The organism is Mucilaginibacter sp. (assembly GCF_039925265.1).
Taxonomy (GTDB): Bacteria; Bacteroidota; Bacteroidia; order Sphingobacteriales; family Sphingobacteriaceae; genus Mucilaginibacter.
Genome location: NZ_JBDSZG010000018.1, coordinates 115,344 through 230,686, shown reverse-complemented (window position 1 = coordinate 230,686; position 115,343 = coordinate 115,344). Strand labels below are relative to the sequence as shown.

The window sequence follows — 115,343 nt, the reverse complement described above, 5'->3', positions numbered from 1 at the left end:
GAACTGGATGCTAAAGTTAAAGAAGCCTCGGCTATTAAGGTGGGCAGCGCGGATGTTGTGGCCTATAAAATAAAGAACAGTGGCAAAGAGGTTGAAGAGAAAAAGGCCAAAAATGCCCAAAAAATAAAAATAAACTTTACCGTAGCCAGCAACACAGTTGCCGAGAAAGGCCTGCATGATGTTTACGTTCGTGTTATAGACCCGACCGGAAACCTGATCACTCCCGCCGATAGCGGTACGTTTAGCGCAGATGCACAGGACCTGCAATACACCTATAAAACAGCTATCGACTTTAAAGATGACGGCAGCGGTTACACTATTGACTGGTTGTACTCTCCTTTCCAAAAAGGCACCTACACCGTTATTTTGTATGCCGATGGTTATACCATGGGTAAAAGCTCGTTCACTTTGAAATAGAAACCAATTTGGTTTAGCATAAAAAACGCCTGTTGCATTAATGCAGCAGGCGTTTTTGTTTTTACTCTTTGTTGTTGGTGAGACGTGGATCTTACCTTGCTCCCGGAGGGCAATGCTCTCTTAAATAGTTAGTATACATAGTGCGCAGGTGCGTGGTTGTCCCGGCACCTGCGGAGATACTGTGCGTACGGTTAGGATACAGCATCAGTTGAAACTGCCGGTTGTTTTTCACCAGCTCGTTTATCAGCTGCTCGGCATTGGTGTAGTGTACATTATCATCGCCGGTACCGTGTACGTAAAGCAAGTTTCCTTTTAAGTTTTTAGCGTAGGTTATTGGCGAGCCTTTTGTAAAAGCTGCGCGGCTTGCTTCATCTACAGGTACACCGGTATAGCGCTCCTGGTAAATATTATCATAAGTAAGCTGGTTGCCTACTGCGGCTACCGCTATGCCTGTTTTAAATATATCCCCGTATTGGAACATTAGGTTTAGGGTTGATGAACCACCACCGCTCCAGCCCCATACCGCTACGCGGGAGGTATCCAGGTAGCTGCGTTCTTTTAGCAGCTGTTTAGTGCCCATGGCGAGGTCGCGGATGTTAAGGGTGCCAATGCCTTTGTAAATGGATTTACGCCACTCACGCCCCTTCGGAACAGGTGTGCCGCGATTATCTATCGACATATAGATGTAGCCATCTTTAGCCATATCGCCGGTGTACATAAAGTTATAGCTGGTGCCGTTTTCATCCTTTACGTTTTGGCCCCATGGCTCGCCGTACACATAAAGTACGACAGGGTATTTTTTGGCAGGATCGAAGTTATCCGGCTTTTGCATCCATCCGTCCATTGTTACACCATCCTCTGAGGTTACTTTGAAGAACTCCACATTTGATTTCGACTTTGCGTCTGCCGATGCGGTTAAGGCTTTAGCCACTTTTTCGTCACCGCTAAAGGTTTTATGCCCAGGTAGCGAAACCACTTCGTTTACACCCTCGGTATAATAGTTAGAAAAAGCGTGAGTAGCGGCCTTGCCATTTGGTGATACATCATACTCATGCGTGCCCGGTTCGGTAGCCGGCGTTAAGCGTTCAGCTTTTCCGCTGCCATCCAGTTTAGTACGATACAGATATTTCTGGGTAGCGTTATCCGGCGAAGCCGAAAAATAAACATAGCCTGATTTTTCGTCTATCGCGTTTATCTGCATCACATCATAATTCCCTTTGGTGATCAGTTTCTCTTTTTTGCCATCGCGGCTGATGCGATACAAATGGCGCCATCCGTCTTTCTCGCTGGCCCACATAAACTCCTTGCCATTGTTAAACCAGTCCCAACCACCATAATAGTAATGCGACTCCCACTCGGGCAAAATATCTATCCAGGCAGCGTCGGTTTCCTGGTAAATGGTGTCGCCTTTACCGGTTGCTGCGTTTAGCATCATTACTTCGGTATGGTTTTGCGCGCGGTTCATGTGTTCAATGATCAATTCGCTGCTATTGGCGGCCCACTCCATACGCGGCACGTACGATTGCAAAACCGGGTCGGTAGGGATATCCATCCATTTGGTGCTGCCACCATCCGCGCTGATCACACCGATCTTAAAGGGAGAAGGCGCTTCGCCGGCTATGGGGTATTCTACAGGTTTTACAAATGGGTAAATGGAGTCGGTAGTGTTCAGCATCAAATAGTTTTTGGTGTTGCTGGCGTCTATTTGCCAGTAAGCAATTTTTTTGCTATCCGGACTCCAGCGGAAACCATCGCGGCAGAAAAACTCTTCCTCATAAACCCAATCAAAGGTACCGTTGATAAGCTTGGTGGTGCCGTCGGTGGTTAATTGCTTTACACTGCCATCAGCTAATGTCTCTACATAAATATTGTGCCCGCTTACGTAACCAACTTTAGTGCCATCAGGCGAGAATTTACCGAACATTAAGGAAGATGCCGGGAATTTTTCGCCCAGTTTGGTTAGTTTTTTGGCGGTAAGATCGTACACCCAATAATCGCCTCGGGTGGGGTAGCGCCATACTTTTTTTGCATTGGTGTATACCAATATCTTTTGGCCATCGGCCGATAGGTAGAAGTTGCGTACAGCAATTGGTTTTTGCCCGGCCACGGTAAGCATATCTTTGCTCAGCAGCACGGTTTTCTTATTGGCATCGCGGGTGTCAAGCACCACCACTTCGCCGCCCTGGGCTTTGTAATACTGGAAGCCATCGTTTGCCCAATGGGTGGAGGGGATTTGCGCTACTGCCGTTTGGCCGGCCATCAGCAGCGATAAAAACAGCAGTGAGGGCAAGCCCCAACAGTAATTTTTCATATCTGAATTAGATTAAACGTTTGCAGGCAATATTTGTTAACAAAACAACGCCCCGGTAAATTTTGCGTTAAATTAGCATTTTAAAGCCTTTAAATTAATACCTCTACGGATGAAAAAAATCTCTCTGCTTGTTTTAAGTTTTTTTGCCCTTGTTACTGCCCGGGCCCAAAATGCCGACCGCAGTAAATTCCTGAAGGATAGCCTGGACAGCTACATTAACCGGGCGCTTACCAATTGGAGAATCCCTGGTGCTGCGGTTTGCATTGTAAAAGATGGCAAAATAGTTTTGATGAAAGGCTACGGCATTAAAGAACTCGGGCTGATGAACAAGGTGGATGAGAACACCCTGTTTATGATAGGCAGCAACACCAAGGCGTTTACTGCCACCGCGCTGGCTATGCTGCAGGCCGATAAGAAGCTTTCGCTGGATGAAAAGGTGACCAAATATATCCCCGAATTTAAGCTGGATAACAAGGTCGCGGGCGAATTAACCATTGTAAAAGATCTGCTTTGCCATCGGTTGGGCTTCCGTACCTTTCAGGGCGATTTTACTTTTTATAATACCAATCTCGCCCGTTACGAGGTGATAGACAGGCTGGGTAAAATGAAAGCGACCTACCCCTTCCGTACTACCTGGGGCTATACCAACGCGGCATTCTTAACCGCGGGGGAAATTATCCCGAGGGTGATAGGCAAGCCCTGGGAGGTTTATTTAAAGGAAAGCATCTTTGCGCCACTGGGTATGGGCAATACCCTCGCGCTTAGCGCCGATATGCCCAAGGCGCTTAACCGCACGGTGCCGCATACCCTGGTTGATAACCGGCTAACCGCCATCCCATATTGCAATATAGATGGGCTGGCCCCGGCAGGTTCCATCAGTTCATCGGCAAATGACCTGAGCAAATGGGTAATGGCCTTGCTGAATGATGGCAAAGTGGGCAACCGCCAGGCTATCGCATCAACCGCTATACAGGCTACCCGGCAGCCCCAGGATATTGTTGGCAGCGTAAAACACCTCAATGGCGAAACCAACTATGAATTATACGGGTTGGGCTGGCAAATACAGGATTACTCGGGCCATCGCATTTTTATGCATTCGGGTGGGGTGAACGGTTACCTTACCTCGGTTACGCTGGTACCGCAGGATAAATTGGGCATTATTGTGCTCACCAATACCGATCAGAATGAACTGTACGATGCCTTACGCTGGGAAATAATGGACGCCTACTTTAAACAGAAGTTTCGCAATTACAGCGAGGTTTACCTGTCGCAATATAAAGCCGGCGCCGCCAGGCAATTGGTAACCGACCGCAAGCTGCGCGATACCATTGCCATGGCACCAAGACCCAAATTATCGCTTGACGATTATACCGGCAAATACACCAATGACTTTTACGGCAACATGGCTATCACGGCCGGTGAGAACGGCATATTGGAAATGCGTTTTGAGCACCATCCTAAAATGTACGCCAAACTACAGGCCCTGGGCGGCAACCGCTTTTACGTAACCTTTAGCGACCCAACCCTGGGTAAGGCGGTATTCCCGTTTTATGTAACCAACAATAAGGTGACCGGCGTTAGGGTTAAGGTAGCCGATTTTATAGAGTATAACCCATATGATTTTAAGAAGGTAGATTAGCGATTAATTGGATGTGTCCGCCAGATTTCGACGGTACGAACGGCCTCATACTTATTTAACACAGGTGCATAAAATAAAAAAAGGACGGCAAAACCGTCCTTTTCTGTTATCTAAACAAAATTCGCTTAGGTTAGCTTGCGCTTCACTTCTACGTTTTCGTATGCTTCTACTATGTCGCCTACTTCAATATTGTTGTAGTTGTTGATGTTCAACCCGCACTCGTAACCGGTTGCAACTTCTTTCACATCGTCTTTAAAACGTTTCAGTGAGGCCAGTTCGCCGGTGTGCACTACCACGCCATCGCGGATGATGCGGATCTTGCTGTTACGGGTAATTTTACCATCCAGTACCATACAACCTGCAATGGTACCCACCTTGCTGATCTTGAACACATCGCGGATCTCTACGTTAGCAACAATCTTCTCTTCGAAGGTTGGAGCAAGCATACCTTCCATCGCTGCTTTGATCTCGTTGATCGCATCGTAGATGATAGAGTATAACCTGATATCGATCTGCTCTGCCTCAGCCAGTTTACGCGCACCTCCCGAAGGACGTACCTGGAAACCGATGATGATCGCATCTGATGCCGAAGCCAGCAATACATCGCTTTCTGAGATCTGACCAACCGCTTTAGATATGATGTTAACCTGTATCTGCTCGGTAGAAAGTTTCAGTAACGAATCTGACAACGCCTCGATAGAACCATCCACGTCACCCTTAACGATAATGTTAAGTTCCTTAAAGTTACCAACTGCCAAACGGCGGCCAATTTCATCAAGCGTGATGTGTTTCTGCGTACGTAAGCCCTGCTCGCGTTGTAATTGTAAACGTTTGTTGGCAATTTCACGTGCTTCCACTTCGCTTTCCAGCGCGTTGAACTTGTCGCCCGCTGTTGGCGCGCCCTGCATACCCAACACCTGTACCGGTGTAGACGGGCCTGCCGAATCTACGCGTTGGCCACGCTCGTTGGTTAATGCTTTAACACGGCCGCTGTAGCAACCTGCTAATATTGGGTCGCCTACTTTTAGGCGGCCTGCCTGTACCAATACCGTAGTAACAATACCACGGCCTTTATCCAGGGCAGATTCTATTACCGTACCAACGGCACGTTTGTTAGGGTTAGCGGTAAGCTCAAGCAATTCTGCTTCAAGCAATACTTTCTCTAACAGTAACTCAATATTTAAGCCTGTTTTGGCAGAGATCTCCTGGGTTTGGTATTTACCACCCCACTCTTCTACCAATATGTTCATTGCAGATAGTTGCTCACGCACTTTATCCGCGTTAGCGCCAGGCCTGTCAATTTTGTTGAAAGCGAAGATGATTGGTGCACCTGCAGCCTGCGCGTGGTTTATGGCCTCGCGGGTTTGCGGCATCACGCTATCATCAGCAGCAATTACAATAATAACAATATCTGTTACCTGTGCACCCCTGGCACGCATGGCGGTAAACGCCTCGTGGCCCGGTGTATCCAGGAAGGTGATCTTTTTATCATCCGGCAAGGTTACTTCGTAAGCGCCGATGTGCTGGGTTATACCCCCTGCCTCACCGCCAATAACGTTGGTTTTGCGGATAAAATCGAGCAATGATGTTTTACCGTGGTCAACGTGTCCCATAATGGTCACAATTGGTGCACGCGGTATCAACTGATCCGGATTATCGGGCGTATCTAAATTCGCCTCTTCGTCCTGTGGTTTTACAAACTCTACCTGGAAACCAAACTCATCAGCAACAATGCTTAAAGTTTCGGCATCCAAACGCTGGTTGATGGATACAAACATACCCAAACTCATACAAGTGGAGATAATTTGCGTAACCGATACGTCCATCATCAAAGCCAACTCGTTTGCCGTAACAAACTCGGTAACCTTTATTACTTTGGATTGCGCATCCTGCTCCATTGCCAGTTCTTCGGCGGTTGCAGCAACATCATCACGCTTTTGACGGCGGAATTTAGCACGCTGTGCAAACTTACCCGATTTACCCGCTCCGCTTAAACGTGCAAGCGTTGCTTTGATCTGGTCTTGTATATCTTTTTCTGTTGGTTCTTCTTTAGGGCCTGTGCTTGGTGGTGAATTTCTGCCTCCGCCTCTAAAATCGGGCCTGTTACCTGCGCCGCCTCCCGGAGGGCCGCTCGGCCTGTTCCTGAAATCGGGACGGTTTGGATTGATAGGGCCGCTTGGCGGTGCCTGCTGCCCAGTGCTATTGCCACCCTGGCCGGTGCCACCTTGCGCGTCTTTACGTTTACGTTTGCGTTTGTGGTCTGCCGCGTTGCCTGCAGCATTTGATGATGATGCAACCGGGCCGCCACGCTTAGGCGTATTGCTAACCGGCAGTTGTATCTTACCAATAATTTTTGGTCCGCTAAGGCGTTCCGCGCTCGCACGGATAACGTCGTCGCCTTCCTCTGCTGCTACTGGTGCAATCGGTGCTTCTGCTACAACAGGCGCTGGCGCTACTGGTGCAGGAGTTTCTGCAACCGGGGCAACAACAACCTCTTTAACGGGCTCTGGTGCTTTTGGCGTTTCTACCTTTGGCGCTTCTGCAACCGGGGCAACAACCTCTTTAACTGGTTCCGGCGCTTTTGGCGCTTCGGCCACAGGGGCTGCTACTTCTTTAACGGGCTCGGGCGCTTTTGGCGCTTCTACCTTTGGTGCTTCTGCAACCGGGGCAACTTCTTTAACAGGCTCCGGTGCTTTTGGCGCTTCCGCCGGTTTTGCACCCAGGTTGTTCAAGTCTATTTTACCCACAACGGTAACACCAGGCAAGCCGGAGTTACTGCGGTCTTCCACCTTCGGCTGTGCCGGTTCAGCTGGTTTCGGCTTCTCGGCCGGTGCTGAAGAAAAATGACCAGTGTTTTTGATAAGAATCTCTTCGTTCTCGAAATCTCTCGAACGACGGGTTTCCACAGGTTTTTCAGGAGCCTGTCCCGGCTCTTCTTTCCTGATCTTACCAATACTTATTTGCTTGGCCTCTTCCTTAATAATTTTATCAACAGCAAACTCCTTTAACAAGGTAGTGTACATATCGTTATCCAGCTTGGCCATTGGATGCTTATCAACCTTGTGGCCTTTAGTAGCTAAGAAATCGACAAGGGTACCCATACCGATGTTCAGTTCTTTTACTGCTTTTATTAATTTTATAGATTTGTCTTCTGACATTTATTATTATTTCTCTGCTCTAATTATCGCAAAAATACGATTTTAATTTTGCTTATTCTGTTTATTCAAACTCGGCCTGCAGAATTGATAAAACTTCTTTAACTGTTTCTTCTTCCAAATCGGTACGTTTTACCAATTCGCCAACAGAAAGCGCCAATACTGATTTCGCCGTATCTAAGCCAATACGCTTAAATTCGTCCAGTATCCAGCTATCAATTTCATCTGAGAATTCTTCGATATCCACATCCTCATCATGCTCGTCCGCCTCGCGGTAAACATCAATTTCGTAACCGGTTAATTTACCGGCCAGTTTAATGTTATGGCCACCACGACCGATAGCTAACGATACCTGATCGGGCTTTAAGTAAACTGCCGCTGTTTTTTTCTCATCATCTAACTTAATAGAAGTGATCTTGGCAGGCGATAATGCACGCTGTATGTATAATTGGATGTTATTGGTATAGTTAATAACATCGATGTTCTCATTTTTCAGCTCGCGAACGATACCGTGGATACGTGATCCTTTCATACCTACGCAGGCACCAACCGGATCGATACGGTCATCGTAACTTTCTACCGCAACTTTAGCCCTTTCGCCCGGCTCGCGAACGATCTTTTTGATGGTGATCAAGCCGTCAAAAATTTCCGGTACTTCCATCTCAAACAAACGCTGTAAAAACTCAGGCGCTGTGCGCGAGATGATGATCTTAGGGTTGCTGTTCAGCATATCTACCTTACTGATGATGGCTCTTACGCTATCACCTTTCTTAAAGTAATCTGCCGGGATCTGCTCCGTTTTTGGTAATAAAAGCTCGTTGCCTTCATCATCCAATACCAAAGTTTCTTTTTTCCAAACCTGGTAAACCTCGCCGGTAACAATTTCGCCAACGCGGTCTTTATATTTTTTGAAGATCTCGTCTTTCTCCAGCTCCAGAATTTTTGAAACAAGTGTTTGGCGAGCTGCTAAAATAGCGCGGCGGCCAAAGCTTTCCAAAGTGATCTGCTCAATCTGCTCATCACCAATTTCCAGTTCGGCATCAAATGCTTTAGCCTCGATCAGTTCAACCTCCAGGTCGTCATCTTCGCTAAAACCATCTTCCACAACCACACGTGTGCGCCAGATCTCTAAGTCACCATTATCGGTATTCACGATAACGTCGCAGTTCTCATCGGTACCGTATTTTTTCCTGATCATGCTTCTGAAAACGTCTTCCAGTACGCTCATCATGGTTGGGCGATCGATGTTCTTGAAATCTTTAAATTCCTGAAAAGAATCAATTAAATTAATATTGCTCATTTTCTTACTTGAATGATATTAAAACTTTTGTCTCTGTTATGTTATCTGTAGGGATAGTGCTTTCAACAGTTTCAGCCTTTTTCCCTTTTTCTTTTATTGTTTCTTCTATGGTAATGGTACCCTCGCCAACGCTAAGCAATTTACCTTCGCGCTTTGTGCCGCCTTCCATTTTTATTTCCAGTGTGCGGCCCAGGTTTTTGGCATACTGCCTTGGCAAGGTGAGCGGGGTATCAATCCCCGGCGACGAAACCTCCAAATTATAGGCCTCTTCTATCACATTCTCTTCCTCCAGGTGGAAACCTACATGCCTGCTTATCGCGGCGCAGTCGGCTATACCAATGCCGTTATCCCCATCTACCAACACTATTAATTTACCGTTCGAATGCATTTTAACATCCACCAAAAACAAGTTTGGCATATCGGCAATTTTCTCTTCAACCAGCTCTGTTACTCTTTTTTCAATATTCATTATCGGGTCGGTTTATCTGAATGATAATTTGATCGATAAAATAAAAGAGGGGACTAAAGCCCCCTCTTTTTTAATTCGGATACAAATGTACAAAATATTTTTTATTTCAAACGCTTATTGCTTAAAAATCAAATCGGTAAATTGTGTTTGCCCCGGTCGCCTGCTGCCACGTAGGTAGTCCGAAGCTTTTTTACCGCTCTCAAAACGGTACCAGCGCACAAAGTAGGTTTGATTAGCGGCAAATGGTGTATCGGGCGTAAAAACAACAGCGCTATCCACAACCCGGTATTTGCCAGGCTGCTCGGTTTGATAGTTTTTCATGTCGGTATCTGCAGGCATGCGGTAAACGGGTACCAGCCCCTGCCAGCCTTTGCCAATAGTATCGCGGCTAACCTCGCCAATCACACCCGGGTCGAGCCCGTTAAACCGCAGCGAAGTTTTATTATTGGTTAAGGCTATGGTGATGGTGTTGGGTTGTTTTGCGGATTGCGTACAAGAGAGCAAAAAAAAGAGTCCTATGCACCCTAAAAAAGCGATTAATCGGAAAGTTTTGTGCATAGTTTATAAAATTAATTAATACAGGGTTACACCTACGTCGTAAAGGAAATTGGGTTGTGTTTTCTACAAAGCGGTAGCCCCCGATGGGGCATCTTACTTAATTCAAGAGTTACTTCCCCTTCAGCGTCTCCTCAAAAAATTTATAAATCCGTTTATATTCATCCGTCCAGCTGCTGGGTTGTACAAAGCCGTGGTCTTCTACGGGGTAGGATGCCAGCTCCCAGTTCTCTTTGTGTAGTTCTATTAGTTTTTGACTAAGGCGGATAATGTCCTGATAGTTTACGTTTTGGTCTACCATGCCATGCAGCATCAGTAGTTTGCCTTTAAGCCCGTTGGCAAAGTAAATGGGCGAACTTTGGCGGTAAGCGATATCATCCTCAAAAGGCTCGTTTAAAATATTGGAGGTGTAGCCATGGTTATAATGCGCCCAATCGGTAACCGACCGGATGGCACCACCCGATGCAAACACATCCGGTTGGGTGAACAGCGCCATAAGAGTAATAAAACCGCCATACGAGCCGCCGTATAAGCCCACATGCTTAGGGTTGATGCCATATTTATCAACTAAATATTTCACACCGTCTACCTGGTCGGTCAAATCCTTGCCGCCCATGTGGCGGTAAATGCCGGTACGCATATCGCGCCCGTAGCCCGAGCTGGCGGTGTAATCGATATCTATCACGGTGTAGCCATTATCTGCCAGCATATTGTTGAACATATACTCGCGGAAATAGCTGCTCCACCAGTAATGCACGTTTTGCAGGTAGCCCGCGCCGTGTACAAATACTACCGCTGGCTTTGCCGGGTCGGGTGTTTTGGGTTGATAAACGCGGGCATAAATATCGCTGCCATAGCGGTTTTTAAAGCTGATCACTTCCGGTTCCTTCCAGGCGTAGGAATTAAATTCTGAGGTGGTAGAGCTGGTAACCTGTACGGCTTTTGCGCCCGGTTTATTCGGCTGCACATAAAGTTCCCAGGGTTTGTTAGAATAAGAGTAACGGATGGCCAGCCATTTTTCATCCGGCGAAAGGTCTATTTCGTTACCGCCCTTCATGCTGGTGAGCTTTACGGGAGTACCACCGGTTACCGGGATCTTATAAAAATGAGTGATCCCCGGATGCTCGATGTTGGCTGTAAAATAGAAGGTTTTTTTATCGTTGGAGAGTTTTAAGGTTTGTACTTCCCATTTGCCGCTGGTGAGCTGTTTCTTCTCACCGCTTATCATATCCAACAGGTAAAGATGCGAGTAGCCGCTGGCCTCGCTTTGGTAATAAAAATGAGTATTGTCGGTAAAGCCAAGGCTGCCATTGGCGAAGAAACCGCCCGTACCCGGGCCGCCTATCCATGCTTCATCGCGCTGGCGATCTAACAGGGTTAATTTACCCGAAGCTGCATCCAGTTTCATTATCCAGCGGTCCTTATTATCCTGCGATTCTACTACCACCACCGCGTATTTGCTGTTCTCGCTCCAAACCGGTACGCCGATATCCACTTTGCGGTCGGCATTGGCTTTTTTGCGGTCTTCGAGTAGTTTGGGGTAATCTTTTAAATAGTCGGGCAAGTCTTTTATGCCGGGAATCTCTTTGGTAGAGATGGCGTAAACCGAGTCGCGTTTTAGATCAAACACATAACTAACCGAGGACGATTGCGGCGCACCCACCTTGGTACGGTTCGGAATATCCTCCGTAAAACCCGATCCGGTTACATAGTTGGGTACTATGGCGTTCTTCGCGCCCTCGGCGGGCTGTATCAGGCGGTAGGTAATATACCGGCCATCGGGACTTAGTTGTACGCTATTTACGCGCTTATCGCCGTAAACTATCTCCTTTAATTTTGAGGGTTGCATTTCCTTCCGTTCAATGCTATCCAGCTTGCGGTCTTTATCCTCCACTTTAATAATGTCGAACAATTCCAGCTGCTGTTTTTTAAGATATTTTTCCTGCTGGTTATCGGTATTCTTTTTGGCGGGATTACTTGCTGTTTTTACAAAATTGGTCAACTGTATCAACTGCCCTTTGGCGAGGCTGAGTTTATACAGGTTGTTCTCTTTGGAAAACAGGATGGCGCTTTCATCCGCAGTAAAAGTGGGAATGGCTTCGCGCTCGTTGGTGCTGGTGAGTTGGGTAATCGAACCCGATCTAAGATCCGACAAAAAGATATCCCCATTACGCTCAAAGGCTTTCAGCGTGCGTTTCTTGTTCCAGCTACCGTTTTCGGGTGCCATTTCGCGTTGTTCATCGGTGGCAACTTCCTGTGGTTTCAGGTTGGTTGGGGTGATGGAAAAAAGCCCGTCGCGCTTCTCGCTTTTGGGGTTCCAATTAAAATAGATTTTCTTACTGTCGTCGCTCCAACGGATGTTGGAGGGCGATACGCCCATCCATTTTGGGTCGCGCATGATCTTTTCGATGCTGAGGGTCTCCAGCTTTTGTGCCGATGCGCCTGCAAATACAAATAACAGTAGGGAGGTAAAGAGTTTCTTCATGAAATATAGCTTAGCCGCCGCAATTTAGCAGTTTAAGTAATATTACTATTTTTAACGATTGGATTGTTACAAATGGAAATAAAAGGCACAGGATTTACTTTACGAAACTGGCGCGAAAGCGACGCCGGCGAGTTGCAGCGCCTTGCTGATAACCCTAAAATTGGCATTAACTTGTACGACCGCTTTCCATCTCCATACAGTTTAGCAGATGCCGAATTTTTCATCGGCATAAACATTAACCAAAGCCCGCCGACAACTTTTGTAATAGATGTAGATGGCACGTTCGCCGGCACTATTGGCATCACTCTCCGCGACGATGTGTTCAGCCGGTCGCCCTTGTTTGGCTACTGGCTTGGCGAGGAATACTGGGGGCGTGGAATTATGAGTGAAGCCGCGCGACTGGTTACGCAATATGCCTTTGCTACGTTTGATATTATTTGCTTACAGGCAGGTGTTTTCGGCAGCAACCCGGCATCCATGCGCGTGCTGGAAAAAGCAGGCTACGTTAAACAGGGGATATTAAAAAACGTGGTTTTTAAACGGGGCGAGGTACTGGATGAACATATTTATATTGCGTACAGGGAATAACATTGGATTGAGCCCCGCCCTCTCCCTGCGGCCCCGATTACCAGGAAACAATTTTCTTTATTTCTTTACTATATTTAACCATGAAAAAAATCATCCCTGCCCTGTTGATATTAGCTTCAGCTGCCATCATTTCCTGCAATAATAAGGCCGCCGAAGCGGAAAAGGCAACTGCAGATTCGCTAAGCAAAGCGGCAACACAATTATCTCTTAATAAAAAGATGGTAGCAGAGTTCTACCAGGAGTTTTTTGGCGATAAAAATATTGGCGCGTTGGATAAGTATTTAGCGGAAAATTATATTCAGCATAACCCGGCGCTGCCCGATGGCAGGGAGGCTTTAAGGCAGGGCGCAACCCTGTGGTTTAAGGGCGCACCAAAAACTAAAATAGATATACAGCACCTGGCGGCAGATGGCAATTTTGTTTATATCCACCTTAAAAGCAAAATGGGCGATAAAGTGAGTTCTGTTATCGATATCTTCAGGATAGAAAACGGCAAGATAGCCGAGCACTGGGATGTAATACAGGATGTGCCCGAAAAATCGGCCAATGCGCACCCGATGTTTTAAATTAAGATTACAAATACTCCGCTAAGCTTGCCTGCAATATTTCCACCAGTTCCGGGTCGTTAAAGGGGTAAATGTCTTCAATATTCAGCACAGTAAGCGCTTTGCCATTGAGCCGGAAGTTTTGTTTGATGAGATCGCGGTGCCGGTATTCCATCACAAAGATATGGTCGGCCCAATCTATCATTTTCTGATTCAGCTTTACCCTTGCCTTATCGCTTGTGCCAGCCGAGCGGGCCTGGTGCACCGCGTGGTTTTTAAAAAGCAGTTCGGCCGTGGGGCTGCGCCATTGGTTTTTACTACAAATGAATAAGAGGTTGGGCAAGATATTACTGTTTTGGATGTCTTACTTTTTGGTCTTCGTTTATCCTGTTCCACGCCTGCATGGTGAGTACAACAAGCGTATCCTTTTTGCAATCCCAAATGGATACATACTTTTTTGACATTACATAGGCCTGGTTCAATTCGTTTTCCTTTTCGTAGAGCATCAGTGTACAAATATCGGTAGCACTCATTAATTCATCTTTTCCTACCAGGTGAGAATGCATAAGTGTCTGGCCTTTTTTATCCTTTGTATCTGCCGATATAAGGCTGTTGTGGATTCTCTTTATTGATGAGATCTCGTTTTTATCGTTTACAGATAGCAGATAATCATTCCCCAATACCACCACACCGACGGCCAAAGGCGAAGTAAGAATATAAATGCGCTTAACTCCCTTGTTAATAAAGGGTATTACATTAAAGTTGGCGTTATTGTATCGTTTAAATACGGTGTCAGTATTGAGGGCTTTAAACGCGGCCTTTCGCAATGTAAACAGGTCCTGCTCTATTGGGTTTAACGGCCTTGCTACGGTGTCTAACCGGTAGTTTTGCTGATTAAAATCTTTCCCGAACGAAATCACGCCCATCGTAACGGGCTTATCGCCTTTGGTGAAAAACACGTTTACAAGGTTATTGGCGGTTTCGTAAGAAAAATAACCACCCATCTGGTTCTGTTTCTCTTTATACTTTTCCAGGAAGATATCGGTGCCGTGCCAGGATGCCCATTCAGAGCGGTACAAGGCTTTGCCTTCAGCCATAACGCTATCGGTCAGCCGGTCTACTTCATTACGTTCTGGTTCTTTCTCCTGGGCCATCAGACTTGCTGCTGCAAACAACATCATAACCGCGACGAGGTATTTATACATGTGGTTTAGGTTTAATGCGGGAGACATTCTATTTCCCCTTTGAGCCGTTCATATAATCAAGCGTTAAATTACACAAAGCTTTTACGCCGAGGGTAAAGCCGCTCTCATCCAAATAAAAATCGGGCGTGTGGTGCGATGGCGCAGTTATCGAGTTACCGCCTTTGGGCATTCCGCCTAAAAAGAAAAAGATGCCCGGCACTTTCTGCTGAAAAAAGCTAAAATCTTCGGCACCGGTTACAGGCGGGCGCAACATTACGTTCTCTTTACCGGCAGCTGCTTCCAATGATGGCAGCATTTTAGCGGTAAGGGCCACATCGTTAAAGGTAACCGGGTAATGGTTGCTAAAGGGTAGCATTACTTCTGCTGTAGCGCCATATGCTTCGGCAGTTTTGGTGGCTATGCGGCGTACATTGTCGGTCACCAGTTTTTCGTCGTACTCGGTAAAGTAGCGCACCGTGCCCTGCATTTTTACGCTTTCGGGGATGATATTAAAACGCGAACCGCCCTGTATTACACCGATGGTAACCACAGCGGGGTTTTCGGTAACGTTTACGTTGCGGCTCACAATGCTTTGCAGGCTGCTGATGATCTGTGCCGATACCACTACAGGGTCTATACTGCTCCATGGATAAGCGCCGTGTGCCGAGCGGCCTTTAACGGTAATTTGCAAGTCGCTTACACCGGCCATGGTGCCACCCGGGCGATAAACAATTTTGCCCACTTCGGTTTGTGAGTTGATGTGCAGCCCGAAAATAACATCAACCTTTGGGTTTTCCAGTACGCCCTCTTTCACCATTTGCTCCGCTCCGCCATTTTCACCAGCCGGCGCACCTTCTTCTGCCGGCTGAAAGATGAATTTTACGGTGCCGCGCAGGTCCTTCTGCATCCCGGCCAAAACTTCGGCAACACCCATCAGGATGGCCATGTGCGAATCGTGCCCGCAGGCATGCATTACGCCAACTTCCTGCCCGTTATATTGTGTTTTTACCTTCGACGCGAAGGGAAGCGGAACCCTTTCGGTAACCGGCAGCGCGTCCATATCGGCGCGCAGGGCTACCACCGGACCAGGCTTGCCGCCTTTTAATATGCCGACAACGCCTGTGGTAGCAATACCGGTTTGTACCTCTATCCCCAATGATTTTAAATGTTTGGCAATAATGCCCGATGTGCGGACCTCGCGGTTACCCAGTTCGGGGTGCTCGTGAAAATCGCGTCGCCAGGCTATAATTTTATCCTGCAGGGCATCTGCTTTGGCACTAATGGCTTTGTTGGAAGCGCTGTTTTGTGCTGAAGCGGTTAGCGAAACCGCGGTTAGGGCGAGCAGGAGAAGTTTTTTCATCGGGACGGGGTTGGTAATTTTTCTAAATATAAATATTTATAGGAAAAATAAAGGGGGATGTGTTTATTTGCTTAAATATGCCAACACCCGGCGTATTTGCCCGGGCTTCTATTACATAGGGCTGTTATTGACACGTTATTACGCCGGATGGAGAAACGGGCAGGTGCCTGCAAGTCGATAGGTGGTTAACCAATAGGTAAATATGTGCGCGTTTATATGTTAACCCTGTGAATTTTTAAATATTTGATTATCAATTATTTAAAAATTTTTTGTTAAAATTGTGTTAAGTTGTGTTAACCCTAATTGCTGCCACTGGGAGGCGCTGTATTAAGCGAAAAGAAATTAGTAGTAAGTTGATAATCTTCCGGGGATCCACCCAAAACAAAAAAGCGCCCTGTTCATCACAAGGCGCTCTTAGCTATATTTTTTTATTGATTAGTTAGTAAAGCTCAGCAGATCGATGGTAAATACCAGTACCGAATTGGCAGGGATGCCCGCGCCAGGCGAACTGTTACCATAAGCCAATGCCGATGGCACGATCAGCAACATTCGGCCGCCCGGTTTTAAAAAGGGAATACCTTTTTGCCAGCCTTGTATAAAGCCATTTAATGGGTAAGTAGTGTTGGTGCCTTTATCAAACTGAGAACCATCTAACAATTTGCCTACATAATTTACAGTAACAGTAGATGTTAGTACCGGGTTAGAACCGCTACCCGGGGTAATGATCTGGTAATAAACGCCCGATGCATCTTTTGTGGCGGTAATAGTTGGGTTAGCAGTAAGGAAGGCCTGTATAGCTGTTTCGTCTTTTGCGGCTTGCGCGGCAGCATCAAACTTTGCTTCTTTTTTACAGGCGGAGCAACCGATTATAAATAAACTAAGGACTAATAAATATCTTTTCATATACAAGGGTAACGGGAAAAGTTAAGATAATGATACAGTTGTTTTTATTTTTAGCTCGTTCATCTGCGCATCTGCAATGGTTGATGGCGAATCTATCATCACGTCGCGGCCCGAATTATTCTTAGGGAAGGCGATCACATCGCGGATAGAATCAAGCCCGGCAAAGATAGAGGTAAGCCTGTCGAACCCGAACGCGATACCGCCATGCGGAGGTGCGCCGTACTCAAAGGCATCCATTAAAAAGCCAAACTGTTTCTGCGCTTCTTCCGGTGAAAAGCCGAGATGCTTAAACATCAGCGATTGCAGGGCTCTGTCGTGGATCCGAATGCTGCCACCGCCGATTTCGGTACCGTTGATCACTAAATCGTATGCATTGGCACGTACGTTTTTAGGGTCCGTATCCAGCATTGCAATGTCCTCCGGTTTTGGTGACGTGAAGGGGTGGTGCATGGCATGGTAACGCTCAGTTTCTTCGTCCCACTCCAGCAGCGGGAAATCGAGCACCCAAAGCGGCGCGAATTTGTTCTTATCGCGTAAGCCTAAACGGCCGCCAATCTCAAGGCGTAATTCGTTCAGTTGCTTGCGAACTTTATCTGTAGAGCCGGACAGGATCAATATCAAATCGCCTTTTTCTGTTTGGAAAGCAGCGCTCCATTTGGCCAGTTCTTCTTCGTTGTAAAATTTATCTACCGATGATTTGATTGTTCCGTCTTCGTTGTGGCGGGCATAAATTAAGCCGGTAGCGCCAATTTGAGGGCGTTTCATCCACTCGGTTAGTTCATCAATTTGCTTGCGGGTGTAACCGGCGCAACCTTTTGCGTTGATCCCAACAACCAGTTCGGCATTATCAAAAATGCTGAAGCTTTTGCCTTTTACCACATCGTTCAGTTCCACAAACTCCATCCCAAAACGAGTATCCGGTTTATCAGAACCGTATAAACGCATGGCGTCGGCGTATTGCATGCGAGGGAAATCGCCAAGTTCTAAACCTTTTACGTTACGGAACAGGTGGCGGGTAAGGCCCTCAAAAATATTAAGGATATCTTCCTGGGTGATGAACGACATCTCGCAGTCGATCTGTGTAAACTCCGGCTGGCGGTCGGCACGCAGGTCCTCATCCCTAAAGCATTTTACAATTTGGAAGTAACGGTCGAACCCGCTTACCATCAACAATTGTTTAAAGGTTTGCGGCGATTGCGGCAGGGCGTAAAACTCGCCCGGGTTCATACGGCTTGGTACCACAAAATCGCGTGCGCCTTCGGGTGTAGATTTAATCAGCACCGGGGTTTCCACCTCGATGAAGTCCAATCCATCCAAATACTTGCGGATCTCCTGCGCCATTTTATGGCGTAAAACGAGGTTGTTACGAATAGGGTTGCGGCGCAGATCCAGGTAGCGGTATTTAGCGCGCAGCTCTTCGCCGCCATCGGTTTCGTCCTCAATTAAAAACGGAGGTATTTTAGAGGCGTTCAAAATTTCCAGTTCGGTAACGGTAATTTCAATTTCGCCGGTAGCAATTTTTGTGTTTTTGTTAGAACGCTCTACCACCTTGCCGGTAACTTTAATTACAAACTCGCGGCCCAGCTGGCGACCGGCTTCGCGCAGGTCGGCATCGGTATCGGTGTTTAAAACAAGTTGGGTAAGGCCGTAGCGGTCGCGTACGTCAATAAAAGTGGTACCGCCCAAATCGCGCGATTTTTGCACCCATCCGCAAAGGGTAACAGTTTCCCCTAAATTGCTGATATTTAATTGCCCGCAGGTATGTGTTCTAAGCATAATTCCTTTTTAAAAAGTTTGCAAAAGTAATATTTTTTGAGATATGAGATGTGAGATATGAGATATGAGAGCAAAGAAAGTTTAGAATAGCGAGCGCAAATATCGGTACGACGCGGATTTTTCTCAAATCTAATGTCTCACATCTCACATCTTATTCCCTATATTTGCCCCATAATTCTCAAGGGGTGCCTTGCTTTGGTGTACTAAAAATAATCTGCAGGTTATTTTACCAAACTGAAAGACAGGCTGAGATCAAACCCATTGTTTTGTAAAGTCAAAAGTCAAAAGTCAAAAGTTAAAAGTTGCATGTCAGCTTTATACTTTCAGCTTTAAACTCTCAACTCCAAAAAACATGCACCTGATCCGGGTAATGCCGGCGTAGGGAGAGGTAACAAGTTAAGTGTACTGGCGCATTACCCTGGCGACAGATGGTTTAACTCATTTTTGTTCAACAAATTTTGAAAAATTTATTTACGGCGCTCTTCGCCCTGCTGTTGCCTGCATTGGCATCGGCCCAGTTTTCCATCAGCGGAAAGATCACCAACCAAGCCGGCGAGGCATTGCCTGGTGCAACCATTAGCATTGCCAACCCGGCTGTAAACACACAAGCCGATGTAAACGGCAACTACCGCCTGGGGAGTATCCCGGCAGGCAGTTACACCTTAAAAGCCACCTTTGTAGGCTATCAAACGTTTACCAAAACAATTACCTTAAGCGGCAACCAGTCGGTTAACTTTACCCTTACCGGCGGTGTTTTCAGTGCAGAAGAAGTGGTAATTACCGCCACCCGTGCGGGCCGGAATTCGCCAACGGCTTTTACCAATTTAAGTAAAAAAGACCTGGAAAAAACCAACTTTGGCCAGGACCTGCCTTATATGCTTAACCAAACGCCATCGGTAGTCATAACTTCAGATGCCGGCGCGGGCATCGGTTATACAGGCATCCGCATCCGCGGCAGCGATGCAAGCCGGGTAAACGTTACCATTAACGGCATCCCCTATAACGATTCGGAAAGCCAGGGCTCCTATTTTGTCGACCTGCCGGATATCACCTCATCCATTAACAACATCCAGGTGCAGCGTGGCGTAGGTACATCAACCAATGGCGCAGGCGCGTTCGGCGGTAGCATCAATATCCAAACTACTACCCGCCGCGATACGGGCTATGCCGATATCAACAACTCGGTAGGCTCTTACGGCTCGGTAAAAAACACCATAAACCTGGGGACGGGTTTACTGGGCGGCAAATTCAGCTTAGACGGACGCTTGTCCCGCATCAAATCTGATGGGTATATCGACAGGGCCTCTTCACAGCTGAAGTCGTTTTTTGTGAGCGGCGCATATTATGGGGCTACCAGCACCCTTCGGGCCAATATCTTCTCGGGTTACGAGCGTACCTACCAGGCATGGAATGGTATCCCCGATTATATCATCAGCGATGAAAGCCTGCCCAATCATCGCACTTATAACGAGCTGGGCCTGATGCCTGACGGTACTTATTATAAAGACCAGGTGGATGATTACGTGCAAAACCACTACCAGCTGTTGTACGATCAGAAATTATCTGATAAAGTTTCTTTTAGTGGTGCGCTGCACTATACCAAAGGCCAGGGTTATTATGAGGAATTTAAAACCAATGCCAAGGTGGCTGATTACGGCTTAACGCCGGTAGTTATTGGCGGTACAACCATCTCCAAAACAGACCTTGCCCGTCGCCGCTGGCTGGATAATGATTTTTATGGCGTTACCTATGCCTTAAAATACCTGCCGCAGGATAACCTCAACTTCACCCTCGGCGGTGCTTATAACCGCTATACCGGCGCGCATTTTGGCAATATCCTTTACACCAAACAAAGCGCAGGCATCCCGCCCAATTACGAATACTATCGCGATGATGCTAAAAAGAATGATTTTAACATCTTTGGCCGCGGCGAGTGGAAAACAGGTAATACCACCGTATTTGCAGATTTGCAATACCGCCGCATTTACTACTCTTTCTTAGGGTTCGACAGGAATTTGAATAATGTGCAGCAAAATGCTACGCTCAACTTCTTCAACCCCAAGGTGGGCGTTACTTATGAATTTGATGCGCAGAACAATATCTATGCTTCCTTTGCCGTGGGTAACCACGAGCCAAACCGGGATGATTACACCAACAGTACCCCCGCCAGCAGGCCCAAAGCAGAAAACCTGAAAGATTTTGAAGCGGGTTACCGCACCAGCACCGGCGTGTTTAAAGGGGGCATCAACCTGTTTTACATGCTGTACAAAAACCAGCTGATACTAACCGGCGCGTTAAATGATGTTGGCGCACAGATCCGTAATAACGTAAAGGATAGCTATCGTGCAGGTATCGAGCTGGACGGCCGCGTAAAAATTACCAAAGCGCTTAGCTGGGCTGCAACTGCAACCATCAGCACCAACAAGATCAAAAATTACGGCCAGTTTTTAAACAATTACGATGACGACACACAAGCATTTATCCTGCTGAAGAAAACAGACATTGCTTATTCGCCCTCATTTATCGCTTCCAGCGAGATCAGCCTTGTACCATTTAAGGGCGGCGAAATTGCATTTGTGAGCAAGTACATAAGCCGGCAGTTCCTGGATAATACATCCAATACCAACCCCGCAGGTTTCGTATCATCGGGCAGTAATGCTTTCGTAACAGACAGACTGCTGAAGAGTTATTTTGTAAGCGATGTAAGGCTGCGGTATAATTTCAGCATAAAGTCGGTTAAAAACATTGGGTTGGGGCTGCTGGTGAACAATATCTTCAGCAAAAAGTACGAGGCCAACGGCGCGACTTATCCAGATATTGAAGGCGGGCAGGTGGTCAACTATAACTACTATTTTCCGCAGGCCACGCGCAACTTCCTGGCATCTGTTAGCTTAAGTTTTTAAGCGGATGCAGAGCTGGATAGCCCTTTTTGTAGAACAACTAAAGGCTACAACCTGGCTGGAATGGCTCGCCGTAATATTAGGCGTTGCCGAAGTTCTGCTGGCGCGTGCCAATAAAGTGTGGCTATACCCAACCGGTATAGCCGCCACTTTAATCTCGCTTTACCTGTTGTTACAGGTAGCCTTATATGCCGAATTTTTGCTGAACGGTTATTACATAGTAATGAGTGTTTACGGCTGGTATCACTGGATAAAAAAGCGCGGACAGCCTGCTGTACAGGTAGCTTATGCCAACAAACGCGAATGGATAATTACCCTGCTCATAGTCTTTGCCGGCTGGGGCTTGCTGTATGTTTTATTGATAAACTTCACACAATCTACCGTGCCCGTTTGGGATGCCTGGGTATCTTCTACCGCCTGGGCGGGGATGTGGCTGCTGGCCCGGCGTAAAATAGAGAACTGGGTGCTGCTAAACATCAGTAACCTGTTTGCCATCCCATTACTTTATCATAAAAACCTGGTGATGTTCGCCGTGCTTACGCTCATCCTGTTCGTGGTGGCCATTTTTGGTTATTACGATTGGCGCAAGATCATTATTAAAGAACGCTTAACCCATTTTGCAAGCTGATATGGCAGAACATCCATCAACTCAACTGCTGCCGGGCTGGGTAGAAACTATTCGCAGCTATGCCGCGGAGGCAGAAAAACTGGGTAAGCTGCACCCGGAACAGCTGGAACTGATTTATCAGCAGCAATGGTTTAACCTGCTTACGCCTGCCGTTTATGGCGGATTACAAACGCCCTTGCCGCAACTGGTAGCAACCGAAGAAGCCCTGAGCTGGGCCGATGGCAGCCTGGGCTGGGTAGTAACGTTATGTTGCGGTGCAGGCTGGTTCGGCGGTTTTTTACAACCCGAGGTTGCCAAACGGGTTTATGCCGATACCGAAGCTTGTATTGCCGGAAGTGGCGCCGCCACGGGTACCGCTGCTATTACCGGCGATGGCTATATTATCGACGGCAGTTGGAAGTATGCCAGCGGCGTGCATCACGCAACTTATATCACGGTAAACTGCCTTATTACCAACGGCCGGGAGCCTGTGTTGGATGATGATGGCGCGCAGCTGATACTACCCTTTATACTCAACCGGGCCGATGTAAACCTCCTGCCCGGCTGGAAATATATGGGCATGGCAGCCACAGGCAGCGATGCCTATGAGGTGAATAACCTGTATGTGGATAAAAGCCGGTGTTTTAAAATTAATGCCGCCGCCGCGGTGATTGACTCGTTGCTATATACCTACCCGTTTTTGCAGCTGGCAGAGGCTACGCTCGCGGCCAACCTATCGGGCATGGCTGTTCATTTTATAGACCTTTGCGCGCCGGCATTCGCGTACAAGGCTACCAACATCCGCCGGGTAAACGAGGCGAATGTGGCGCTTATGGAGAGCGATCTTGTTACTGCCACCGCGCTGCTCAACCAAACGCGGCAAGCTTTTTTTGCTGCTGTGAATGCTTCCTGGCAGCAACCTACAGATCCGGATTTGTTAAAACAGGTTAGCCACACCAGCCGAATGCTGGCCAAAACGGCCCGCGAATGTGTGGACAAGCTTTATCCCTACTGCGGCTTGCTTGCTGCATCGCCAGACACAGAAATTAACCGCGTTTGGCGCGATCTGCATACTGCCAGCCAACATGCGCTGCTTACTTTTGGAAATTAACGCCACGTTAATTTGCGGTATTATAACATAAATATCACATTGGATATAAATTGCATTGCTGATATTTACCCCCTTAAAACATGTCGTCCATGAAAATTAAATTTCTGTTAACGCTTGCACTTGCTGCCACTATATTCAATTTATCGGCCCAAAGCAAAAAAGTGACAGCCATCTCCTCAGCCGTACCCCGACCAAAGCTGGTAGTAGGTATAGTGGTTGACCAAATGCGCTGGGATTATTTATACCGCTATTACGACCGTTACCAGGCGGGCGGTTTTAAAAGAATGCTTAACGAAGGTTTTACCTGCGAAAATACGCTTATCCCTTATATCCCAACGGTTACTGCTATAGGCCATTCAACGGTGTATACAGGTTCTGTTCCGTCTATCCACGGCATGGCCGGAAACGATTTTATTATACAGGCAACCGGTAAAGCGATGTATTGCACAGCCGATTCTACCGTAAATACCGTAGGCAGTACCTCTGCCGCGGGAAAAATGTCGCCACGTAATTTGCTGGCGACAACCATTACCGACGAACTGAAGCTGGCAACAAATTTCCGCTCGAAAGTGATTGGTATTGCTTTAAAAGACCGTGGCGGCATCCTCCCGGCAGGGCATGTGGCTAATGCGGCCTATTGGTTTGACGATGCCAGCGGCAGCTGGATAAGCAGCACCTTTTATATGAACGATCTGCCGGCCTGGGTAAAAACCTTCAACAGCCAAAAAAACGCCGAAAAATATTTAAACCAGGATTGGAACACGCTGTATCCTATTAACACCTACGTACAAAGCGCACCGGATAACAGCCCAAAATACGAGGGTAAATTTGGCGGCACCGATGCCCCTACCTTCCCTATCAAAACTTCGGTGTTATATAAAGGCAACGCGGGGATGATCCGCAGCACTCCCTACGGAAACTCTTTAACCCTTGATATGGCCAAAGCCGCCGTTGATAACGAGCAGCTGGGCAAAAACCCAGTAACCGATTTTTTAGCGGTGAGCCTTTCTTCAACAGACTATGTGGGGCACCAGTTTGGGCCGAACTCGGTAGAGGTAGAAGATACCTACCTGCGTTTGGATAATGACCTGAGCGCGTTTTTTACTTACCTTGACGCTAAAGTTGGTAAAGGTAACTACAGCGTATTTTTAACTGCCGACCATGGCGCGGCCCACAACCCGCAGTTTTTAATAGACCATAACATCCCCGCCGGTTATTGGGACGAAACAGCCGCGCGTACGCAGCTGAATAAATTATTAGAAGATAAATACAAGCAAAAAAACCTGGTTTTGGGGCTGAACAATTACCAGGTAAACTTTAACAACGCCTTGATCAACAAAGAATCCATCAGCGAAGAAGCCCTGAAGGCTGATTGCATTACTGCCTTGCAAAAACAGGCAGGTGTAGCTTACGCGGTTGATATGCAAAGGGCGCAAACGGCCAATATCCCGGAAGACCTGCGCACGCGGATCATCAACGGTTATAACGTAGAACGCAGTGGTGCCATCCAAATCATCCTGAAACCGGGCTGGTACGGCGGGCACGGCGGTACTGGTACTACCCACGGTACCTGGAACCCTTACGATGCACATATCCCGCTTGTATTTATGGGCTGGGGTATTAAACACGGCAGCCTGGTACGCGAAACGCACATGACTGATATTGCCGCTACACTTGCTGCCTTATTACATATACAAGCCCCAAGCGGTAATATAGGTGCGCCAATTGGCGAGGTGTTGAAATGGTTTAAAGATTAAACAATAAGAATGATGGGATTCCGGAAGAGCGACGTTTGCACGCGTTGATCTTTCGGAATTTCCTATTTATTGACTACATAAAATGAGAAAATACATCTCCAAGTTTCATTACCTTACGCAGGACCTGCCGCAACGTAGTCATGTAGAACAGGCGCAAATTGCTTGCGAGGCGGGGGCAAACTGGGTGCAGTATCGCTGCATGACCAAAACCGACGAGGAGATGATAGCCGAGATCCACCAGATCGCGTCTATTTGTGATGACTGGGGCGCAACGCTGATTCTTGCTAACCACTATCATCTGCTGGATAAGGTGGATGCACAGGGCGTACACATCGAGGATCTGGATGCCGACTTTGCCGCTATCCGCGAGGTTATAACTGATGAGAAAACCTTAGGTGCATCGGCCACAAACGCTGAGGCATTGCTACGGGTACAAAATTCGGGCGTGGTAGATTACTGCGGTTACGGCCCTTTTGCGCACACGGATACCAAGCCAAATAACAAGCCGCTTTTAGGTTACGAGGGCTATAGGGCATTAGCAAAACAGCCAATAGAGATCCCCGTAATTGCCGTTGGTGGCATACAACTAACGGATGTGGAACACCTATTAGCTACCGGTATTTACGGCATTGCCGTTTCGGCGGCCGTTAATTTATCTTTAGATCCCGGCGGAACGATAAAGGAACTTTACAGGAAGTTATATTAACCGTTATCCCGTTCCCCGTGTTGCCTGGAACTGGTTTTTAATGCCGTGACTAAAATAATCCTACTAAACGCTCCAGCGCCATTCCTCGCGAACCTTTTATCAATACGGTAGCATTGGTTATTGGATTGGCTTTTAGGCCAGACATGGCATCTTCTGCTGTTAAATAAAATGTGGTGTTTGCTTCTGTGCCGGACGAAGCAGCAGAAAAGTCCTTCCCTATAAAGATCCGTTCCTGCGCATCGGCTGCCATTGCTTTTTGCAAAACCAGGAGGTGTTCCGTGGCAGATTCGGGCCCCATTTCAAACATATCGCCTAAGATTAAAACCTTATGACTGCCCTGCATTTTGTCCATGTTTTCAATAGCTACGAACATACTGCTGGGGTTGGCGTTATAAAAATCGCAAATGAGCGTATTGGTTACGGTGCGTTGTATTTGTGATCGGTTGTTTTTTGGCTCGTAGCCCGCAATGCCCTCGCTGATTTCCTCGGGGGTTAGTCCGAATGTGGAGCCGATGCAGATCGCCACCAGTATATTATCCAGGTTGTAGGCGCCGGTTAAATGGGTAGGTACAGTATAGCTGCCGCCCTCTAAATTATCTGCCCATTCCAACACCAGCAATGGCGAACTATCCAGCAATTTCCCGCTGATGATATTGTTAGGGCCACCATTTTTACCGTAATAAATTACATTGCTTAGCCCGCGTTCTTCTTTCATGGCCATCAAAACCGCGTCATCGCTATTGATAAAGGCAACTGCTTTGTTTTCGGCCCGGCCCAAATAATCATACATCTCCCCTTTGCCTTTGCGTACACCTTCCACACCGCCAAAACCTTCCAAATGCGCCTTACCAACATTGGTAATAAGCCCGTGCGTAGGTTGCGCAATACTGCAAAGCAGCTTAATTTCTTTTTGATGATTCGCGCCCATTTCTATCACAGCCATTTCATGCGAGGCGTTAATTTTCAGAAGCGTAAGCGGCACACCGATGTGGTTATTCAGGTTTCCCTCTGTAGCGAGTGTATTAAAACGTTGAGATAATACCGCGTTGATGAGTTCCTTGGTAGTGGTTTTACCATTGGTGCCCGTAAGCCCGATAACCGGGATATCCAGCTGCCTGCGGTGATGGGCAGCGAGGTTTTGGAGGGCAGTTAAACCATCTTTTACCAAAATGTATTTTTCGCCGAGGGCATAGGCGGGGTTATCAATAATGGCGTACGCTGCACCGGTTTCTATTGCTTTTTCGGCAAAGGTGTTGGCATCAAATTTATCGCCTTTAAGGGCAAAGAAAAGGCTGCCTGGTGCAATTTTACGGGTATCGGTACTAATAGCTGGGTGTTGCAGGTAAAGCTGGTAAATATCCTCGATGGTTGCCATGGTAAACGGTGTTAGTCCCAGATATTGGGGCGGTCTATGTTTAAGGTTCTTAGGTAAGTTAATATATTGCCGGTGTGTACACTTTCGTGGTAAGCGATTCGCAGCAGGTAATCGCCCAGCTTGCGACGCTGGTTCCTATCCTCGCGGACGATGATAATATCCGATAACTCCTGTTCAGAATATTTTCTAAAATCCTCCAAAACAGCATCATGATGGGGTTGGGCAAAGGCAATTTCGTCGGCAATTGTTGTAAGTGGCCGTCCATCCCAGGGCGTTACAAACTCGCCCCCTTCCCAACCGTGGTTCTTCGCGATGATGTTGTAAATATAGTCACTACTCAATACATGGCGTATCATCTCAATGATCGACATCGCTTCAGCATCCGGGCGCCAATTGGCCGCCTCTGTGGGGATACCGGCCCATAGTATTAAACTGCGCCGGCGTACTTCTTCCAAATTTAAAATAATGAGCTCTATCGCTTTCATTGTTCTATCGTTTTCTGGTTCATCCAGGCAATTACCGCCCTTATTTCGCCGTAAGTATAATTATCTCCTAAAATTTCCTTTAATGGTGCCAGGCGCTCGTTGCCATATTTTTCAACGGCATCTTTTATTGCCGGTATCTTTTCTTCTTTAACAAAGGTAAGCACATCCAGTTCTCCGGTTTGCACAAAATTACTCAAATGCCCCTCTATGGTGGTTGGCGATAAGCCCCGCTCACGGGCAATTTCGGTAACCGATTGCCCCTGCCGGAAAAGCGCGAGGCTAACTTTAGCGGTATCAGGCACTTTTTCTTTTTTGGGCTTACGTTCGCGCTTCGCAGATTTTTGGCTGATGCGGGATGTTAATTCTTTAGGTGAGCAATATTCGGTCACCAAAGTTAAAAACTCCCGTCCATACCTGGCCAGTTTAATATCTCCAAAACCGGAGATCAGGCGTAGCTCATCCAGCTTTTGCGGCAGGTAGGTGGCAATTTCTAACAGGGTAGCATCCGAAAGAATGATATACGCCGGCAGGTTTTCCATCACGGCAATTTCCTGGCGTTTTTTGCGCAGGTTGTTGAGCAGTTCCGCTTCGAAATTTAACGGCGCGGTCTCTTTTTCGTCGGTAGTTTGAGAGGAAATGAGCTCTACTTTTTCCAATCCTTTCAACACTAATTCGCTTTTCGGGGTGAGCCGGAGCGAGGCGTAGGCGTCGTCGGTAGCTCGGAGGTAGCCCATGGCTATCAGTTCGCGCAGGTAGCGCTGCCAGTCGGCTTTGCTGATATCTGCGCCAGCGCCGTATGTTTTTAATAGCTTATGGTCGGCCCAGATCTTTTCGCTGCGTGATCCGCGAAGAAAATCGACAATGTAAGTTACGCCAAAGCGCTCCTTCACTCTCGCTACTGCGGATAGGGCCTTTTGGGCGATGAGCGTACCATCAAATTTCACAAACTCGCTGAGGCAAAAATCGCAAGAGCCGCAATTATCGGGGAAAGCCTCGTCAAAGTATTGCATTAAATACTGGCGCCGGCAGGCGTGCAACTGGCAATAGTTCACCATATCGTCCAGCTTTTTCAGCATAATGGCGCTTTGTTCGGGGTTATTCTCCACCGTCGCGAAGCCCTTTAGTTTCATGGCATCGCCGGGCGAGTAAAGCAGCAACGCGTCAGATGGCAGCCCGTCCCTGCCTGCGCGGCCGGTTTCCTGGTAATAGCCTTCTATGTTCTTGGGCAGATCCACATGCACCACGTAGCGCACGTTGGATTTATTAATGCCCATTCCGAATGCGATAGTGGCTACCATTATCTTCACATCATCCCGCAAAAAGGCTTCCTGGTTTTTGGCCTTCGTTTCGTTTGTTAAACCAGCGTGGTAAGCCTCGGCAGAGAAGCCCTCTTCCTTTAAATTCGCGGCAAGTGCTTCGGTTGATTTACGAGAAAGGCAATAGATAATACCCGATTCATTTTTCCGCTCATCCAAAAAGTTAATGAGCTGGTTAAAGCTGTTCTTTTTAGGATTAACGCGGTAGGTGATATTCTCGCGGTTAAAAGAGGAGATAAACACAGCGGGCTTGTGCAGGTTTAGTTTATCCAGGATATCTTTTTGGGTGAGCTTATCGGCTGTCGCGGTGAGCGCGATAACCGGCACATCCGGAAACTCATTCTTTAAGCCCGCCAACATCAGGTATTCGGGGCGGAAATCATGCCCCCATTGCGAGATGCAATGCGCCTCATCAATCGCTATTTGCACTACATGGAGTGTTTTCAGGAACTCCATTAAACGGGTATCCTTGCCGAAAAGACGCTCGGGGGCGATATATAATAGCCTAAGCTGATTATTTTTTAGTTGGACAGCGATATCCTTCTGCTCTTCCGGGTCCTGGCTGGAATTTAAAAACGCCGCCGGGATCCCGCTCAGGTTCAGGCTGTCAACCTGGTCTTTCATTAAGGCGATCAGCGGAGATATCACAACGGTTAATCCATTCAGCAATACGGCCGGCAACTGGTAGCAAAGCGATTTACCGCCACCCGTGGGCATCAGCACCATTACATCCTGCTTGTTTAAAACATGCTGTATAATAGCTTCCTGCGAATGCCTGAAATTGCTGTAACCAAAATATTGTTGAAGCGCTTGTAATGGGGTCATAGATGGTGCAAATGTGCAGATTTCAAATGTGCAGATTGTTTAGGCGGGTAAATTAAACATTTCAAAACCAAAATGCTAAAAATATTAGACTTTACGATGGTCAGCTGCGTAGTTTCTGTAACATTTATACAACTGAAAACCGTGTGCGGGCACAATTGCAAAAAAAAGTGCATATTAGCCATTGCATCACCCCAACATCAATATTATGATAAAAAGGTTACTCCTCGTTGTTATAGCTGTTGCATCTTTTTCAGCTGCTTTCGCCCAAAACATCCAATCGCCCGAACAATTTTTAGGCTACAAGCCCGGCGAGCAATTCACCCCGCATTACCGCATTGTGGAGTATTTCAGATACATTGCTACGGCATCAAAAAATGTAAAACTACAGCAATTTGGCACCACCAACGAGGGCCGGCCGCAATTGGCCATGTTCATCGCATCTGACGAGAACATTGGGCGTTTAGAAGACATCCGCCATAATAATCTAAAACTGGCCGGTATGGAAAGCGGTGCCGCCAACCTGCCCGATGCGCCTGTTGTTTTGTGGCTGAGCTATAACGTACACGGTAACGAGCCGGCATCGAGCGAGGCTGCTATGTGGACCTTGTTTGATTTGGTGGATCCGGCAAACAGCCGCACCAAAGCCTGGTTGAAAAACACGCTGGTAGTTATAGACCCATGCCTTAACCCCGATGGGCGCGACCGTTATGTAAACTTTTATAATTCAGTTAAAGCCGGTAAACCCGACCCAAGCCCAACCGCCCGCGAACACGCCGAACCATGGCCGGGCGGCAGGGTGAACCATTATTATTTTGATTTGAACCGCGATTGGGCGTGGCAGGAACAAAAAGAAACACAGAACCGCGTTGGCCTGTACAACCAGTGGCTGCCCGAAGTGCATGTAGATTACCACGAGCAAGGCGTTAACGCACCCTATTACTTTGCCCCTGCGGCAGAGCCGTACCACAAGGATATTACCCAATGGCAGCGCGATTTCCAGGTGACCATTGGCAAAAACAACGCTAAGGATTTTGATAAGAACGGCTGGATGTATTTCACCAAGCAGGTGTTCGATCTGTTGTACCCCTCTTACGGCGATACCTACCCGCTGTACAACGGCTCTATCGGCATGACCTACGAGCAGGGCGGCATCAGTGGTGGCCTCGCGGTGGTTACCCGCAGCGGCGATACCTTAACGCTGGTTCAGCGTGTGGCGCACCACCATTCTACCAGTATCAGCACTATCGAAACCGCTTCAACTCATTCAGCCAAATTGCTTACGGAGTTTAAAAAATTCTTTGATAACAGTAAAGCCAACCCGCCGGGGCCGTACAAAACATACGTTATAAAAAACGATAATAATGAAAAGGTAGATAAGCTGGCCAAATTGCTGGCACGCAACGGCATACAGTATGGTTATGGCCTGGCGGCAAAAAGCATTACCGGGTTTGATTATTTCAGCGGTAAAACCGAGACCTATAATGTAGATGCCAACGACCTGGTGATAAACGCCTACCAGCCCAAAGCGGTATTGCTTAACGTGCTGATGGAGCCAACCACTTTTATTGCAGATTCGGCCACGTATGATATCACCGCATGGGCATTGCCTTACGCTTTCGGCCTGCGCGCTTATGGCTTAAAGGAATCGCTTAAGCCGGCCACTGCCAGCTGGAATGTGGCTAAGCCGCAGGTTTTACAAAATACACATGCTTACGCTTACGTATCGGCCTGGCAGTCGGTAGCTGATGTGCGGTTCTTAGCCGCCCTGATGAATAAAGGCATCAAAGCCCGCTATTCGGAATTGCCTTTCGAGATTGCGGGTAAAAAATTCCTGGCCGGGTCGCTGCTGGTTACCAAAGCCGGTAATGACAGGGCCGATTTTGACCAGGTAGTTACGCAAACGGCTGCGGAACTGGGCCACGAGCTTACCCCGATATCCACCGGTTTTATGGATAAAGGTAACGATATCGGCTCGAGCGAGGTTCGTTTTATTAAGCAGCCACGGGTGGTGCTCATGACTGGCGACGGCGTAAACTCCGAAGCAATGGGCGAAGTGTGGCACTTGTTTGAGCAGCAGATAGGTTACCCGATCACTCTCATCAGGTATCAGGATCTTGGCCGTACCAAGTTGTCCGACTTCGATGTCGCTATTTTCCCCGATGGCCGTTACGATGGTTTCCCTTCAGAAAAACTGCAGGCCTGGGTGCGCGATGGCGGAAGGCTTATCGCCATGGAGAACGCGGTGTCATTATTAGCTGATAAAAAGGATTTTGGCATTAAGCATAAAGAAGATAAAAAGGATGATAAGAAGGATAAAGCGCCCGAGGTAAAAGTTTACGCGAACCGCGAGCGCGATGCCATATCATCTGGTATCCCGGGCGCTATATTTAAGCTGAGTTTGGATAATACCCATCCGCTGGGCTTTGGTATGCCAAACTATTACTACACCTTAAAAATGAACGACGATATTTATGAGCCGCTTGGCGATGATGGCTGGAACGTAGGTACTGTGAAAAAAGACGCTTATGTATCGGGCTTTGCTGGTGCTCAATCCAAACAAAAAATAGCCAATGGCATGTTGCTTGGTGTACAAAGAATGGGCCGCGGCGCTGTTATTTACATGGCCGACGATCCATTGTTCCGCAGTTTCTGGGAAAATGGCAAGCTCATGTTCAGCAACGCCGTATTTATGGTGGGGCAGTAGCGATTAGAAGCGAGAAATCAAGACGCAAGAAACAAGAGATAAGAGTCAAGAAACAAGATAAAGCAACAAAAAGCCCGGATGATTTAAACCATCCGGGCTTTCTTATGTCCTGATCTCTTGTGTCTTGACTCCTGTATCTTAACTCTCCTTTTTTAGTTCCCGCTCTTCACCCTATTCTTTTCATCATCCGCGCCGGTTTGGTGCTGGCGTGCTTTTATTTTGCTGTTACCAAAATTATAGGTAAAGGTAAGGCGGGCAACGCGGGTATCATTCTTTTGCCTTACATCAAGGTTTACGTTTTGGTAGCGGCTGCTTACGTTGTTCCTGCGGGTGTTAAATATATCGCTTACGGCAAATTTAAGGTTCATTTTTTTGTCGTAGAACGAGTGGCTCACACCTGCATCTACCGAGTATTGCGGTTTGATGTTAAAGATACCGAAGGCCAGTGCTGAAGTGTAATTTCCTGATAACTCTGCTTTGTAGCCTTTGGCAACCAAAAATGTTTGTGTTGTACGGATCACATAGGTTGCCTTGCCCGAATTTAAGGTAGCGCCCAACAGCGAATCGGATTTAAACTGCTGGTAAAAGCCGGTAAAGTTTACGTTACCTGTCCACCATTTCGCTATGGTGTAGGGCGAGTTGATATTGATGTTGTAGGAGTTTTGCCTGTTAAGGTTTAAATTGGTTTGATATGTTGCCTTAGTTAAGGTATCGGTTAATATAATTTGCGTGCTTACATCGTTTGTTTGGCTGTAGCCAAGCGTTACGTTAATGGTTTTATTATAGGTGTAGCTTAGCTCGTATGAGTTGGTGTATTGCGGTTTCAGGAAAGGGTTACCCTGCTCGTAAGTATACTGGTCCAGGTAAAAACGGAAAGGGTTTAGCTGGTCGTAACCCGGGCGATCGATGCGGCGGCTATAGTTCAGGCCCACTTCGTGCTTGTCAGAAAACGAGTGATTAACAAACAAGCTTGGGAAGAAATCAAGGTAGCGGCGTTTTACCACCTGGCTTTTGGTTACCAAATCGCCCATTGATGAAGTACGCTCGGCACGTAAACCGGCCTGTACCGATGTTTTAGCCCATGTTTTGCTTAAATTTAGGTAGGCTGCGCTTATTTTTTCGTCGTAAACAAACCTGTTTGTGCGGCTGGTATCGTTAATAAAAGTGCTGCCGCTGTTTATTTGCGCTTGCAGATCGTTATCGGTTTTTACCGAACTGAACTTAACGCCGGTCTCAAACTTTACGCTTTTTGTTATCGGCAGGGTGTAATCTGCTTTTTGGGTATATATAGTTATAGTAGAAGGGGTTTGGTTGCGGATAAACAACGGCGACATTTGCGATGCTCCTGCCTGGGTAAAGAAATAAGTATCGTATTGCGCGGTAGAGTTGTTATGGAAAATGGAGTAATCCAGGTCCACGCTCAATTGCTGTCCGTTAGTGTCTATCTCCAGCTTGTCGTTAAGGTTTGCTGCAAAGTTGCGGTAGGTTTGCTTGATGTTTGATGTTGTGGTTTGATACGAGTCGTTAGCAGACGGAGTAAGGCCCAGGTTGGTTACCGATCTGTTGGGGTTGTTGTATTCGTTGGTGTAATCTCCATTGATGACAAAACCAAGGGTGTTTTTTGATGAGGTATTGTAGTCGGCACCAAAACGGTAGTTATTGTAGTGCACCTGCGAACGCAGTTCGGTGCGTTGTTTAAAGTAGGTGCTGGTTGCAGCGCTATCCACCACGCGGTCGATATTTAAGATGTTAAGCCTGTTGGCGTCGCCGCGGCTGATGGTTCCAAAAAGGTTTAGGTTGCCCTGTTTGTGGTTGATAGTAAGGCTGGTGTTGTCCCTAAAACGTTTGCCCTGTACCACGCCCAGGCTAAGGTTGCCGTTGGTGCCAGTTTGCTTGTTCTTTTTTAACTTAATGTTGATAATACCCGAATTACCCGATGCATCGTACTTGGCAGATGGATTGGTGATGATCTCGATGGATTGTATAGTAGAGGCATCCATCGATTTCAGCATAATGGTAAGCTGCGCTGCCGACATGTAGGTGAGCTTATCGTTTATCATTACCGTAACGCCCTGTTTGCCTTTCAGGCTGATGTTATCATCTTTATCAATGGTAACGCCGGGCGCGCGTTCCAAAACCTCGAGGGCGGAATTGCCGGCGGCTAAAACACTGTTCTCAATGTTCATCACAGTGCGGTCGGCCTTGCGCTCAATTAGCGGCCTCGACGATACGATGTTAACCGTTTGCAGGCTCTTGCTACCCGGCTGCATTTTTATTGCCGGCACATTTACGGTTAATTGCTCCCCGCTCACCTGTATAGCCTGGCTAACGCTTTTTTGATAGCCCACGGTGGTAGCCGAAACAATATAAGTTCCGGGTGTAATGCGGTCGAAAAGGTAGGTGCCGGCATCGGTACTTAGGGTTCCTTTTACTACTGATGAATCTTTGGCGCGCAGTAAGGTTACCGTTGCAAAATCCATAGGCTTGCCTTGCTCGTTCAATAAATAACCAGAGATGGTTACGGCTTGCGAAGCGTTGTTTTTTGGCTGGGCAGTTGCCGTGCCCGCCAACGCGATAAATAGGAGTGTATATATATAGTGTATGATAGTTTTCATAGTTTGGAAAATTTGGGCAATAAAAGTCCCCTGAAGGTTGCCCTTCAATTTTTTTAGTACCCCGTTAAAATGATTAGTGTTTAGTAGTGTGCTATCAAATAATAGCCGGTTTTGGTGTGTAGTTTATATGGTGGATGTTCTGCATAGTGATTGTTTTAAATTTACCGCTACCATTAGCAGCAATATGTTTTGTTTATAGGTAAGATGCAGAAACAGGGGCCAAGGTTACATATTATTTTAACTTTTTAGTGCGGGGAACAGTGCCTCTGCAATTTGGCTGGTGATAGGCGGGAATACATCTGCCGGCTTTACAGGCTGGCGTTTAGGTGTTTGAATGGCCTTTTTAACGGGCATAGCTATCGCTGTTTGTAGGTTTTTTAAACGGCAAACAGGTAATATAAGCCCGCTGAATACCAGCAGGCTTATATACTTAATTATGAGTTTCATTATTCTCCGGTTTGGGTGCTATCCACTGGGATAGCTGTTTTTTTAGGTTGGGGAAGCACCAGGGTATCTACCTTGCATTGCAAGCCGTTTTCGGTCATGATAAACTTGGCGGACGATGCTCCTTCCTGTTTGTTGATTTCTTTACAATCGTAAATGCTTACGCCTCTCACAAACCTGTCGAGGTTTTGATCGATGACCAGTTTGGAATTCATTGGTATTTTTAAGGTAAGATGCAGCTCCTGCGCACGCCAGAATTTATCTTCCTGTTTCTCCATGCGGCGGTTGAATTTTAGCACATTACCCACTTGCTGAAACTGGTAGCTGATACCCCGCGCGTTTGATAAGGCGTCTTCGTAATTGCGGCCACGCGCGCTGAACGATTCCACAAGCACCGGTTGCGATACATCACTTTTTTCGATGTAGATATCGATGTTTTTATTCGGCATATCCATGTTGTTATCATCATCGTCATCCAGGATAACACGGCCATCAAACTTGTCTTTTATTTGCAGGCGCACGCTATCCTCGCGGCTCAGGAACTTGATGTCGTTTAGTTTTAAATAGTAAGTACTATCGGCCTGTGGTTTGATGCTGATGCTTTGGCTAAAGCTGGCACCTTCTCTGAAGTTGGCACCGGCTTTTGCTGTGTAATATATAACTATACTAATTGCTACTACCCAAACCATTAACAATGCTGACCCGGTTGTGCGGCCAATAGTGCTGCTTTTAAATACGGCATTAATTGTAACCAGTATAATTGCCAGCAAAGGCATAGCCAGCGTAAGAAACCCGCAAATAAGAAACATGGTATTTGCTTCCTGATTTACGATGTTGAAAGGGAACACATGGGTTAATGCAGTGTTTCCGTACACGGTGAACATAATGATGGTAATAACAAGCCCTATCATGGCGGCAAAGCAAGCTAACAAAACAGCAATAGCGACAAGTTTAAATACCAGCTTTGAGGCACCACCTATAAAGGCACCGAAGTGACCAAATACGTCGCCGGCAAAATCGCGGGTTTTGTAGGCAAGGGGTTTGGCTTCATGCCTTAGGGTATTTAGGTTACCTTTTACGTTGCTTAGCTCTTCTTCAAAGTTCAGCTTAAAACCATGAAGATCCAGCTTTTGGCCTTTCATGGCCATCCTGTCGGCGCGGGTAACGGCCTTTGGCACAACTATCCACAGTATGATATACAAAAGGAAGCCAATACCGCCGCCGGCACACAAGAGTAGAAACCCAAGCCTTACCCAAATAGCGTTAATATCAAAGTAGTTTGATATGCCCGCAGCAACGCCGCCTACCAGGTGGTCATCCGCATCACGGAACAATCTGCGGTTCTCTGTGGTGTAAGTGTAGGCATGGCCGGGTCTTTCACCGTTTTCTTCGGCTTCAAAATCCTCTACCGAACCCATTTGCCCAACAACAGCATTTACATCCTGCGCAACAACAACCTGTTTGCCCTCGCGGGCTAAAATTTCGGTAAACATTTCTGCTATGCGGTTTTCAATATCGGTGGTGATCTCCAGGCTGTCGGCCGAGTTCATAAAATGACGCGTTACGGCGGTCATATACGTTTTAAGTATTTCGTAGGCATCCTCTTCTATATGGAAAACGGTGCCGTTTATGTTGATGATAATAGTCTTATTCATGATGATGGTGATAGTTAAGGGTAATTAGTTGTTTCTGTCGCCAATTGCGGTTTGTACGGCAAAGGCCAATTCCTTCCAGGTGGTGTCGAGCTGCTCTAAAACCTTACGGCCTTCATCGCTCAGCACGTAATACTTGCGTGGCGGCCCCGAGGTGGATTCTACCCAGTTGTAGGCGAGCAGGCCATTGTTCTTCAATCGGGTTAAAAGGGGGTATAGCGTACCCTCAACAACAAGCAGCCGGGCTTTTTTTAATTCAGCAATTATGTCTGAAGCATAAATCTCGCCCTTTGCTATAACGGAAAGGATGCAATACTCCAGTATGCCTTTCCTCATTTGGGTTTGTGTGTTCTCAACAATCATAATGCAAAGATATATGTTTAGGAATGTATTATGCAATACATAGTACTGTATTTTTTTACGTTTTTTTTATTTTTTAACTTATTTTAACAAAACGTGTGTTTTTTTTAGAAATTATTTGATTTATTGATCGCGTAACACTACTTTTATGATTAATTAACTATTAACTGATCTTATTATTAACAAACATGAAAAAACTTCTACTAGTAAGTTTGTGTTTCCTGATGTTATGCATAACACAGGTATATGCACAAAATCGTACAGTTTCCGGTACGGTTGTGGCCAAAGATGATGGTCTGCCCGTTCCAGGAGCAACGGTGAAAGTAAAAGGTACAACAATTGGTACCCAAACTACTACAACCGGAAAGTTCACACTGAGTGTTCCAGCCGGAGCTACTCTCCAGGTATCATTCTTAGGGTACACCACCCAAGACGTTAAAGTTGGCGCAAGCGACGTTGTAAACGTTACGCTTGAAGCTGCTTTCAGCCAGTTGGGCGAGGTTATCGTTACAGGTGGTATGGGTGTTAAAAGAGCTCAAAAAGAGCTTGGTTACGCCACAACCCGTGTAACAGGTAAAGAGATAAACGCAACCAACGTTACCAACTTTGCAAATGGTTTAACAGCTAAGGTAGCTGGTTTGGCCGTTCAAACTGTTGATAACAGTATTGACCCTAACTTACGTATCACCCTGCGTGGTAACCGTTCGTTATCAGGTAACAACACCGCGCTGATAGTTGTGGATGGTGTGCCTATCCCGGGTGGTTCTATTTCGTCTATCAACCCTGATGATATACAAGAAACTCAGATACTGAAAGGTGCCGGTGCTGCCGCTATCTACGGTTCGGAGGCATCAAACGGTGCTATCATCATCACGACCAAACGTGGTACCAACGATGGTAAACCAATTATCACTTATGGTAACTCTTTCCAGTTTAAAACGGTAGGTTTCTTCCCTGAGTTGCAACGTATGTACGGGCCTTACGGTGGTGAGCCGGCTCCATACGTAGACCCGATTACAGGTTTCTCTCGTTACACAGAGTATGAAAACCAGTTATACGGGCCTGCTTTTGATGGCAGCGAAGTAACAGTTGGCTACCCTGCGGGCGGCCCTACTGCAACTGTAGCGCAAGGTAATGACCCTAACAATGGTTTCCCTACATTGAAAGTAAAGTACTCTGCTTTAGCGCAAAACCCTATCACTTCCTTCTTTAACAGGGGTATTGTTGAGCAAAACCAGGTAGCTTTTCAACAAGGCGATGCTAAAAACTCATTCTACTTTTCTGCACAAAACGTTATAGACAAAGGTGTTGTTCCAAAAGATAAAAACACCCGTACATCTGTGAGCGTGAGGGGTGCCCGTACTATTGGTATATTCAAAGCTGATTACTCGGTTTCTTATACCCGTACAGACATCAGCACTTACGGTGTAGGTTATAATGGCGCGTTGTTATTCACATCTGTTTTGCAATGGCCGGCATTTTTGGATATCAAACAATTTCAGGATTCAAACAACGGTACATTTTCTAACCCAAGCGATTTCTACGATGCTTACGCTATCAACCCTTACTGGATCACTGATAACGCAAGAAGCAACAGGCAGAAGGACGTTTTCTTATCTAACTTGAAACTGAGCTTAACACCAACTAAATGGTTAGATATAGCTTACAACGTTTCGCAAAACTTTGGTAACTACAAACAACGCGATACCAGGTCACAGGTAAACTTTAGCCCATACTCCATCAGCGATCCATACGGAGCAGGTAGCGTACAGTCTGGTTTCCCTTCAGGTATTGTTCAGGGCCAGGTGTTCGATCTTAACTTGTATGGCGATGGGTCTAACGGAATAAACCCATATTCAAGGTTACAGGGTGATGCAACCGTTAACCTGCACTACAACTTCTTTAAAGATTTTAAAACAAGCTTATTATTAGGTAATACTATTTACCAACGGAGCTTAAACTTTATCCAGGCTGGTAGCAATAACTTGCTCATTAAAGATTTCTACAACATTAACACCATATCTGGTTTCGCTTCAGGAGCAACAGGTTTATCAAAAATACGCCAGATAGCTTACTTTGCTGATTTGAACATTGGCTATAAAGATTACTTGTTCTTGGAAGGAACTTTAAGAAACGACAACGATTCTCGTTTACCTAAAGTTAACCGTTCTTTCTGGTACCCATCTGCCAAAGTTTCATTTGTACCAACAGAAGCTCTTTCTTTCTTAAAAGGAAGCAAGGTATTAAACTATGCTAAGTTCTACTTGTCATTAAGCCGTGTGGGTAACATCTCTGTTGGTCCATATAGCATTTTTAACAACGTAGGCGTAACCGGTGGTTTCCCTTACGGTTCGTTGGGTGGCTTAAGCTTGGGTACTACCAACTTCAGCCCGACATTAAAACCAGAAATTATATCTGAAATTGAAACAGGTACGGAGCTTTCGTTCTTCGATAGCCGCTTAAACATTAGGGCTACTTACTACAAACAAAACAGTAAGAACCAAACCTTAAGCGTACGTACCTCGGGTGCTACTGGTTTCAACACGGCAGTACTTAACGCTGGTGAAATTCAATCAAGCGGTGAGGAGTTTGAAGTACGTGGTATTTTATTATCAAACCCTAAAGGTTTCGGATGGGATATCGGTACCAACTTCTCTATCAACGATTCGAAAGTAATATCTCTGATCCCTGGTATCAACCAGCTTGATTTAGGTGGTGGTATCACTGCAGTTGTTGGCCAGCCGCTCCCTGTGTACAAAGGTACCGATATGAACCGCGACCCTAACGGTAACGTAATTGTTAGCGCTACTACAGGTTTACCATCGTTAAACCCAACACAAGTAAACTTTGGCCGTACTACTCCTAAATACATCTGGGGTATTACCAACAACTTCTCTTACAAATTTATCAGCCTTGGTGCAACTGCAGAATACCGCGGTGGGTTTATCATCAATAACCAGATAGGTAGCACACTAAACTTTGCCGGTTCGTCGTTGATCTCTACCCTGGCCGGCCGTCAAAGGTTCGTATACCCGGGTTCTGTTATCAACACAGGTACTGCTGCAGCGCCTGTTTACACGCCTAATACCAACATTACCGTGCAAGATGGTAACTACGGTTTCTGGCAAAGCTCTGCGTACAACAGCACCAACCAGCCACGTGTTTCAAGCGCAGCTTTCTGGAAATTACGCGAAGTTAACCTTAACTTCAACCTAACACAATTTGTTAAAAACACACGTTACATTAAAGGCTTAAATCTGTCGTTCACAGGTCGTAACCTTTTCTTATGGAAACCAAAGAACAACCCATGGAGCGATCCTGAGTTTAGCGATACCGCAGGTAACGCGGTTGGTGTAACAAGTGCTAACCAGGTTCCGGGCCAGAGAATTTATGGTGCCGATCTTAAAGTAACATTTTAACTATTACAGAAATGAAAAAGAAAATATTATTCATAGCAGCTCTTTTTGCAACGGGTGTTATAACAAGTTGTAAAAAAGACTTCCTTAGCCTGGAGGTAAACCCTAATACGCCTTCGGTTACTACGCCGCAATTTGCCTTAGCGGGTGCCTTAAAGGTAGCAGCAGACATACCTAACAATAACTACAACACATTCGGTATGTGGGTAGGTTATGTTGCGCCAAGCGGTAACTTTGTGCCGAGCCCTGCTTTGCAGCAGTACCAGTTTACTACAGATAACTTCCAGGTATTTACTCCGTTGTATCAAAATGCAACCAACTTTGATAACCTGGAGAAAATTTCTGGTGATGCTGCAAACGCGAAATTTAAAGCCATTGCCAAAATAATGAAAGCATATGACTTTCAGCAACTGGTAGATCTTTACAATAACGTGCCTTACACCCAGGCTTTCAACGCCTCTGTTTACCTTTTCCCTAAGTATGATAAGGGAGATGCAATTTATGCAGATCTTGTTGTACAACTGGTAGCTGCTAAAGCACTTATTGATGGTAATGCAAGCGCAACCGACCCTGGCATAAACGATATTGTTTACGGTGGTGATATGAACAAATGGAAGAAGTTTGCAAACACTTTGCTGCTTCGCTTGGCTTTACGCCAAAGTAAAGCTAGTTTAAACGGTGGTACGGCAAAAGCGGCTCTTCCTGCTATCACGGGTCCAGCAGACCTTGCAAGCAATTATATTACGCTTGATTCTGAATCAGGGATTGCAAATCCGGGTTACACAGGTGGTGGTTTCGAAGGCCAGCAAAGCCCTTTCTGGAACAACTTTGGGTTCGATTTAACCGGCAACCCTAAAGGTGCTTCTGCATCGGTACGTGCAAATGCATTTGCTGTTGAGCTTTTGCGTTCTTACAACGACCCAAGGCTTGCCCGGGAATATGCCGTAGCAGGTACTACAGGTACACAAAGAGGTATAACCTTTGGCGATCCTAACGCACCGGCAAACGCGCTTACAAGCACATTTGGCCCGGGCTTGTTAAAAGCTGCAAACATGGGTGCCGTTTTATTGTCAACTTCAGAATCCTTGTTTTTACAAGCTGAGGCTGTTAACCGAAACTGGATTACATTAGGAGATGTAGTTGCTAAAGACCTTTACACAAAGGGTGTGCAATCATCATTTGTAGCGTTAGGTTTAACTGCAACACAAGCAACCACTTATTTAACCCAGGCACAGCAAAACATTTCCTGGAATGATTCACCGGATAAAATTCAGGCTATCATTACACAGAAATATTTTTCTTTGAATGGTTATGCTTTCTTTGAAGCATGGAACGAGTTTAAACGTACTGGTTTCCCTGTAGGCGTTCCGCGTTCAATTGACCCTAAAGCCATAGGCACCGGTATCCCTAACAGGATATTCTACCCAACAACAGAGTACCAGCAAAATGCTGATGCTGTTGGTGCAGAAGGTACTATTGATCCATTTACTTCAAAAATATTCTGGCAACCATAAGCAATGCCGGTTCGTAATAACGATAATGCTACAATAGTATATAATATTAAAAAAGATTAAGATGAAACAGACATTAAAAAGAAACTTTTCCATGCTGCTGGGCCTTACGGCGATACTGGGCTTTAGCTCTTGCCTTAAGGATAGCCGTTATGTGGATTTTGCCGCGGTAGGCACTACCGTAGAGATCCCGTTGAGCGGTAGGACAGCCGTTAATGCGTTAACGGAAGCTACTGATGCTATCACTCGCCAATTCGCAGTTAACGTAGCTTCGCCAAAGCCGCTGTCAACTGACCTGACTATTACTGTAGGTTATGATGCTGCAGCGCTTGCGGCTTACAATACCTTTCAAACTGCGGTTACTTTTGAGCCATTCCCTCCAGGTTCTTATGTTATTGATAAACCAACAGTGGTGGTGCCAGCCGGCACGCGTACACAGGTTATAACAGTAACGTTTGATAGAACTAAGTTAGATCCATCAAAAAGCTATTTGTTGCCAATTAGCATCTTGGATGCGCAAGGCCAAACATTAAACGCGAACTACCACACCAAATATTACTCGGTAATTGGTAATGATTTTGCTGGAGTTTACACATATGAATACAGAAGGTTCCAAAATGGAACTGGCCCTGGTGCTGGTGCAATACCATCATTAGGTCAAGGTAGCGCTCCGGATATTACAAATGCTGCTGGCTCAACTACTGTTTTAACTCCGGTTACACCAACTGAGTTTAAAATGGAAACTGGTTATAACGGCCAACACGTAATGTACGATGTAACCTTCAAAAGAACCGTAACAGGTAGTGTTATCACCTACACTAACTGGGCAGTTAAATTCCTTCCCGCAGATTTACAGAAATGGACTGACGCTGGTATTAGCAACATGGTGCCGCCGAAGTTTACTATTCCGCCTCCTGTAAATAACTCATCTCCTAAAATATTTGAGTTAAACTATGTGTCTGGCGGCGCGTCTGGCAGGTATATAGATGATACTTATAAAAAATAGTAGATATTTATTTACTTAATATTTAGAGGCTGTCCCACAAGGACAGCCTCTTTTTTTTGGGGGGATGCGAAGGAGGATAGTTAGAAGGATGAAAGCTCCGTATTAGAGGTTCAACCGTTTGCTAACATACAGATGGGCGTGAATTAGAAGGATATAATTGATAATACGGACTTGATCGCGGCCTTGTTAAAACTCAGGACCATCTTATACTTAAACTGCTGGCAAGGTGGGCATTTGCAATTAATGGTTGTTGATTGCCGAAGTAAGTGATATGGTTGTATACCAGGCATATATATTGCATCTTAAAATAATCGGCGCAAAAAAAACCGCATAAATTAATTTGCGGTTTTTTATATGGCTTTAAAATAACTAATCCAGCGACCCGTGGTCGTTAAATTTAATTTCCCTGCCATCTGCGGTTATAATGGTACCCCAATATTGAAATTGACCTCCGGTGTGGGTGTAACTACCCGTTGCTATAACCCGGCCGCCATTGGCAAAATCATCAATGGCCACTGCGGCTTCTGTTATCTTCCCGTTTGCGCCAATTAATTGGTAGCTCTTGTGGGGGTCTACACCATCTGCAATAATGGCTGCACGTGGTAAAGGTAGTATTGCAGGGGCTGCGGCGGGCGGCAATACATAGTCAAATTTCGCCACAGCAAGATGCGAACCTGTTGTAACGCGAATTAGTTTACCCACGTAGGTTTTTGTACTGCTTGCATTGGTGTAATGGTCTTTCACATAAGAAGCCAGTATAGGGGGGGCACCTTGCAGGCCTCCTGCAAAGTAATCGTCAGATGCCTGTAAATAGGCTTTCACATCTGTATGGAATTGAGCAAAATCTGTACTCCCCATATACATTTGTGTTACTGCAAATACGCTGCCATCTGGGCCCGTATTGCTGTAATTCACGGTCGAGTTGCCATCGTAGGTTGTTAAAGACATGGTCGATACAGGTACGCCGTTGACCAGTGTCGGGTATTTTTGTGTATTGTAAATCACCGGGCCGCGTACTTCTATCCCACAGTCGTTCCAATATCCGCGGTAGGTGTCAAAGTCTTGCCCGGGCGCGCGTGGAATTAATGTGAGGTCCACATAATCAGGCATTACTGTGTTTACGGTTTTGTGCGTTCCTGTTGCAGGTGTTACTTTCGGTGTAGATACTTTCGCGTCTTTTTTACAAGCCGCCAGGCCTAAAAGAATTGATAAGGAAAGTGTTAGATGTTTTTTCATAAAGTGCTTAAAAATTAAAATGTTTATTTATAGTAAATGTAACTAATGTATAAAGCAGTTTTGCCGGGTGTTTTAACGGTATTTGCATTTTTGTATTAACTGAAAGTAAATTTTTGCCATTCGGATTAAAAGTGAACCAAAACGTTATTATTAGCCGTAATATTAAACCATCTTAAAAATTTGAAGTCTAACTTTATAATTGTATCATCGTCTAACTTAAACTTTTAACAAAAACACTACCTCCTATGAAAAAACTCGCTTTATTTTTTGCCTTGCTGCTCATCGTAAAGGTTTCTTCGGCCCAAACTATTGCCGTGCAAGGCACTGTTGTTGATGCTTCCGGCAAACCAGTTCCCCTGGCATTTGTGCGTGATGCCTTACACGCCTATGCAACTTATACCGATGCCGACGGCAGCTACACCCTAAAGGCCGACCCGGCATCTAAGCTGATAGCAACAGCCAAGGGCTTTGGCACAGGCAGTGCGCCGGTTAAAGAGGGTGGTGTAAATATTACTTTAGCAGCCGGTGACGGCGCTGCTACCTCTACGGCGGCAGGCAGTTTATTTAGCGTGCATAGCGACGCAAGCGTTACTACCGTTTTAGGCAGCTTTGCAAGTACTACCGAAGTACAGGGAAGCCGCTACCTGTCAGAGAGCTGGATGCATGGTTACGCCATAGGTGCAGATGGTTCGGTAGTGCAGGATCCCGCCTTGTTATTTAACTACGACATGATGGGCGGTGATGTGATATACACTGCAGACCAAAAGGCCATTAATACAGTAGATAGGGCCAGTGTTAAAACCATATCGCTGTTTGACGATAAAGGCGTTGGTTCTACTTTGGCTTATGTGCCTGCGGTTGATAATACACACTACGTTAAGGTATTGGCCAATGGCCCCAAATACAAAATGTATAAGCAAATTATCATACGCTATATGAAGGCCACTTACCAAACCAACGGTATGACCTCTACCGGCAATAAATATGACGAATACGCGCCAACGTATTTGTACTTTTTTGCCAAAGGCAACGATGCGCCGATGAAATTCAACCCTAAAAAGAAAACATTGAAGGAACTTTTTGCAGCAGATGCGGATAAGTTAGATAAGTATATGTCCTCTGCAAAAGGCGACATCGACGATGCTTATCTCACCGCATTGGGCGATGCAATGAACCAATAGGTTTTAAACGCAAGAAACAAGAAAAATGTAACACATAAACAATAAGGGCCTTGCATAAGCAAAGGCCCTTTATTTATTTCTTATCTACGCTGTAGCGCCCCGGGCCTATAAAGAACAGGCCCGCAAAAACCACCGCATCTTCTATAGCGTGGGCAGCACCGTCTAAACCATCGCCTTTACCAAGATGGGTAGCCACAGCTACTATCAGATTAATTAATAACAGCAAACACGCCGGGCGAAACGCCAGCCCTAATATGATGAGTAAACCGCCCACTGTTTCAGTAATTGCGGCCAGCAGGCCCCATATCATAGGTAAAAAGGTGATGCCTACATATTTTGTAGAGCTGCCGAGCCCGGTCCACATTTCTTTACCACCCATGAGTTTTGGATAGCCATGATAGATGAACATGGCACCCAACCCAATGCGGATAATGAGCAAGCCAAAATCTTTATACTTGTTTAAACTGCTTAAGTAAGCCATGTTTTTTAGTTTTTGATTTGATTAATAACTTAACGATGCGCCATCTTGTTTTACCGATAATTTTGCGGCTTTGCCAAGTATCAGGCTGCAATTATTGGATACATGCCCCGCCGGGAAGTCGAAACAAACGGGGTAATGGTATTCATTTACAACTTCTTGTATAATTTGCTGTATGTTTTGCCCGAAGGCGATGTCATTATCTTTCATATCTGTAAAGCCGCCCACTATTAAACCTGCAAGGTTTTTTAGCTTGCCGGCGCGCTTAAGGCAGCGCAGCATACGGTCTGCCGAGTACAGGTATTCGCCCACATCTTCTATAAAAAGTATTTTGCTGCTGTAATCCACATCGCTCACCGAGCCATTTGTAGCTACCAAAAGTGACAAGTTGCCGCCTATTAATATGCCGTTTGAATCGCCTGTTCTGTTAAGCAGGTTTGGGGCGATTTCATAGGCTAATTCCTCACCAAAAAGGGCCAGGCGCAAAGTCTCCAGCGAATAAGCAGAGGCATCGGGTATATTCAAAGGCATTTGCCCGTGGATACAGGCTAAACCATAGTTGCTAATGATATGAGAGTGCAGCAGCGTAATATCGCTGAAACCCACGATCCATTTGGGATTGGCAGCCAGTCGGCTAAAATCAACCTTATCTATCATCCGGATAGTGCCATATCCGCCACGGGCTGCAATAATAGCTTTGATATTGTCATCATCAATAAAGCGCTGCATATCCCGGGCGCGCAGGTCGTCATCGCCGGCAAATTGGTTGTAGGACGCAGTTACGGTTTCGCCGAGAACAACCTCGAGTCCCCAGCTCTCCAGTAAATTAATAGCATCCGTCATGGGGATGGGAAGCTTTTTGGCCGGGCAGGTGATGGCGACCTTGTCGCCTTTTTGCAGATAAGGGGGTATTGTGGGGGCCGAAAGTCCGAAAGTCTGCATAAGTCCGAATTCAATTAACAATTTAATGATGATGATAGCCTTATCTTCAGTCATTCGGACTTTCCGTCTTCCCGACTAAAAACTTATCTTTGCAAATTAATAAACATACCTGCTTAATGTCGCAACTTAATAAATATAAAAGATATACCATTACTTCTGCCCTTCCCTACGCAAACGGGCCGCTGCATATAGGCCACCTGGCCGGCGCATACCTGCCTGCCGATATTTTTGTGCGCTACCTGCGGCTGATGAAAAAGGACGTGGTATACATTTGCGGGTCTGACGAGCATGGTGCGGCCATCACCATAAAAGCAAAAAAAGAGGGCACCACGCCGCAAGCAATTATTGATAAATACCACAACCAGATAAAGGACAGTTTTGCGGAGTTTGGCATCTCTTTCGATATTTATCACCGCACCTCATCTGCTATACATCACGATCTTTCGCAGGAGTTTTTCCTGAATTTATATGAGAAAGGCGAGTTCATCGAGAAGTTTTCGGAGCAATATTATGATGAGGAGTTCGACCAGTTTTTGGCCGATCGTTACATTACCGGTACCTGCCCTGTTTGCAGTTACGATAAGGCCTATGGCGACCAGTGCGAAAACTGCGGCACATCGTTAAATCCTACCGATCTTATCAACCCGGTATCAACCCTGAGCAATAAAAAGCCCGTGCTTAAGCCAACCAAACATTGGTTTTTGCCGCTTGATAAATACCAGCCCTGGTTGGAGAAATGGATAGACGAGAAGGAAGGCGAGTGGAAAGTAAACGTATTTGGGCAGTGCCGCTCGTGGTTAAAATCGGGCCTGCAGCCGCGCTCGATGACCCGCGACCTGGATTGGGGTATTGATGTACCACTACAAGAAGCAAAAGGCAAGAAATTATACGTGTGGATGGATGCGCCGATAGGTTACATCTCCGCAACCAAACAATGGGCGATAGATAACGGTAAGGATTGGCAACAATACTGGAAAAAACAAGCCAATACCGAAGACGACGCCTGCCTGATGCATTTCATCGGCAAGGATAACATCGTGTTCCATTGCATCATATTCCCGGCGATACTAAAGGCGCACGGCGATTATATTTTACCGCAGAATGTGCCTGCCAATGAGTTTTTAAATTTGGAGGGCGATAAGTTGTCTACCTCGCGTAATCACGCCGTTTGGCTGCACGAATATTTGGAAGAGTTCCCCGGGAAACAGGACGAATTGCGCTACGTGCTTACTTCCATATTACCCGAAACCAGCGACAGCGAATTTACCTGGAAAGATTACCAGGCACGCGTGAACAACGAATTAGTTGCCATTTTGGGCAATTATGTGAACCGTATACTGGTGTTGATGCACAAATATTACGACGGTAAGGTAGAGACCGACGACACCGCAGTAAAACTGACTGACGCTAAAATTGATGCTGAGCTGGGTGGTTATTACGACGAACTGGGCAAAAACCTGGAGAGTTACCGTTTCCGCGCAGCGATGCAGAATGTAATGGATATGGCCCGTATGGGTAACCGTTACCTTACCGAGCAGGAGCCATGGAAAACCATAAAAACCGACCCTCAAGCTGCTAAAACCGCGCTGCATAATAACCTTGTATTGGTTGGGCATATTGCAACCTGCCTGCAGCCATTTTTACCGGGCACCGCTGCTAAAATATTCGGGATGCTGAATGTTGACGCGATTAGTTTTGACCAGGAAATGGAGTTTGCTCACGGCCACCAACTAAATCCGGCTGCATTGTTATTTGCGAAAGTGGAAGATGAAGCGATGGAGATCCAAATTCAAAAGCTTGCTGATAAAAAACAAGCGTCTGTTATTAAAGTGGAAGCCCCAGTAATACCGGCAAAAGCCAATATCAGTTTTGATACCTTCGCGCAGATGGATATCCGTACCGGCACTATTTTAACCGCCGAAAAAGTCGCCAAAACCAAGAAGCTGTTAAAACTGACCATAGACACAGGCATCGATCAGCGTACGGTGGTATCAGGTATTGCCGAACACTACGAGCCGGAGGCGATCATAGGCAAGCAGGTAAGCATACTGGTTAACCTGGAGCCACGCGAAATAAAAGGAATTTTATCGCAAGGGATGATACTGATGGCCGAGAACGCCGAAGGCAAACTAAGCTTTGTAACACCTGCCGATGAAATGCCCAACGGTTCGGTAGTACGGTAGCCACCGCTAAAATGCAGAAGTGCAAATGTGTTTGACTAACTCATTCAAAATTTGCACCTTTGCATTTCCTAAAACACAGGTCCTGTAGTTCAACGGATAGAATAGGAGTTTCCTAAACTCTAGATATGAGTTCGATTCTCGTCAGGACCACAAAGAAAAGTCAAAAGCCTTTAGATTTCAATCTAAAGGCTTTTGACTTTTTTAATTAACTTAGTTACGGAATAAAGCAAAGATTGAGAATAGATTATCAATCGAGTAAACCAAACAAAGTTAATTTAGCCAATTACATGAGTAGCACGACCAATTACAAGATTGAAACAAATTCAGCGCTTGAAAATTTAGTTAATCTTGATTTGGAAAATCATAAATTGAAAGATATCGCTGTGCTTTTTTTAAAAGCAATGAACGATTGGCCTACACCAAACCAATATATAATTGCTGACTTTGTCACAGAATTTAAAGGGTATTTCGGCTCACCATTATCAATCAAAAAAATTGACAGTAAGGGATTTGACGGACAAAACGCTTGGCAATTGGAAGCCGGAGGTTCGATAACTGAAGCCATCGATATATCGTCGAAGTTCTGCAACGAAAATGATTTTGATAATATCTTGAAAAATATTCTTGATTTCTATGAGCAGGAATTTAAGCGGCTTGCCGTCACACCGAAGGTAACCGCCAGTTAAACTTCGCGGCCAATAAGCGCAACGTACAAACTATTACAATGGCGGCTGTTTGCGCCACCGGGGGGCTCACCGCGTATAATAATAAGAAGTAAGTTGTTCCGCCAACGATGCAGGCGGAGGCGTAAAACTCTTTATGGAATAAAATAGGGATCTCGCGAAGCAGGAGATCGCGGATAACACCGCCGAAACAACCCGTGATGGTGCCTAATGCTACGCAGATAGCGGGATGGATGCCTGCGTCCAGCCCCTTTTGAATGCCGGTAATGGTAAATAAACCCAAGCCAAGCGAGTCGAATAAAAGCAATGTCTTTGGCAGGTTGTGAAAGATGTTCTTAAATAAAATGGCGATCAAGGCCGTCGCTAAAATAACCGAGGGTGTGATGATATCCCGCATCCAGGTTACCGGTAGGTTTCCGATTAGCACGTCGCGAATGGTACCGCCGCCTATTGCCGTAACAAAAGCGATCACCACCACCCCAAATATATCCAGCTTTTTCTCCATTGCAGAGAAAGCACCCGAAACCGCGAAGGCGATAGTCCCCAGCAACTCAATTATAAAAACGTAGGAAAGGTGCATCATCAGTACAAACTTAACTATTTTGAATTATTAGGTTATTGGCGGGAGTAGTTTTTGGACACCCCGCTGTAAGGGCTACCCTGCTTGCCCGGATAGGCGAACTGTACAATCTACTGTGGCAAGCCGCGCATAGCTAACCCGATAATAAATTTCCCTCCCCAATACAGTACATAACAGTTATCAGGTTTCGGTTAGTTAGCTTAGCATTGTTATTTACCAATTAACCTGATTTTCATGCAAGCAATATTTGGGATTATTTTCCATTTTATCGGTGGTTTTGCCTCGGGCAGTTTTTATATACCTTATAAAAAAGTAAAGGGATGGGCCTGGGAAAGTTTCTGGATAGTGGGCGGCGTCTTCTCCTGGCTTATCGTTCCGCCTGTAGCGGCATGGCTAACGGTTCCGCATTTTGTGGAGATCATTCAGGCTACCAATGGCGGCATTTTGGGCTTAACTTATTTCTTTGGTTTATTATGGGGCATCGGCGGCTTAACCTATGGTTTGGGCGTTCGTTACTTAGGCGTGTCGTTGGGCAGCACCATTATATTAGGCCTGTGCTCGGTATTCGGGGCCCTGGTGCCCGCCGTTTTTTACCAATTCTCGCCAACCACCGGTAAAGACAGCATCGGTACGCTTGCTACAACCCATTGGGGGCAAATGGTTTTATTGGGCATATTGATATGCGTTATTGGTATAATTATCTGCGGCCGGGCCGGTACTTTAAAAGAGCGCGACCTGGCCAAGGAGGGCGCTGCAGTTAACGAAAATAAAGAATACCACTTTGGCCTGGGTATAACCGTTTCCATTATATCGGGCGTATTAAGTGCCTGTTTTGCTTTTGGGATTGATGCCGGCGCAGATATGGCTAATGCGGCAAACGCGGCATGGAGAACGGCCAACCACATTACCGATAATGCTAATTTTCTTTACAAAAACAACGTTACCTACATAGTGATCCTTTGGGGCGGCTTAACCACCAACTTTATATGGTGTATGATATTAAATGCCCGTAATAAAACATTTGGCAACTACACCGATAGTAAAACGCCGCTGTTAAAAAACTATATCTTTTCGGCCCTGGCAGGCACTACCTGGTTTCTACAATTCTTTTTTTATGGCATGGGCGAAAGCAAGCTGGGCAATGGCGCAAGCTCCTGGATATTGCACATGGCCTTTATTATATTGGTAGCAAACGGCTGGGGCCTGGTGTTAAAAGAATGGAAGGGTGTAAGCAAAATAGCGCTAACAACGGTGATTGCGGGGATCGTTACCATCATCATTTCTGTACTGATCGTTGGTTATGGTAATTCTATTAAGGGTTGATCTTGAGCAATCTATGATTTAAACACACCTTGCGCAAGACAGTGCATGACAGTTTGAAAATATTGGTTAGCTAAATTCGAAGTGTTAACCCGATAATGCCCAAAAACTATGGGCGACTTTAGTAATAATAATATAATAATTGAAGGATATGTCTGTCAATACAACACAATTTAAACACGTAAGCTACTTATGGGACGATGCTAAAGCCGCTGAACTGGCCGGCGACGAAGTAGCCCTGTTAATATACCGCTCTAACCTGCTCGGTGCCGATCTGCGCCTTACCAACTACGGCGGCGGCAATACCTCTTGCAAGGTAACAGATAAAGACCCCCTGACCGGAAAAGAAGTAGAGGTGATGTGGATAAAGGGATCGGGTGGCGATATTGGCACCCTGAAAAAAAGCGGATTGGCTGCCTTATATGTTGACAGGCTGCGCAGCCTAACCAATGTTTACCGCGGCATTGAATTTGAAGATGAAATGGTGGCATTATTTAACCACAGCATTTTTGACCTCGACTCTAAAGCACCATCGATAGACACGCCTTTACACGGCTTTTTACCATTCAAACATATCGACCACCTGCACCCCGATGCCGCTATCGCCATCGCGGCAGCAAAAGACGGGGAGAAGATAACGCAGGAATTATTCGCAGGCACCATAGGCTGGGTAGGCTGGCAGCGCCCGGGTTTCGACCTTGGTTTGCAGCTGAAAGAATGCCTGGATAATAACCCGGGTATCCGCGGCATTATGTTGGGTTCGCACGGCCTGTTCACCTGGGGAGATACGGCTTACGAAAGCTATATCAACACCCTCGAAGTAATAGAAAAATGTGCCGAATATCTGGAGCAAAGCTATGCCAAAAACGGCAGCGTATTTGGCGGCCAAAAAATAGAGAGCCTTCCGGAGGCCGACCGTAAAAAACAAGCGGTTGCCCTGGCACCAATACTGCGCGGCTTCTGCTCCTCCAAAACGCAGATGATAGGCCATTATACCGACGATGAAAGGGTATTGGAATATACTAATTCTAACGACCTGGCCCGTTTGGCACCTATGGGTACCAGCTGCCCCGATCACTTTTTGCGCACCAAGATCAGTCCGCTGGTTTTAATACTTCCTCCGGGCGAAGATCTAAGCGATGTTGCCGCTATAAAAGAAAGACTTACCCCTGCGTTTGAGGAATACCGCAAAATGTACGAGGATTATTACAATACCTGTAAACATCCCAACAGTCCTGGCATCCGTGACGCCAACCCGGTGGTGATCTTGTATCCTGGTGTAGGTATGTTCACCTTTGCTAAGGATAAACAAACAGCAAGGGTTGCTGCGGAGTTTTACATCAACGCCATCAATGTAATGAAGGGTGCTGAAGCCATTTCCGAATACACTTCCCTGCCGCGCCAGGAAGCCTTTGATATTGAATATTGGTTACTGGAGGAAGCAAAATTACAACGTATGCCTAAGCCGAAGGCCTTATCCGGGCGTGTTGCTTTGGTGACAGGCAGTGCCGGCGGCATTGGTAAGGCCATCGCCAAAAAGTTTGCAGAAGAGGGTGCGGTAGTTATTTTAAACGACATGAATGCCGAACGTTTAGCCGGCGCTTACGATGAGTTTGTAAAACAGTTTGGTAAAGACGCCTGCACAACCGCAACGTTAGATGTTACCAACGAGAGCCAGATCCAGGATGCGATGGCGGCTGCCATTCTTGCCTTTGGAGGGGTTGACCTGATTGTTAACAATGCTGGTCTTTCCATATCAAAAACCATAGGCGATCATACCGAAAAGGATTGGGACCTCCTATACAATGTGTTGGTGAAAGGGCAGTTCTTTGTAACCCAGGCTGCTGTTGCTGTAATGAAAAAGCAGGCTATTGGTGGCGATATCATCAATATTGTAAGCAAGAATGCCTTGGTAAGCGGGCCTAACAACGCAGGCTATGGCAGCGCGAAAGCTGCACAACTCCATTTAAGCAGGTTGAATGCCGCCGAGCTGGGTGTCGATCATATCCGCGTAAATGTAATTAACCCGGATGCGGTAATAAGCGATAGCAACATATGGGCCGGCGGATGGGCCGAAGGCCGTGCAAAAGCTTACGGTGTTACCGTTGCCGAGTTACCTGCTTATTACGCTAAGCGCACCTTGCTTAACGAGGTGATCCTTCCTGTTGATATTGCCAACGCCTGCTTTGCCTTAACCGGCGGCCTGCTCAGCAAATCAACAGGTAACGTGATCAACGTAGATGGGGGCGTTGCTGCAGGATTTGTAAGATAATTCGCAATAAATTAATTGAAAAACAGCCGGCTAACCACCGGTTAAACCAAATTATAACCAAATGCAAATTGAGAAACATAAGGTTGATGAGCTTAACCATCAGCTAAGCGCTAAACATACACGTCAGTTTGAGCACATCGCGGCCGACGTTGATAACGCTGAAGGCGTGCTGACCAAACTTGGCGCTTTCAACGTTGCCATACCCAGCTGGGCTTTGGGTACCGGCGGCACCCGCTTCGGTCGTTTTTCGGGTGGTGGCGAGCCGCGCAGCCTGGAGGAGAAGATAGCCGATGTAGGCGTGATACATGCCTTAAACAAGTCCAGCAATTCTATTTCCCTGCACATCCCCTGGGATATCCCGGAGAACGCAGCAATGATGAACACGTTAGCGGCGCAACACGGCTTGCATTTTGATGCCGTAAACTCAAACACCTTTCAGGATCAGAAAGATCAAAAGCTGAGCTACAAGTTTGGTTCGCTACACCATACTGATAAAGCAGTGCGCAAGCAGGCCATTGAGCACAATATCGAGGTGATCAAATACGGTGTGCAGCTAAATTCAAATGCACTCTCTGTATGGCTTTCGGATGGCTCTAATTTCCCGGGGCAGCTCAACTTCCGCAAGGCGTTTCAAAATACTTTGGAAAGCCTGCAGGAAATTTACGAGGCTTTGCCGGATGATTGGAAGGTTTGGGTAGAATACAAACCCTACGAGCCAAATTTTTACTCCACTACCATTGGCGACTGGGGCCAGTCTTACCTGCTGGCATCTAAACTTGGTCCAAAGGCATCAACCCTGGTTGATCTTGGCCACCACCTGCAGGGCACCAATATCGAGCAGATCGTATCCATATTGCTGATGGAGAATAAGCTTGCCGGTTTCCACTTCAACGATTCAAAATACGGCGATGACGACCTAACCGTTGGCAGTATTAACCCATACCAATTGTTCCTGATATTTAACGAACTGGTAGAAGGAATGGACGCAAGGGGCATGAACCATGCAACCGATCTGGGCTGGATGATAGATGCCTCGCATAATGTTAAAGACCCGGTAGAGGATCTGCTGCAATCGGTACAGGCTATCAAAATTGCTTATGCACAAGCGCTTATTGTAGATAAAACGGCGTTAATTGCGGCGCAAAACAACAACGATATAACTTTGGCGCAGGAGATACTACAGCAAGCCTATCGCACAGATGTAAGGCCGCTTGTTGCGGAAGCCAGCCTGCGAAACGGTGGTTCGTTAGACCCGGTTAGTGCGTATAGGAGGTTAAGCGTACGCGAACAATTAATAAGCGAACGTGGTTTAAAAACGGTAGCTACGGGATTGTAATATGATGAACGCCATACCTGTCATAGCCATATTTGATGTAGGTAAGACCAATAAAAAGCTGTTCCTGTTTGATCGGGACTACCGTATTGTTTTTGAAAAAACTGCGCGGTTTATAGAGACGGTTGATGAGGATGGCTTTGCTTGCGAAAACCTGCAGAGCCTGCGCTTGTCGGTTTTCGATTCGCTGAGTGAAATTTTCAGGTTGAAGGAATTTCAGGTAAAGGCGGTGAATTTTTCCGCGTATGGCGCAAGTTTTGTTTATTTAGATGAATCCGGCCAGGCGGTAGCGCCATTGTATAATTACCTTAAACCCTACCCGGAAGACCTCGGTAATCAGTTTTATTCAACTTATGGCGGAGAGCTTAAGTTTAGTACCGAAACCGCCTCCCCTATTTTGGGTAACCTAAATTCGGGTTTGCAGCTTTACCGCGTAAAGTACGAAAAGCCGGAATTGTATCAGCACATAAAATACGCCCTGCATTTGCCGCAATATTTAAGCTTTTTGCTTTCGGGCCAATACTATTCCGATCTCACCAGCATAGGCTGCCATACCGCGCTGTGGGATTTTGCGAACGACCGCTACCACGAATGGGTACAGCGCGAAGGGCTGGCTTTAAAGCTCGCCCCTATAGCTGCTGCGGATAAGGCTTTACCAGCCTTGTTCCCGGGTAATAACTATAAAGTAGGCGTAGGTCTGCACGATAGTTCGGCGGCGCTGATACCCTACCTGGTGAATTTTAGCGAACCCTTTATTCTGATTTCAACAGGCACCTGGTGCATCAGTTTAAACCCCTTTAACCAATCGCCCCTAACGGCAGATGAACTGGATAAGGATTGCCTTTTTTACATCCAGTACAAAGGGAAGCATGTAAAGGCCTCGCGTTTGTTTTCCGGATTCGAACACGAGCAGCAGGTGAAAAGGATAGCCGCCCATTTTAACCAGGATGCCATCAAATTCAGGAACCTCCCTTTCGACCCTGAGGTGATGGCTAAGCTTAAAAAGCAAAATACACCAGCACAAAAAACAGGCTTTGCCAAGGAATCGGTATTTGCATCAAGGGATTTGTCGACATTTAATAACGATGTGGAAGCTTATCACCAATTGATCTTCGACCTGGTAAGATTACAGGTAGAATCTACCAAACTCGTGTTAAACAACACGCCCGTAAAAAGGATCTTTGTAGACGGCGGCTTTAGCAAAAACAGTATTTACATGCATTTGCTCGCTTCTTCTTTTCAAAACATGGAAACCTTTGCCGCTTCGATGGCCCAGGCTTCTGCAGTTGGTGCCGCGTTAAGCATCCATAAAGAATGGAACACTAAGCCAATCCCCAATGATATCGTCGAATTAAAATATTACTCGGCAGGCGAAGCTATTACGCTATGATCATAAACTGTTTTGAATGATACAAGATGTTGTTGGTGGATGAACGAAATATCCGTAAATATGTGCTTTACAAGAAATATGATCTAATTACTATTTCATGAAGCAGCGCACCCTTTATGATTTTATCAGGATTGACGAATATTCCGCAACGCCCAAATATTTACAATTAGCCAATTCCATCATCAACGCGCTGGAAGCGGGCGTTATTAAAAAGGATTACCTTCTACCGTCTATTAACGAGCTGAGTTACCAGTTCGACATCTCGCGGGATACCATTCATAAAAGCTACCGGCATCTTAAAAAGATCGGGGTGGTTACCTCTTTTCCGGGCAAAGGGTATTGTATCTCCAACCTCGATTTTCGACAGAAACTGAAAATATTTTTGTTGTTCAACAAGCTGAGCGCGCATAAAAAGATCATATACGATTCACTGGTTGCTGCCCTGGGAGATGATGTGGCCATCGATTTTTATATTTACAACAACGATTTCAATCTTTTTAAAAAACTGTTGCAATCCAAACAGGGGGAGGATTACTCTCATTATGTAATTATCCCCCACTTTATAGAAGGTGGTGAAAACGCCAACGAGGTGATCAACGCCATACCCAAGGATAAACTGATATTGCTGGATAAGAACATCCCCGGCATAACCGGCGAATACAGCGTGGTGTATGAGAATTTTGAGAAGGATATTTACAACGCGCTTTACCAGGCGCGTACCCAGTTAAGTAAGTATCACACCATCAAATTGGTGTTCCCGGAGCAAACGTATTTCCCGGTGGAGATCATCAGCGGCTTTAAACGCTTTTGCCAGCAGTACGCGTTTAACCACGAAGTGATCAATAATATCAGCGATGCCTCGATAAATAAAGGCGAGGTGTTCATCAGCCTGATGGAAGACGACCTGGTGGTTTTGCTGGAGCGAATTTTAGAGTACAAGTTTAAAGCAGGCAAAGATGTAGGCGTCATATCGTACAACGAAACGCCTTTAAAAAAGGTGCTGCTTAATGGCATCACCACCATATCAACCGATTTTAAGTACATGGGTGCCGTGGCGGCAAGCATGATATTAGAAAGCACCAAAAGAAAAACGGAAGTGCCCTTTTACTATACCAGGAGAGCTTCGCTATAGTTTAGGCAGATGGGTGTACAGCAATTACCCCCTGATACCGCCACTAACAGTACCGATTTTGGGCAATATTTCAATTACTTTTAGGCTTGTTCGCGTTCGACATGGAGCGCGAACAGCCCGAACACGCCCGAACATGCGTAATTAAGTAAATCATTACTGAATAAACCGGTGAAAATTCTAAAACGATTTCCCTGCACGTTAATAAATTAGCCGCTTTTGGCCACGAAAAAAGCTAAATTTGCACACTTGTTTGCATCTAACTACCCCGTGCCCGCCAAAATGAAAATGTTTAACAGATATTTATTACCCTTTAAAGCGGTATATAAAAATTGCTGTGCCTTTTTGTTATTTGCCTTGGTAACGTCGCAGGGAAGTGCCCAGGGTCTGCAGTTCAACTCCAACGACAGCCTGATGAGCAAACGTACATCGTATGTTGTTTTTGCTGATAATGTACCAACCTTTCATAATCATTTAACCATAAGTTTCGATCTGTCGTTATGGGATAACGACCACCTTGGTTACGTTTTTAACATTACCGATACCCGCAACAATTCTTACAGCCTTACCTATATTTATAATCACAACGGCTCGCCGGCCTTGAATTTTAATATTGATAGCAAAAGCAACAAAATTGAGATCCCGCTTAACCTTGCCCAGCTAAAAAAACGGAAGTGGATGCCGGTTAAAGTCGATATTGGCCTTGCCAATAACACGGTTGAATTTTTGGTGAACGGCAAAAGCTACCGGGCGAAGGATTTTGGTTTCGAGGATAAAATTACACCGAAAATAACCTTTGGTAAAAACCCGCATTACTCTGATGTGCCCAAGATGGCCATAAAAAACCTCGTCATTAACGATGCGGATGATCGTTACTTTTTCCCGCTGGCGGAATGGAAAGGTAGCGCCGTTCATAACGATGAGGGCGACGCGCTTGGATACGTAGATCACCCGGCATGGTTGATTAACGAGTCGTATTCCTGGATGCCGAAATTCAGCAAGAATTTTTTTGAAGTGGCCGGGCTAAACTTCGATGCGGATAAACAGCAGCTTTTTATTTTTAAGAGCGATTCGCTGCTGACGTATGATTTGCCCAAAGAACGCATCGAGATAAAACCATTTCAAAACAGGTTGCCAATGGCACTTTTGCTGGCCAAGAGTGTTATTAATACCCGGCTAAACAAATGTTATGTATACGAGGTGCTGCCGCCCGATACCTCGCGCAGCATAGCAGCGCTCGATCTGGCAACGCTAACATGGGAGGATATAGGTAAAGGTTTTATTAAAGACCAACGGCACCACCACAACGCGTTTTTTGATAAAGACCAACGTAATATTTACCTGTTTGGCGGCTATGGCTCCTTCTCGTACCACAAAGATTTTTTTAAGTATAACGAGGACGCCGACAAATGGGAGAATGTTGCCTTTAAAGGAGATACCATCGCGCCCCGTTTTTTTTCGGGCAGCAGCCAGGCCGATGAGCATAATGAGGTTTACATTTTTGGCGGATATGGTAATCAATCGGGCAACCAAATAGTTGGCGGTACGCATTATTACGACCTGTACCGGGTTAACCTAACTACCCGCACCATAAAAAAGTGCTGGGAAATAAAGCCGGATGAGGAACCCTTTGTATCGGCCAACAACCTTATCCTATCGAAGGATAAAAAGTATTTTTACGCTTTATGTTACCCGCACGAAAAACCCAAAACCAACTTGCGGCTTTACAAATTTTCCATAAAAGATGGCTCCTATGAAATAGTGAGCGCCGCCATCCCTGTTACTTCCGAACGGATAGAAAGCGATTTTAACTTGTTTTACGATGTCAAACAGGACCAATTTATTTGTACCGCGCAGGAATTTACATCACCAACCAGATCGACCGTTCGTGTTTTTACATTGGCTGCCCCGCCGGTCAGCCAGTCGGCTTACCTGGCCTCGCAACAGCCGGCCGCCGCGGGTTTTAGTCGTTATATTAAGTACCTGGTAATTGTTTTGTTGATTGCTGCGGCAGCCGTATGGTACGTGCTTAGAAAGCGCCGGTTAAAAGCGCTGGAGAGCGGCGATGAAAATGATCCTTCGGAGGATGTTTACAATACAAAGAAGGCAACCGAAAAGAAACCCAACGCGGTTTACATATTGGGCGATTTCGCGGTGTTTGATAAAACCGGGAGGGATATCTCGTATATGTTCAGCCCTAAAATAAAGCAGCTATTCGTTCTCGTTCTTTTGAACAGCCGCGCCGGGCATGGTGTGGTATCCAAAAAGATCTCCGCCACCCTATGGCCCGATAAGGAGGTTACCAAAACAAAGAACATCAGGGGGGTAACCATTAACCACCTGCGAAACATCATAGCGGATATTGATGGCATCGAACTCAGCTTTGTGAACGATACCTATTGCTTTGTTTTGCAGGAGGTGTTTTTCTGCGATTACTTTGCCGTAGCAGATGCCATAACACAACTTAAACAGCACCATATAACGCCCGACGAGTTAGTAGCCACGCAGCTCGACCTGTTTTCGCGCGGGGCACTATTGCCCGATATACAGGAACCCTGGTTAGATGAAACCAAGGTCGGATATGAAGAATCGCTACTGCAGATCGTCGTTCCCGAAATAAGGCGGATCTATGATGGCGGCGAGCGCAAAAAAGCGCTCGACCTATGCAGGGTTGTAATGGCCATAGATCCTTTTAATGATACCGCGCTAAAATTCAAGCTCAAGGCGCTCCGCCGGATAAAGGGTGTTGATGTTGCCAGGCGCGCCTACGATGAATTTGTTGCCGATTATGCCCGCTCACTCGGCGGCGAATACCCCATCCATTTCGATAAGATCTGTAAATAAAGCAGCCGCTTTAACCAATACTGCATTTTTGGGGTTAATTTTTGCCTGGTTAATAAATTTTTGACCGGATTAACCCCTTTTTTAACCCATCTTTTAATACTTCCCCGTCTATACTTGCTCGTCGGTAAACCAGATGCGGCCGTTGACCAGCGACTTTATCACCGGCAATAACCAGTTTAAAACCAATAAACCTATGAGTGAAAATTTTACTAATTATGGTGGATGCCATCGCATTCACTATGGTGTGAAGATCAGGCGGGCGGTGCAGTATTGTATGATGCCGCTGCTGTTTGTATTGATGTGGAGCACATCTTTCGCACAAACCAAAACCATTACCGGTACGGTATCAGACAACGCCGGGGTATTGCCCGGTGTAACCGTAAAAGTTAAAGAGGCGGGTACAGCCACTGTTACTGATGTAAACGGTAAATATTCCATCGCTGTAAATCAGGGCCAAACGCTCCAGTTCTCTTTCCTGGGGTATGCAACACAGGATGTTGTTATCGGCAACCAGCCATCTGTCAGTATCACTTTAATGCAGGCGTCTTCAACGCTTAATGAGGTGGTAGTAGTTGGTTACGGTACGCAAAAGAAGGTTACTGTAACCGGTTCTGTTGCTACCGTAAACAGCAGCGAGATCGTGACTACCAAGAACGAAAACGTGCTTAACTCGCTTACCGGTAAAGTAGCCGGTTTGCGTGTAACCCAAAACTCAGCCGAGCCGGGCTCATTCGATAACTCATTTAGCATCCGTGGCTTTGGCGATCCATTGGTGATCATCGACGGCGTTCCGCGCGATAACATTACCCGGCTCGATCCAAACGATATCGAAAGCGTATCGGTACTGAAGGATGCAGCAGCTGCCATCTACGGTGTGCGTGCGGCAAACGGTGTGGTTTTAGTAACTACCAAAAAAGGGAAAAAAGGATCGCTGGAGCTCAACTACTCGGGCACTTACGGTTTCCAGGTACCATCAGGCTTACCAAAACCGGTAGGCGCGATAGATTACATGACCCTGGTGAACGAGCAGTTACTGCACAATGTAAATGGCGGCCAGGTAAAGTATTCACCGGCAGATTTTGATGCCTATACCAACGGCACCCGTACCACTACCGATTGGTATACACCTGTAATAAAAAACAGTGTGCCACAATCGCAGCATAACCTAAATGCTATGGGCGGTAACGAAAACACCAATTACTTTATCAGCGCGGGTATTACCCAGCAGGACGGTTTCCTGCGCAGCAGCGACCTTAACTACAAACGCTACAACCTGAGGTCGAACCTAACTACCCACATCACCAAAAACCTAACGGTAGACCTCAACATCAACGGTACCATGGACCAAAAGAACCAGCCTTACCAGGATGCCTGGTGGATCATCAGGTCCTTTTGGAGGCAGGTGCCAACACAATCTATCTACGCAAACAACAACCCCGATTACCTGAACGTAGGGCAGGTTGACGGCTCCAACCCCGTTGCGCTTTCGGATGCTAATGTGAACGGTTACCGGGTTTACAATAACAAGTGGTTCCAATCGCAGATCTCTGCAACCTACAGCGTGCCCTTCGTTCCGGGCTTAAGCGCTAAAGGCTTGTTCAGCTACGATTATTATAACTCCAGCAACCGCATCTACCAAAAATCGTATAACCAATACAACTACGATGCAAACTCGGACAGCTATTCGGCTGTGCCAAATCAAACCCCGGCAACTTTCCGCCGCGAGTTTTTTGAACGCCCGGGTACTTTAACCCAGCTTTCTTTAAACTACGACCGTACTTTTGGCAACCATAGCTTCACCGGCTTATTGCTGTACGAAGAGAATAACCGCCAGCAGGATAATTTTTATGCGCAGCGCGAGCTCTCCCTTGCGGTTGACCAGCTTTTCTCAGGAAGCAGCGAAAACCAGGTGGGCTCATCAAATTCCGGTGATATTTATAATTACACCAATAAATCGATAGTTGGCCGTATCAACTACAACTACAAATCAAAATACCTTGCCGAGTTCAGTTTCCGTAACGATGGTTCTTCCCGGTTCTCTCCGCTTAAACGCTGGGGCTTTTTCCCGGCGGGTTCATTAGGCTGGAGGATCTCCCAGGAAGATTTCTGGAAGAAATGGTCGGCATTATCGTTCATCAACGACCTGAAGTTCCGCGTTTCCTACGGAAAAGTGGGTGACGACTCTGCCTTGGCTTACCAGTTCCTTACCGGTTATCGTTTCCCTGCCGATGGTTCCAACAACCAGTTGCCTCCGGGTTCTGTTTTCGACGGGACCTTTGTCAACGGCACCCAAAATTTGGGTATTGCAAACCCTAACCTTACCTGGTTCAATGCCGAAACTTATAACATCGGTGTCGACCTTGAAGCGTGGAACGGGTTGTTAGGCGCAACCTTTAATGCGTTCCGCCGTGACCGGAACGGCTTGTTGGGTACGCAGATCCTTAATTTGCCAAGTATTGTGGGTGCTAATCTGCCGCAAGAGAATTTAAACAGCGACCGCACTCAGGGTTTCGAAATAGAGCTAAGTCATCGCAACCATATTGGCGGGTTTAACTACTTTTTAAAGGGAAACCTGGCCTATGCGCGCACCATGAGGCGTACCGTTGTGCAGGCTGCTTTTGGCAACTCCCAGCTTAATTGGCATAACAACCAGAACAATCGTTGGGACAACATTTACTGGGGCCTTGGCGCAAACGGGCGTTATACCAACTACCAGGATATCCTCAACAGCGGGCAATTCGTATCGCGCAACGCAGTGGTAGGCGATTATGTTTACGAGGACTGGAACGGCGACGGGCAGATCAACGGAGACGACGTACACCCTATCGCTTATAACAGTGCGCCCTTAACCACCTTCGGTTTAACGCTTGGTGGCTCGTATAAAGGTTTCGATTTTAATACCGTATGGCAAGGTGCTACAGGTGTTACCGTATCGTATTTCGAGCAATTAAATACCCCGCTATGGGGCGGAGGCAGCGCACTTGCCATGTTCCTGGACAGGTACCACCCGGCCGATCCTAACGCCGATCCATACAACCCAAACACAGTTTGGATCCCCGGCAACTACGCGCTAACCGGTACTACTGCCGATGTGAACTCGATGTTCAATATCCAGAACGCCAGGTATCTGAGGTTAAAATCTGCTGAGTTGGGTTACAGCCTTTCATCGGGCTTTGCCAAAAAGATAGGCATAAAAGGCGCCAGGATCTTTGTTACCGGGTACAACCTGCTAACCTTTACCGGGGTAAAATACCTCGATCCGGAGCACCCATCCAGCACGTACGGGTACCTGTACCCCCTCAACAAGACATATTCACTGGGCGTAAATGTTAAGTTATAAGATCATCAACATGAAAAAGAATATATATATCATCATATGCTTTTTGGTTTGCTGGACAACAGCATGTAAAAAGCTCGACGTACCTCCTATCAACATTATACAGGATAAGGACGTTTTTACAAGCACAGGCGGTATACAGGCCTATATGGCGCGCATCTATAGCGAGCTGCCGATAGAAGATTTCAGGTATTCACCGCAGCGCGGACTAAACTTCTTTTGGATCATCAGCCCCTTTCCTGCTGTTACCGGCGAGGCACTAAGCCGCGACCAAAACGGCGCTATGCAGGAAAACGTAGGCGAATCGCCCTGGGGCGACTGCTATAAGCTGATAAGGGATGCCAATTACTTTATTGAGAATATGCCTAAGTATGCCAGCACTTATACACCTGCGCAGGTTAATTCATGGCTGGGCGAAGCACGCTTTATACGCGCGCTTACCTACTTCGCGCTGGTAAAACGTTACGGCGGCGTACCGATAGTGGATAAGGTGCTGGAATACCCAACCGCCAATATCGACGACCTGAACATAGCCCGCGCATCCGAAGAGGCTGTTTACGATTTTGTTGCTGCGGACCTTGATTTTGCATACGCTAATTTATCAGAGTCTAACCAGGCAGGTCGCGCCAACAGATATGCTGCCGCGGCATTTAAATCAAGGGCTATGCTTTATGCGGGTTCTATTGCCAAATACAACACAACTACCTTGTCTGATGGTGCCGGCAATCGCGTATGCGGCATCCCGTCGAGCAAAGCGGTAACTTATTTTAAAGCTGCTTACGATGCAGCGTTGTTGGTAGCGCCTAAATACAGCCTTTATAAAAAAGTATGGGCCGCAGGCGATAAGGAAGCACAGTTTCAAAACTATGTGAACATGTTTTATGATGAAAGCAGCAACGAGAACATTTTTGTGAAACAGTACCATTACCCCGAATCTGTTCACGGTTATGATGCTTATAACGTTCCGCGCCAGTTAATGGGTGGCAATGGTTATTCATCTGCGGTAAACCCAACTTTGAATTATGTTGAACTGTTTGACGGCCTTCCCAAAAATGCCGACGGAACACTCAGGACAACAACATCCGGTAAATACGATCTGTACACCAATACCATGGATCTTTTTGCCAATGCCGAGCCAAGGTTAAGGGCAACCGTTATCCTGCCCGGAGACCAGTTTAAAGGCCAGAGCATAGAGATACGCAGGGGTATTTACACTGGTAGTTCGGCGGGTGGGATCAGCCCGATTTTAGCGCCGGGTTCTACGTCAAATTATCCAACAGCAAATATCGTTCAATCATCAAACGCAAATCAAACGCCCTACAAATTGCCCGATGGTACAACCATGAACCCGGCAGGTTTAAGTGGTGTTTTCACCGGCGACGGTACCTGCGCTATATCAGGCTTTTCTATCCGTAAATACCTGGTTCCCGATAAACCAACTTCAGAGGTATTGGAGAACCGCTCTGACCAAACCTGGATAGAGATGCGCTACGCCGAGGTATTGCTTAACCGCGCCGAGGCCGCATACGAATTAAATGCTTTGGGGCAGAACGATAAGGATTACCTGCAGGATGCTTTCCTGGATATTAACCAGATCCGTGAAAGAGCGGGCGCTACTTTACTTGCGGGCCCCGGCGATCTGTCGAACGTAAACGTGGTTCGTAAAGAAAGAAGGAAAGAGCTTGGTTTTGAGAACAAAATCTGGTGGGATATGAGGAGATGGAGAACTGCTGATACCGAGCAAAACTCTACCATTTACCGCGTATTGATGCCATTTTATTCGGCAAACGACAAAAAGTACTTCTTTGATGCGCGGACAGATGAGCGTAACGTTCGCTACACTTTTGATGTGCGCTGGTACTACGAAGAGATCCCGAATGGCGAGATCCAGAAAAGTCAGAAGTTAATTCAAAACCCCGGTTATTAATCAGCTAACAACATGAAAAAGATATTATATACAATAGCCGTATGCGCGATAGCCCTGGGGGGATCGTCATGCAAGAAACTGGATAATTACGAAGAGCCGCAGGAAACCCTTACGGGCAGCGTAATTGACGCCGGCACAGGCAAAACCCTGCAAACTGAGAACGGTGGCGGCGGAACGCGCATTAAACTGCTGGAGATCAGCTGGAGCGATAACCCTACGCCTTTTTACATAGCATCTATGCAGGATGGTACTTTTAACTACACCAAACTGTTTGCGGGCAAAAATAAAATTAGTGCCGAAGGTGCTTTTGTACCGCTCGTGCAAACAGATGGCAGCGGTGCTACCACGGTTGATAAAAGCCAAACCGTTGATATAAAAGGCACTACTACCGTTAATTTTTCGGTTGACCCGTTGCTACGGGTTGAGTGGGTTGGCGAGCCGGTTTTAAATGCAGACGGTACCGTTTCGGCCAGTTTTAAGATCACCCGCGGAACCAGCGATCCGGCGTTTCAGAATGATATTACCGATGTGCACTTGTTTTTAAACTCCAACAAATTTGTAGGTAACAACAATTACGATAACCGGTATTCCCCGCAGACAGATTTTAGCGGTTCATCGGCCAATGCCCAACTGGGCCAAACCATAACCCTTACAACAAAGGGTGGTCCGCTCCCCACCAAACGCGATTATTTTGTCCGCATAGGTGCCCGTACCAATTATGGTTTGAAGTACTACAACTACACAGATGTGAAAACGATTAGTGTTCCTTAGATATGTTCATCCTGTTCCGGGGCGGAGGTCCAACCGCTCCGGGCAGGTTTTTAAATACAACTTATGAGAAAATTTTTATTAAGCTGCGCATTGGTGGCGCTCGCTGGAGGGGTATATGCCCAGCCGGGGAAGCCTGTTGCATTAAAACAGAAAACAGCGTTCCAAACCAGCAGTCCCTGGATCCCCGAGATAGATGTGCGGTCGGATATTGCCATTGTATACGGGGTGAATGATCGCCCGGGGATGACCTTTGAACAACGCGTGCAATCCTGGCGCGATCACGGCTATCAAACTCAATTTATGACAGGCATAGCCTGGGGCGACTACAAAGATTACTTTTTAGGCAAATGGGACGGCATCAACCACCTCGGTGTTGGGCAGGTTACCCAAAAAGGCGATACCATATTCCATGGGAAGGATATGCCTTACGTGGTGCCGGTTAAATCTTTTATCGAATACATGAAGACCGCCGTCATCAAACGGGTGATAGATGCCGGTATAACCGACATCTTTTTAGAAGAGCCCGAATTTTGGGCGAGAGCCGGTTACAGCCAACCCTTTAAAGAAGAATGGCAAAAGTATTATGGCTTCCCCTGGAAACCCCAGCACGAATCGGCAGAGAATACCTACCTCTCCAGTAAGTTGAAATATCACCTGTACTACGAGGCCATTAAAGAAACCTCTAACTACGCCAAAGCCTACGGTAAAAGCAAAGGCAAAAGCATTAAGGTGTATATCGCCACGCATTCGCTCGTGAATTATTCATCGTGGCAAATTGTGAGTCCGGAGGCCAGCCTGGCTTCGCTGCCCGGCATCGATGGCTATATCGCCCAGGTATGGACGGGCACCTCCCGCGAGCCCACGTTTTTCGACGGCCAAAGAAAAGAGCGTGTGTTTGAAAATGCTTTTTTGGAGTATGGCTCCATGGTATCTATGACCGCGCCAACGGGCCGCAAAATGTATTTTTTGACGGACCCTATCGAGGATTGGCCGCGCGATTGGGCCGATTATAAAAAGAACTACCAGGCAACCTTTACAGCCAAGCTGCTTTACCCAACAGTTGCAGATTATGAAGTAATGCCCTGGCCCGAACGGATCTACACCCATCCCTATAAGGTGGCCAACAGCAACGAAAAAGTGCTGATCCCGCAGTATTACTCTACCCAGATGCAGATCATGGTGAATGCTTTAAACAGTATGCCGGCATCGGCAAATAAGGTAACGGGTGTTAACGGGATAGGCGTGCTGATGAGTAATTCGCTGATGTTTCAGCGCTTTCCAACGCATAATGGTTTCGAGGACCCGCAGTTTTCCAATTTTTACGGGCAAACCCTCCCGCTGCTTAAACGTGGCGTACCGGTACAAACGGTACACATGGAAAACCTCACTTACGCCGCTACCTTAAAAAACATTAAGGTGTTGATTGTAAGCTATGCTAACATGAAGCCTGTATCAGCAGAGATCCATACCGCACTGGCCAAATGGGTAAAAGACGGCGGCGTACTTATTTATTGCGGCCGCGACGACGACCCGTACCAATCGGTAATGGAATGGTGGGATACCAAAGGTAACAAATTTACCGCGCCGTCGCAGCACCTTTTTCAGTTGATGAAGATTAACGGCGCATCCGGGCAGGAGAAATTTAGTTTCGGCAAAGGCTCGGTTTACATCATCAGGCAAAATCCAAAGGAGTTTGTGCTGCAAGCCAATGCCGACCCGAAATTTGTAGAGGTGGTGAAACAAGGTTACGAAAACGACGCCAAGGCAGGCAAGCTTGAATTTAAAAACAGCCTCTACCTGGAGCGAGGCCCTTATGATGTGGTTTCGGTGATGGACGAGAATGCCGATGCGAAACCCTACACTATCAAAGGCCCGGTGATCGACCTGTTCGACCCACAACTGCCGGTGCTTGCTCAAAAGATTATCAACCCCGGCGAGCAATCGTTATTGTATAATGTGAACAGGATCCCCGATAAAGCAAAACCCCAGGTATTGGCCGCGGCAGCAAGGGCTTACGACGAGAGGGTAACAGGAAAAAGCTATTCGTTCGTGGTAAAAAGCCCAATCAAAACATTAAACAGCATGCGGGTATTGCTGCCGGCGCAACCCAAGGCCACAAAAGTTACCAATAGTAAGGGGCAGCAGCTTACAGATGTAAAAACGTCCTGGGATGCTTCTTCAAACACTGTATACCTCGGCTTTGCCAATGAGCCTGCGGGGATAAAAGTTGAATTGAGTTGGTAAGATATTTTTAGTTGGTTTAAAGAGCGGCCATCACTGCCCTGCACGGAATTTTTCGTGCAGGTGTAGTATGGCTGTATAACGGCCACTACCCGCTTATAATATGTACATGAAAAAAACACTATTAGCCGTACTGGCATTTTTGCCGGCCTTTGCATTTGCACAGGTTAACACGACAAACCTCGCCGACCTGGTGAACCCATTAATGGGCACCGATTCTAAACCATCTCTGTCCAACGGAAATACATACCCCGCTGTGGCGCTGCCCTGGGGCATGAACACCTGGACACCACAAACCGGTAAAATGGGCAGCGGCTGGCAATACACTTATAACTCAGATAAGATTCTCGGCTTTAAACAAACGCATCAGCCATCGCCCTGGATGAATGATTATGGACAGTTCTCCATCTTCCCGGAAACGGGTAAAATAAAACTTGAAGATACGGAGCGTGCCAGCTGGTTTTCGCACAAGGCGGAAATATCAAAACCGTATTACTACAGCGTTTACCTGGCCGATTACGATGTCACTACTGAAATTACGCCCACCGAACGTGCCGCCAGCTTTAGGTTCACTTTCCCCAAAAGCGATAGTTCACACATTGTGATAGATGCCTTTGATAAAGGCTCTTATGTAAAGATCATCCCCGGCGAGAATAAGATTGTAGGTTATAGCACGCGCAATAGCGGCGCTGTACCGGCAAATTTTAAGAATTACTTTGTTATTTATCTCGATAAGCCATTTACCGCGTCAGCCTGGCATAATAAGGAGGTAGATGCAGGCAAACTGGAGTATCGCGGCGACAACGCAGGTGCCGTACTCAGTTTTAAAACTACCAAAGGCGAGGCCGTGCACCTTCGCGTAGCATCATCTTTCATCAGCTTAGAACAAGCCGAACTGAATTTAAAACGGGAGGTTGGCAACGATGGCTTCGACGCCACCAAGCAAAAGGCAAAAACCGTTTGGAATAATACGCTGAGCAAACTGAAGGTGGAAGGCGGTTCGGTTGATCAAACCCGTACATTCTACTCCTGCCTGTACCGGGCGCTCTTCTTTCCAAATCGGATGTACGAATTCGATGGTAAAAACCAAATGGTGCATTACAGCCCCTATACAGGCAAAGTTTTGCCGGGCTATATGTTTGCCGGGACAGGTTTCTGGGACACCTTCCGGGCGCTGTACCCGTTTCTCAACCTTGTTTACCCGTCTATGAGTAAAGAGATGCAAGAGGGCCTGCTAAACGATTACAAAGAAGGCGGCTGGCTGCCCGAGTGGAGCAGCCCGGGTTATGCCGATGTAATGGTGGGTAACAATTCTGCGTCCGTAGTTGCCGAGGCTTACTTAAAAGGTGGCCGTGGCTATGATATCCAAACCCTTTACCAGGCCCTGCTGCATGGTGCAAACAACACGGGTCCAAATGCTACCGGCCGCCGCGGGGTTGAATTTTACAACAACCTTGGGTATGTGCCCTATGATGCAGAAATAAACGAGAACGCTGCCCGCACGCTGGAATACGCTTACGACGATTTTTCCATTTATAAACTTGGCAAAGCACTCAACCGCCCTGCTGCCGAAACAGAAGTATATCGCAAACGCGCCATGAATTATAAAAACCTGTTCGACCCTGCAAGCAGGCTGATGCGGGGTAAAAATAAGGATGGCAAATTTCAAAGTCCGTTTAACCCCTTTAAATGGGGCGATGCCTTTACCGAAGGGAACAGTTGGCACTACACGTGGAGTGTTTTCCACGATGTGCAGGGCCTCATCAACCTGATAGGCGGCAACCAAAAGTTTGTTACCAAGCTCGATTCGGTGTTCATCCTTCCGCCTGTGTTTGATGACAGTTACTATAACCAGGTAATTCACGAGATAAGAGAAATGCAGATAGCCGGGATGGGGCAATACGCGCATGGTAACCAACCTATCCAGCATATGGTGTACCTGTACAACTACGCGGGCCAGCCCTGGAAAACCCAGCAGCACGTACGCGATGTGATGGACAAAATGTACAAGCCAACCCCCGACGGTTATTGCGGCGACGAGGATAACGGCCAAACATCGGCCTGGTATATCTTCTCTGCCATGGGTTTTTACCCGGTAACACCGGCCAGCGACCAGTATGTACTGGGTGCGCCGCTGTTTAAAAAAGTTACCGTAACCCTGGAGAACGGTAAAACAATAACTGTAAACGCCGCCAATAACAGCAGCGCCAACCGCTATGTGAACAGTCTTAATGTAAACGGTAAGCCATACGGTTTTAACTGGCTCAGCCACTCGGCACTGCTAAAGGGGGCCACGCTCAATTTCGGTATGTCGGCGCAGCCCAATAAACAAAAGGGAACACAGCCCGCAGATGCGCCGTATTCACTAACAAACGATAAATAAACTACATCTACCTATGAAAAAAGTATTTTATGTAATGGCCATGAGCATGCTCATAACGGCTGTGAGTTGCAGTAAGGGTACCGAAGGTACAAAGCCGGTTGATACCAAACCGGTTGACACCACCCCAACCTCTTTTACTGCCGCGGATGCCACAACGGCTTACACAGCCTTTAACCGGTATTTTTACAATACAAGCGCTAAACTTTATTACAGCAGCACCCGCCGCGATGGTTTGGCCGCCATTTGGACGCAGGCTATTTATTGGGACATGGCCATGAATGTTTACGAGCGAACCAAAGACCCGGCGCAACTCACCATGATAAACGATATGTACCAGGGCGGCTTTAACCAGTACGACGGCTATAACTGGGACAATACCACCACCTGGTTTATTTATGACGATATGATGTGGTGGGTAATGGCCCTGGCCCGTGCCAACCAGCTTACCGGTAACGATGTTTACCTGCAAAAGGCCAAAGCGGGTTTTAACCGCGTTTGGAATGGTTCTTACGACCCGGCAAATGGCGGCATGTTTTGGGATTTTAAGCACAGCGGCAAAAATGCCTGCATTAATTACCCTACGGTGATCGCAGCTATGCGCCTGTACAAAATTACGGGTGATGCGAGCTATCTTGATAAAGCAAAATTGATCTATAGCTGGTCCAAAGCAAATTTAATGGACGCCGCAACGGGCCGTATTGCCGATCATAAAATTGGCAATAATGCGCCGGGTTATGAGGATTACACCTATAACCAGGGCACCGCTATAGGCGCAGCAGTAGCGCTTTATAAAGAAACAAAGGAAGTTAGCTACCTGGATGATGCCAAACTGGTAGCCGGCTACACCCAAACCAAAATGGGCGGCAACGGGCTTTTACCCGCCGAAAGTGATTTTAACGAACAAGGCGTATTGAAAGCCATATTTGCCCAGTACATGATGCAGCTGATAACCGATGGCGGCCAAAGCCAGTACCTGGATTGGGTACGCACCAATATTAACACTGGCTGGAAGAACCGCGATACCGACAGGAACCTAACCTTTAGGAATTACGCCATTCACTGCCCAACCGGCGATATCCAGTCTTACGAGGCAAGCAGCATAGTAACGTTTATGCAGCTCTGCCCTCCGCAACAGTAAATTTCCATCACAACAATTGAGAAAAGGCGCTCCTGTAATGGGTAAGCGTCTTTTTTTGTAGGTGAATTTACGGTGGTGGTGCAATTAATGCCGGTATATTTGCAGGCAGACACCACCCAGTTTATGATCGAAAATAGCCATGAAGCAGCCTTGCACGAAATTCGATCAGACATCGAATCGGTACGCAGCAACGCGCTTCTTTATCAACAAGGTAACTTCAGCGCCCGTGCAGAAGCGCTGCATTTTATCGACTTTCATATTCTTGATCATATCGAATCTATTATTCCCCAGGTAAGCCAAACAGATGAATTGCTTTTATTGAGGCAGGAAGCTGGTAAGATAAAGGCAGCCCTGGAGGAGATAGATAACCAGCTTTTTGAAAAACTCCGGGCAGCTATTCAAACAGGCGCTTATAAAACGAGAGGCTTTAAAAGGCTCATTGAAGAATTTACAGACCTTGATTTAAATCAGACCAAACAGGAAGAAATTGGCTACGATAACCTGGATGTTTTGATGAATGGCTTGTTGCCCGCGCTTGCTATGCCTGGGCAGGTACGGGCGTTGGAGGCGGAGATGGTCTACTATCAAAAAACACCGGCAAGGTTTGTTTTTGAACTGGTTGAAAAAGCCCGGTTTAGCAACGGGGATGTTTTTTTCGATGTCGGTTCCGGGTTGGGGCAGGTGGCTATGTTGGTAAACCTGCTTGCCGGTATCAAAGTTAAAGGCATCGAGTTTGAGCCTGCATTTTGCAGTTACGCAAGCGAAGTTGCCGCAGTCCTTAATTTACCCGATGTGGATTTTATAAATATCGATGCCCGGGAAGCCGATTATTCGGCAGGAATGGTGTTTTTTATGTACACGCCATTCAAGGGAAATATGCTGCTGGAAGTTTTGGAGCGCTTAAAACAGGAGTCGGCGCTACGGAAAATTACGGTGATCACCTACGGCCCCTGTACGCCAGAAGTAGCCTTGCAAGCCTGGCTGATTCCGACGGGAACGATAGACGGGAGTATATACAAATTAGCCGTTTTTATCAGTCGAGAACCTGGATAGAACAGTGGTGGTAAGCAAGGCAGGGAACGGTGGTTTGATAAAGCATTTGTTTACTGCCCTTGTTTGTACAGGAATACCGATATTTGCAGCATCGCTATAAATTATACTATGCCATCAGCCGAAAAACAAAAACCCGCCGAAAAAGAAAGTTTGCATCCCCGCAATTTACACCGGGCAGGGTATGATTTTGATAAGCTGATCAAGGCCTCGCCGGCGCTGCGTCCATTTGTTAAGCTGAATCAGTACGATATCGAGTCGATAGATTTTGCCGACGCGGAAGCGGTAAAAGAATTAAACCGGGCTTTGCTTAAATTTTTCTATGGCATTAATTACTGGGACATCCCCGCAGGGTACCTTTGCCCGCCAATACCGGGGCGCGCGGATTACATCCATTATATTGCCGACCTGCTGGCAGAGGGAAACAGCGGTGCCATCCCTACCGGGAAAAGCATTAAGGTTTTGGACATTGGCGTTGGCGCCAACTGTGTGTACCCGCTGATAGGCAACAGTGTTTACGGCTGGCAATTTACCGGCACGGATACCGACGCCGAGGCTATCCGCTGGGCAAACAAGATCGCATCTTCCAATCCCGAGCAGAACGGGGCTATTAAAATTCGCCCGCAAAGCAATAAGGCCAATATATTTAAAGGCGCTATTACGCAGGGAGAAATATTTGATATTACCATCTGTAACCCGCCGTTTCATGCCTCGCTGAAAGATGCGCAGGCCGGTACGTTAAAAAAACTGCAGAACCTGAATAATGGCAGGCAGCAACAACCGCAGCTAAACTTTGGTGGTAAAAATACCGAACTATGGTACCCGGGTGGCGAGGTGGCGTTCATCCGCAACATGGTTGACCAAAGCGCGCTTTTTGCCGATAAAGTGATGTGGTTCTCTACCCTCGTATCTAAAAAAGACACGCTTGCCGCGGTGTACCGTGCCTTAAGTAAAGTAAAAGCCATAGAGGTGAAAACCATTAACATGGCCCAGGGCCAAAAGGTAAGCCGCATTGTTGCCTGGACATTCCTAAGCGAAGCCGCGCAACGCACATGGCGCAATACGTATTGGAAAGATGGTAAGTAACGCCGATTCCTAAGTGCATTTATTTTTCAAAATCATGATATCTTGCTGCGTTTGATGCTCGCTAAAACATATATTAGTAAAAAATATATCTGGCGGCTTAACGCATTTTAAGTCATATTAACCTAAAATAAACCTTATTATGTTTGGGATACAGCATATCAAATTCGACTCGATGACCTATGTGATCCATTTTAAAAATGGAGCCATAAAACGGGAAGGGCGAGGGCTTTCATTCTTCTATTTCGCGCCAAATAGTTCTATTGTAGCTATCCCGATGGGAAGTAACGATCTGCCTTTTATCTTCGGCGAATCCACAAATGATTACCAGTCGGTAAATATACAGGGACAAATAAGCTATAAAATAAGCCGACCCAAAGAACTGGCGGATGTTTTAGATTTTACTGTAAACGATTACGGGCAATACAAAAAGAACGATATTGAAAAGCTGAATCAGCGCATTATCAACGAAGCGCAGACCGCTACATCGGCCTATATCCATAGCATAAAACTGAAGGACGCCATCCGGTCGGCAAAAGCTATTGAGGAGCGGATCCTGGAAGGCCTTAAAGCATCGCTTGCGATAGGCATGCTGGGGATAGAGATACTGGGGGCAAATATATTGGGCATTTCGGCTACGCCGGAGATGGCCCGTGCCCTGGAGACCGACACCCGCGAGAAGTTGCAGCAGGAGGCGGACCAGGCTATTTACGAACGCCGGAACTTTGCCGTTGAGCAGGAGCGCCGTATTAAGGAAACTGAACTGAATACCGAAATTGCGGTTGAAGAAAAGCAAAAACAGATAGCCGAGAAACGGATGGAATCGGATGTGCAGAAAGCGGATAACGATCGCAAACTGCGCGAGATGGGCCTGGCTGCTGATATTGCTGTGGAAAATCAGCGTAAGGAGCTGATTGAGCAAAAAACAGCCAACGATAAAAAGGAAGCCGAAACGCAAGGCTTTGTTATTGAAACAACCTTAAAACCGTATAAGGATATCGATTGGAAAACGCTGACCGCATTGAATAACAACCCCGACCCGAAGTTTAATATAGCCCTTGCTTTTAGAGAGCTTGCCGAGAATGCCGACAAGATAGGCAACCTGAACATCAGCCCCGAGTTATTGGAGTCGCTGTTGCACGATAAGCCGAAAGGTAGGGGATGAACGTAGATTATGCCATCATTGTAAAGAATAAAACACGGCTTGAAGCTTTAATTGAGCGCTTCAATACCAAGGCGCAGGCTAAGTTTTACATAGAAAGGCTTGGCGGTAACTTTGAAGATTACGAGCAGGAGCACGAAATATTCCACGCCTCGTTAAGCACACTACAAACCCGGCTTTCTAAGGTGGTTAAATACAAGATCATCGAGCGGAATTTTATCCCATCCTTCATCTTTTCGCCAAAGCAGATAGTAATTGTAATTGGGCAGGACGGCCTGGTAGCCAATACCGCCAAATACTCCGGTGGCATACCTATCATTGCGGTAAACCCTGATGAAGAGCGTTATGATGGCGTGCTATTGCCTTTTAATACCGGCAATTTTATCGGGGCTGTAGAAAACGTACTAACGGATAAATTCCAATGGAGAACCATGCGCTTTGCCGAAGCCCGGTTAAACGACGGGCAGCGCCTGCTCGCCTTTAACGATCTTTTTATCGGCGCCTCGTCGCATGTATCGGCCCGCTATAAGATCTCTTATGGTAAAGCTACCGAAGAGCAATCGTCCAGTGGGCTTATTGTTTCTACCCCGGCGGGTTCAACGGGCTGGTTAAGCTCAGTTTTTAATATGGCTTATGGCGTTGCCGGTTTGTTCGAAAAAAACCTTCAGCCCAAAAAGCCCAGGATAAAAGATAATGAGTTGCTTTTTGCCGTGCGCGAACCTTTTCAAAGTATCCGTACGCAGATAGGGATAACGGCGGGCATCATTAAGCAAACCAATAGTTTAACCGTTGAATCGTTAATGCCGGGCAGCGGCGTAATATTCAGCGACGGTATAGAAGCCGACTTCCTGAAATTTAATAGCGGTGCTATCGCAACCATTGGCCTCGCAAGCGAAACTGCCCAGCTGGTAACAAACGAGGTAAAGTAAACACGGCGCTTATTTGTAAGGCGCCATCAGCAAATACTCGTAAAACATCCTTATTTTTAGCGATACCAATTAACCTGATACGTGAGGCCCGGCATTGCTGCAATCCTGTTTTTCCTGCTTTTTAATATAGCTGCTTTTGGCAAGGCATACAACAGCTATGTGTTAAAACCAGTTGTCGCCTGGCAGGATACCGCGAAAAAAGACAAGCCCAAGAAAACAAACGCCTGTAATACTATTGGCAATCTTACAGGTAATACCTGTATTGGCAGCACGCTCACTGCCTCCGCTACCGACCCGATTGAATCTGTAGAATGGATCTATGAGAACACCACAACCGTTGCCAAACAGCAAGCTCAAAACACACCATACACCTTTAAAGCCGATATTGCCGGCAAGTACTTTGTTAAAATAGTTACCAAAGCCGGATGCGAGATCAACTCAACGCTATCACTATTACCAACCTTAAGGTGCCGGTGATCACGATCTCCACACGATCTAATATTATTTGCGCTAAGTATCCTAACCCATCCTTTACCGGTGTGCCCACCTTTAACGGCGACAAGGCAACCTATCAGTGGAAGGTAAATCATATAAACGTTGGTCCGTTAGTTACTGATGTTAGCATACCATTTTCTCCAACAGGATTAAAAAAGGGGGATGAGGTGACTTGCGAAATGACGAGTACCGACGTGTGCATCACCACAAAAGTGGTGCAAAGCAACCCTATCAAAATAGATGATATCCCGGTAGAAAATCCCTCGGTAAGTATTGAGCGGAGTGCTGCCAACCCCTGCGCCGGGAGTACCCTGGTGTTTACTGCTATCCCGGTGAACGGCGGTGATTTACCTGATTACCAATGGTATGTAAACTTGGTGGCAGCCCCAAACGGTAACGCGAAAACATTTACATCAAGCCAGCTGAATGAGGGTGATAAGGTAACCTGCACCATAGTAAGTAATGCAAAGGTATGCCAGGCAAATATAACGGCTACCAGCCTGCCGTACACCGTAACGCTTATCCCGCTGGTTACACCAAAAATAAGCGTTACCCCCGTCTCTGTTGAAGCCGGCGTATCTATAACATACAAGGCAACGGTAGAAAACGCGGGAACAGATCCGGTATATCAATGGCAGATAAACCGGGTATACGTGGGTTCAGGCTCGGATACTTTTATCGCCTACAAGCTGGTACCCGGCGATGTTATCACCTGCATTTTAACAAGCAATGCCGATTGTACCACGAGCGATATGGTTACATCCGATCCGGTGATAAATACTGCCACAATACCCTTTAGGCCAGCCACAGCAAATTTATTTACCCCCAATGGTGATGGTGTAAACGATACCTGGAGTTTTCCCGGTGTAGATGCTTTTAGAAATGCTAAAGTGAGGGTGTATAACCGTTACGGCCAGCAAGTGTTCCATTCAGCTGGATATATAGAGGAATGGGATGGAAAAACAGACGCCGGAAAACAATGTCCATCCGGCGTATATTATTATTTCATAAACCTCGATCAAACCCAAACCACTGCGGGTTCGGTTACCATTATCAGGTAAGCTTAATTACTCGGCTACCTTTTCGGCTTTTGGCTTAGCAGTTTTGGCCGCTTTTGGTTCAACTGCAACAATTTCTTTAACTACTGCAACTTCTTTAGCTTCGGTTGCTGCTTTTACAAGAGCGTCTTTATCTACCTTAACTTCTGCAGAAAGTTTTTTGGCTAAGTTTTTAGCGCTTTTTTCAATTTCTTTTGTTGTTTTTTTGGAGGCGACACCCAGCTTTTCTGCTGCTGCTTTTAGTTGGGCAACAAGTGTTGCTTTAATGGTTTCAGTTGTGTTTTTCCGTGCGGATTTTACTAAGGCTTTCAGTTTGTTTTTTTTCATAGCTGCGAATTATTGCGCAAAGATAGGTTAGTACAAGGTTAATCCAATGTTATCATTATGTTAAGCGTCATATAAGTGCTTAACATTGACCCAATTAGGCATGGCTATTGTGGGTTTTAATGATGATGCAGATTAATTATTACGAAATAGGATTAGTAGTTCTGCTTGCCATTGGGCTGGTAATATGGTTAATAATACGTAACCGTAAGGACGAAAAAGCATTTGAAAAAGATGAATTAACCGACACAGTCGATCCGCACGATCCGGATAAAGAGTAGCCTACTTGTTTTTGATGATGATGCTCTCTATAACCACGGTAGCGTGTTCGCATTTATCGGTAGTGCGCTCCAGCGCGGCCAATATCTCGGTATATTTGATCAGCTCTACCGAGTTTTTTTCGGATTCCATAACTGCGCTAACGGCTTTGCCCGATACCTGATCGGCATAATGCTCCAGCTGTTTAATTTTATTACAGTTGTCTTTTATCGCGTCCGAGTTATCTAAATTACTCAGGCCGGTTACGGCTGCCTGCAACTCCATACAACTTTCTATAATAATACCCGCCAATTCTTTTATAGCTGGATTTGCCGGTTCTGATTGGAACAGGCTATACCTGCGCGATGAAATATGGATATAATCGCAAACGTTGTTGATAGAGGAGGCCAAAGCATACATATCGCTGCGGGCAAAGGGCGATACAAAAGCCTTTGCCGATGCCAGGTAAACTTTGTGCTTTACTTCGTTCCCGGTTTGCTTCAGGCGGCTTATTTGGTTAAGCTCGTTATTATGATCCTGCGATTCGCCGCTTACCAATTTAAAAAGCAATTCAGCCATTTGCACATTAATAGTGCATGATTGGTCGAAGAGGTCAAAAAATGCGCGGTCTTTTGGTACCAAAAATTTTAACAGGGTTGCCATGTAGTAGCTATTTGCTACAAACCTACAAAAAGCATATTAAGCCTGTGTTAATGTTTGGCTTTATGTAGCTAATAAGCCATAAAATTACATCCCCGGTATAAATATTTCTATCTGGGTGCCTTTTAGCTGTTCGCTTTGCACTTGCATCTTGCCATCCAGCAGGTTTACTCGGGCTGCTATGTTTTTCCAGCCGATGCCCTTAGATTCATCTATCTTACTGGCATCAAAACCCTTTCCATTGTCTTTGATACTTAGCGTGAGGTTGCTGTCTTTTTGAACAATATCAATATCAATATGAGTTGCCTGGGCATGTTTCATCATATTATTAAGCACTTCCTGCACAATGCGGTATATCGAAAGTTCATTTGGCTTAGCAAACTGGTATTGCCTTATATCTTCCGGCACATTCAGCATCACCTCGGTACCACCTGCCGAGTTCACCTTTTGGCAAAGGTCCTCCAGCGCGGCAAACAGGCCGAAGTTGAGCCCTTCGGGTATCAGGTTATGCGATATGTGGCGCACTTCGTTAATGGTTTTATCAACCAAACCAAGCGCGTTGTTTACCGCGGTCACCTCCGCATCCTGTGGTTGCAGTACCGAGATATTCATTTTAATGACGGACAGCATTTGACCTATGCTATCGTGCAGGTCGCGGGCTATTCGGATGCGCTCTTTTTGTTCACCGTCGAAAAGGGATTTGGTTGCTATCTCCTGTTGCTTAAATACTTCAGCCTGCAGGCGTTTTTCCTGTTTGTATTTGTTTTTACGAATGATGAGGAAAGCTAAAGATACGCCGAGTATCAATAATATAACCGAGCCAAACAGCCAGTAATTTTTCCGGCTTATTTCAAACTGCTGTTGCTGTATCAGTTTTTGCTTGCGTTCGGTTTCAAACTTTACGTTCAATTCCGATAGTTGCCGGGTGTTATCCAGGTTAATAAATTTGTCTTTGGTTTGCGCGTACAGCTTATGATATTCAAAAGCGCTTTTGTAATCGCCCGCTTTGGCTGCCGCATCTCCCATGCTATCATAGGCCGATTCAACAATTTCGATGGCGTTTATTTTTGTGGCAATGGCTATGCTTTTCTCGCAATAAAGTTTTGCGTTCTTAAAATCGCCCAGTTCGCCGTACAGGTTGCCAATATTATTATAAGTAGCGGCCGTCATCCACTCATCGCCGGTTTTTAGGGAAAGCTCTATCGCTTTAAAGTTGTACTGCAACGAGGCCGCATAATCTTTCTGGAATTTGTATACAATAGCCACGTTGCTCAGCGCCATAGCTATTTTTGCCGGGATGTTCTTTTTGGTATATACATCCAGCGCGTTCTTATAGGCGATGATCGCTTTATCATATTTTAGCTGCTGCTCGTAAACGGTGCCTTTATTATTTTGGCAATCGGCAGCCAGTTCCTCTTCATTAACCTCCAAAGCCAGTTTTTCGGCTTTTTCGTAATAACTTAAGGCCTCGTCAAATTTTTTCCAGCTGATGTAGAGCGCGCCAATACCTTTATAAATATGCGCTGTTAAGGTTTTATCGCCAATATCATCCGCTTTATGTAAAGCTTTTTGGTAGATCCCTAACGATTTTACATTCTCGCCTTTATCGGCATACATCCGGCCCAGGCTAATTTTGGCCTGTATAAAAGCTTTGGCATTGTTGCTTTGTGTTGCGGCCTGCGTAATTTCGTTCAGCAGCACTTCGGCGGTATCTGTGCTTCCCTTTTTTAGATAGGCTTTGGCCGCGTCTAATTTCAAACTGAGGTTATCAGGCTGCTTTTGTAATTCGCTTAAAATTTGGGGTAGGGTTTTGGCGAGCGGCGTTTGCGCCCAACCCAATAAAGGGGCAATAAAAAAAGCCAGGGCCAACAACAGTGGCTTTACACTAAAATTAAACGAAAACTTTACCATGAATTAGGAAAAATAATATCCTATAATAATACAGGTATTTTATTCGAAACTCGAAAGAATAATATGCCGATAAGTTGTTTTTGGGTATTAATGTGCAGCCACCGCTATCTTATTATACTTATTACGGTATTCTACCGGCGATACCCCTGTTATTTTTTTAAAAGTTTCCCGGAAGGCTTTGGTATCAGTATAGCCTACATTGTACATTACTTCGTTAACGTTTTCGCGCAAAGTTTCCAGGCTCATTTTGGCGGCCTCTATCCGCACACGCTGCATATATTCTACTACAGTATTGGAGGTAGCCTTTTTAAACCGGCGCTCCAGGTGCCTGCGACTCATGGCCAGGGTGGATGCTAATTGGTCTACGGTTATTTTGCCGGCATAATTTTGCTCTATATATTCCTGTGCTTTTTTAATGGTATCGTCCTCATGGTTTTTTTGCCCGTGGAAAATGATAAACAGCGACTGGCTATTGCGCTCAATATCAATCTCGAACATTTTTGAGGAGGTGATGGCCATATCGCGCCCCGAGAATTTCTCTATCAGGTACAGCAGCAAATTCAGCGAGGAATAGGCACCGCCGCTGGTGTAAATGCCGCCCTCGTCGGTTATGATCTTATAAGGCATCAGGTTAATATCCGGGTACATCTGCCTAAATTCTGCCGCAGCCAGCCAATGCGTGGTGCAGTTTTTACCTTTCAATAAGCCGGTTGCCGCCAGTATGAATGCGCCAATGCAAAGCGATACCACCTCGGCCCCGCCTTTGTATTGCTTAATTATCCAGGGAATAAAATCACTGTTATCACTTACTACCTTAGCCATATCGCCATGCACTGCGGGGATAACGATGAGATCGGTTTTGGTAACCTCATCTATCGTTAAATCTGGCTTAATGGAGAACAAACCATTGCTAAGCGTGGTCTCCTGGCTAAGCCCCACCAGTTGGATCTTAAACAAGGGGGCCTTCTTCATCCTATCGAACGCGTTGTTCACCTCAGTAAACATTTTATAGGTCGATTCTATATTGCTCAGGCTGGCGTTGCCCCGCGGAATGAGGATAGATATGTGTTTCATAGTATCAAAATTAAATAGAAACTGCGTCGCAATCAACCCCTTAGAATGTCGTAATAACACCCTCGCGGTTGGGCAAAAGCGATGCACCTTTGTGATGTCAACAAATGGATATGATAGAGGTTTTCAAAACAAATGTAGACGATTTTAGCAGATCGCAGTTTCTGGCAGGGCTGATCGAGGCGTATTTTAAGGTGCGCCGGGTTAATTTCGACCTGGAAGATTGTGACAAAGTACTCCGGGTAGAAGGGCCGGAGTTTTGCCCGAAACAGATAATTGCCCTGCTGAAGTTAAACGGGCACCATTGCGAAGAACTTATTTAAAACACATATATTTATTTAACTAAAAATAATAAGCCATGCCTAAAATTAATGCATACATCGGTTTTAATGATACCTGTCGCCAGGCGATGGAGTTTTACCGGGAAGTTATCGGTGGCGAACTAACCCTGCAGGTAGTGAAAGAATCACCTATGAAAGAGATGTTTCCGGCATCGCACCAGGATAAAATTCTGCACGCTGATTTAGAGAGCAAGGATTTTACCTTGTTAGGTACCGACCTGCCCGGCAACAATGCTGCAGTTTCTTCGGGAACCGTAACACTGATGCTTATTTATGATACTAAAGCTGAAATGCAAAGCGCTTTTGATAAACTGGCGGAAGGTGGAAGTGTTACCCACCCGATTATGGAATTCTTTGCGGGCACCATGGGAAATCTTACCGATAAATTTGGCGTAAAATGGGGCGTTTTTTCGGCAGAAAATAACTAATTTACACTTTTCAAACCCTAATTAAAAGCCCCGTTATCATGAATATCCTTTTCGTCATCCTGGCAATAATTGCTGCGATAGTTCTATTGTTGCTGCTTGCAGCCGCGTTCTCTAAAAGCGATTACGCCGTAGAGCGCGAAATAACCATTAACAAACCGGTAGCGCAGGTTTTTGAATACGTGAGATATCTGAAAAATATGGATGATTACAATAAATGGGTAATGGTAGACCCGATGATGCAAAAGGATTATAAAGGCGAAGATGGTACCGAAGGCTTTGCTTATGCCTGGGATAGTGATAATAAAGGCGGCCAGGGGGAGCAGGTGATAAAAAAGATTGAGAAAGACAAGCGGATAGATGTGCAGATAACTTTTATAAAGCCCTTTGCCGGTGTCTCGGATTCCTATATGATCACCGAGCCTACTATGGACAACGGCACTACGGTAAAATGGGGCTTCGCCAGCAAAATGCCTTACCCTATGAATGCCATGATGCTATTTATGGATATGGGCGAAATGCTGGGCAAGGACCTCGTTATCAGCCTCCAAAACCTGAAACATATATTAGAAAAACAGCCATAACATATAAAACAGATGGCATTTTTAATCCGTATTTAAATGGACGGTGAACTTAGAAATTAAAGAATAAACTATTAAAACCTAATATATGAAGATTGCAATGATCGTTGTCCGTACCCTGATGGGGGCATTTCTACTGTTTGCTTCCATCGCTTATTTTTTTGAATTGGTAAAACCAACAACAGCGCCGCCTGATGCAGCTATAGTCTACAATAAAGGTATAGCAGTAGCACACTTGCTAACCATTGTAAAAAGCATTGAACTGATATGCGGACTGATGCTGATTACGGGCCGCTTTGCGGCGCTGGCTACTATCGTCATATTCCCGATAACGGTGAACATCGTTATATTCCACGCCTATGCCGATCCGGCTAATATCGGCGGCGGCATATTATTGTTGGTGCTAAACTTGTTTATGGCGTATTACTACCGCAAAAATTACGCGCCGATTTTCCAAATGAAGTAATTGACTTATTGTCTGATGCTTAAAGACTTGACAACTTTTTAAAAGTTGTCAAGTCTGCTTTATTCTTTTATCCCCTTATATTAGCGGGATGAAAAAACTATTGCTGTTTGTGTTTTTCCTTTCGGTGGTTGCTGTTACCGGTAAAACTGTCCATCATAACGATACTATCCCCGAATTTATGAAGGGGAAGTTTAAGGACGATTACGGCATCAAGTACGAGATAAGTGATACGCTGTGGACGCAGTTGCCGCGCAGCAAATACCGAATTGTTAAATGGAACTTACAGGAGCAATACCTGGTGGCGCGTAATAATGATGGTAACCCCGGCGAAGGCGGCTTGTATACCCGGATAGATTTTATGGAGTTTAAAAACATGTCGCCCTGGAAATGGGGCTATTGTTTAACCGCCTACGATGCCAAAACGGACGTAATTGCCGAAAGCATGGCCAAAGCCGACCGCAAGCATCCCAAAACCGGCTGCAACGGGTTCCCCTTCTCGAGGATGAAAGAAAATTACTAACAGAAGGTTCGCTGTTTATTAACCACAAAGGCCACAAAGAACAATACTCATAAAGACAAAGAGGCTGTATCATATTGGTTTTGATACAGCCTCTTTGTTGTTTTTGGTTGCCTGTAAATCGCCAAAAAAACTATTGAGTGTTCACGCTCACACATGTGAACACCGTGAACATTTATAAAAATCTCATAATCAGGAATTTGCAAATTGCAGGATGGTGTCAATATTGTGTCACCATTCTGCACTGCAAACTTAATTTCCGGCCCTTTTGTTTAGTTCGGCAACCGGCATGATCAGTATCCGCCCTACCTGTTTTTTGCCTTTATAGGTAACCACCTTTAACTGTGTGGCGTCAATAGGTACCAAAAGGGTGCTGGTGTATTTAGGGTAAAACCTATCTGGCTGTGAGTTATCAAAGCTGTAGTAAATATCAAGCCCGGGTACTTCGGGCGTTAGGGTTACGCCTAAGCTCTTATCTGCATTGCGGATGGCTTTAAAGGTCGGGTCGTAAACGCTTGGCGAATATTTGGTTTCGCTCAGGTCGAAACGTGCGAACTGTTTCTCCACTTTAGGAAAGAAAACTGTAAAATCCTTCTTCGCTTTTGGCGACCATACCGATTCTGATACCGCCAGCGCACGTGGCCATATCATATATTCCACCTGGCGGAAATTGTACACCTGTTCTGTCCATAGATTGGCTTGTCCGCCTTTTATCAGTTTAGCGTCAACGCCATCGGGCACGGGCTCAAACTCATAGGTTTTGCTCAGGCGAAGAGTTGCATATACTGGTGGCTCGGTTATTTTATCGCTTTGCATATAATCCAGATAAACATAAGTGGTTGGGCTCATTACCACCTCGTGCCCCATTTTAGCGGCCTCAATACCACCTTTTATACCGCGCCAGCTCATCAGTGCCGCGTTAGGGCCAATGCCGCCTTCTAATATCTCATCCCAGCCCATAAATTTTTTCCCCTTGCTCTCTACTATCTTCTCTACACGTTTTTCAAAGTAGCTTTGTACTTCTTCCATCGTTTTTAAGTTTTCTTTGGCCATCAGGGCTTTCACCTGGTCGCTTTGCTCCCAAAAGTTTTTGGCGCACTCGTCACCACCCATATGCATGTAGGCAAAGGGGAAAAGTTCCGCAATTTCGCCTACAACCTTATCCAGGAACTCGTAAGTGTATTCGCTGGCAGGATTAAGGCTATTATCTACCAAAGCCGGGTGGCCGGGCTTCGACCAGTCCATGATCTTTTCGCCCGAACGTACCTTATATTGGTCTGCCCCCGGGGCGGTGGCTAACTGCGGATAAGCAGCTATGGCTGCAAGGCTATGGCCGGGTACATCCACTTCGGGCATAACATCTACAAACCGGTCTTTAGCATATTTTACCAGCTCGCGGATATCATCCTGGGTATAAAAGCCACCATAGGTACGCGGCTCATCTGCCGGTGGTGGTATAAAATCGCCAAAGGCGCCTTCACGTTTGGCGTTGTAGGCACCAACGGTAGTTAGGCGGGGCAGGCTTTTTATCTCTATTCTCCAGCCTTCATCATCGGTAAGGTGCATGTGCAGCAGGTTAAATTTGTATTTAACCATATCATCAATAAAATGCTTAACCTCCTGTTTGGTAAAAAAGTGGCGCGATACATCAAACATCAAACCTCTCCACTCAAAACGGGGATAATCCGTAATATCTACTTCTGGTACGGTCCAATTTACATTCCTGGCAACTTCTAAGCCTTCAATTTCCTTAGGCAGTAATTGCATCAGCGTTTGTACACCATAGTATAAACCGGCAGGCTCATTAGCACTTATGGTGATGCCCTTAGGTTTTACCGATAGCAAATACCCTTCTTTACCAATTACTGCATTGGCGGTTTTATTAAGCACCAACTTAATGGTAGCGGCAGGTGCCACAGCTTTTACCGAAACTGTTTTGCCCGCAGCCGTACTGAATTTCTTCTTCAGCAGATCCAGTATCGGGGTCATTTCCGGCTGCGAACTGCTTTGCACCACCACAATTTTTGGCAGCGTAAACTGCCCGGGATGCCTGGTTGTTTTAACAGGTTCGGGGATAATGGCAATATCCGTGGCCGTTTGCTGCGCAAAACTTAACGAACCAATAAAGCAGGAAAATACCAGTAAGGATAGTTTTTTCATTGATAATAAATTCATGGTTTATAAGGGGGGTATTGGGATGCAATTTATAACTTTTTAAATTAAATTAATAAGTTTTTTTACACAGGTAGGTTTCTATGCTTTAGTGTTAAACTTATTATCGCCAAATGAAATTTCATTTTAGTTTTTTTGTTAAATTGCCCTTTATATATCTCACAATTGCGCCTGCAATTATATAAACCAATTATTAAGCTTAATTATTACAACATGTCAACTGATCGCAGAAAATTTCTCAAGCACCTGGGTACTTCGGTTTTGTTAACCTCCGCTTCGCTCACCAGTTTAGCAGCAAAAGAGGAGAACGAGATAAGGGAGTTACGCGCCCAAAAACGCATTACCCCTAACGATAAAATACGCATTGCTACCATTGGCATGGGTATTATGGGCTTTAATGATACCCGTGCGGCGCTAACCACAGAGGGTGTAGAACTGGTTGGTGCCTGCGATCTGTATACAGGCAGGCTGGCCCGCGCCAAAGAAGTTTATGGTGCAGGCCTGTACACCACCGGCGATTACCGCGACATTATCAATCGGAAAGATATCGACGCGGTTATTATAGCTACCAGCGATAACTGGCATAGCAAGATAGCCATTGATGCCATGCGTGCCGGCAAAGCCGTTTACAGCGAGAAACCAATGGTACACCAGATAAACCAGGGACTTGCCGAAATAAAAGCGCAGCAGGAAACCAAGATGGTTTTCCAGGTGGGCAGCCAGCGGGTGAGCAGCATCGCGTACAAAAAAGCAAAGGAAATGTACGAATCGGGCGCTATCGGCAAGATCAATTCTATCGAGGCATCGTTTAACAGGCAGGATGCTTTGGGCGCCTGGCAATATACCATGCCACTGGATCAATCGGTACAAACGGTAGACTGGTCAAGGTTTCAGTCCAACGCCAAAATTAAATATGACTATGACCCGAAGCGCTTTTTCCGCTGGAGAAATTACCGCGAATATGGTACCGGTGTAGCAGGGGATCTGTTTGTGCATTTGCTGAGCGGCATTCATTTCATTACCGGTTCCAAAGGCCCTGAGAAGATCTTCTCCATCGGCGACCTCGCTTACTGGAAGGATAGCCGTAATGTGCCGGATGTAATGAGCGCGGTTATCCACTACGGGGAAACCAAAGAGCACCCGGCTTTCCAGGTTACGCTAAGGGTGAACTTTGTGAGCGGCGATGGCGGCTCCAGCACCACAAAAATTACAGGTTCGGAAGGGGTGATTGACCTGGGCGGCGAGGGCGAGGGCTTCACCATTCGCAAAAGCAAAATGGCCGAAGCACCGGGCATAGGCGGCTGGGATTCGTTATTTACTTATACCGAAGTGCAGCAAAAAGCATTGATGGATGATTACAACAAACGTTATAACGATGCCCAAAAAACAAGGCCACGTTTCGCGGATGTAACCTACCGTGCTCCGGATGGCTACAATGCCTCTAACGACCACTTTGCTAACTTCTTTGATTCTGTACGCAATAAAACTAAAGTGGTGGAAGACGCCGTATTTGGCTTTAGGGCCGCCGCGCCTTGCCTGGCCTGCAACGATAGTTATTTCGAAAACCGGGTTATCCGCTGGGATGCCGAGAACATGAAGATAGTTTAAGTGTGATGTTTTCAAATGAAACGGCCGTGGGCATATGCCTGCGGCCGTTTTTTGTTTAGCGCAATATGGTTACCCAGCCCGCCACTTTTGGTTTTAGGGTGTGGGTATCTACAAGGTAATAATAAGTGCCCGCGGGCAGGGCCTTACCCAGGAAGGTACCATCCCAGGGTTTGGCATAGCCGGCAGATTGATACACCAGCTTACCATAGCGGTTGTAAATAAAGACATCGGCCGTGGTATATTTACTTAAAACCGGGATCTGCCAGTAATCGTTCGTGCCATCGCCGTTTGGCGTAAAGGCGTTGGGGATGGTGATGGCGCACTCAGTATCTGTTTTAACGTGTACCGTAATAGGAGTTGATGGCACAACAGGACTAATAGCGCATTTAACGTTACTCGTCATTTCGCACACCACCTCATCGCCGTTAACCAGGTTGGTGGCGGTGAAAGTAGCGCTGTTGCTGCCCCTGAGGTTGCCGTTCACCTTCCATTGGTAGCTTGGGGCGATGCTCGCTGTTTGTGTATTACCGGACGTCGCTGTAAAAGTAATACCTACACCTGGGCATATCGCATCATTGGTTGAAGCAGAAACAGATACTGAAGTTAATATAGATGGTTCGGTAGATACCGGGTAATCAGCAGATGGGGCAGATTCTACCGGTTCACAATAATCAAGGTTGATAACCGTACAGGTAACATTGTCCCCGTCTTTTAAAGTGCTCGATGTAAATTCTTTTCCACCCGAAGAAGCGAGGGTGCCGTTTACCGCCCAGTTATAAATGGGTCTGCTGCCTTCGCCCTGGGTTTGCGCCTTAAATGTAATTGGGCCGCCGTCGCAGCGCTCTGATGTTATAGGTGCTATAGTCACCGTTGGTTTTGGAAGCGGCACGGCCGATACGGTAAATGTTTGATCTTTTGTTTGGCCGAGGTTATCAATAGCGGTAAGCGTTACGGTTATGGGCTGGCCTATGGTAACCGGGGTACCCGCTTCCGGCGATTGCTTAACAACTGTATTATTAGCGCAGGTACTTAATGCGCGTGTTTTATCAGCATAATTCGGCAAAAAAGCAGGGCAACTTGCAGCTGCAGGTATGGAAACATCGGTTTGCGTAGTGCTGAATTTAAGCTCGCTTACGATAGTTACCTGCACCGTTACCTTGGCGGCGTTACTTTTATTGGTGTTATCTTTTGGCCCGGGATTGCCGGAGCCGGCTATGGTAGTTACTTTCCCTTTAGGCGTAATTTTGCGGATCCGGTGATTGTCAGAATCGGCTATATACAGGTTGTCGGCCGGATCGATGGCTATGCCCTGCGGATTATGAAACCGCGCGGTTAAGAGCGATCCATCGGCAAAACCTTCGCCGGCACCCGCGTATATAGAGAATTGAGCATCCGGCGTAATTTTATAGATCACCCCCGTGGTTGATCCTACAAAAACATTTCCTTTGCTATCAACCACCAGGCGGGCAAATCCGGCGGCTGATGGGACGGCATAAAGCGTACTAACAACCCTATCAGGTGTTATTTTGCTTACGGCGTTACCATTGCTATAAGCATTTGTACTTACAAACATATCTCCATTCCTGTCGAATGTGAGGCCTGTTATGCCGTTAAAACCACCAGCAAAAGAGGTTACCGTGTTGCCATCGGGTGTTACTTTAAATATAGTGGATTTATTGGCTACATAAATATTGTTAAAGCGATCTACTGCTATGGATTCGGGCGTAAATATTTGGCCGCCATTGGCCGCTAACAAAGCAGGCATTGCAAATGTGATGGTTACTCCATCCGGGGTTATTTTTCTTACGGCGTTGTTTCTAACATCGCAAACATAGGTATTGCCCTGCGCGTCATTTGCAAGCGAAAGCAGGTTGGAACTAAAACCAACATTTGGCCCGGTGCCCTCCCGGTAACTATTTACGCCACCCGCAAGCGTTGTAACCCGTGTATCTGTGCCGTACTTTCTTACCTTGGTATATGCCTGGTCCGAAACGTAGAAATTGCCTGATGAAGCATCATAAGAAATGGCGCTGGGTTCATCAAATTCGGCGTTAAGGGGGTCGGCAGGGTCGGGGCCGTAACCGGCTCCTACGGTTATGGCTTGCTGGCCTATATCTTCGCAGGTAAAATCTGGGGTTGGCCGTATGGTGATGGTTAATGGAGGTGTTTGCGAGCCGGGCGTAATTTTGGCAAGTTGCTCTGCCTTTACGGTATAGTTGCCAAATTGGTCTAAAGCAAATATAAACGTACCGCTTAAGGCTTCTACAGTTGGTTTTGCAAAATCCGGCTCCGGGCCTATTTTTATGGGCTGAGATTTGTCTTCTGCGGCGGCATACTCAACGTTTCCCTTTTGATGGGCGGTTATAATGGCGGTGCCCTCACCCACAGGGTGTATTTTGCCATTAGCGATAGTGGCTATTGCAAAATCGCTGCTGGTGTAAGTAATCGGAATAGCATTATTTGTACTGGTGGCTCCCGGCGCAATATCCTGATCGCCAACTATGGCATCGGCAAGCGAGCCGAACGTAATGACTTGCGACTTTAACTCGGCCTCGCGCACCTCTATCATAAAGGAATAAGCGTACTTGCCTGCTGTGTTATAACCAACAACACTATAGTTAGATGCTTGTAAAGTTTGAGTTGGCGTGCCGCTTATCTCGCCGGTCCTGCTATCGAAGGTGAGGCCTGCTGGCAAAGCCGGCTCCAGGTAATAACCGGTGGTTACCATTTTACGGATAACATTATTTTTTTCGTCGGCGATGTACAGGTTGCCATCTGCATCAATATCTAAACCCGCGGGGCCGTTAAGCGATTGCGACGCTAAGTTGGTAACCAGGTCATCTGTGCCATATCGGCGTATCAGACTGCTGCCGTAATCAGCAACAAAAATGGTACCCGCGGCATCACGTACAATGCCCGATGGAATGCTGAAACGAGCGCTTTTGCCTAAGCCATCAAATGAGCCAGTAAAAAACCCACCTGCTATGGTAACTACATTATCATCATTGTCTATAGTACGGATATGAGAATCATCGCCCAGGTAAAACAATCCGTTGGAGCCATAATAAGCGGCGCGTGGTGAGTTCAGTTTAGCGCTGGTGCCATTACCGTCCACCCAGCCAGAGGTTCCATCACCGGCAATGGTGCTCACGGTACCATCGATGCCCACATGGCGCACCAGGTTGTTTCCATAGTCGGTAACATACAGCCCGCCATTTTTATCTACCGCAATGCTTGTTGGGAAGTTAAAACGTGCAAAATCCCCCTGCGAGTTAACCATACCGGGCACACCCGCTTTACCGGCTAATGTGCTAACCACGCCGGCCGCGTTTATTTGCCTTATTACATGGTTGTCCCTGTCTGCAACAAAAATATTTCCGAGTTTGTCTAAAGCGATACCGGTGGGGTTGTTAAAGGTAGCGGCGCTGCCAATACCATCTGCCGAACCCGCCGCCCCGGTACCTGCAACGGTTGTTACCGTGCCGTCGGGGCTTATTTTGCGGATCATATTATTGCCTGCGTCGGCAATATATATATTGCCCGCGGCATCAATATGGAGGTCGCGGGGGGCATTAAAACTTGCCGACAAGCGAGAGGCTGAGTTTGCAGCACCCGGCGATCCTGTGCCGGCGAAAGTAGTTATTTGGCAAAACACGGTGGCCGGTATATCGCCACCGGTTTGCATTGGCTTTATCGGCGTAATGGGTGTGCCTTTCTTAAAAGAATTTACATCGTTGTAAGTGAAAGCGGGTACCTGGGCATAACAATTGCCTACCGCCAGTATGGCAATTATGTAAATAGCAATATGGAGCACCCGTTTCACAAATGTTGCGTATTACTTTAGCTTTCTGGCTGTTACGCCTGTGTTCGTGATTTTCACCGGCTTTATTAAGCCTTTTGCATCAAATATCATTTTATCAATACAGGTTACCCTGTGGTTGCCATCGGTTTCGGTTAACGGGCGGCGGTGGTAAACAATATAATATTCGTTTTTACCCGGTACTTTAATTACGGAGTGGTGCCCCGCCCCGGTTGCCACGGCGGCATCTTGTTTTAAAACAGTACCTATCCGTTTAAATGGGCCGGCTATATTATCGGCAATGGCATAAGCCACGCGATAGTCGGGGCCTGTCCACCCACCTTCAGACCACATAAAGTAATATTTGCCATTACGGATAAACATCACCGGGCCTTCCACATAGCCATTGGGTGTGATTGAACGGAACATGGTGCCATCGGCAAAAGGCACTATGGCTGTAAAATCATCTTTAAGCTTAGCGATGTTGCAATGCCCCCATCCGCCATAAATAATATAGTATTGCCCGTCTTTATCTTTAAAAACAAACTGGTCTATCGGCTGTGCCCCGTTGTAAAATTTGTCTATTAAAGGCTTACCTAAATAATCTTTAAAAGGGCCTTCGGGTTTATCAGCTACTGCTATGCCTATGCCACCAACGGCCTGGTCGTTCTGGATATCGTTGGCACCGAAGAACAAATAATATTTGCCTCCCTTAGCCACTATTGCCGGGGCCCACATGGCGCGCTTTGCCCACTTAACATTGCTCGAATCGAGTACGTTATCGTGTTTTTTCCAGGTGATGAGGTCTGATGAAGAAAACGCGTCGAAATGTACCTGCTTTTCGTATTTATCGGAATAAGTGGGGTAAACCCAGTATTGTTTCCCAAATATGGTGGCTTCCGGGTCGGCGTACCAACCTTCAAAAATAGGGTTGCCCGATGTTGTTTTTTTTGGAGATTGAGCCTGGGCGTGTTGCAGGCCAAGTACAGATAAAAGGGAGAGTATCAATAATCGTTTCATGTTCATTTCAGCTGCGCTACTATGTAGCCAATTAACTCTTTAATATAGGTGTTCCATGTACCGTATACCACGGTATCGGGCAAAATATCCCAAAAAGAAATGCGCCCCCTGTTGGTTTTATAATAATCGCACGGATAGGCAACTACCGGTATGCCCGCCTTTTTAAATATCAAAAGCGCACGCCGCATATGAAAGGCAGAAGTTACCAATAAATATGGTGGTTTAAGCGTTGTTTTTTGCAATATAGCTTTTGAGAATGAGGCGTTTTCGAAAGTATTGCGGGCGCGGCTTTCAATGAGTACCGCGCTATCGGGGATGTTTAATTTACGGAGTTCGGCCTGTACAAATACCCCTTCGCGAAAGCCGCTTGGGTTAAGATTGCCGTTTCCGCCAGTAACCAGTAGGTGCGATGCGGTGCCATTTTGCAATAATTTTACAGCTTCGGTATAACGGTCGGCAGCAGCATTAAAAAAGCCCTGGCCGTTTGCATCTTCAGACACAAAACCGCCCAGCAAAATTATGCTGCTGTATTTGGTGTTGCCCGGCTTGTAGGCTTTTATGTCCCAGATGTTTGAGTATCCCTTCATTAACAAGGGGTTGCCAAAAATATACAGCAACGCCACCGAATAGATGAGCAGCTTACGCACCCGTTTTGTGTTTTTGGTGAAAATGGCATATAGCAGCATGCCAAACACCCACATAAATGGCAATATAAGTATGTAAAGTACCTTAGAGAGAATGAAATACATTGGTTTTATTATGGCGGTACAATTTAACTCATTTTTATGTATTTGAGGTGTAACGGGTAATTTATTGTACGTGACTGGGCATACTTACGCAACAGGGACAAAAATATTTATCGCCGTACCCTGCCCGGGCGCAGAGGTGTAAGCTATTGTGCCCTTAAGGTAAGCTATGCGGTTTTGGATGTTTTTAAACCGATGCCGGTAAAGTTTTAGTGTTTTTTTAAGACTATCGACAGTTGGGTTTTGCGCATGCGAAAAAAAAGGCAGCAATAGCAGCGCCAGCATTAGTTGTTTCATAAAGGGTTTACCAGGTTTATAAAACTGCCCAAAGGCAGGCTAATTTTTAATATATATATTAAATAGAATAAAATAAGCAACTGTTAAAATTATATTAGCTGGCATTAAATTAAATATCTGTGTTTTTATAGCTGAAATAATATCTAACCGGTTTACCAGATATTCCAAAATACTACATATGTGGTATTGATGCCGGCCCCAAATTCCGCTTGCTTAGTACTATTAAAAACATCAATTATTTACTAAACACAAATCCTTAAAACAATGAAAAAGATCTTTACACTGGTTATTGTTATGCTGGCAGCGGTAACAACCTCAAAACTTTACGCGCAAGATGGCGATTACAAAAAATTCTCACTTGGGCTTGGTTTCGAAGGTGCACTGCCGGTTGGTAACCTGGGCAATGCCTATAGCTTTGGCGCAGGTGCTACTATCCGCGCAACCATCGGGCTTGATGCTTCGAGCGCGGTTACTATTACGTCGGGTGCTATCGCCTTTATCCCTAAAGACTTGGGCGGCGGCTATAAATTAAAAACACAGATCAACATCCCTATCAAAGCCGGCTACAAATACATGCTGAGCGATAATTTCTACGCTATTGGCGAGGCTGGTATCACCATTGCAAAATCATACGCAAGCAACGGTAACGGCGGTACTATATCTGCAAGCGGTTCATCATTTACCTATGCACCGGGCATCGGCCTAAAACTTGGCGCGCTCGACCTGAGTGTGAGGTACGAAGGTTACAGCGGCGCTGGCTTTATTGGCACACGCCTGGGCTTTAACTTTTAAGTAAATTAGCTACGGAAAGCCATGAATACTTTAGTATTGGTACTGATAACGATAGGCATTATGTTTATAGGCATGCGCAAGCCCGAGGGCAGCAACAATAAAAGTTGAAGCGCATCCATAAGGCTGTTGTCGGCATCCATACACAGTTCTTTATAAAGCCGCCCGCCGGGTGGCTTTATAATTTTTTTTGCTACTTTTATAAACCTATTTCCCTCAATATCATGAATATACCGGTTGCCATTGTTGATGATAAGCGCATATTGCGGCAATCATTAAGCGAGCAGATAGCTTATTACAAAGAGATAAACGTTGTATTACAATGTGCCGAAGGTTCTGCGTTTTTAGAGGGGATGAAAGCATTTAAGCCGGAGGAGCGCCCGCAGGTGGTGCTGATGGATATTGAAATGCCCGTGATGGATGGCATAGAAGCGGTGCTCATAGGTAAAGAAATTTACCCCGATGTGCATTTTTTGATGCTTACTGTTTTTGATGATGACGATAAGCTGTTCGAGGCTATTAAAGCCGGGGCAAGCGGTTATTTGCTGAAGGACGAACGGGTATCAAATATTGTAAAAGCCATTACCGAAATTGTCTATGAAGGCGGCGTACCCATGTCGCCACGAATTGCCCGCAAGGCGCTGGCCATGCTCAGGAATACGTCTGACCCGATTGAACAACCCAAAGAAGACACTGATGATGACTGCACCCTTTCCTCCCGCGAACTGGAGATACTAAACCGGATAGTGGACGGACTTAATTACACCCAAATAGGCGAACGCCTTTTCATCAGCCCGCATACCGTTCGCAAACACATCGCCAATATTTACGATAAGCTGCACGTATCCAACAAAGCATCAGCCATCAAGATCGCATTGCGAAAGAAGTGGTTTAACTAAATAAAAAAAGGCCCCACAGGAGCCTTCTAAATTATATGCCATTGGGTGTTCTTATACCACCAAATTTTCCAACCCGTACTGCTTCAATACATCGGCAGGTACACCTACCCATTTATTAGGCGAATTACCGGCGAAGCCAAGATCCTTTACGCCCATTTCGGTAGTAAAGAAACCGGTTGCGGTAAGATCGCGCATGCGGTTAAAAAAGGCAACGCCCTGTTGCATTTCGGGTTTGGCTTTCGCCGGGTAGGCTATCTGGTCTACCATTTCTATTTGCTGGGCAGCTGAACTGGCCACAAAGGTTTTACTGAAACGGTTAAGGCATTGCAGATCCAGCCATTTAAGGCCACCGCGCATAGGTAGCTGATGATCGGGGATATCTTTTACAATAAACTCGATGAACTCGGGTACTTTGGCATCAGATGCACTGCCCGATTTCGCGTCCTTCGGGATAATGATATTTGCCAATACCGTAATGGTAGCCATCTCGTGCTCAGTAAAAAACTTATCGGCAAGCAGTTTCTTTTCCCGCTCCAGTTCTTCGGGCTGGCGGCCAGGTGTACCTCCTGCAACCGTTTCAACGGTTTCGGGTGTGTTTTTATCGGGCGTTTTGCACGCTTCCAGCAATACGGTTGCCGATAGTGTGCCAATGCCAAGTGCTTTTAGGGAGTCGCGTCTGTTCATGATGCGTTATACGTTAAGTTTTTTACGTTGAGCCAAAATATATTCCGCGGTGCGCATGCTCAGGGCCAGGATGGTCCAGGTAGCGTTTTTATCGCCCTGCTGTACAAACGGGGCGGCATCCACCACAAAAAGGTTCTTACAATCGTGCGCCTGGCAATACTTGTTCAAGGCCGATTTTGAAGGGTCATCGCCCATGCGGATGGTGCCCACCTCATGGATGATCTTGCCCGGAGCTTCTAAACCGTAATTGGTTTCGGGGCCCTGCTTGGTGCCGTGTATAGCGCCCATGTTGTGCAATACCTCTTCAAAAGTATCCTGCATGTGCTTGGCCTGGTTTATCTCGTCGTTGGTCCAGTTGTAATGGAACCGCAGCACCGGGATCCCGAATTTATCAACTACGTTGGGGTCTATCTCGCAATAGTTATCGGCCCTTGCAATAGCAGTGCCACGGCCGGCCATGCCTACCTGTGTGCCGTAAAAACGACGGTAGTCATCTTTCAGCGCAGCGCCGTAACCACCGGCCTCTTTGGTTTTACCATCCCTATCCGGCACGGCACCGTTCATTTTATGCATGCCAAAGCCGAAACCGTACGATGGCATGTGCAGACCACCACCGTATTCGATGTGGTAACCGCGCGGGAAATTCAGTTTTTTATTATCAAGCCACCATGGCGAATAGATGTGCACGCTGCCTACACCGTCTTCGTTGTACCGCTTACGATCCAGCAGTTGCGGAAGGAAACCGCCCGCGCTGGAGCCGGTAGAATCGTGCAGGTATTTACCAACCACGCCGCTGCTGTTGGCCAAACCGCCCGGGTGGGCAGATGATTTGGAATTGAGCAATATGCGCGCCGATTCGCCCGCGCTGGCGCCAAGCACCACCGTTTTGGCGTTTACCTGGTACTCCTGCATATCCTCCTTATTTACATAAGATACGCCGGTTGCCAGTCCATCTTTATCCGTAAGGATCTCGCGCACCATTGCGTTGGTGATCACTTTTAAGTTGCCGGTTTTTATGGCTGGGATAACCAGGCAGGATGATGCCGAGAAATCGCCATAAATTTTACAGCTACGGCCGCATTGCCCGCAGAAGAAACAAGCGCCACGGTCTTTATTGCCCGGCAAAGCTTCGGTAAGTACCGAGCCACGGCCCGGGATAACTTTTACACCCGCCTTGCGTGCGCCCTGTGTAATAAACAGTTCGTTCAAACGAGGTTTTGGCGGGGGGAGGAAAATACCATCCGGTTCGTTCTCTAAACCTTCTTTGGTGCCGTAGATGCCTATCAGGCGGTCAACCTTATCGTAAAAGGGTTTTACGTCGTCGTAGGTTATCGGCCATGGGTCGGTAAGTCCGTCTGTCGGCTGAAAATCCTGCGGACCCATCCTTAACGAGATACGGCCCCAGTGGTTGGTGCGCCCGCCCAGCATCCGCGAACGGAACCAGTAGAACTCGGTTTTATCTTTTGTGGTGTAAGGCTCGCCATCGATATCCCATCCGCCAAAGGCGGCATCAAAATCGCCGAAGGGGCGGGTACTGCTTGCGCCCCTGCGGGCCGATTCCCAGGGCCAGCGCAGTTGCTGTGAATCTTTCTGAGGGTCGAAAAAAGGGCCGGCCTCCAGCAGTAAAACTTTAACACCCGCGTTGGCCAGCACGTATGCTGCCATACCGCCGCCCGCGCCCGAGCCAACCACCACCACATCGTACGTAGTGCCCGACTTTTTGATCTGCAAATCTTCCATTGAAAAAAATAATTTCGCTTATGGGTTGATAAGCCCCGGCTTATAATTGTTTTATTTTGATGTTTTTGTAAGCTACAACAGCGCCGTGGCCCTGTAAAGCGATGTGGCCTTTAGGGTATTTGGCGAAGCCTTCCCATGTTTTAAATTTGCTGGCGTTCAGCATTTCGGTCCACTCGGGGCTGCCTATGAGTACGTTAACGGTTTCCACGCCATTTAGCCAGAAGGTAAGCTGTCCGTTCTGTTTACGTATTTTTACCTTATTCCACTCACCTGCCGGTTTTGCTGCGGTAGCTGGTGCTGGTTTCATGTCATATAAGGAACCGGCAAGATGGCTCGGTTTTTTGTTGTCTTCTGCTTTTACGTTATCCAAAACCTGCATCTCAATGCCGGTAAGGTAAGTGGCGTTCAAGGATGGGTCTTCGTGTACGCCTAAGATAATACCGCTGTTGCCGCCTTCGGCAATTTTCCAGTCGATAGTTAATTCATAGTTCTCGTATTCGCCATCGGTAAGCAAGTCAGATGCTTCGTGCGATGTTGGATCTAACTGCAAAGCACCATCTACAACACTCCATGAGCCTGCGCCTGTTTTGTTGTAAGCGTGCCAGCCGGTAGTGGTTTTACCATCAAATAACTTAACTTCTTTTTGCGCCGAAGCGGTATAGCTGATGGCCGATAAAGCTAAAGCGCTTAAAATAAATTTTTTCATAGTGATTCGTTTTAGCAGCGTGGTACGGCTGCTTTTTTGTTATTGTTTGGGTAGTAAAAGTAATATTTATTTTGGTTGATGCTACCTTAACGTTCAATCAATCAAAAAAATTACAGTGCAAATTTTCGTAACAGTTACAACGGCGTATTATCTAATCATCACACACACAAAACTACAACATGAAAAAACATTACTAAACACCTTTGCGATATTGACATTAGCCGCGGTGCTGCAGAGCTGCGACAGGGCACAATCTAACGTGCAAACCCTATATACCAATAACTGCGGCGTATCGTGGCAGTTAATTAAAGCCGGCGAAACCCTGCCAAAAGGCATTGGTATGTGCTCTTATAAAGTAACCGTACCCGATTATCCTATGCAGGGCGAGAGCGTATTTAAATCGGCATTTAAAAACCGGGTGATGGCAAAAATTGAGGTGACTTACGATTACTCCATAACCGACGCAAGGCTGTATATAGGTGAAGCTAAATACCTGGGCAAAATAAACTCAGATAGTGATAACGAGGCCAATTCGGCAAAGGCTTATGAGACTGCCGAGAATTCGGTAATTGACAAACGGATAAAAGAAATTGCCCGGGATTTGCTGATCAATGAAGATATTGTTGATTTTTCGCAGGCCGATTTTGAAACCAAACTGTTGGATGACGTGAACAAGCTGTTGATATCAAAAGGCGTTAAAATAAACTTTTTAAGCTTTGTGCCTATCCCCGAAGAGCAAACCCGCCAGGCGATAGATATTGTAACCGCCATGAAAATTTACGATAGCAAAGGCCTTACCGAAGTGGGCAAAGCAGTAGCGACAGCACGCGCAGGCGCAACTAAAGTAAGCGTTACCACAGAAGCAAAAAAGGAGACCGAAACGGAGGAATAAGCTTTAATAGGACATACAACAAAGCCGGACATGTACCTGGCTTTGTTGTATGTTTTTTGGGTACTACTTATTCAGCAAAAACGACAAGCCCGACGCCAGCCCGATGATGCCATAACCGTAGCTGCTTTGGAAAGAGATGTTATAATCGTCCTGCCCGCGGTAGCCACCGCCGGCGAGGATGGATACATCCTGCAGAAAGGGTAAGTGGTAATAGTATTTAAGGCTTACGTTCAGTCTTTTTTTAATGTTGAAGGCCTTGTAGTTTTCGTACTTATCGGCTATGTAGGTAAAATCAAACTGCAGGCGCTGCCAGTTGGCAAAAAGCTTATTGTCTTTTTTAATAGGGTCTTCGTCAGCTTTTGCCAGGTTCAGCATATAACTACCGTTAACCCTTACCCAGCCGTACCTGCCCGGCAAACCAGCTGCGGAACCTTTGCCAAACAGGCCGCTGTGGAGCTCTATGCCGATGGTTTTATATTGGTTGATGATCATGTTGGGCTTATCTGTGCGTTTGCCAACAGTGTAGTTAAGCGTGTAAAAATTAGTGGAGAATTTACCGCTATCCACATTAAAGCTGTTATCGGGCAATAGGGTTGGCCCGCGTACGCCGTTGGAGTGGTGCGTATACCCGCCGGAAAGAAATTTAGGGTTAAGAACATCGCTATTAAGCCGGTAAAACAGCTGGATGCCGGGCATATAACTGGGCGATTTTACCGGCGCGCCGGGCGTGTTGAGCAGCCTGATCTTTACCCGTGTAAAGGCATTTACAAACAGGCGCGATTTGGGGGTGTTGTACACCACAAAGTTAGCCACCACATCGGCAACCAGCTGTGTTTTTACAGGCTGAAAAAGTTCCTGACCGAAAAACGAGGAACGCAGATTTTGTACGTAGACGTCGTTAAAATCGCGGTTGATGAGGCGGGTGGCTATCAGCGATGTAATGGTATCCTGCACAATAGAGGTGCCTTTTACCTTAATGGTATCGGTAACTTTATAGGGAATAAAAGCGAAGCTTTTGGAAGTAACGAGGGGTATTAAAATAATTAAACCGGTAAGTATTTTAAAAATAGGCCTTATAGGGGTCGGCATTATTGCTTTATACGATTGTTTTTAAAGGTAAACAAGAGTTACAGCGGCAATGAGGGTATTGTTTGGCGCTTTCTTACTCCTTTAACAAAACAGACGTTGGGCTGACATTGAACAGTTTTTGGGAGTGGGTTTTTGATGCATTTGTATATACCTCGTTGATGCTTGCGTCGTATTATCAACAAAATGACTACCTTGCGTAATTTACTTACAGAATATAGTGACTTTTCAGGATTTCAATTTCAACGAACAATTATTAGAGGGCGTATTGAGCATGGGTTACACCAAGGCTACCCCCATACAGGAAATGACCATACCGGTTATTATGAATGGCGACGACCTTATCGCCTGTGCCCAAACCGGCACCGGCAAAACCGCATCGTATTTACTGCCGGTTTTAAATTTTATTGCTAACGCCAACACCCATCAAACGACGGCTTTGGTGCTTGCCCCAACACGCGAGCTTGCCCAGCAGATAGATCAACAGGTAGAAGGGCTCGCCTATTTTACCGGCATCAGTTCGCAGGCCGTTTTCGGCGGTGGCGACGGTATGGCTTACGAGCAGCAGCGCCGCGGCATCCAAAACAGTGTAAACATTATTATTGCCACACCGGGGCGCTTAATTGCCCACCTTACATCGGGCGTGCTAAAGTTTAACCATATTACCCATTTGGTTTTAGACGAGGCCGACCGGATGCTGGACATGGGTTTCAGTGATGATATTATGCGTATCATCAGCTACCTGCCCAAAAAACGCCAAACGCTTTTGTTTTCGGCAACCATGCCCGGCAGGATCCGCAACCTGGCTAAAGCTATCTTAACAGATCCGCAACAGATCAATATCGCTATTTCGCAACCCGCAGCGGGTATAGATCAGCAGGTTTACCGCCTGCACGATGGCCAAAAAACGCCATTACTTAAAATGCTTTTAAAGGATGGCGGCTACTTAAGCTCTATCATTTTCGCATCCCGTAAGGAAATTGTAAAATCGCTTTATAAAGAACTAAAACAGGCACATTTAAATGTTGCCGCTTTTCACTCAGACCTGCAGCAGAACGAGCGCGAAGAAATTCTGCTTCGTTTTAAAAACAAGCAGTTACCGGTTATTATTGGTACCGATGCCTTGTCGCGCGGGATAGATGTGGAGGGGATAGATTTGGTTATTAACTATGATGTACCCGGCGATGCCGAAGATTATGTGCACCGCATAGGCCGTACCGCGCGTGCTGCAACAACAGGCACCGCCATCACTTTTGTGAACGACCGCGACCTGAAGAAGCTAAAAAGCATTGAGCAGTTGATAAGCCGTGAAGTAGCCCAGAAGGAATTGCCCGAAGAGTTGAAAGGCATAGAACACATAGCACAGGAACGCCCGCATGGAGGCGGCCGTAACGATCAGCGGCGCAGGCCAAATAAGTATAAAGGAAACAAACCGCGCCCTGCTGCCAATTAAACCTTGTAAAATTTATATGGTCTATTTGATTTGTAATAGTGAATGCGTTACATTTACACAACAAACCAATTAAAACACCGTACCATGACTTCCAGACGTTCTTTCCTCAAAACCTCAGCGGTATTGGGTACCGGGCTATTAATGGCCCCGAACTTATATGCCCGCAACAAAAAATATATCGGCGTACAACTTTATACCGTGCGCGATGCAATGGCCAAAGACCCGGTAGGGACTTTAGCTAAAGTTGCCAAAGTTGGCTTTAACACTGTAGAAGGCGCTACCTACACGGGTACGCAAAAATTCTACGGAATGGATCCGGAGCAGTTTAAACAAGTTTTAGACGATAACGGACTGAAAATGCCAAGCGGGCATTATATGCTGGGCGACGGTATGCCGAACGCTAAAGGAACCATTGCAAACGAATGGCAAAAAGCTGTTGACGATGCTGCCGCGGTTGGCATGAAATACATGGTTTGCGCCTATTTGCTTGACGGCGAAAGAGGCTCGCTTGACCATTATAAAGAAACCGCCCATAAGCTGGACCTGGCAGGCGACATTTGCAAAAAAGCCGGGATACAGCTTTGCTACCACAACCACGATTTTGAATTTAAACAGGAAAACGGTAAGTTCCCTTACGAGATTTTGCTAAACAGCACCGATAAGGACCTGGTAAAAATGGAAATGGATATTTATTGGATCTACAAAGCCAAGCAAGACCCTATCGCCTTGTTTAACCAAAACCCTGGTCGTTTCCCGCTGTGGCACGTAAAGGATATGGATAAAACCCCTAAACAAATGTTTACCGAAGTGGGTAACGGTGTTATTCCGTTTAAAGACATATTTAAACATGCAAAAAAAGCAGGCTTAGAATACTTCTTTAACGAGCAGGATATTTGCCCCGGTGATCCGTTCAACAGCATTACCCAAAGCTACAGCTACATTAAAAAGAACCTGGTTTAATTATACCGGAATTGATATTACAAAAGCCGGATCCGTAAAAGGGTTCGGTTTTTTTCGTGAGGTGGTTTTTATTTCTTTCCCCTTTCTAAACGGCAATAGTCCATCAGAGGAGGGTGGTTATTAAATTTCTTTACGGTTTCATAATAAAAGATTTAGGATTTGTGGTGACACCATTATAGAAAAAATATGTTAACCCACCTAATTTTTAAACAATTGATTATCAAATTTTTATAAAATGGTTATTGAAATTGTGTTAACTTTTGTAAACCCTAAGTGGCGATTATGCCGTTGTTCCAAGAAACTTATGGTAAGGACCAGGCCGTAAAATGGTGGGTTTATTGGCGCTTATTTTATTTAGCTTGCGCCGGACTTTGGAACTTTAACCAGCGCAGTGGGTGGATAGTGAGCCACTACTTATTTCATAAAACCGGCGTATGATCAGGCTTATACTCGTAAATATTCTCTTCCTTATTTCGTTGCTGGCGGTTTCTAAGGCGCCTGCTTATTATTTGTGGCTGTTGGCCATTGGCGTAACCGAGTTTCCTTTGTTGTTCGCCGGCATAACGTCCGTGGTGCTGATCGCCGGTGTTTGGTTTCAAAAATACCAGGCGGCATCAACCATTATCGGAGTGCTGGCCTTGCTGCTGTTCCTTTCGCCGATAGTACGGTCCTATGTAGTGGCTTCATCGCTCAAAAAGGATTTTGTAACAGCTTTTGGTCCGGGTAGCGCCGGTATCAATGGCGATAGCACGCAGGCCCCGTTCAGTTTTTTTAAATTGTTTAAAGCGAAACCGGTGGCTGCTTACAGGTCCCTGGTTTATAATACCGGCAAGGAGGTGCCGCTGAGTTTGAATTTTTACCCATCGGCTATTAGCGGCAAAAAGCCCTGTATCGTATCGGTACACGGTGGTTCATGGGCCGGTGGCGATAACTCCGAACTGCCCGAACTGAACAGCTACCTGGCACAGCAGGGCTATAATGTGGCGGCTATTAATTACCGCCTGGCCCCAAAATATCAAACACCATCCCCTATAATGGATGTGGCCGAAGCGTTTGCTTACCTGAAAGCTCATGCCGACGAACTGCACATCGACACCAATAGTTTTGTACTAATGGGCCGCTCGGCGGGTGCGCAGATCGCTTTATTGTATGCCTACACCCATTCTGAACCCGGCTTAAAAGGCGTGATAGATTTTTACGGTCCGGCGGATATGGTTTGGGGATATTCCGTCCCATCCAATAAATGGATCATGGATTCGCGCAAGGTGATGGAGAATTACATTGGCGGCGCTTACCCCGCAGTGCCGCAAAAATACCTGGATTGCTCGCCGCTGGAGTTTGTAGGTAAACAAAGCGTACCCACGCTGCTGCTCCACGGCAGTAACGATGTGTTGGTTTCACCCGAGCATAGTCGTCGATTGGATAAACGACTGGCGGAAAACAACATCAAACATTTTTGGCTGCAACTGCCCTGGGCAACCCACGGTTTCGATTATAATTTATACGGCCCGGGGGGGGCAATTATCAACTTACGTGGTAGAACGTTTTATAAAAACCGTAACCAAATAACATGCACAAAACAGCTATCATTGGCAACGGCTTTATGGTACTCAACTACAAAACCTACCCCAACCTTTGTCGGCTGTTTGCCGCCTTGCAATAAATAGTTTGCTAAACCCCTACCTCCTCCTTCCCCAGGGAAGGAATCGCACAGCCTGCGCTTTCTCGGAAGAAAAAAAACTCACTACTCACCACCCACTACTCACTAAACTACCTCCCCCTTTTCTCCCTAAACCGACTGAAGAATACGATAGCCAGCAGGCAAAGCACGCATCCGCAGATACCATTCAGGCGCAAACCGTAGTCGTTGCCCGGGTCTTTACCATATACGGTGAGGAAGGCAAATAGCGCAATACCCAGCGTTTGGCCAAGCTTTACAAACAGGTATTTTACAGCGAAGAACATCCCCTCCCGGTTTTCGCCGGTACGCTTGGCATCGTTTTGCGCAATTTCGGCAAGGATGGCATTGGGTAAAATACCCAGCGAAGCCAGCGGGAACGATGCGCTAAGCACCAGGGTGTAGATCTGCACTTTGGGATCTATCGGTACTTTCCCCAGGAAAAATATCGCCACAAAAATTAAGCTCAATAAGCCGAACGAGAAAAGTACGATGGGCTTTTTACCTATCTTTTTAGAGAGGTAATTCACCAGCGGATAAAACACCAGGGAAGTAAGCACCATGGAGCCCATCAGCACGCCGCCCATAGATTCGGGCAAATCGAGCAATACGGTGATAAAAAACAACAGGCCGCTGGAAATGATGCTGAGCGCCATGTAGTAGGAGAAATCGGAGATGAGGTAATATTTAAAATTCCGGTTCTCGAAGGTTTTACGGATGGCCGGCAGCAGTGGCAAATGCGTGGGCTTACTGTTAGAGTATCGTTTTTCTTTAATGGCCAGCACCGGCACCAGCATTACCAGGCCCGAGAATATGGAAAGCCCCCAAATAGTGTATTGCACGGCAATATCGCGGTCGGTGATATGAAGAAACCTTTCTACCACATTCGCAAAGTTGTTTACCAGCGCCGATAATATGATGCCGATAACAAAGCCAACCTGCTGCAGCGAGGATAGTTTTACCCGCTCGGCACCGGTGTTAGTGAGTTCGGGCAATAAGGCATTATACGGGATGATGTACGCCGTAGCGCCCATAAAGAAAAAGATGAGCGTTGTGGTGAGCCACCAGGCGTTGTGTACGCTGAGGCCCTTTACCCATGGATAAAAAGTAAGTGCGCAAAACACAACAGCCGGCAAAATGGCCCATTTCATATAAGGGATTCGGCGGCCTCTCTTATTGTTGCTTTTGTCGCTAAGCGAAGCGATGAAGGGATCGAAAAAAGCATCAACCAGCCTGCCGGAGGCGGTGATGAGCGATAGGATGTTGAATATGCCAAAAACCAGCAGCTGTGGTATAAGCGGCCTTAAACCCGCGTTGTTTGGCGGCAGGTAAAAGTAAGGCAGCATTACAATAATAATGTTGGTCATCGTGCTCCAGCCTATCATTCCGCAGGCATAAGCAATTTGTTTAGAAAGAGGCAGTTTCGCGGGCAGCATTACCCCGCAATATGCAAATAATAAGCGAAATTAAAAACGCGCCGACGCCACCCGCATCCACACCTTTATTCATTTTGTTTGTATTTAACACAGGCATAATTACGATATTTGATTACCACTAAACCATGGCTGATGACCGAAGGTAAATTTGATATTTTATTTTATTCGGGCACACAGCCCATGTGGGTGTTTGATGTGGACTCACTCAGGATAATTGAGGTGAACAGCGCTGCTATAAAACGTTACGGTTTTACTAAAAAGGAGTTTTTAAGTAAAACTATTATGGATCTGCGGCTGCCCGAGGATATCCCGCTGATCATTAAAGTACTCCCCGATATAAGGGGCACCAAAACCCGGTACAGGGAGTTTAAACACGTTGCCAAAAACGGCCGGATCCTGAACGTGGAGATCATGTCATATCCGTTTATTTATAAAGAGGTTAATGCGCGGTTGGTGGTTGCCCAAAATATCGACGAAAAAAAGGAGATACTGGGGCGGCTGGATTTTACCGAGCATAAACTGGAGCAAATTTTAGAAGAAACCAAAATTGGCTTTTTTCAGCTGGATTACCAATCGCGCATAATTTATTGGAACCAGGCATCCGAAAGGCTGATAGGCTATAAGCGCGACTACGTTAAGGGCCGCAATTTATGGGATGTGTTCCCCGAACTAAAAGGCTCTGATTTTTACCACCACTACGAGTGGGCGCTGCAAAAACTGGAGGGCGTGCAGTTTACCGAATACTTTTGGCCGGTACAAAGGTGGTTCAGCATTGACATATATCCCGTGGCCGATGGTATTATTGTAACCATAAACGATGTTACCAGCAAGCAGCGGATGGAAGAGCGACTGCTCGAGAAAATTGAGCAGATGTCGGAGGTGTCGTTCCTGAATTCTCATTACATCCGCAAGCCGGTTGCCAGTTTGCTGGGCTTAACCAGCCTGTTCACCGAAGGGCTTTTAGCGCCCGATGAAATAGCAGATACGCTGCAACTCATCAGGGATTGTGCCATTGAGCTGGATGATATTGTTAAAAGGGTAAACACCAAGGCAAATTACACCAGCGAGCTGACCGAACCGGAATACGAGATGGGCGATTTTTCGCTGAACGGACTTTTAAACGAAGTTGCAGCCAACCTTCCGGAGCGGGTGTCGCATAAAATAATCCTGAAAAAGAAAACCGATTTTATTTACTACGGTAACCGCAAAAGTATTGCGCTTGCGGTTGCCAGCCTGGTAAAAAACGCCATAAAGTTCTCCCCTAAAGCCAACCGGGTGGTTATAGACCGGCAGATCATAGATAACAACCTCGTATTGTCAGTACGGGATTTTGGCGAAGGAATAGATCAGAATTTGATCAACAAGATATTTTTAAGCTTTAGCAAAAAAAGCGTGGCACGCGAGTTGGGTACAGGCTTCCAGAAAATTACAGAGGCGGCCAGTAAGCATAACGGAAGCATCTGGGTAGAAAGTATCCCTGGCAAGGGTACAACATTCAGCATGAGGTTTCCGCTCTCCAACATCTCCAATGTTAGGGTAAAGGGCAAACACGCATCGGTATTTAAAAACCCGGGGATAGAAATAGATTACGACAAAACCGCCGGCTGCATCATTGCCAACTGGCGGGGCTTCCACAGCCTGCACTCGGTAAAAACGGGCTGCATTCAACTACTGGAAGCCCTGACCGCCTACAATTGCAGTAAAATATTAAACGATAACACCAACGTGCTGGGCACCTGGGATAACGCGGTAGAATGGGTGGTAAGCGAGTGGTTCCCGCTGGCCGAAGCAGCCGGGTTAAAATATATTGGCTGGGTATATTCGCCAAGCACCTTCAGCCGCCTCTCTGCCGATTTAACCATCGAGAAATCCACCGGCGATATCACCCACAAAACCTTTAACAAGGTAAAAGAAGCAAGCGACTGGCTTAAAACCATCCGGTAGCTTGCGTCCCTGCAATATTACAAGCCCGAATAATAATCGTAACCGCTCCTGGCCCAATAATCGGGCGGGCGGGTATCGCTAAAGGTGATGCTACCTATCCGTTTAAGGTTTTTGATGCCGTATTTTACGGGGATAATGAGCCTCAGTGGCGCGCCATGGTTCATTGGGATGGGCTTGCCGTTCATCTCGTAAGCTAAGATAGTTTGGGGGTGCACGGCGCTTGGCATATCCAGGCCAACCTGGTAGGCTTTATCGGGTGTCATCATGCCCATGTAGGCTAATTTGGTTTCTTCGGCAAGTCCAAAGTGTGCTATAAAATCAATCATTTTAAGGCCGCCCCAGTATTGGATCTGGTCCCAGCCTTCTACGCACTTAAAATCGTAAACGATCTCGGTTTTGGGCAATGCCTTTATTTGATCTATGGTGAAGGTTAATATTTCGCCGGTATGTTTTATTACCTGCAGCTTCCAGTCTTCAATAACAAAACCACCTTTTACGCCAATATCGCTGTTGTGGCGTACGTTTTTAGCCGCCATAGATTTTGGGTAGGTTCTCACCAAATGGTTGTTGCTAAAAAAATTGCGCATGGCCAGTTCGGTTTGGTTTAAAGCCCGGCGCAGCGGGGCCTTTGCAGATGCGGTTACCCCGGCAACCTCCTTAGGCGCAGTATACAGCCAGCGCCAGCCTTTGTAGGCGGCAACGCCCATTACGCCAAACACGCCGAAGGAAATAAAATTGCGGCGGTTTATCTTTTGATCGATGGTCAGCTCTTTTTTGGGTTGTTTTTTATTTTCCATCTTCGGCGAGGGTTGAGGTAGTTACCGGTTTAGCTTGTTCGTTCACGATCTCGAAGCCCGAGATAACCGAACGGAAATTATTCCAGCCGGCCAAAATAACCTGTACAATATGGATCAGGAAGAAAAATACGTAGCCAATGGTCAATGCAAAATGCAGTATCCGGGCCAGGTGGTAGCCCCCGCAGAGCCAGGCTATGGTAGCAAACTGCACCGGTTTATAAATAGCCAGTCCTGTAATTAACGACCCGAAGCCCATTACAATAATGGCCGTATAGGCAATGCGCTGGGCGGCGTTATATTTGTTTTGCGGCGGTGCCATTTTGCGGATGTGCAGATCGTGCAGCAGCACCAGCCAGGCCTCTTTAAAGGATTTTCGCTGGGGCAGCAACTCGCGCCATGAGCCCGAGATGATAGTATACAGTACGTAGATGATGCCGTTAAGGGCGAAGAACCACATAAACAAAAAGTGAAAGGCCATCCCTTCCGACAGGCGCTTAGAGAAGTGGAAAGTATTATAAAACCCTTGCGGGAAAAACTTAAAATACGTGTGGCCGAACAAGGTGATACTGTATACATCGTTGCTCCAGTAAATGAGCATCCCGCTCCATATCATAATGGTGAGGATGGGAAAATTTACCCAGTGCGTCCACCGCATTAGCAGCGAATGTTTTTCTTTTATGGCTTTCATTTGTGGGAGTAGGTTATGGTTTAAATTAATTGCTGGCGCTAACCGTTGGGAATACCGCCCGTGATGCTGCCAGGATCTCGCCGTTCTGTACGTTCTGCACAAAGGCTATCACCTCGTAGTTCTGCGCGGTGAAATTCTTTGGCAAGCCAATATTCGCCTCGCCACTTTTATGACCATTTAGCGCTATGTTTTGAATTTTAGTAACGATCTGCACGTGTGATAAAGTGCGCCCGCCGTTCTCGCCTGCCTTTACCACGGTGGTAGCGTTCTTTTCTACCAGTGCTAAAACTAAGGCTGTATTTTCGCCTGCGCCATCGGCATTATATTTAACGGTGGCTTGGCTATCAGCTGCCTTTAATCCGTCTAAAGCCAGTGTTGCCTTGCCGGCTTTGCCGATGCCCGCTGTGATGGCATTCCGTAAGGTACCTTCCTGCGAGCCTACAAATTCCTTGCGCCCGTTTACAACAACCTGCGGAGTGTAAACCGAACTTAAGTTAAGCCAGTTGGCGTAAGTGTTTTGCCTGCGCGAGTAATCGGCACTGCTAAAAACATCTTTCCAGCCAAGGCGATTCCAGTAATCCACATGGTAGGCCAAAATGTAAACCGGCTTGCCTGCGCTTTCTTTCTCAATTTTGGCAACTACCGCGTCTGCTGCCGGGCAGCTGCTGCAACCTTCGGAGGTAAAAAGTTCCACCACCGCGAAGCCTTTGCCGTCAAAAGCCGGCTTTACCACTTTTACGGGTGGTTTTGCATTTATAAACGCTACCGAAACAAAACCCGCAGTAAGCAGGATAGCGACGGTTGATAATATTTTTATTGTTTTCATGATCTGATGCCTATTTGCCTGCTTAGTAGCTGTTAAAGCAATATCCTTACAAATAATTTTACATATATAAATACCGGTTATTGTACCTAAATTGATGTACGTAAAGGATGCCGCCTTAATTGTAAAATAAAATATAAATCTCGCTGTAAGGTTTTACATATCCTAACGACAAACCGAATGTTTACAAGACAGATGAAATGATAATACCTCCCACAGATCATCAGCTTGACCCAAAGAATTGGGTGAAAGCTTATGCCGACTATTTGTACATGTACGCCATAACCCGCATTAATGATGAGGAACAGGCCCAGGATTTGGTACAGGAAACCTTTTTAGCTGGCTTAAACGCCATGAGCAGGTTTGCGGGCAAAAGCAACGAACGCACCTGGTTAACTGCTATCCTGAAAAACAAAATTATTGATGTGTACCGCAAACGGTCCTCCGGCTTAAAAACACAGGAACTTACCAATGCCGAAGGCGAGGTAACCGATTTTTTTGACGAGGCCGACGGGCACTGGAACAAGCAGGACGCCCCGCAGCATTTCGGGCTGGACGACTACGACCCTCTGCAAGGGAAGGAGTTTAATCACATCCTGAAAAAATGCATGGAGAAGCTGCCCGCCTTGTGGTTAGCTGTATTTACGATGAAACACCTGGACGATGAACCTACCGATACCGTATGCGCCGACCTGAAGATAAGCGCATCAAACTATTGGGTAATTATTCACAGGGCAAAACTTAACCTGAGGGCTTGCCTTCAAAAAAATTGGATGTAAAATGGGCGAGCTAAAAAGAATTATATACAACTGCCACCAGGCAACCTTCCTTATTGATAAACGGATGGAAGGTAAGATCACTTTTCGCGAACGGATAGAGTTGCGCATACACCTTATACAATGTGATGTATGTAAGCTTTATATCAAACAAAGCGAAAAAATAAACGAGATGATAAAAAGCTTATTAAAAACGCCCGCAGGCGTGGAGATCCGCCTTGATGATACGTTTAAAGACGAGCTGCAGGTAAAAATAGATACCCAATTAAATAAAAATTAGAATAGTTGTAAGGGTTGTTTAAACCCGCCGACAAAGCGGGAAAGTAAATTAAACAACATGAAAACTTAAGCAGATCAATTTTAGCAACCATCGTACTAACGGCGCCATCGCGCTTGGCAGCCTTAATGTAAACGCGGCAACAGCAGGCCGCACAGCATCGCAGGGAAAAATGCAGAGCGATACCACCAAAATGAAGAAGGAAAAGATGAAGGTGATGAAGGTGGAGCAAAAGAAAATGGCGAAGATGAAGAAAGACAAGATGAAGATGGACAAGATGAAGGACACCACTTCGAAAATGTAACGACAAAAAGAAAAAGCAATAAATAATTGGGAGGTTGTTTTTGTTTTGGGAGCAGGGGGTGCGTAGCCCCCTCTTTTTTATATAACCATATTAAAATATATAAATGATGAAAGATTATACATTAACAGTATTCGGAGCGGTAATAGGCCTCTTTTTGTCGGTACAGGCTATGGCGCAAACCGGGCTAAAAACGGGCGCCACAGCACCGGCATTTACCGCTACCGATAACGCGGGCAAAAAGGTTGACCTGAAAACCCTGCTGAAAACAAACAAGGCGGTGGTGCTCTTTTTTTACCGGGGGCAGTGGTGCCCCTACTGCAATAAACAAATGAAGCACATCCAGGATTCGTTACAGATGCTAAGCGGCAAGGGCGCTTACGTTATAGGCGTAACACCAGAAACAGATGAGAACATTAAAACCACCGTGGCCAAAACAAAGGCATCTTACTCTATTGTGCAGGATAAAGGCTACGCCATCATGAATAGTTACGGCGTAAAATATGTAATGGATGAAGCCACCGTTACCAAATACAAAGGGTACGGGCTGGATATGAGCAAGGCAAACGGCAACGCCGAAAACGTATTGCCCGTCCCCGCAACCTATGTAATAGGCAGTAACGGCAAGATCCTGTTCGCGCATTTTGATAAGGACTACAGCAAGCGCGCTTCGGTTAAAGATATTTTAGCCGTACTCTAATTTTAATATTCCCCCTAAGTAAATAACTATTTTACTAATTTGCTCAAAGTTAACCCAGGTTGGCTTTGAGCTTTTTAATTCTATCGAACCATGAAGAAACTATTTATCATACTGCTTTTTATTTACGCGGGCAGCGCCCTGGCGCAGGAAAAACCCCAGCAAACCAATAAGTTCGCTATTGTGGGCGAGGTGGAGAAGGAATCTGTGATTACGATGGACTCGCTGAAGCAATACAAAATTGCGGACATAGGCGATGTAAACGTTACCGACCATACCGGTGCCTTTAAGCATAAAGACGATAAACTGAAGGGCATTTTATTGAAAGATGTGCTCTCGCATACTAAATTTAAAACCACCAGTCCAAAACTGCTCAGTCGCTTTTACTTTGTTTGTACCGGTGCAGATGGCTACAAAGTAGTTTACTCATGGAACGAGCTGTATAACACCATGGTTGGCGACCATGTATACATCATTATGGAAAAGAATGGTATCGCTGCCGATAAAATGCCCGAAAGCATGCAAATGACCTCCGCCGCCGATATGAAAACCGGTCGTCGGTATTTGCATAATTTGGATAGGATAGTGGTTGCACAGGTGAAGTAGAGCGTTTTAATTTCTTCGCTGCCGCGAGATTAGCGCAGCGTATCTCGTGGTGTAACACTGGGGCAGCTTTCAGCTGCCGTAAGCAGAATGCTTACCCCATGCGCGCCACGGGTTGGAAACCCGCGGTAGCGATAGTGCTGGTTAAACTAACTTTATACCTCTAACTCATCCCCACTCACCCCATCCAGCTCCTGCGGGTTGTGGCTCACAATCAGCGCTGTTGCTCCTAATTCTTTAAAAAGCAATTGCAGGTCCGATATTAACCCCGTTTTCATCTTTACATCCAGCGCAGAAAAAGGTTCATCCATCAGCAATAGTTTGGGCTTAATAGCCAGTGCACGGAGGATGGCCAATCGCTGCTGTTGCCCGCCGCTGAGGTATTCGGGCTTATGGCCTGTAAAGGTTTCCAGCTTACCGATGGTTAGCAGGCGGTTGATCCAGGCGGCATCTTTTGTGGCGTACTCCAAATGCTGCTGCACCGTCATGTTGGGAAACAACGCGTAATCCTGAAAAACGAATCCCGGCATCCGCTGCTGCGGCAAAAGATTGACCTTTTGCATGGCATCAAACCAGGTAACGCCATTAACTACTATGCGGCCCGCATCCGGCGTTACCAGCCCCGCAATCATTTTAAGCAGCGTGGTTTTACCCACACCCGATGGCCCGGTGATCCTGGTGATACTGCCTGTGGCGAAATCCTTTTTCACCCGCAGCACCTCTACGCCATTGTAGGCCTTTAGCTTTTTTTCTATATTGATGCTGATCATTCCAACGGGCTTTTTACCTGGTATTTATTGTAAACGAATACGCTGATAACCAATATAAAAGTAATGGCGAACAAAATGAGCGAATAATTATTGGCGGCAGTATAATCCATTTGCTCCACCGAATCGTAAACGGCGATGGAAGCCACCCGGGTTACGCCGGGGATGTTGCCGCCTATCATCAGCACTACGCCAAACTCCCCCAAAGTATGCGCGAAGGTGAGCACGATAGCCGTGAGCAACGAGGGTTTTATATTGGGCAGCAATACCTGCCTTAAGGTTTGCCATTGGGTTTTACCCAAAGTATAGGAGGCCTGCGAAAGTGAAGCGGGCAATTGCTGAAAGGCTGATTTAACGGGGCTGATCATAAAGGGCATACTGTAAATTACCGATGCCAGCACCAACCCCTCAAAACTAAAAACGAATTGTAGATTAAAGATATCGTGCAGCCATTTACCAACTCCGTGTTGCGGACTAAAAGCCAGCAGCAAATAAAAGCCCAAAACGGATGGCGGCAGCACCAGCGGCA

Annotated in this window: 94 protein-coding genes and 1 tRNA gene (2 of these 95 cut by a window edge); 54 read left to right on the top strand and 41 right to left on the bottom strand. The window is 46.3% G+C overall.

Annotated elements, in window-relative coordinates; translation table 11 throughout:
• Window positions 1-417: the final stretch of a hypothetical protein gene (locus ABIX36_RS10125; protein ID WP_348082050.1), read on the top strand. The gene continues 492 nt to the left of window position 1, outside the view; 417 of the gene's 909 nt are visible here — the last part of the coding sequence; its start codon lies off the left edge, out of view; its stop codon occupies window positions 415-417.
• Between the two features lie 91 nt (window positions 418-508).
• Here ABIX36_RS10125 and ABIX36_RS10120 read toward each other — a convergent pair whose 3' ends face one another.
• Window positions 509-2,728, bottom strand: a complete 2,220-nt coding sequence (locus tag ABIX36_RS10120; RefSeq protein WP_348082049.1) for a S9 family peptidase — start codon at window positions 2,726-2,728, stop codon at window positions 509-511.
• Between the two features lie 109 nt (window positions 2,729-2,837).
• Here ABIX36_RS10120 and ABIX36_RS10115 point away from each other — a divergent pair, with 109 nt between their 5' ends.
• Entirely contained in the window at window positions 2,838-4,367 is a 1,530-nt protein-coding gene (locus ABIX36_RS10115; RefSeq protein WP_348082048.1) for a serine hydrolase, read from the top strand.
• Window positions 4,368-4,492: 125 nt separating this feature from the next.
• Here the strand turns inward: ABIX36_RS10115 and infB are convergent, their stop codons facing one another.
• From infB to ABIX36_RS10090, 5 genes are all read right to left on the bottom strand, one after another.
• Window positions 4,493-7,525 (bottom strand): translation initiation factor IF-2, encoded by a 3,033-nt coding sequence (infB, locus tag ABIX36_RS10110; protein WP_348082047.1) that lies wholly within the window; start codon window positions 7,523-7,525, stop codon window positions 4,493-4,495.
• Between the two features lie 61 nt (window positions 7,526-7,586).
• The gene (gene nusA / locus ABIX36_RS10105; RefSeq protein ID WP_348082046.1) at window positions 7,587-8,822 is read right to left on the bottom strand and encodes a transcription termination factor NusA; all 1,236 of its coding nucleotides are present in this window, start codon (window positions 8,820-8,822) and stop codon (window positions 7,587-7,589) included.
• Window positions 8,823-8,826: 4 nt separating this feature from the next.
• On the bottom strand, window positions 8,827-9,291 hold the full coding sequence (gene rimP, locus ABIX36_RS10100; protein WP_348082045.1) for a ribosome assembly cofactor RimP: 465 nt from the start codon (window positions 9,289-9,291) through the stop codon (window positions 8,827-8,829).
• Between the two features lie 114 nt (window positions 9,292-9,405).
• The gene (locus ABIX36_RS10095; RefSeq protein ID WP_348082044.1) at window positions 9,406-9,849 is read right to left on the bottom strand and encodes a hypothetical protein; all 444 of its coding nucleotides are present in this window, start codon (window positions 9,847-9,849) and stop codon (window positions 9,406-9,408) included.
• Window positions 9,850-9,958: 109 nt separating this feature from the next.
• Window positions 9,959-12,331 carry a prolyl oligopeptidase family serine peptidase gene (locus tag ABIX36_RS10090; RefSeq protein ID WP_348082043.1) on the bottom strand — a complete coding sequence of 791 codons (2,373 nt, stop codon included), beginning with the start codon at window positions 12,329-12,331 and terminating at the stop codon, window positions 9,959-9,961.
• A 72-nt stretch (window positions 12,332-12,403) separates the two neighbouring features.
• Here ABIX36_RS10090 and ABIX36_RS10085 point away from each other — a divergent pair, with 72 nt between their 5' ends.
• The gene (locus ABIX36_RS10085; RefSeq protein WP_348082042.1) at window positions 12,404-12,919 is read left to right on the top strand and encodes a GNAT family protein; all 516 of its coding nucleotides are present in this window, start codon (window positions 12,404-12,406) and stop codon (window positions 12,917-12,919) included.
• 80 nt (window positions 12,920-12,999) lie between these two features.
• Window positions 13,000-13,485, top strand: a complete 486-nt coding sequence (locus ABIX36_RS10080) for an ester cyclase (RefSeq protein WP_348082041.1) — start codon at window positions 13,000-13,002, stop codon at window positions 13,483-13,485.
• Between the two features lie 7 nt (window positions 13,486-13,492).
• Here ABIX36_RS10080 and ABIX36_RS10075 read toward each other — a convergent pair whose 3' ends face one another.
• The 5 genes from ABIX36_RS10075 to aspS form a co-directional block, all read right to left on the bottom strand.
• Window positions 13,493-13,807, bottom strand: coding sequence for a protein tyrosine phosphatase (locus tag ABIX36_RS10075; protein WP_348082040.1), 315 nt, complete (start codon window positions 13,805-13,807; stop codon window positions 13,493-13,495).
• Between the two features lie 4 nt (window positions 13,808-13,811).
• On the bottom strand, window positions 13,812-14,669 hold the full coding sequence (locus ABIX36_RS10070; protein ID WP_348082039.1) for a hypothetical protein: 858 nt from the start codon (window positions 14,667-14,669) through the stop codon (window positions 13,812-13,814).
• A gap of 28 nt (window positions 14,670-14,697) precedes the next feature.
• Window positions 14,698-16,008, bottom strand: coding sequence for an amidohydrolase (locus tag ABIX36_RS10065; protein WP_348082038.1), 1,311 nt, complete (start codon window positions 16,006-16,008; stop codon window positions 14,698-14,700).
• A gap of 435 nt (window positions 16,009-16,443) precedes the next feature.
• Complete coding sequence (locus ABIX36_RS10060) at window positions 16,444-16,911, bottom strand: FKBP-type peptidyl-prolyl cis-trans isomerase (protein WP_348082037.1); 468 nt, start codon at window positions 16,909-16,911, stop codon at window positions 16,444-16,446.
• A gap of 21 nt (window positions 16,912-16,932) precedes the next feature.
• On the bottom strand, window positions 16,933-18,687 hold the full coding sequence (gene aspS, locus ABIX36_RS10055; protein ID WP_348082036.1) for an aspartate--tRNA ligase: 1,755 nt from the start codon (window positions 18,685-18,687) through the stop codon (window positions 16,933-16,935).
• A gap of 458 nt (window positions 18,688-19,145) precedes the next feature.
• Between aspS and ABIX36_RS10050 the strand changes: the two genes are divergently transcribed.
• The 5 genes from ABIX36_RS10050 to ABIX36_RS10030 all read left to right on the top strand — a co-directional run bounded on the left by ABIX36_RS10050 (window position 19,146) and on the right by ABIX36_RS10030 (window position 25,768).
• Window positions 19,146-21,590: a TonB-dependent receptor gene (locus ABIX36_RS10050; RefSeq protein WP_348082035.1), complete on the top strand. Its 2,445-nt coding sequence runs from the start codon at window positions 19,146-19,148 to the stop codon at window positions 21,588-21,590.
• A gap of 4 nt (window positions 21,591-21,594) precedes the next feature.
• The gene (gene pnuC, locus ABIX36_RS10045; RefSeq protein ID WP_348082034.1) at window positions 21,595-22,215 is read left to right on the top strand and encodes a nicotinamide riboside transporter PnuC; all 621 of its coding nucleotides are present in this window, start codon (window positions 21,595-21,597) and stop codon (window positions 22,213-22,215) included.
• A 1-nt stretch (window position 22,216) separates the two neighbouring features.
• Window positions 22,217-23,305: an acyl-CoA dehydrogenase gene (locus ABIX36_RS10040; protein WP_348082033.1), complete on the top strand. Its 1,089-nt coding sequence runs from the start codon at window positions 22,217-22,219 to the stop codon at window positions 23,303-23,305.
• A gap of 89 nt (window positions 23,306-23,394) precedes the next feature.
• Entirely contained in the window at window positions 23,395-25,062 is a 1,668-nt protein-coding gene (gene pafA, locus ABIX36_RS10035) for an alkaline phosphatase PafA (protein ID WP_348082032.1), read from the top strand.
• An 82-nt stretch (window positions 25,063-25,144) separates the two neighbouring features.
• Window positions 25,145-25,768 (top strand): thiamine phosphate synthase, encoded by a 624-nt coding sequence (locus tag ABIX36_RS10030; protein WP_348082031.1) that lies wholly within the window; start codon window positions 25,145-25,147, stop codon window positions 25,766-25,768.
• Between the two features lie 49 nt (window positions 25,769-25,817).
• Here the strand turns inward: ABIX36_RS10030 and murF are convergent, their stop codons facing one another.
• From murF to recQ, 3 genes are read right to left on the bottom strand one after another with little or no spacing between them, the layout of a single operon-like run.
• Complete coding sequence (gene murF, locus ABIX36_RS10025; RefSeq protein ID WP_348082030.1) at window positions 25,818-27,143, bottom strand: UDP-N-acetylmuramoyl-tripeptide--D-alanyl-D-alanine ligase; 1,326 nt, start codon at window positions 27,141-27,143, stop codon at window positions 25,818-25,820.
• A gap of 11 nt (window positions 27,144-27,154) precedes the next feature.
• Window positions 27,155-27,628, bottom strand: coding sequence for a DinB family protein (locus ABIX36_RS10020; protein ID WP_348082029.1), 474 nt, complete (start codon window positions 27,626-27,628; stop codon window positions 27,155-27,157).
• Entirely contained in the window at window positions 27,625-29,769 is a 2,145-nt protein-coding gene (gene recQ / locus ABIX36_RS10015; RefSeq protein ID WP_348082028.1) for a DNA helicase RecQ, read from the bottom strand. The genes ABIX36_RS10020 and recQ overlap by 4 nt, the downstream gene beginning before the upstream one ends.
• Window positions 29,770-29,974: 205 nt before the next feature.
• On the opposite strand from recQ, the gene ABIX36_RS10010 reads away from it, so the two are divergent.
• The gene (locus ABIX36_RS10010) at window positions 29,975-32,473 is read left to right on the top strand and encodes a M14 metallopeptidase family protein (RefSeq protein ID WP_348082027.1); all 2,499 of its coding nucleotides are present in this window, start codon (window positions 29,975-29,977) and stop codon (window positions 32,471-32,473) included.
• Between the two features lie 152 nt (window positions 32,474-32,625).
• Here ABIX36_RS10010 and ABIX36_RS10005 read toward each other — a convergent pair whose 3' ends face one another.
• The 4 genes from ABIX36_RS10005 to ABIX36_RS09990 all read right to left on the bottom strand — a co-directional run bounded on the left by ABIX36_RS10005 (window position 32,626) and on the right by ABIX36_RS09990 (window position 37,547).
• Window positions 32,626-35,088, bottom strand: coding sequence for an outer membrane beta-barrel family protein (locus ABIX36_RS10005; protein WP_348082026.1), 2,463 nt, complete (start codon window positions 35,086-35,088; stop codon window positions 32,626-32,628).
• Window positions 35,089-35,325: 237 nt separating this feature from the next.
• Window positions 35,326-35,535: a hypothetical protein gene (locus ABIX36_RS10000; RefSeq protein WP_348082025.1), complete on the bottom strand. Its 210-nt coding sequence runs from the start codon at window positions 35,533-35,535 to the stop codon at window positions 35,326-35,328.
• Window positions 35,535-37,187 carry a PspC domain-containing protein gene (locus ABIX36_RS09995; RefSeq protein ID WP_348082024.1) on the bottom strand — a complete coding sequence of 551 codons (1,653 nt, stop codon included), beginning with the start codon at window positions 37,185-37,187 and terminating at the stop codon, window positions 35,535-35,537. Before ABIX36_RS09995 ends, ABIX36_RS10000 begins: the two co-directional genes overlap by 1 nt.
• Window positions 37,188-37,211: 24 nt before the next feature.
• On the bottom strand, window positions 37,212-37,547 hold the full coding sequence (locus tag ABIX36_RS09990) for a PadR family transcriptional regulator (RefSeq protein WP_348082023.1): 336 nt from the start codon (window positions 37,545-37,547) through the stop codon (window positions 37,212-37,214).
• A gap of 185 nt (window positions 37,548-37,732) precedes the next feature.
• Between ABIX36_RS09990 and ABIX36_RS09985 the strand changes: the two genes are divergently transcribed.
• The 3 genes from ABIX36_RS09985 (at window position 37,733) to ABIX36_RS09975 (ending at window position 43,477) form a co-directional block, all read left to right on the top strand.
• A complete protein-coding gene (locus ABIX36_RS09985; protein WP_348082022.1) occupies window positions 37,733-40,963 on the top strand; it encodes a SusC/RagA family TonB-linked outer membrane protein in 3,231 nt (1,076 codons plus the stop codon).
• A gap of 11 nt (window positions 40,964-40,974) precedes the next feature.
• On the top strand, window positions 40,975-42,474 hold the full coding sequence (locus ABIX36_RS09980; RefSeq protein ID WP_348082021.1) for a SusD/RagB family nutrient-binding outer membrane lipoprotein: 1,500 nt from the start codon (window positions 40,975-40,977) through the stop codon (window positions 42,472-42,474).
• Between the two features lie 61 nt (window positions 42,475-42,535).
• The gene (locus ABIX36_RS09975) at window positions 42,536-43,477 is read left to right on the top strand and encodes a DUF1735 domain-containing protein (RefSeq protein ID WP_348082020.1); all 942 of its coding nucleotides are present in this window, start codon (window positions 42,536-42,538) and stop codon (window positions 43,475-43,477) included.
• A 369-nt stretch (window positions 43,478-43,846) separates the two neighbouring features.
• Here the strand turns inward: ABIX36_RS09975 and ABIX36_RS09970 are convergent, their stop codons facing one another.
• A complete protein-coding gene (locus ABIX36_RS09970) occupies window positions 43,847-44,713 on the bottom strand; it encodes a hypothetical protein (protein ID WP_348082019.1) in 867 nt (288 codons plus the stop codon).
• A 245-nt stretch (window positions 44,714-44,958) separates the two neighbouring features.
• Between ABIX36_RS09970 and ABIX36_RS09965 the strand changes: the two genes are divergently transcribed.
• Window positions 44,959-45,894, top strand: coding sequence for a carboxypeptidase-like regulatory domain-containing protein (locus ABIX36_RS09965; RefSeq protein ID WP_348082018.1), 936 nt, complete (start codon window positions 44,959-44,961; stop codon window positions 45,892-45,894).
• A gap of 73 nt (window positions 45,895-45,967) precedes the next feature.
• Here ABIX36_RS09965 and ABIX36_RS09960 read toward each other — a convergent pair whose 3' ends face one another.
• Together ABIX36_RS09960 and ABIX36_RS09955 are read right to left on the bottom strand one after the other, a co-directional pair.
• Window positions 45,968-46,375 carry a DoxX family protein gene (locus ABIX36_RS09960; protein ID WP_348082017.1) on the bottom strand — a complete coding sequence of 136 codons (408 nt, stop codon included), beginning with the start codon at window positions 46,373-46,375 and terminating at the stop codon, window positions 45,968-45,970.
• A 21-nt stretch (window positions 46,376-46,396) separates the two neighbouring features.
• Window positions 46,397-47,368: an LD-carboxypeptidase gene (locus ABIX36_RS09955; RefSeq protein ID WP_348082016.1), complete on the bottom strand. Its 972-nt coding sequence runs from the start codon at window positions 47,366-47,368 to the stop codon at window positions 46,397-46,399.
• A gap of 62 nt (window positions 47,369-47,430) precedes the next feature.
• Here ABIX36_RS09955 and metG point away from each other — a divergent pair, with 62 nt between their 5' ends.
• From metG to ABIX36_RS09940, 3 genes are all read left to right on the top strand, one after another.
• Window positions 47,431-49,497, top strand: coding sequence for a methionine--tRNA ligase (gene metG / locus ABIX36_RS09950; protein ID WP_348082015.1), 2,067 nt, complete (start codon window positions 47,431-47,433; stop codon window positions 49,495-49,497).
• Window positions 49,498-49,575: 78 nt separating this feature from the next.
• Window positions 49,576-49,647 (top strand) — tRNA-Arg (locus tag ABIX36_RS09945).
• 137 nt (window positions 49,648-49,784) lie between these two features.
• On the top strand, window positions 49,785-50,183 hold the full coding sequence (locus ABIX36_RS09940) for a hypothetical protein (RefSeq protein ID WP_348082014.1): 399 nt from the start codon (window positions 49,785-49,787) through the stop codon (window positions 50,181-50,183).
• Here the strand turns inward: ABIX36_RS09940 and ABIX36_RS09935 are convergent.
• A complete protein-coding gene (locus tag ABIX36_RS09935; RefSeq protein ID WP_348082013.1) occupies window positions 50,158-50,763 on the bottom strand; it encodes a trimeric intracellular cation channel family protein in 606 nt (201 codons plus the stop codon). The two genes, ABIX36_RS09940 and ABIX36_RS09935, sit on opposite strands and share 26 nt — an antisense overlap.
• A gap of 231 nt (window positions 50,764-50,994) precedes the next feature.
• Between ABIX36_RS09935 and rhaT the strand changes: the two genes are divergently transcribed.
• From rhaT to ABIX36_RS09845, 18 genes are all read left to right on the top strand, one after another.
• Window positions 50,995-52,083 carry an L-rhamnose/proton symporter RhaT gene (rhaT, locus tag ABIX36_RS09930; protein WP_348082012.1) on the top strand — a complete coding sequence of 363 codons (1,089 nt, stop codon included), beginning with the start codon at window positions 50,995-50,997 and terminating at the stop codon, window positions 52,081-52,083.
• A gap of 148 nt (window positions 52,084-52,231) precedes the next feature.
• Entirely contained in the window at window positions 52,232-54,352 is a 2,121-nt protein-coding gene (locus tag ABIX36_RS09925; protein WP_348082011.1) for a bifunctional aldolase/short-chain dehydrogenase, read from the top strand.
• Window positions 54,353-54,413: 61 nt separating this feature from the next.
• A complete protein-coding gene (locus ABIX36_RS09920; RefSeq protein WP_348082010.1) occupies window positions 54,414-55,688 on the top strand; it encodes a TIM barrel protein in 1,275 nt (424 codons plus the stop codon).
• Between the two features lies 1 nt (window position 55,689).
• Entirely contained in the window at window positions 55,690-57,075 is a 1,386-nt protein-coding gene (locus ABIX36_RS09915; RefSeq protein ID WP_348082009.1) for an FGGY family carbohydrate kinase, read from the top strand.
• Window positions 57,076-57,172: 97 nt separating this feature from the next.
• The gene (locus ABIX36_RS09910; protein ID WP_348082008.1) at window positions 57,173-58,207 is read left to right on the top strand and encodes a GntR family transcriptional regulator; all 1,035 of its coding nucleotides are present in this window, start codon (window positions 57,173-57,175) and stop codon (window positions 58,205-58,207) included.
• Window positions 58,208-58,423: 216 nt separating this feature from the next.
• Window positions 58,424-61,048 (top strand): hypothetical protein, encoded by a 2,625-nt coding sequence (locus ABIX36_RS09905; RefSeq protein WP_348082007.1) that lies wholly within the window; start codon window positions 58,424-58,426, stop codon window positions 61,046-61,048.
• A 193-nt stretch (window positions 61,049-61,241) separates the two neighbouring features.
• A complete protein-coding gene (locus ABIX36_RS09900; protein WP_348082006.1) occupies window positions 61,242-64,388 on the top strand; it encodes a TonB-dependent receptor in 3,147 nt (1,048 codons plus the stop codon).
• 10 nt (window positions 64,389-64,398) lie between these two features.
• On the top strand, window positions 64,399-66,312 hold the full coding sequence (locus ABIX36_RS09895) for a RagB/SusD family nutrient uptake outer membrane protein (RefSeq protein WP_348082005.1): 1,914 nt from the start codon (window positions 64,399-64,401) through the stop codon (window positions 66,310-66,312).
• Window positions 66,313-66,324: 12 nt separating this feature from the next.
• Window positions 66,325-67,083 carry a DUF3823 domain-containing protein gene (locus ABIX36_RS09890; RefSeq protein WP_348082004.1) on the top strand — a complete coding sequence of 253 codons (759 nt, stop codon included), beginning with the start codon at window positions 66,325-66,327 and terminating at the stop codon, window positions 67,081-67,083.
• Window positions 67,084-67,146: 63 nt separating this feature from the next.
• Window positions 67,147-69,327, top strand: coding sequence for a hypothetical protein (locus tag ABIX36_RS09885; RefSeq protein ID WP_348082003.1), 2,181 nt, complete (start codon window positions 67,147-67,149; stop codon window positions 69,325-69,327).
• A 100-nt stretch (window positions 69,328-69,427) separates the two neighbouring features.
• Window positions 69,428-71,707, top strand: coding sequence for a GH92 family glycosyl hydrolase (locus ABIX36_RS09880; protein WP_348082002.1), 2,280 nt, complete (start codon window positions 69,428-69,430; stop codon window positions 71,705-71,707).
• 13 nt (window positions 71,708-71,720) lie between these two features.
• Window positions 71,721-72,845 (top strand): glycoside hydrolase family 76 protein, encoded by a 1,125-nt coding sequence (locus ABIX36_RS09875; RefSeq protein WP_348082001.1) that lies wholly within the window; start codon window positions 71,721-71,723, stop codon window positions 72,843-72,845.
• Window positions 72,846-72,932: 87 nt separating this feature from the next.
• Window positions 72,933-73,898, top strand: a complete 966-nt coding sequence (locus ABIX36_RS09870; RefSeq protein WP_348082000.1) for a class I SAM-dependent methyltransferase — start codon at window positions 72,933-72,935, stop codon at window positions 73,896-73,898.
• A 108-nt stretch (window positions 73,899-74,006) separates the two neighbouring features.
• Window positions 74,007-74,981 carry a 23S rRNA (adenine(1618)-N(6))-methyltransferase RlmF gene (gene rlmF, locus ABIX36_RS09865; protein WP_348081999.1) on the top strand — a complete coding sequence of 325 codons (975 nt, stop codon included), beginning with the start codon at window positions 74,007-74,009 and terminating at the stop codon, window positions 74,979-74,981.
• Between the two features lie 139 nt (window positions 74,982-75,120).
• Window positions 75,121-76,143 carry an SPFH domain-containing protein gene (locus ABIX36_RS09860; RefSeq protein WP_348081998.1) on the top strand — a complete coding sequence of 341 codons (1,023 nt, stop codon included), beginning with the start codon at window positions 75,121-75,123 and terminating at the stop codon, window positions 76,141-76,143.
• A complete protein-coding gene (locus ABIX36_RS09855; protein ID WP_348081997.1) occupies window positions 76,140-77,069 on the top strand; it encodes a hypothetical protein in 930 nt (309 codons plus the stop codon). The genes ABIX36_RS09860 and ABIX36_RS09855 overlap by 4 nt, the downstream gene beginning before the upstream one ends.
• A gap of 81 nt (window positions 77,070-77,150) precedes the next feature.
• Window positions 77,151-77,546, top strand: a complete 396-nt coding sequence (locus ABIX36_RS09850) for a hypothetical protein (protein ID WP_348081996.1) — start codon at window positions 77,151-77,153, stop codon at window positions 77,544-77,546.
• Window positions 77,495-78,625 carry a gliding motility-associated C-terminal domain-containing protein gene (locus tag ABIX36_RS09845; protein WP_348081995.1) on the top strand — a complete coding sequence of 377 codons (1,131 nt, stop codon included), beginning with the start codon at window positions 77,495-77,497 and terminating at the stop codon, window positions 78,623-78,625. Before ABIX36_RS09850 ends, ABIX36_RS09845 begins: the two co-directional genes overlap by 52 nt.
• Window positions 78,626-78,631: 6 nt before the next feature.
• Here the strand turns inward: ABIX36_RS09845 and ABIX36_RS09840 are convergent, their stop codons facing one another.
• Complete coding sequence (locus tag ABIX36_RS09840; RefSeq protein ID WP_348081994.1) at window positions 78,632-78,949, bottom strand: hypothetical protein; 318 nt, start codon at window positions 78,947-78,949, stop codon at window positions 78,632-78,634.
• 119 nt (window positions 78,950-79,068) lie between these two features.
• Between ABIX36_RS09840 and ABIX36_RS09835 the strand changes: the two genes are divergently transcribed.
• The gene (locus ABIX36_RS09835) at window positions 79,069-79,227 is read left to right on the top strand and encodes a hypothetical protein (RefSeq protein ID WP_348081993.1); all 159 of its coding nucleotides are present in this window, start codon (window positions 79,069-79,071) and stop codon (window positions 79,225-79,227) included.
• 1 nt (window position 79,228) lies between these two features.
• Here the strand turns inward: ABIX36_RS09835 and ABIX36_RS09830 are convergent, their stop codons facing one another.
• The 3 genes from ABIX36_RS09830 to ABIX36_RS09820 all read right to left on the bottom strand — a co-directional run bounded on the left by ABIX36_RS09830 (window position 79,229) and on the right by ABIX36_RS09820 (window position 82,849).
• Window positions 79,229-79,867, bottom strand: a complete 639-nt coding sequence (locus ABIX36_RS09830; protein WP_348081992.1) for a DUF47 family protein — start codon at window positions 79,865-79,867, stop codon at window positions 79,229-79,231.
• Window positions 79,868-79,951: 84 nt separating this feature from the next.
• Entirely contained in the window at window positions 79,952-81,775 is a 1,824-nt protein-coding gene (locus ABIX36_RS09825; protein ID WP_348081991.1) for a tetratricopeptide repeat protein, read from the bottom strand.
• Between the two features lie 87 nt (window positions 81,776-81,862).
• The gene (locus tag ABIX36_RS09820; RefSeq protein WP_348081990.1) at window positions 81,863-82,849 is read right to left on the bottom strand and encodes a helix-turn-helix domain-containing protein; all 987 of its coding nucleotides are present in this window, start codon (window positions 82,847-82,849) and stop codon (window positions 81,863-81,865) included.
• 110 nt (window positions 82,850-82,959) lie between these two features.
• Between ABIX36_RS09820 and ABIX36_RS09815 the strand changes: the two genes are divergently transcribed.
• The 5 genes from ABIX36_RS09815 (at window position 82,960) to ABIX36_RS09795 (ending at window position 85,179) form a co-directional block, all read left to right on the top strand.
• The gene (locus ABIX36_RS09815; protein WP_348081989.1) at window positions 82,960-83,169 is read left to right on the top strand and encodes a hypothetical protein; all 210 of its coding nucleotides are present in this window, start codon (window positions 82,960-82,962) and stop codon (window positions 83,167-83,169) included.
• Window positions 83,170-83,204: 35 nt separating this feature from the next.
• Entirely contained in the window at window positions 83,205-83,615 is a 411-nt protein-coding gene (locus ABIX36_RS09810) for a VOC family protein (protein WP_348081988.1), read from the top strand.
• 38 nt (window positions 83,616-83,653) lie between these two features.
• Window positions 83,654-84,196, top strand: coding sequence for an SRPBCC family protein (locus ABIX36_RS09805; protein ID WP_348081987.1), 543 nt, complete (start codon window positions 83,654-83,656; stop codon window positions 84,194-84,196).
• 85 nt (window positions 84,197-84,281) lie between these two features.
• A complete protein-coding gene (locus ABIX36_RS09800) occupies window positions 84,282-84,659 on the top strand; it encodes a DoxX family protein (RefSeq protein WP_128534093.1) in 378 nt (125 codons plus the stop codon).
• An 88-nt stretch (window positions 84,660-84,747) separates the two neighbouring features.
• The gene (locus ABIX36_RS09795; RefSeq protein WP_348081986.1) at window positions 84,748-85,179 is read left to right on the top strand and encodes a hypothetical protein; all 432 of its coding nucleotides are present in this window, start codon (window positions 84,748-84,750) and stop codon (window positions 85,177-85,179) included.
• A 249-nt stretch (window positions 85,180-85,428) separates the two neighbouring features.
• Here ABIX36_RS09795 and ABIX36_RS09790 read toward each other — a convergent pair whose 3' ends face one another.
• Window positions 85,429-87,351, bottom strand: coding sequence for a family 20 glycosylhydrolase (locus ABIX36_RS09790; protein ID WP_348081985.1), 1,923 nt, complete (start codon window positions 87,349-87,351; stop codon window positions 85,429-85,431).
• Window positions 87,352-87,561: 210 nt separating this feature from the next.
• On the opposite strand from ABIX36_RS09790, the gene ABIX36_RS09785 reads away from it, so the two are divergent.
• Window positions 87,562-88,956: a Gfo/Idh/MocA family oxidoreductase gene (locus tag ABIX36_RS09785; protein ID WP_348081984.1), complete on the top strand. Its 1,395-nt coding sequence runs from the start codon at window positions 87,562-87,564 to the stop codon at window positions 88,954-88,956.
• Between the two features lie 55 nt (window positions 88,957-89,011).
• Here the strand turns inward: ABIX36_RS09785 and ABIX36_RS09780 are convergent, their stop codons facing one another.
• From ABIX36_RS09780 to ABIX36_RS09765, 4 genes are all read right to left on the bottom strand, one after another.
• On the bottom strand, window positions 89,012-92,779 hold the full coding sequence (locus ABIX36_RS09780) for a gliding motility-associated C-terminal domain-containing protein (RefSeq protein ID WP_348081983.1): 3,768 nt from the start codon (window positions 92,777-92,779) through the stop codon (window positions 89,012-89,014).
• 12 nt (window positions 92,780-92,791) lie between these two features.
• Entirely contained in the window at window positions 92,792-93,775 is a 984-nt protein-coding gene (locus ABIX36_RS09775) for a glycoside hydrolase family 43 protein (protein WP_348081982.1), read from the bottom strand.
• 2 nt (window positions 93,776-93,777) lie between these two features.
• Window positions 93,778-94,524 (bottom strand): YdcF family protein, encoded by a 747-nt coding sequence (locus tag ABIX36_RS09770; RefSeq protein WP_348081981.1) that lies wholly within the window; start codon window positions 94,522-94,524, stop codon window positions 93,778-93,780.
• A gap of 84 nt (window positions 94,525-94,608) precedes the next feature.
• Window positions 94,609-94,818 (bottom strand): hypothetical protein, encoded by a 210-nt coding sequence (locus ABIX36_RS09765; RefSeq protein ID WP_348081980.1) that lies wholly within the window; start codon window positions 94,816-94,818, stop codon window positions 94,609-94,611.
• A 264-nt stretch (window positions 94,819-95,082) separates the two neighbouring features.
• On the opposite strand from ABIX36_RS09765, the gene ABIX36_RS09760 reads away from it, so the two are divergent.
• Entirely contained in the window at window positions 95,083-95,610 is a 528-nt protein-coding gene (locus ABIX36_RS09760) for an outer membrane beta-barrel protein (RefSeq protein ID WP_348081979.1), read from the top strand.
• A 221-nt stretch (window positions 95,611-95,831) separates the two neighbouring features.
• Window positions 95,832-96,506 carry a response regulator transcription factor gene (locus tag ABIX36_RS09755; RefSeq protein WP_348081978.1) on the top strand — a complete coding sequence of 225 codons (675 nt, stop codon included), beginning with the start codon at window positions 95,832-95,834 and terminating at the stop codon, window positions 96,504-96,506.
• Between the two features lie 51 nt (window positions 96,507-96,557).
• Here ABIX36_RS09755 and ABIX36_RS09750 read toward each other — a convergent pair whose 3' ends face one another.
• From ABIX36_RS09750 to ABIX36_RS09740, 3 genes are read right to left on the bottom strand one after another with little or no spacing between them, the layout of a single operon-like run.
• Entirely contained in the window at window positions 96,558-97,190 is a 633-nt protein-coding gene (locus ABIX36_RS09750) for a gluconate 2-dehydrogenase subunit 3 family protein (RefSeq protein WP_348081977.1), read from the bottom strand.
• A gap of 6 nt (window positions 97,191-97,196) precedes the next feature.
• Window positions 97,197-98,930 (bottom strand): GMC family oxidoreductase, encoded by a 1,734-nt coding sequence (locus ABIX36_RS09745; protein ID WP_348081976.1) that lies wholly within the window; start codon window positions 98,928-98,930, stop codon window positions 97,197-97,199.
• A 40-nt stretch (window positions 98,931-98,970) separates the two neighbouring features.
• Window positions 98,971-99,636 (bottom strand): DUF1080 domain-containing protein, encoded by a 666-nt coding sequence (locus tag ABIX36_RS09740; protein ID WP_348081975.1) that lies wholly within the window; start codon window positions 99,634-99,636, stop codon window positions 98,971-98,973.
• A 211-nt stretch (window positions 99,637-99,847) separates the two neighbouring features.
• Here ABIX36_RS09740 and ABIX36_RS09735 point away from each other — a divergent pair, with 211 nt between their 5' ends.
• On the top strand, window positions 99,848-100,528 hold the full coding sequence (locus ABIX36_RS09735) for a hypothetical protein (protein ID WP_348081974.1): 681 nt from the start codon (window positions 99,848-99,850) through the stop codon (window positions 100,526-100,528).
• 63 nt (window positions 100,529-100,591) lie between these two features.
• On the opposite strand, the gene ABIX36_RS09730 is transcribed toward ABIX36_RS09735, so the two are convergent.
• The gene (locus tag ABIX36_RS09730) at window positions 100,592-101,617 is read right to left on the bottom strand and encodes a hypothetical protein (RefSeq protein WP_348081973.1); all 1,026 of its coding nucleotides are present in this window, start codon (window positions 101,615-101,617) and stop codon (window positions 100,592-100,594) included.
• Window positions 101,618-101,834: 217 nt separating this feature from the next.
• On the opposite strand from ABIX36_RS09730, the gene ABIX36_RS09725 reads away from it, so the two are divergent.
• The 3 genes from ABIX36_RS09725 (at window position 101,835) to ABIX36_RS09715 (ending at window position 105,694) form a co-directional block, all read left to right on the top strand.
• Window positions 101,835-103,067, top strand: a complete 1,233-nt coding sequence (locus tag ABIX36_RS09725; protein ID WP_348081972.1) for a DEAD/DEAH box helicase — start codon at window positions 101,835-101,837, stop codon at window positions 103,065-103,067.
• Between the two features lie 84 nt (window positions 103,068-103,151).
• Complete coding sequence (locus ABIX36_RS09720; RefSeq protein ID WP_348081971.1) at window positions 103,152-104,027, top strand: TIM barrel protein; 876 nt, start codon at window positions 103,152-103,154, stop codon at window positions 104,025-104,027.
• Window positions 104,028-104,461: 434 nt separating this feature from the next.
• The gene (locus ABIX36_RS09715; protein WP_348081970.1) at window positions 104,462-105,694 is read left to right on the top strand and encodes an alpha/beta hydrolase; all 1,233 of its coding nucleotides are present in this window, start codon (window positions 104,462-104,464) and stop codon (window positions 105,692-105,694) included.
• A 103-nt stretch (window positions 105,695-105,797) separates the two neighbouring features.
• Here ABIX36_RS09715 and ABIX36_RS09710 read toward each other — a convergent pair whose 3' ends face one another.
• Window positions 105,798-107,141, bottom strand: a complete 1,344-nt coding sequence (locus ABIX36_RS09710; RefSeq protein ID WP_348081969.1) for an MFS transporter — start codon at window positions 107,139-107,141, stop codon at window positions 105,798-105,800.
• A 132-nt stretch (window positions 107,142-107,273) separates the two neighbouring features.
• Between ABIX36_RS09710 and ABIX36_RS09705 the strand changes: the two genes are divergently transcribed.
• Window positions 107,274-109,085: a PAS domain-containing sensor histidine kinase gene (locus tag ABIX36_RS09705; protein ID WP_348081968.1), complete on the top strand. Its 1,812-nt coding sequence runs from the start codon at window positions 107,274-107,276 to the stop codon at window positions 109,083-109,085.
• A 17-nt stretch (window positions 109,086-109,102) separates the two neighbouring features.
• On the opposite strand, the gene ABIX36_RS09700 is transcribed toward ABIX36_RS09705, so the two are convergent.
• The 3 genes from ABIX36_RS09700 to ABIX36_RS09690 are packed head-to-tail and all read right to left on the bottom strand — an operon-like array spanning window position 109,103 to window position 111,396.
• Window positions 109,103-109,882: a molybdopterin-dependent oxidoreductase gene (locus ABIX36_RS09700; protein ID WP_348081967.1), complete on the bottom strand. Its 780-nt coding sequence runs from the start codon at window positions 109,880-109,882 to the stop codon at window positions 109,103-109,105.
• Window positions 109,872-110,570: a cytochrome b/b6 domain-containing protein gene (locus ABIX36_RS09695; RefSeq protein ID WP_348081966.1), complete on the bottom strand. Its 699-nt coding sequence runs from the start codon at window positions 110,568-110,570 to the stop codon at window positions 109,872-109,874. Before ABIX36_RS09695 ends, ABIX36_RS09700 begins: the two co-directional genes overlap by 11 nt.
• Before the next feature lie 25 nt (window positions 110,571-110,595).
• The gene (locus tag ABIX36_RS09690; RefSeq protein WP_348081965.1) at window positions 110,596-111,396 is read right to left on the bottom strand and encodes a DUF1223 domain-containing protein; all 801 of its coding nucleotides are present in this window, start codon (window positions 111,394-111,396) and stop codon (window positions 110,596-110,598) included.
• A gap of 197 nt (window positions 111,397-111,593) precedes the next feature.
• On the opposite strand from ABIX36_RS09690, the gene ABIX36_RS09685 reads away from it, so the two are divergent.
• The 5 genes from ABIX36_RS09685 to ABIX36_RS09665 all read left to right on the top strand — a co-directional run bounded on the left by ABIX36_RS09685 (window position 111,594) and on the right by ABIX36_RS09665 (window position 114,050).
• The gene (locus ABIX36_RS09685; RefSeq protein WP_348081964.1) at window positions 111,594-112,172 is read left to right on the top strand and encodes a sigma-70 family RNA polymerase sigma factor; all 579 of its coding nucleotides are present in this window, start codon (window positions 111,594-111,596) and stop codon (window positions 112,170-112,172) included.
• 1 nt (window position 112,173) lies between these two features.
• Entirely contained in the window at window positions 112,174-112,449 is a 276-nt protein-coding gene (locus tag ABIX36_RS09680) for a hypothetical protein (RefSeq protein WP_348081963.1), read from the top strand.
• A gap of 169 nt (window positions 112,450-112,618) precedes the next feature.
• Window positions 112,619-112,750 carry a hypothetical protein gene (locus tag ABIX36_RS09675; protein WP_348081962.1) on the top strand — a complete coding sequence of 44 codons (132 nt, stop codon included), beginning with the start codon at window positions 112,619-112,621 and terminating at the stop codon, window positions 112,748-112,750.
• A gap of 103 nt (window positions 112,751-112,853) precedes the next feature.
• The gene (locus ABIX36_RS09670) at window positions 112,854-113,447 is read left to right on the top strand and encodes a peroxiredoxin-like family protein (protein WP_348081961.1); all 594 of its coding nucleotides are present in this window, start codon (window positions 112,854-112,856) and stop codon (window positions 113,445-113,447) included.
• A gap of 90 nt (window positions 113,448-113,537) precedes the next feature.
• Window positions 113,538-114,050: a hypothetical protein gene (locus ABIX36_RS09665; RefSeq protein ID WP_348081960.1), complete on the top strand. Its 513-nt coding sequence runs from the start codon at window positions 113,538-113,540 to the stop codon at window positions 114,048-114,050.
• 152 nt (window positions 114,051-114,202) lie between these two features.
• Here the strand turns inward: ABIX36_RS09665 and ABIX36_RS09660 are convergent, their stop codons facing one another.
• Both ABIX36_RS09660 and modB read right to left on the bottom strand, forming a co-directional pair.
• Window positions 114,203-114,817: an ATP-binding cassette domain-containing protein gene (locus ABIX36_RS09660; RefSeq protein WP_348081959.1), complete on the bottom strand. Its 615-nt coding sequence runs from the start codon at window positions 114,815-114,817 to the stop codon at window positions 114,203-114,205.
• On the bottom strand, window positions 114,814-115,343 hold the 3' portion of the coding sequence (gene modB, locus ABIX36_RS09655) for a molybdate ABC transporter permease subunit (protein ID WP_348081958.1). 142 nt of this gene lie beyond the right edge of the window; the window shows 530 of its 672 coding nt (coding positions 143-672); its start codon lies off the right edge, out of view; the stop codon is at window positions 114,814-114,816. Before modB ends, ABIX36_RS09660 begins: the two co-directional genes overlap by 4 nt.

Excerpts from the sequence above, each read along its gene's own strand:
- ABIX36_RS09695 (WP_348081966.1), bottom strand. The coding sequence starts at position 110,570 with ATGAAAGCCATAAAAGAAAAACATTCGCTGCTAATGCGGTGGACGCAC.
- ABIX36_RS09995 (WP_348082024.1), bottom strand. The coding sequence starts at position 37,187 with ATGAATAAGACTATTATCATCAACATAAACGGCACCGTTTTCCATATA.
- ABIX36_RS09870 (WP_348082000.1), top strand. The coding sequence starts at position 72,933 with ATGCCGGTATATTTGCAGGCAGACACCACCCAGTTTATGATCGAAAAT.
- ABIX36_RS09760 (WP_348081979.1), top strand. The coding sequence starts at position 95,083 with ATGAAAAAGATCTTTACACTGGTTATTGTTATGCTGGCAGCGGTAACA.
- pnuC (WP_348082034.1), top strand. The coding sequence starts at position 21,595 with ATGCAGAGCTGGATAGCCCTTTTTGTAGAACAACTAAAGGCTACAACC.
- ABIX36_RS09875 (WP_348082001.1), top strand. The coding sequence starts at position 71,721 with ATGAAAAAAGTATTTTATGTAATGGCCATGAGCATGCTCATAACGGCT.
- ABIX36_RS09765 (WP_348081980.1), bottom strand. The coding sequence starts at position 94,818 with ATGAAACAACTAATGCTGGCGCTGCTATTGCTGCCTTTTTTTTCGCAT.
- nusA (WP_348082046.1), bottom strand. The coding sequence starts at position 8,822 with ATGAGCAATATTAATTTAATTGATTCTTTTCAGGAATTTAAAGATTTC.
- ABIX36_RS09835 (WP_348081993.1), top strand. The coding sequence starts at position 79,069 with ATGATGATGCAGATTAATTATTACGAAATAGGATTAGTAGTTCTGCTT.
- ABIX36_RS09980 (WP_348082021.1), top strand. The coding sequence starts at position 40,975 with ATGAAAAAGAAAATATTATTCATAGCAGCTCTTTTTGCAACGGGTGTT.
- ABIX36_RS10115 (WP_348082048.1), top strand. The coding sequence starts at position 2,838 with ATGAAAAAAATCTCTCTGCTTGTTTTAAGTTTTTTTGCCCTTGTTACT.
- ABIX36_RS09710 (WP_348081969.1), bottom strand. The coding sequence starts at position 107,141 with ATGCTGCCCGCGAAACTGCCTCTTTCTAAACAAATTGCTTATGCCTGC.
- metG (WP_348082015.1), top strand. The coding sequence starts at position 47,431 with ATGTCGCAACTTAATAAATATAAAAGATATACCATTACTTCTGCCCTT.
- ABIX36_RS09770 (WP_348081981.1), bottom strand. The coding sequence starts at position 94,524 with ATGTATTTCATTCTCTCTAAGGTACTTTACATACTTATATTGCCATTT.
- infB (WP_348082047.1), bottom strand. The coding sequence starts at position 7,525 with ATGTCAGAAGACAAATCTATAAAATTAATAAAAGCAGTAAAAGAACTG.
- ABIX36_RS09700 (WP_348081967.1), bottom strand. The coding sequence starts at position 109,882 with ATGGAAAATAAAAAACAACCCAAAAAAGAGCTGACCATCGATCAAAAG.
- recQ (WP_348082028.1), bottom strand. The coding sequence starts at position 29,769 with ATGACCCCATTACAAGCGCTTCAACAATATTTTGGTTACAGCAATTTC.
- ABIX36_RS10010 (WP_348082027.1), top strand. The coding sequence starts at position 29,975 with ATGATAAAAAGGTTACTCCTCGTTGTTATAGCTGTTGCATCTTTTTCA.
- ABIX36_RS09925 (WP_348082011.1), top strand. The coding sequence starts at position 52,232 with ATGTCTGTCAATACAACACAATTTAAACACGTAAGCTACTTATGGGAC.
- rhaT (WP_348082012.1), top strand. The coding sequence starts at position 50,995 with ATGCAAGCAATATTTGGGATTATTTTCCATTTTATCGGTGGTTTTGCC.
- ABIX36_RS09970 (WP_348082019.1), bottom strand. The coding sequence starts at position 44,713 with ATGAAAAAACATCTAACACTTTCCTTATCAATTCTTTTAGGCCTGGCG.
- ABIX36_RS09890 (WP_348082004.1), top strand. The coding sequence starts at position 66,325 with ATGAAAAAGATATTATATACAATAGCCGTATGCGCGATAGCCCTGGGG.
- ABIX36_RS09895 (WP_348082005.1), top strand. The coding sequence starts at position 64,399 with ATGAAAAAGAATATATATATCATCATATGCTTTTTGGTTTGCTGGACA.
- ABIX36_RS09685 (WP_348081964.1), top strand. The coding sequence starts at position 111,594 with ATGATAATACCTCCCACAGATCATCAGCTTGACCCAAAGAATTGGGTG.
- ABIX36_RS09845 (WP_348081995.1), top strand. The coding sequence starts at position 77,495 with ATGCGAGATCAACTCAACGCTATCACTATTACCAACCTTAAGGTGCCG.
- ABIX36_RS09860 (WP_348081998.1), top strand. The coding sequence starts at position 75,121 with ATGTTTGGGATACAGCATATCAAATTCGACTCGATGACCTATGTGATC.
- ABIX36_RS09665 (WP_348081960.1), top strand. The coding sequence starts at position 113,538 with ATGAAGAAACTATTTATCATACTGCTTTTTATTTACGCGGGCAGCGCC.
- ABIX36_RS10070 (WP_348082039.1), bottom strand. The coding sequence starts at position 14,669 with ATGTATAAATACCTCGTCGCGGTTATGATGTTGTTTGCAGCAGCAAGT.
- ABIX36_RS09675 (WP_348081962.1), top strand. The coding sequence starts at position 112,619 with ATGCAGAGCGATACCACCAAAATGAAGAAGGAAAAGATGAAGGTGATG.
- ABIX36_RS09750 (WP_348081977.1), bottom strand. The coding sequence starts at position 97,190 with ATGAACAGACGCGACTCCCTAAAAGCACTTGGCATTGGCACACTATCG.
- ABIX36_RS09715 (WP_348081970.1), top strand. The coding sequence starts at position 104,462 with ATGATCAGGCTTATACTCGTAAATATTCTCTTCCTTATTTCGTTGCTG.
- ABIX36_RS10020 (WP_348082029.1), bottom strand. The coding sequence starts at position 27,628 with ATGAAAGCGATAGAGCTCATTATTTTAAATTTGGAAGAAGTACGCCGG.
- ABIX36_RS09955 (WP_348082016.1), bottom strand. The coding sequence starts at position 47,368 with ATGACTGAAGATAAGGCTATCATCATCATTAAATTGTTAATTGAATTC.
- ABIX36_RS09975 (WP_348082020.1), top strand. The coding sequence starts at position 42,536 with ATGAAACAGACATTAAAAAGAAACTTTTCCATGCTGCTGGGCCTTACG.
- ABIX36_RS09825 (WP_348081991.1), bottom strand. The coding sequence starts at position 81,775 with ATGGTAAAGTTTTCGTTTAATTTTAGTGTAAAGCCACTGTTGTTGGCC.
- murF (WP_348082030.1), bottom strand. The coding sequence starts at position 27,143 with ATGGCAACCATCGAGGATATTTACCAGCTTTACCTGCAACACCCAGCT.
- ABIX36_RS09965 (WP_348082018.1), top strand. The coding sequence starts at position 44,959 with ATGAAAAAACTCGCTTTATTTTTTGCCTTGCTGCTCATCGTAAAGGTT.
- ABIX36_RS09785 (WP_348081984.1), top strand. The coding sequence starts at position 87,562 with ATGTCAACTGATCGCAGAAAATTTCTCAAGCACCTGGGTACTTCGGTT.
- ABIX36_RS10095 (WP_348082044.1), bottom strand. The coding sequence starts at position 9,849 with ATGCACAAAACTTTCCGATTAATCGCTTTTTTAGGGTGCATAGGACTC.
- ABIX36_RS10065 (WP_348082038.1), bottom strand. The coding sequence starts at position 16,008 with ATGAAAAAACTTCTCCTGCTCGCCCTAACCGCGGTTTCGCTAACCGCT.
- rimP (WP_348082045.1), bottom strand. The coding sequence starts at position 9,291 with ATGAATATTGAAAAAAGAGTAACAGAGCTGGTTGAAGAGAAAATTGCC.
- ABIX36_RS09990 (WP_348082023.1), bottom strand. The coding sequence starts at position 37,547 with ATGATTGTTGAGAACACACAAACCCAAATGAGGAAAGGCATACTGGAG.
- ABIX36_RS09705 (WP_348081968.1), top strand. The coding sequence starts at position 107,274 with ATGACCGAAGGTAAATTTGATATTTTATTTTATTCGGGCACACAGCCC.
- ABIX36_RS09690 (WP_348081965.1), bottom strand. The coding sequence starts at position 111,396 with ATGAAAACAATAAAAATATTATCAACCGTCGCTATCCTGCTTACTGCG.
- ABIX36_RS10080 (WP_348082041.1), top strand. The coding sequence starts at position 13,000 with ATGAAAAAAATCATCCCTGCCCTGTTGATATTAGCTTCAGCTGCCATC.
- ABIX36_RS09805 (WP_348081987.1), top strand. The coding sequence starts at position 83,654 with ATGAATATCCTTTTCGTCATCCTGGCAATAATTGCTGCGATAGTTCTA.
- ABIX36_RS09810 (WP_348081988.1), top strand. The coding sequence starts at position 83,205 with ATGCCTAAAATTAATGCATACATCGGTTTTAATGATACCTGTCGCCAG.
- ABIX36_RS09670 (WP_348081961.1), top strand. The coding sequence starts at position 112,854 with ATGATGAAAGATTATACATTAACAGTATTCGGAGCGGTAATAGGCCTC.
- ABIX36_RS10060 (WP_348082037.1), bottom strand. The coding sequence starts at position 16,911 with ATGAAAAGATATTTATTAGTCCTTAGTTTATTTATAATCGGTTGCTCC.
- ABIX36_RS09720 (WP_348081971.1), top strand. The coding sequence starts at position 103,152 with ATGACTTCCAGACGTTCTTTCCTCAAAACCTCAGCGGTATTGGGTACC.
- ABIX36_RS09960 (WP_348082017.1), bottom strand. The coding sequence starts at position 46,375 with ATGGCTTACTTAAGCAGTTTAAACAAGTATAAAGATTTTGGCTTGCTC.
- ABIX36_RS09910 (WP_348082008.1), top strand. The coding sequence starts at position 57,173 with ATGAAGCAGCGCACCCTTTATGATTTTATCAGGATTGACGAATATTCC.
- ABIX36_RS10040 (WP_348082033.1), top strand. The coding sequence starts at position 22,217 with ATGGCAGAACATCCATCAACTCAACTGCTGCCGGGCTGGGTAGAAACT.
- rlmF (WP_348081999.1), top strand. The coding sequence starts at position 74,007 with ATGCCATCAGCCGAAAAACAAAAACCCGCCGAAAAAGAAAGTTTGCAT.
- ABIX36_RS09985 (WP_348082022.1), top strand. The coding sequence starts at position 37,733 with ATGAAAAAACTTCTACTAGTAAGTTTGTGTTTCCTGATGTTATGCATA.
- ABIX36_RS10085 (WP_348082042.1), top strand. The coding sequence starts at position 12,404 with ATGGAAATAAAAGGCACAGGATTTACTTTACGAAACTGGCGCGAAAGC.
- ABIX36_RS09940 (WP_348082014.1), top strand. The coding sequence starts at position 49,785 with ATGAGTAGCACGACCAATTACAAGATTGAAACAAATTCAGCGCTTGAA.
- ABIX36_RS09820 (WP_348081990.1), bottom strand. The coding sequence starts at position 82,849 with ATGAAACACATATCTATCCTCATTCCGCGGGGCAACGCCAGCCTGAGC.
- ABIX36_RS10090 (WP_348082043.1), bottom strand. The coding sequence starts at position 12,331 with ATGAAGAAACTCTTTACCTCCCTACTGTTATTTGTATTTGCAGGCGCA.
- ABIX36_RS09830 (WP_348081992.1), bottom strand. The coding sequence starts at position 79,867 with ATGGCAACCCTGTTAAAATTTTTGGTACCAAAAGACCGCGCATTTTTT.
- ABIX36_RS09855 (WP_348081997.1), top strand. The coding sequence starts at position 76,140 with ATGAACGTAGATTATGCCATCATTGTAAAGAATAAAACACGGCTTGAA.
- ABIX36_RS09745 (WP_348081976.1), bottom strand. The coding sequence starts at position 98,930 with ATGGAAGATTTGCAGATCAAAAAGTCGGGCACTACGTACGATGTGGTG.
- ABIX36_RS09915 (WP_348082009.1), top strand. The coding sequence starts at position 55,690 with ATGATGAACGCCATACCTGTCATAGCCATATTTGATGTAGGTAAGACC.
- ABIX36_RS09935 (WP_348082013.1), bottom strand. The coding sequence starts at position 50,763 with ATGATGCACCTTTCCTACGTTTTTATAATTGAGTTGCTGGGGACTATC.
- ABIX36_RS09660 (WP_348081959.1), bottom strand. The coding sequence starts at position 114,817 with ATGATCAGCATCAATATAGAAAAAAAGCTAAAGGCCTACAATGGCGTA.
- ABIX36_RS09795 (WP_348081986.1), top strand. The coding sequence starts at position 84,748 with ATGAAAAAACTATTGCTGTTTGTGTTTTTCCTTTCGGTGGTTGCTGTT.
- pafA (WP_348082032.1), top strand. The coding sequence starts at position 23,395 with ATGAAAATTAAATTTCTGTTAACGCTTGCACTTGCTGCCACTATATTC.
- ABIX36_RS10120 (WP_348082049.1), bottom strand. The coding sequence starts at position 2,728 with ATGAAAAATTACTGTTGGGGCTTGCCCTCACTGCTGTTTTTATCGCTG.
- ABIX36_RS09730 (WP_348081973.1), bottom strand. The coding sequence starts at position 101,617 with ATGCCGACCCCTATAAGGCCTATTTTTAAAATACTTACCGGTTTAATT.
- ABIX36_RS10005 (WP_348082026.1), bottom strand. The coding sequence starts at position 35,088 with ATGAAAACTATCATACACTATATATATACACTCCTATTTATCGCGTTG.
- ABIX36_RS09815 (WP_348081989.1), top strand. The coding sequence starts at position 82,960 with ATGATAGAGGTTTTCAAAACAAATGTAGACGATTTTAGCAGATCGCAG.
- ABIX36_RS09920 (WP_348082010.1), top strand. The coding sequence starts at position 54,414 with ATGCAAATTGAGAAACATAAGGTTGATGAGCTTAACCATCAGCTAAGC.
- ABIX36_RS09775 (WP_348081982.1), bottom strand. The coding sequence starts at position 93,775 with ATGAAACGATTATTGATACTCTCCCTTTTATCTGTACTTGGCCTGCAA.
- ABIX36_RS09880 (WP_348082002.1), top strand. The coding sequence starts at position 69,428 with ATGTACATGAAAAAAACACTATTAGCCGTACTGGCATTTTTGCCGGCC.
- ABIX36_RS10000 (WP_348082025.1), bottom strand. The coding sequence starts at position 35,535 with ATGAAACTCATAATTAAGTATATAAGCCTGCTGGTATTCAGCGGGCTT.
- ABIX36_RS09755 (WP_348081978.1), top strand. The coding sequence starts at position 95,832 with ATGAATATACCGGTTGCCATTGTTGATGATAAGCGCATATTGCGGCAA.
- ABIX36_RS09740 (WP_348081975.1), bottom strand. The coding sequence starts at position 99,636 with ATGAAAAAATTTATTTTAAGCGCTTTAGCTTTATCGGCCATCAGCTAT.
- ABIX36_RS09800 (WP_128534093.1), top strand. The coding sequence starts at position 84,282 with ATGAAGATTGCAATGATCGTTGTCCGTACCCTGATGGGGGCATTTCTA.
- ABIX36_RS10030 (WP_348082031.1), top strand. The coding sequence starts at position 25,145 with ATGAGAAAATACATCTCCAAGTTTCATTACCTTACGCAGGACCTGCCG.
- ABIX36_RS09885 (WP_348082003.1), top strand. The coding sequence starts at position 67,147 with ATGAGAAAATTTTTATTAAGCTGCGCATTGGTGGCGCTCGCTGGAGGG.
- aspS (WP_348082036.1), bottom strand. The coding sequence starts at position 18,687 with ATGCTTAGAACACATACCTGCGGGCAATTAAATATCAGCAATTTAGGG.
- ABIX36_RS09840 (WP_348081994.1), bottom strand. The coding sequence starts at position 78,949 with ATGAAAAAAAACAAACTGAAAGCCTTAGTAAAATCCGCACGGAAAAAC.
- ABIX36_RS09680 (WP_348081963.1), top strand. The coding sequence starts at position 112,174 with ATGGGCGAGCTAAAAAGAATTATATACAACTGCCACCAGGCAACCTTC.
- ABIX36_RS09790 (WP_348081985.1), bottom strand. The coding sequence starts at position 87,351 with ATGAATTTATTATCAATGAAAAAACTATCCTTACTGGTATTTTCCTGC.
- ABIX36_RS09900 (WP_348082006.1), top strand. The coding sequence starts at position 61,242 with ATGAGTGAAAATTTTACTAATTATGGTGGATGCCATCGCATTCACTAT.